At 71.4% G+C, this 112,721-nt stretch carries 107 protein-coding genes and 1 riboswitch (2 of these 108 cut by a window edge); of the genes, 60 read left to right on the top strand and 47 right to left on the bottom strand.

The annotated features are described in order from the left end of the window. Positions 1-312: the 3' portion of a dual-specificity RNA methyltransferase RlmN gene (gene rlmN, locus AC3A3L_RS19160; RefSeq protein WP_487641633.1), read on the top strand. Its footprint begins 822 nt before the window's first position; the window shows 312 of its 1,134 coding nt (coding positions 823-1,134); its start codon lies off the left edge, out of view; the stop codon is at positions 310-312. A gap of 87 nt (positions 313-399) precedes the next feature. After that, positions 400-1,611, top strand: coding sequence for a glycosyltransferase family 4 protein (locus AC3A3L_RS19155; protein ID WP_487641632.1), 1,212 nt, complete (start codon positions 400-402; stop codon positions 1,609-1,611). Here AC3A3L_RS19155 and AC3A3L_RS19150 read toward each other — a convergent pair. Both AC3A3L_RS19150 and AC3A3L_RS19145 read right to left on the bottom strand, forming a co-directional pair. Then, positions 1,574-2,683, bottom strand: coding sequence for an LOG family protein (locus AC3A3L_RS19150; RefSeq protein ID WP_487641631.1), 1,110 nt, complete (start codon positions 2,681-2,683; stop codon positions 1,574-1,576). The two genes, AC3A3L_RS19155 and AC3A3L_RS19150, sit on opposite strands and share 38 nt — an antisense overlap. Positions 2,684-2,744: 61 nt before the next feature. Then, positions 2,745-3,638 (bottom strand): serine protein kinase RIO, encoded by an 894-nt coding sequence (locus tag AC3A3L_RS19145; RefSeq protein WP_487641630.1) that lies wholly within the window; start codon positions 3,636-3,638, stop codon positions 2,745-2,747. A 198-nt stretch (positions 3,639-3,836) separates the two neighbouring features. On the opposite strand from AC3A3L_RS19145, the gene AC3A3L_RS19140 reads away from it, so the two are divergent. Together AC3A3L_RS19140 and AC3A3L_RS19135 are read left to right on the top strand one after the other, a co-directional pair. Then, positions 3,837-5,285 carry a M1 family metallopeptidase gene (locus AC3A3L_RS19140; RefSeq protein ID WP_487641629.1) on the top strand — a complete coding sequence of 483 codons (1,449 nt, stop codon included), beginning with the start codon at positions 3,837-3,839 and terminating at the stop codon, positions 5,283-5,285. Next, a complete protein-coding gene (locus AC3A3L_RS19135; protein ID WP_487641628.1) occupies positions 5,285-5,893 on the top strand; it encodes a hypothetical protein in 609 nt (202 codons plus the stop codon). The genes AC3A3L_RS19140 and AC3A3L_RS19135 overlap by 1 nt, the downstream gene beginning before the upstream one ends. Positions 5,894-5,896: 3 nt before the next feature. Here the strand turns inward: AC3A3L_RS19135 and AC3A3L_RS19130 are convergent, their stop codons facing one another. Beyond that, on the bottom strand, positions 5,897-7,126 hold the full coding sequence (locus AC3A3L_RS19130; protein WP_487641627.1) for an AAA family ATPase: 1,230 nt from the start codon (positions 7,124-7,126) through the stop codon (positions 5,897-5,899). Positions 7,127-7,147: 21 nt separating this feature from the next. Beyond that, a complete protein-coding gene (locus tag AC3A3L_RS19125) occupies positions 7,148-8,212 on the bottom strand; it encodes a tetratricopeptide repeat protein (protein WP_487641626.1) in 1,065 nt (354 codons plus the stop codon). Positions 8,213-8,238: 26 nt separating this feature from the next. On the opposite strand from AC3A3L_RS19125, the gene dxr reads away from it, so the two are divergent. The 6 genes from dxr (at position 8,239) to AC3A3L_RS19095 (ending at position 14,087) form a co-directional block, all read left to right on the top strand. Further along, positions 8,239-9,324 carry a 1-deoxy-D-xylulose-5-phosphate reductoisomerase gene (gene dxr, locus AC3A3L_RS19120; RefSeq protein ID WP_487641625.1) on the top strand — a complete coding sequence of 362 codons (1,086 nt, stop codon included), beginning with the start codon at positions 8,239-8,241 and terminating at the stop codon, positions 9,322-9,324. A gap of 52 nt (positions 9,325-9,376) precedes the next feature. Then, on the top strand, positions 9,377-10,723 hold the full coding sequence (locus AC3A3L_RS19115) for a M50 family metallopeptidase (protein ID WP_487641624.1): 1,347 nt from the start codon (positions 9,377-9,379) through the stop codon (positions 10,721-10,723). A 164-nt stretch (positions 10,724-10,887) separates the two neighbouring features. Next, on the top strand, positions 10,888-12,039 hold the full coding sequence (ispG, locus tag AC3A3L_RS19110; protein ID WP_487641623.1) for a flavodoxin-dependent (E)-4-hydroxy-3-methylbut-2-enyl-diphosphate synthase: 1,152 nt from the start codon (positions 10,888-10,890) through the stop codon (positions 12,037-12,039). Between the two features lie 58 nt (positions 12,040-12,097). Beyond that, entirely contained in the window at positions 12,098-12,949 is an 852-nt protein-coding gene (locus tag AC3A3L_RS19105) for a GNAT family N-acetyltransferase (protein WP_487641622.1), read from the top strand. An 89-nt stretch (positions 12,950-13,038) separates the two neighbouring features. After that, positions 13,039-13,632 carry an RNA polymerase sigma factor gene (locus AC3A3L_RS19100; RefSeq protein WP_487641621.1) on the top strand — a complete coding sequence of 198 codons (594 nt, stop codon included), beginning with the start codon at positions 13,039-13,041 and terminating at the stop codon, positions 13,630-13,632. Beyond that, positions 13,629-14,087, top strand: a complete 459-nt coding sequence (locus AC3A3L_RS19095; protein WP_487641620.1) for a hypothetical protein — start codon at positions 13,629-13,631, stop codon at positions 14,085-14,087. The genes AC3A3L_RS19100 and AC3A3L_RS19095 overlap by 4 nt, the downstream gene beginning before the upstream one ends. A 21-nt stretch (positions 14,088-14,108) precedes the next feature. On the opposite strand, the gene AC3A3L_RS19090 is transcribed toward AC3A3L_RS19095, so the two are convergent. Next, positions 14,109-15,395: a S8 family peptidase gene (locus tag AC3A3L_RS19090; RefSeq protein ID WP_487641619.1), complete on the bottom strand. Its 1,287-nt coding sequence runs from the start codon at positions 15,393-15,395 to the stop codon at positions 14,109-14,111. A 79-nt stretch (positions 15,396-15,474) separates the two neighbouring features. Here AC3A3L_RS19090 and AC3A3L_RS19085 point away from each other — a divergent pair, with 79 nt between their 5' ends. Then, a complete protein-coding gene (locus AC3A3L_RS19085) occupies positions 15,475-18,063 on the top strand; it encodes a CHAT domain-containing protein (RefSeq protein ID WP_487641618.1) in 2,589 nt (862 codons plus the stop codon). Between the two features lie 71 nt (positions 18,064-18,134). Here AC3A3L_RS19085 and AC3A3L_RS19080 read toward each other — a convergent pair whose 3' ends face one another. Further along, positions 18,135-19,112, bottom strand: coding sequence for a hypothetical protein (locus AC3A3L_RS19080; protein ID WP_487641617.1), 978 nt, complete (start codon positions 19,110-19,112; stop codon positions 18,135-18,137). A gap of 118 nt (positions 19,113-19,230) precedes the next feature. Between AC3A3L_RS19080 and AC3A3L_RS19075 the strand changes: the two genes are divergently transcribed. Continuing rightward, positions 19,231-21,009 (top strand): proline--tRNA ligase, encoded by a 1,779-nt coding sequence (locus AC3A3L_RS19075; RefSeq protein WP_487641616.1) that lies wholly within the window; start codon positions 19,231-19,233, stop codon positions 21,007-21,009. A gap of 126 nt (positions 21,010-21,135) precedes the next feature. Then, positions 21,136-21,852: an HAD family hydrolase gene (locus tag AC3A3L_RS19070; protein ID WP_487641615.1), complete on the top strand. Its 717-nt coding sequence runs from the start codon at positions 21,136-21,138 to the stop codon at positions 21,850-21,852. Between the two features lie 251 nt (positions 21,853-22,103). Here AC3A3L_RS19070 and AC3A3L_RS19065 read toward each other — a convergent pair whose 3' ends face one another. Both AC3A3L_RS19065 and AC3A3L_RS19060 read right to left on the bottom strand, forming a co-directional pair. Further along, positions 22,104-22,538 carry a ferritin-like domain-containing protein gene (locus AC3A3L_RS19065; RefSeq protein WP_487641614.1) on the bottom strand — a complete coding sequence of 145 codons (435 nt, stop codon included), beginning with the start codon at positions 22,536-22,538 and terminating at the stop codon, positions 22,104-22,106. Beyond that, positions 22,535-23,050, bottom strand: a complete 516-nt coding sequence (locus AC3A3L_RS19060) for a hypothetical protein (protein ID WP_487641613.1) — start codon at positions 23,048-23,050, stop codon at positions 22,535-22,537. The genes AC3A3L_RS19065 and AC3A3L_RS19060 overlap by 4 nt, the downstream gene beginning before the upstream one ends. 116 nt (positions 23,051-23,166) lie before the next feature. On the opposite strand from AC3A3L_RS19060, the gene rimP reads away from it, so the two are divergent. The 9 genes from rimP (at position 23,167) to AC3A3L_RS19015 (ending at position 32,396) form a co-directional block, all read left to right on the top strand. After that, positions 23,167-23,655 carry a ribosome maturation factor RimP gene (gene rimP, locus AC3A3L_RS19055; RefSeq protein WP_487641612.1) on the top strand — a complete coding sequence of 163 codons (489 nt, stop codon included), beginning with the start codon at positions 23,167-23,169 and terminating at the stop codon, positions 23,653-23,655. After that, positions 23,655-24,632, top strand: coding sequence for a transcription termination factor NusA (gene nusA, locus AC3A3L_RS19050; protein ID WP_487641611.1), 978 nt, complete (start codon positions 23,655-23,657; stop codon positions 24,630-24,632). Before rimP ends, nusA begins: the two co-directional genes overlap by 1 nt. 61 nt (positions 24,633-24,693) lie before the next feature. Continuing rightward, positions 24,694-25,038, top strand: coding sequence for a YlxR family protein (locus AC3A3L_RS19045; protein ID WP_487641610.1), 345 nt, complete (start codon positions 24,694-24,696; stop codon positions 25,036-25,038). A 98-nt stretch (positions 25,039-25,136) separates the two neighbouring features. After that, complete coding sequence (gene infB, locus AC3A3L_RS19040) at positions 25,137-27,950, top strand: translation initiation factor IF-2 (RefSeq protein ID WP_487641609.1); 2,814 nt, start codon at positions 25,137-25,139, stop codon at positions 27,948-27,950. A 130-nt stretch (positions 27,951-28,080) separates the two neighbouring features. Next, positions 28,081-28,560 carry a 30S ribosome-binding factor RbfA gene (gene rbfA / locus AC3A3L_RS19035; RefSeq protein WP_487641608.1) on the top strand — a complete coding sequence of 160 codons (480 nt, stop codon included), beginning with the start codon at positions 28,081-28,083 and terminating at the stop codon, positions 28,558-28,560. Next, positions 28,560-29,432 carry a tRNA pseudouridine(55) synthase TruB gene (gene truB / locus AC3A3L_RS19030; protein WP_487641607.1) on the top strand — a complete coding sequence of 291 codons (873 nt, stop codon included), beginning with the start codon at positions 28,560-28,562 and terminating at the stop codon, positions 29,430-29,432. Before rbfA ends, truB begins: the two co-directional genes overlap by 1 nt. Before the next feature lie 120 nt (positions 29,433-29,552). After that, positions 29,553-30,419, top strand: coding sequence for a hypothetical protein (locus tag AC3A3L_RS19025; RefSeq protein ID WP_487641606.1), 867 nt, complete (start codon positions 29,553-29,555; stop codon positions 30,417-30,419). An 83-nt stretch (positions 30,420-30,502) separates the two neighbouring features. After that, the gene (locus tag AC3A3L_RS19020; protein ID WP_487641605.1) at positions 30,503-31,441 is read left to right on the top strand and encodes a bifunctional riboflavin kinase/FAD synthetase; all 939 of its coding nucleotides are present in this window, start codon (positions 30,503-30,505) and stop codon (positions 31,439-31,441) included. Then, a complete protein-coding gene (locus AC3A3L_RS19015) occupies positions 31,434-32,396 on the top strand; it encodes a hypothetical protein (protein WP_487641604.1) in 963 nt (320 codons plus the stop codon). Before AC3A3L_RS19020 ends, AC3A3L_RS19015 begins: the two co-directional genes overlap by 8 nt. A gap of 91 nt (positions 32,397-32,487) precedes the next feature. Here AC3A3L_RS19015 and AC3A3L_RS19010 read toward each other — a convergent pair whose 3' ends face one another. The 4 genes from AC3A3L_RS19010 to AC3A3L_RS18995 are packed head-to-tail and all read right to left on the bottom strand — an operon-like array spanning position 32,488 to position 36,605. Then, positions 32,488-32,730 carry an HPr family phosphocarrier protein gene (locus AC3A3L_RS19010; protein WP_210438196.1) on the bottom strand — a complete coding sequence of 81 codons (243 nt, stop codon included), beginning with the start codon at positions 32,728-32,730 and terminating at the stop codon, positions 32,488-32,490. A 49-nt stretch (positions 32,731-32,779) separates the two neighbouring features. Next, complete coding sequence (locus AC3A3L_RS19005) at positions 32,780-34,879, bottom strand: PTS fructose transporter subunit IIABC (protein ID WP_487641603.1); 2,100 nt, start codon at positions 34,877-34,879, stop codon at positions 32,780-32,782. Continuing rightward, a complete protein-coding gene (locus AC3A3L_RS19000; RefSeq protein ID WP_487641602.1) occupies positions 34,876-35,841 on the bottom strand; it encodes a 1-phosphofructokinase family hexose kinase in 966 nt (321 codons plus the stop codon). Before AC3A3L_RS19000 ends, AC3A3L_RS19005 begins: the two co-directional genes overlap by 4 nt. Further along, positions 35,838-36,605, bottom strand: coding sequence for a DeoR/GlpR family DNA-binding transcription regulator (locus AC3A3L_RS18995; protein ID WP_487641601.1), 768 nt, complete (start codon positions 36,603-36,605; stop codon positions 35,838-35,840). Before AC3A3L_RS18995 ends, AC3A3L_RS19000 begins: the two co-directional genes overlap by 4 nt. A gap of 99 nt (positions 36,606-36,704) precedes the next feature. On the opposite strand from AC3A3L_RS18995, the gene ptsP reads away from it, so the two are divergent. From ptsP to AC3A3L_RS18975, 4 genes are all read left to right on the top strand, one after another. Further along, positions 36,705-38,396 (top strand): phosphoenolpyruvate--protein phosphotransferase, encoded by a 1,692-nt coding sequence (ptsP, locus tag AC3A3L_RS18990; protein WP_487641600.1) that lies wholly within the window; start codon positions 36,705-36,707, stop codon positions 38,394-38,396. Between the two features lie 121 nt (positions 38,397-38,517). Beyond that, positions 38,518-40,254, top strand: a complete 1,737-nt coding sequence (locus AC3A3L_RS18985; RefSeq protein WP_487641599.1) for an alcohol dehydrogenase catalytic domain-containing protein — start codon at positions 38,518-38,520, stop codon at positions 40,252-40,254. Positions 40,255-40,401: 147 nt separating this feature from the next. Further along, on the top strand, positions 40,402-41,910 hold the full coding sequence (locus tag AC3A3L_RS18980) for a PTS mannitol transporter subunit IIBC (protein ID WP_487641598.1): 1,509 nt from the start codon (positions 40,402-40,404) through the stop codon (positions 41,908-41,910). 155 nt (positions 41,911-42,065) lie between these two features. Continuing rightward, positions 42,066-42,500, top strand: a complete 435-nt coding sequence (locus tag AC3A3L_RS18975) for a PTS mannitol transporter subunit IIA (protein WP_378543272.1) — start codon at positions 42,066-42,068, stop codon at positions 42,498-42,500. A gap of 20 nt (positions 42,501-42,520) precedes the next feature. Here AC3A3L_RS18975 and AC3A3L_RS18970 read toward each other — a convergent pair whose 3' ends face one another. Beyond that, positions 42,521-44,656 carry a molybdopterin-dependent oxidoreductase gene (locus tag AC3A3L_RS18970; protein WP_487641597.1) on the bottom strand — a complete coding sequence of 712 codons (2,136 nt, stop codon included), beginning with the start codon at positions 44,654-44,656 and terminating at the stop codon, positions 42,521-42,523. A gap of 130 nt (positions 44,657-44,786) precedes the next feature. Here AC3A3L_RS18970 and AC3A3L_RS18965 point away from each other — a divergent pair, with 130 nt between their 5' ends. The 4 genes from AC3A3L_RS18965 (at position 44,787) to AC3A3L_RS18950 (ending at position 49,470) form a co-directional block, all read left to right on the top strand. Then, positions 44,787-45,053 carry a DUF6458 family protein gene (locus AC3A3L_RS18965; RefSeq protein WP_487641596.1) on the top strand — a complete coding sequence of 89 codons (267 nt, stop codon included), beginning with the start codon at positions 44,787-44,789 and terminating at the stop codon, positions 45,051-45,053. A gap of 211 nt (positions 45,054-45,264) precedes the next feature. After that, the gene (gene rpsO / locus AC3A3L_RS18960; RefSeq protein ID WP_186340976.1) at positions 45,265-45,540 is read left to right on the top strand and encodes a 30S ribosomal protein S15; all 276 of its coding nucleotides are present in this window, start codon (positions 45,265-45,267) and stop codon (positions 45,538-45,540) included. A 268-nt stretch (positions 45,541-45,808) separates the two neighbouring features. Further along, positions 45,809-48,046, top strand: a complete 2,238-nt coding sequence (locus tag AC3A3L_RS18955) for a polyribonucleotide nucleotidyltransferase (RefSeq protein ID WP_487641595.1) — start codon at positions 45,809-45,811, stop codon at positions 48,044-48,046. A gap of 113 nt (positions 48,047-48,159) precedes the next feature. Continuing rightward, the gene (locus AC3A3L_RS18950; RefSeq protein WP_487641594.1) at positions 48,160-49,470 is read left to right on the top strand and encodes a M16 family metallopeptidase; all 1,311 of its coding nucleotides are present in this window, start codon (positions 48,160-48,162) and stop codon (positions 49,468-49,470) included. Positions 49,471-49,489: 19 nt separating this feature from the next. Here AC3A3L_RS18950 and AC3A3L_RS18945 read toward each other — a convergent pair whose 3' ends face one another. Next, entirely contained in the window at positions 49,490-50,005 is a 516-nt protein-coding gene (locus tag AC3A3L_RS18945) for a class I SAM-dependent methyltransferase (RefSeq protein ID WP_487641593.1), read from the bottom strand. Positions 50,006-50,120: 115 nt separating this feature from the next. On the opposite strand from AC3A3L_RS18945, the gene dapB reads away from it, so the two are divergent. Both dapB and AC3A3L_RS18935 read left to right on the top strand, forming a co-directional pair. Beyond that, positions 50,121-50,876: a 4-hydroxy-tetrahydrodipicolinate reductase gene (dapB, locus tag AC3A3L_RS18940; RefSeq protein ID WP_487641696.1), complete on the top strand. Its 756-nt coding sequence runs from the start codon at positions 50,121-50,123 to the stop codon at positions 50,874-50,876. Positions 50,877-50,993: 117 nt separating this feature from the next. Continuing rightward, positions 50,994-52,607 carry a M4 family metallopeptidase gene (locus AC3A3L_RS18935; protein ID WP_487641592.1) on the top strand — a complete coding sequence of 538 codons (1,614 nt, stop codon included), beginning with the start codon at positions 50,994-50,996 and terminating at the stop codon, positions 52,605-52,607. A 104-nt stretch (positions 52,608-52,711) separates the two neighbouring features. Here AC3A3L_RS18935 and AC3A3L_RS18930 read toward each other — a convergent pair whose 3' ends face one another. The 5 genes from AC3A3L_RS18930 to AC3A3L_RS18910 form a co-directional block, all read right to left on the bottom strand. Continuing rightward, positions 52,712-53,008, bottom strand: coding sequence for an AzlD domain-containing protein (locus AC3A3L_RS18930; protein WP_487641591.1), 297 nt, complete (start codon positions 53,006-53,008; stop codon positions 52,712-52,714). Then, entirely contained in the window at positions 53,008-53,739 is a 732-nt protein-coding gene (locus AC3A3L_RS18925) for an AzlC family ABC transporter permease (protein ID WP_487641590.1), read from the bottom strand. The genes AC3A3L_RS18930 and AC3A3L_RS18925 overlap by 1 nt, the downstream gene beginning before the upstream one ends. 71 nt (positions 53,740-53,810) lie before the next feature. Then, the gene (locus AC3A3L_RS18920; protein ID WP_487641589.1) at positions 53,811-54,035 is read right to left on the bottom strand and encodes a hypothetical protein; all 225 of its coding nucleotides are present in this window, start codon (positions 54,033-54,035) and stop codon (positions 53,811-53,813) included. 119 nt (positions 54,036-54,154) lie between these two features. Continuing rightward, on the bottom strand, positions 54,155-54,724 hold the full coding sequence (locus tag AC3A3L_RS18915) for an N-acetyltransferase family protein (protein WP_487641588.1): 570 nt from the start codon (positions 54,722-54,724) through the stop codon (positions 54,155-54,157). Positions 54,725-54,734: 10 nt separating this feature from the next. Then, on the bottom strand, positions 54,735-55,331 hold the full coding sequence (locus tag AC3A3L_RS18910) for a DUF3043 domain-containing protein (RefSeq protein ID WP_487641587.1): 597 nt from the start codon (positions 55,329-55,331) through the stop codon (positions 54,735-54,737). Between the two features lie 181 nt (positions 55,332-55,512). Here AC3A3L_RS18910 and AC3A3L_RS18905 point away from each other — a divergent pair, with 181 nt between their 5' ends. The 5 genes from AC3A3L_RS18905 to AC3A3L_RS18885 are packed head-to-tail and all read left to right on the top strand — an operon-like array spanning position 55,513 to position 59,270. Beyond that, complete coding sequence (locus AC3A3L_RS18905) at positions 55,513-56,313, top strand: PspA/IM30 family protein (protein ID WP_487641586.1); 801 nt, start codon at positions 55,513-55,515, stop codon at positions 56,311-56,313. Continuing rightward, the gene (gene pspAA / locus AC3A3L_RS18900; RefSeq protein ID WP_487641585.1) at positions 56,310-56,588 is read left to right on the top strand and encodes a PspA-associated protein PspAA; all 279 of its coding nucleotides are present in this window, start codon (positions 56,310-56,312) and stop codon (positions 56,586-56,588) included. The genes AC3A3L_RS18905 and pspAA overlap by 4 nt, the downstream gene beginning before the upstream one ends. Before the next feature lie 19 nt (positions 56,589-56,607). Continuing rightward, positions 56,608-57,522, top strand: coding sequence for a zinc metalloprotease HtpX (htpX, locus tag AC3A3L_RS18895; protein ID WP_487641584.1), 915 nt, complete (start codon positions 56,608-56,610; stop codon positions 57,520-57,522). Between the two features lie 9 nt (positions 57,523-57,531). Next, positions 57,532-58,104, top strand: coding sequence for a PspA-associated protein PspAB (pspAB, locus tag AC3A3L_RS18890; RefSeq protein WP_487641583.1), 573 nt, complete (start codon positions 57,532-57,534; stop codon positions 58,102-58,104). Next, positions 58,101-59,270 carry a GAF domain-containing sensor histidine kinase gene (locus tag AC3A3L_RS18885; protein WP_487641582.1) on the top strand — a complete coding sequence of 390 codons (1,170 nt, stop codon included), beginning with the start codon at positions 58,101-58,103 and terminating at the stop codon, positions 59,268-59,270. The genes pspAB and AC3A3L_RS18885 overlap by 4 nt, the downstream gene beginning before the upstream one ends. Before the next feature lie 25 nt (positions 59,271-59,295). Here AC3A3L_RS18885 and AC3A3L_RS18880 read toward each other — a convergent pair whose 3' ends face one another. Then, a complete protein-coding gene (locus AC3A3L_RS18880; protein ID WP_487641581.1) occupies positions 59,296-60,480 on the bottom strand; it encodes a winged helix DNA-binding domain-containing protein in 1,185 nt (394 codons plus the stop codon). 20 nt (positions 60,481-60,500) lie between these two features. Next, a complete protein-coding gene (nadA, locus tag AC3A3L_RS18875; protein ID WP_487641580.1) occupies positions 60,501-61,685 on the bottom strand; it encodes a quinolinate synthase NadA in 1,185 nt (394 codons plus the stop codon). A 107-nt stretch (positions 61,686-61,792) separates the two neighbouring features. Here nadA and AC3A3L_RS18870 point away from each other — a divergent pair, with 107 nt between their 5' ends. After that, positions 61,793-63,019 carry a glucose-1-phosphate adenylyltransferase family protein gene (locus AC3A3L_RS18870; protein ID WP_487641579.1) on the top strand — a complete coding sequence of 409 codons (1,227 nt, stop codon included), beginning with the start codon at positions 61,793-61,795 and terminating at the stop codon, positions 63,017-63,019. A 15-nt stretch (positions 63,020-63,034) separates the two neighbouring features. On the opposite strand, the gene AC3A3L_RS18865 is transcribed toward AC3A3L_RS18870, so the two are convergent. Then, positions 63,035-63,922 (bottom strand): GNAT family N-acetyltransferase, encoded by an 888-nt coding sequence (locus AC3A3L_RS18865; protein WP_487641578.1) that lies wholly within the window; start codon positions 63,920-63,922, stop codon positions 63,035-63,037. Beyond that, positions 63,919-64,338, bottom strand: coding sequence for an SRPBCC family protein (locus AC3A3L_RS18860; RefSeq protein ID WP_487641577.1), 420 nt, complete (start codon positions 64,336-64,338; stop codon positions 63,919-63,921). The genes AC3A3L_RS18865 and AC3A3L_RS18860 overlap by 4 nt, the downstream gene beginning before the upstream one ends. A 41-nt stretch (positions 64,339-64,379) precedes the next feature. Between AC3A3L_RS18860 and AC3A3L_RS18855 the strand changes: the two genes are divergently transcribed. From AC3A3L_RS18855 to erpA, 3 genes are all read left to right on the top strand, one after another. Next, positions 64,380-65,462, top strand: coding sequence for a glycerate kinase family protein (locus tag AC3A3L_RS18855; RefSeq protein ID WP_487641576.1), 1,083 nt, complete (start codon positions 64,380-64,382; stop codon positions 65,460-65,462). 279 nt (positions 65,463-65,741) lie between these two features. Further along, positions 65,742-66,701, top strand: coding sequence for a hypothetical protein (locus AC3A3L_RS18850; protein WP_487641575.1), 960 nt, complete (start codon positions 65,742-65,744; stop codon positions 66,699-66,701). Between the two features lie 132 nt (positions 66,702-66,833). Continuing rightward, the gene (gene erpA / locus AC3A3L_RS18845) at positions 66,834-67,193 is read left to right on the top strand and encodes an iron-sulfur cluster insertion protein ErpA (RefSeq protein WP_090971856.1); all 360 of its coding nucleotides are present in this window, start codon (positions 66,834-66,836) and stop codon (positions 67,191-67,193) included. Positions 67,194-67,270: 77 nt separating this feature from the next. On the opposite strand, the gene AC3A3L_RS18840 is transcribed toward erpA, so the two are convergent. Next, on the bottom strand, positions 67,271-67,525 hold the full coding sequence (locus AC3A3L_RS18840) for a hypothetical protein (protein WP_487641574.1): 255 nt from the start codon (positions 67,523-67,525) through the stop codon (positions 67,271-67,273). 64 nt (positions 67,526-67,589) lie between these two features. On the opposite strand from AC3A3L_RS18840, the gene AC3A3L_RS18835 reads away from it, so the two are divergent. Beyond that, complete coding sequence (locus tag AC3A3L_RS18835) at positions 67,590-68,576, top strand: carbohydrate kinase family protein (protein WP_487641573.1); 987 nt, start codon at positions 67,590-67,592, stop codon at positions 68,574-68,576. Positions 68,577-68,586: 10 nt separating this feature from the next. Here AC3A3L_RS18835 and AC3A3L_RS18830 read toward each other — a convergent pair whose 3' ends face one another. Both AC3A3L_RS18830 and AC3A3L_RS18825 read right to left on the bottom strand, forming a co-directional pair. Beyond that, positions 68,587-68,841 (bottom strand): sulfurtransferase TusA family protein, encoded by a 255-nt coding sequence (locus tag AC3A3L_RS18830; RefSeq protein WP_487641572.1) that lies wholly within the window; start codon positions 68,839-68,841, stop codon positions 68,587-68,589. After that, the gene (locus AC3A3L_RS18825) at positions 68,838-69,968 is read right to left on the bottom strand and encodes a cysteine desulfurase family protein (RefSeq protein WP_487641571.1); all 1,131 of its coding nucleotides are present in this window, start codon (positions 69,966-69,968) and stop codon (positions 68,838-68,840) included. The genes AC3A3L_RS18830 and AC3A3L_RS18825 overlap by 4 nt, the downstream gene beginning before the upstream one ends. A 151-nt stretch (positions 69,969-70,119) precedes the next feature. Here AC3A3L_RS18825 and ctaC point away from each other — a divergent pair, with 151 nt between their 5' ends. From ctaC to AC3A3L_RS18800, 5 genes are all read left to right on the top strand, one after another. Then, positions 70,120-71,031, top strand: coding sequence for an aa3-type cytochrome oxidase subunit II (gene ctaC, locus AC3A3L_RS18820; protein WP_487641570.1), 912 nt, complete (start codon positions 70,120-70,122; stop codon positions 71,029-71,031). Then, a complete protein-coding gene (ctaD, locus tag AC3A3L_RS18815) occupies positions 71,028-72,803 on the top strand; it encodes an aa3-type cytochrome oxidase subunit I (protein WP_487641569.1) in 1,776 nt (591 codons plus the stop codon). Before ctaC ends, ctaD begins: the two co-directional genes overlap by 4 nt. Continuing rightward, complete coding sequence (locus AC3A3L_RS18810; RefSeq protein ID WP_487641568.1) at positions 72,800-73,198, top strand: cytochrome c oxidase subunit 4; 399 nt, start codon at positions 72,800-72,802, stop codon at positions 73,196-73,198. Before ctaD ends, AC3A3L_RS18810 begins: the two co-directional genes overlap by 4 nt. 108 nt (positions 73,199-73,306) lie before the next feature. After that, positions 73,307-74,536 carry a L,D-transpeptidase gene (locus AC3A3L_RS18805; protein WP_487641567.1) on the top strand — a complete coding sequence of 410 codons (1,230 nt, stop codon included), beginning with the start codon at positions 73,307-73,309 and terminating at the stop codon, positions 74,534-74,536. 112 nt (positions 74,537-74,648) lie between these two features. Continuing rightward, positions 74,649-75,812 carry an RtcB family protein gene (locus AC3A3L_RS18800; RefSeq protein ID WP_487641566.1) on the top strand — a complete coding sequence of 388 codons (1,164 nt, stop codon included), beginning with the start codon at positions 74,649-74,651 and terminating at the stop codon, positions 75,810-75,812. 70 nt (positions 75,813-75,882) lie between these two features. Here the strand turns inward: AC3A3L_RS18800 and qcrB are convergent, their stop codons facing one another. From qcrB to ctaE, 4 genes are read right to left on the bottom strand one after another with little or no spacing between them, the layout of a single operon-like run. Next, positions 75,883-77,637: a cytochrome bc1 complex cytochrome b subunit gene (gene qcrB / locus AC3A3L_RS18795; RefSeq protein ID WP_487641565.1), complete on the bottom strand. Its 1,755-nt coding sequence runs from the start codon at positions 77,635-77,637 to the stop codon at positions 75,883-75,885. Next, positions 77,634-78,746: a cytochrome bc1 complex Rieske iron-sulfur subunit gene (qcrA, locus tag AC3A3L_RS18790; RefSeq protein WP_487641564.1), complete on the bottom strand. Its 1,113-nt coding sequence runs from the start codon at positions 78,744-78,746 to the stop codon at positions 77,634-77,636. The genes qcrB and qcrA overlap by 4 nt, the downstream gene beginning before the upstream one ends. Beyond that, entirely contained in the window at positions 78,743-79,615 is an 873-nt protein-coding gene (gene qcrC, locus AC3A3L_RS18785; protein WP_487641563.1) for a cytochrome bc1 complex diheme cytochrome c subunit, read from the bottom strand. Before qcrC ends, qcrA begins: the two co-directional genes overlap by 4 nt. A 46-nt stretch (positions 79,616-79,661) precedes the next feature. Next, the gene (ctaE, locus tag AC3A3L_RS18780; protein WP_487641562.1) at positions 79,662-80,312 is read right to left on the bottom strand and encodes an aa3-type cytochrome oxidase subunit III; all 651 of its coding nucleotides are present in this window, start codon (positions 80,310-80,312) and stop codon (positions 79,662-79,664) included. Between the two features lie 66 nt (positions 80,313-80,378). Between ctaE and AC3A3L_RS18775 the strand changes: the two genes are divergently transcribed. The 3 genes from AC3A3L_RS18775 to trpD all read left to right on the top strand — a co-directional run bounded on the left by AC3A3L_RS18775 (position 80,379) and on the right by trpD (position 82,890). Then, complete coding sequence (locus AC3A3L_RS18775) at positions 80,379-81,314, top strand: cytochrome c oxidase assembly protein (RefSeq protein WP_487641561.1); 936 nt, start codon at positions 80,379-80,381, stop codon at positions 81,312-81,314. Positions 81,315-81,402: 88 nt separating this feature from the next. After that, complete coding sequence (locus tag AC3A3L_RS18770; protein ID WP_477507493.1) at positions 81,403-81,819, top strand: Rv3143 family two-component system response regulator; 417 nt, start codon at positions 81,403-81,405, stop codon at positions 81,817-81,819. Between the two features lie 42 nt (positions 81,820-81,861). Next, positions 81,862-82,890 (top strand): anthranilate phosphoribosyltransferase, encoded by a 1,029-nt coding sequence (gene trpD / locus AC3A3L_RS18765; protein ID WP_487641560.1) that lies wholly within the window; start codon positions 81,862-81,864, stop codon positions 82,888-82,890. Here the strand turns inward: trpD and AC3A3L_RS18760 are convergent. The 3 genes from AC3A3L_RS18760 to AC3A3L_RS18750 are packed head-to-tail and all read right to left on the bottom strand — an operon-like array spanning position 82,887 to position 89,609. Next, a complete protein-coding gene (locus tag AC3A3L_RS18760; protein ID WP_487641559.1) occupies positions 82,887-84,365 on the bottom strand; it encodes a DUF2142 domain-containing protein in 1,479 nt (492 codons plus the stop codon). The two genes, trpD and AC3A3L_RS18760, sit on opposite strands and share 4 nt — an antisense overlap. Before the next feature lies 1 nt (position 84,366). Further along, entirely contained in the window at positions 84,367-84,993 is a 627-nt protein-coding gene (locus tag AC3A3L_RS18755) for a hypothetical protein (RefSeq protein WP_487641558.1), read from the bottom strand. Positions 84,994-85,037: 44 nt separating this feature from the next. After that, complete coding sequence (locus AC3A3L_RS18750; protein ID WP_487641557.1) at positions 85,038-89,609, bottom strand: Ig-like domain repeat protein; 4,572 nt, start codon at positions 89,607-89,609, stop codon at positions 85,038-85,040. 203 nt (positions 89,610-89,812) lie between these two features. Here AC3A3L_RS18750 and AC3A3L_RS18745 point away from each other — a divergent pair, with 203 nt between their 5' ends. After that, positions 89,813-90,091 carry an Lrp/AsnC family transcriptional regulator gene (locus tag AC3A3L_RS18745; protein WP_487641556.1) on the top strand — a complete coding sequence of 93 codons (279 nt, stop codon included), beginning with the start codon at positions 89,813-89,815 and terminating at the stop codon, positions 90,089-90,091. Positions 90,092-90,131: 40 nt separating this feature from the next. Here AC3A3L_RS18745 and AC3A3L_RS18740 read toward each other — a convergent pair whose 3' ends face one another. Further along, positions 90,132-91,922, bottom strand: coding sequence for a DEDD exonuclease domain-containing protein (locus tag AC3A3L_RS18740; RefSeq protein ID WP_487641555.1), 1,791 nt, complete (start codon positions 91,920-91,922; stop codon positions 90,132-90,134). Between the two features lie 102 nt (positions 91,923-92,024). Between AC3A3L_RS18740 and AC3A3L_RS18735 the strand changes: the two genes are divergently transcribed. From AC3A3L_RS18735 to AC3A3L_RS18710, 6 genes are all read left to right on the top strand, one after another. After that, positions 92,025-92,300 carry a hypothetical protein gene (locus tag AC3A3L_RS18735; protein WP_487641554.1) on the top strand — a complete coding sequence of 92 codons (276 nt, stop codon included), beginning with the start codon at positions 92,025-92,027 and terminating at the stop codon, positions 92,298-92,300. A 10-nt stretch (positions 92,301-92,310) separates the two neighbouring features. Then, complete coding sequence (locus AC3A3L_RS18730) at positions 92,311-93,549, top strand: NYN domain-containing protein (protein ID WP_487641553.1); 1,239 nt, start codon at positions 92,311-92,313, stop codon at positions 93,547-93,549. Further along, positions 93,546-94,919 carry a hypothetical protein gene (locus AC3A3L_RS18725; protein WP_487641552.1) on the top strand — a complete coding sequence of 458 codons (1,374 nt, stop codon included), beginning with the start codon at positions 93,546-93,548 and terminating at the stop codon, positions 94,917-94,919. The genes AC3A3L_RS18730 and AC3A3L_RS18725 overlap by 4 nt, the downstream gene beginning before the upstream one ends. Positions 94,920-94,988: 69 nt before the next feature. Further along, positions 94,989-95,195 carry a hypothetical protein gene (locus AC3A3L_RS18720; protein WP_268112511.1) on the top strand — a complete coding sequence of 69 codons (207 nt, stop codon included), beginning with the start codon at positions 94,989-94,991 and terminating at the stop codon, positions 95,193-95,195. A gap of 145 nt (positions 95,196-95,340) precedes the next feature. Next, positions 95,341-95,476, top strand: a riboswitch (cyclic di-AMP (ydaO/yuaA leader). A gap of 99 nt (positions 95,477-95,575) precedes the next feature. Further along, complete coding sequence (locus AC3A3L_RS18715) at positions 95,576-96,502, top strand: C40 family peptidase (protein WP_487641551.1); 927 nt, start codon at positions 95,576-95,578, stop codon at positions 96,500-96,502. Between the two features lie 61 nt (positions 96,503-96,563). Then, positions 96,564-97,751, top strand: coding sequence for a hypothetical protein (locus AC3A3L_RS18710; protein ID WP_487641550.1), 1,188 nt, complete (start codon positions 96,564-96,566; stop codon positions 97,749-97,751). A gap of 106 nt (positions 97,752-97,857) precedes the next feature. Here the strand turns inward: AC3A3L_RS18710 and AC3A3L_RS18705 are convergent, their stop codons facing one another. From AC3A3L_RS18705 to AC3A3L_RS18655, 11 genes are all read right to left on the bottom strand, one after another. Continuing rightward, on the bottom strand, positions 97,858-98,019 hold the full coding sequence (locus tag AC3A3L_RS18705; RefSeq protein ID WP_487641549.1) for a Flp family type IVb pilin: 162 nt from the start codon (positions 98,017-98,019) through the stop codon (positions 97,858-97,860). 74 nt (positions 98,020-98,093) lie between these two features. Further along, a complete protein-coding gene (locus AC3A3L_RS18700; protein ID WP_487641548.1) occupies positions 98,094-98,270 on the bottom strand; it encodes a Flp family type IVb pilin in 177 nt (58 codons plus the stop codon). 55 nt (positions 98,271-98,325) lie between these two features. Further along, on the bottom strand, positions 98,326-98,502 hold the full coding sequence (locus AC3A3L_RS18695) for a Flp family type IVb pilin (RefSeq protein WP_487641547.1): 177 nt from the start codon (positions 98,500-98,502) through the stop codon (positions 98,326-98,328). A gap of 294 nt (positions 98,503-98,796) precedes the next feature. Next, the gene (locus tag AC3A3L_RS18690) at positions 98,797-99,444 is read right to left on the bottom strand and encodes a response regulator transcription factor (protein WP_487641546.1); all 648 of its coding nucleotides are present in this window, start codon (positions 99,442-99,444) and stop codon (positions 98,797-98,799) included. Next, on the bottom strand, positions 99,419-101,011 hold the full coding sequence (locus tag AC3A3L_RS18685) for a sensor histidine kinase (protein ID WP_487641545.1): 1,593 nt from the start codon (positions 101,009-101,011) through the stop codon (positions 99,419-99,421). The genes AC3A3L_RS18690 and AC3A3L_RS18685 overlap by 26 nt, the downstream gene beginning before the upstream one ends. A 10-nt stretch (positions 101,012-101,021) precedes the next feature. After that, positions 101,022-101,948: a type II secretion system F family protein gene (locus AC3A3L_RS18680; RefSeq protein ID WP_487641544.1), complete on the bottom strand. Its 927-nt coding sequence runs from the start codon at positions 101,946-101,948 to the stop codon at positions 101,022-101,024. 1 nt (position 101,949) lies between these two features. After that, on the bottom strand, positions 101,950-103,845 hold the full coding sequence (locus AC3A3L_RS18675; RefSeq protein ID WP_487641543.1) for a type II secretion system F family protein: 1,896 nt from the start codon (positions 103,843-103,845) through the stop codon (positions 101,950-101,952). Continuing rightward, positions 103,842-105,284, bottom strand: coding sequence for a TadA family conjugal transfer-associated ATPase (locus AC3A3L_RS18670; protein ID WP_487641542.1), 1,443 nt, complete (start codon positions 105,282-105,284; stop codon positions 103,842-103,844). The genes AC3A3L_RS18675 and AC3A3L_RS18670 overlap by 4 nt, the downstream gene beginning before the upstream one ends. 1 nt (position 105,285) lies before the next feature. Continuing rightward, entirely contained in the window at positions 105,286-106,545 is a 1,260-nt protein-coding gene (locus AC3A3L_RS18665) for a CpaE/TadZ family protein (RefSeq protein ID WP_487641541.1), read from the bottom strand. Beyond that, on the bottom strand, positions 106,542-107,324 hold the full coding sequence (gene cpaB / locus AC3A3L_RS18660; RefSeq protein ID WP_487641540.1) for a Flp pilus assembly protein CpaB: 783 nt from the start codon (positions 107,322-107,324) through the stop codon (positions 106,542-106,544). Before cpaB ends, AC3A3L_RS18665 begins: the two co-directional genes overlap by 4 nt. Positions 107,325-107,572: 248 nt before the next feature. Continuing rightward, positions 107,573-109,369, bottom strand: coding sequence for an AMP-dependent synthetase/ligase (locus AC3A3L_RS18655; RefSeq protein WP_487641539.1), 1,797 nt, complete (start codon positions 109,367-109,369; stop codon positions 107,573-107,575). Between the two features lie 140 nt (positions 109,370-109,509). On the opposite strand from AC3A3L_RS18655, the gene AC3A3L_RS18650 reads away from it, so the two are divergent. Genes AC3A3L_RS18650 through AC3A3L_RS18640 form a run of 3 tightly spaced genes read left to right on the top strand, consistent with a single transcriptional unit; the run spans position 109,510 to position 111,535 of the window. Further along, positions 109,510-109,947 carry an SRPBCC family protein gene (locus tag AC3A3L_RS18650; protein ID WP_487641538.1) on the top strand — a complete coding sequence of 146 codons (438 nt, stop codon included), beginning with the start codon at positions 109,510-109,512 and terminating at the stop codon, positions 109,945-109,947. A 14-nt stretch (positions 109,948-109,961) separates the two neighbouring features. Continuing rightward, complete coding sequence (locus AC3A3L_RS18645; RefSeq protein ID WP_487641537.1) at positions 109,962-111,158, top strand: ArsA family ATPase; 1,197 nt, start codon at positions 109,962-109,964, stop codon at positions 111,156-111,158. Continuing rightward, positions 111,155-111,535, top strand: a complete 381-nt coding sequence (locus AC3A3L_RS18640; RefSeq protein WP_487641536.1) for a hypothetical protein — start codon at positions 111,155-111,157, stop codon at positions 111,533-111,535. Before AC3A3L_RS18645 ends, AC3A3L_RS18640 begins: the two co-directional genes overlap by 4 nt. Before the next feature lie 17 nt (positions 111,536-111,552). Here the strand turns inward: AC3A3L_RS18640 and AC3A3L_RS18635 are convergent, their stop codons facing one another. Both AC3A3L_RS18635 and AC3A3L_RS18630 read right to left on the bottom strand, forming a co-directional pair. Further along, positions 111,553-112,716 carry a pilus assembly protein TadG-related protein gene (locus tag AC3A3L_RS18635; protein ID WP_487641535.1) on the bottom strand — a complete coding sequence of 388 codons (1,164 nt, stop codon included), beginning with the start codon at positions 112,714-112,716 and terminating at the stop codon, positions 111,553-111,555. After that, on the bottom strand, positions 112,716-112,721 hold the final stretch of the coding sequence (locus AC3A3L_RS18630; protein WP_487641534.1) for a TadE/TadG family type IV pilus assembly protein. The gene runs 444 nt beyond the window's last position; only the last 6 of its 450 coding nucleotides appear in the window; the start codon falls outside the window, past its right edge — the gene reads right to left on this strand; the stop codon is at positions 112,716-112,718. Before AC3A3L_RS18630 ends, AC3A3L_RS18635 begins: the two co-directional genes overlap by 1 nt.

The raw sequence follows: 112,721 nt of genomic DNA, 5'->3' as shown, positions 1-112,721 counted from the left end.
GCCTGGAACTACGCCGCGAAGACCAAGCGCCGCGTCTCCATCGAGTACGCCATGATGCGCGGCATCAACGACCAGGCCCACCGGGCCGACCTGCTCGGCGACGTCCTCAACTCCTACGGCGACTGGGGGTGGGTGCACGTCAACCTGATCCCGCTGAACCCGATCGAGGGCTCGAAGTGGACGGCGTCCGACCCGGCAGACGAGCGGGAGTTCGTCCGCCGGCTCGAGGCGAAGGGAATCCCGACGACCGTGCGTGACACGCGCGGTCGGGAGATCGACGGCGCCTGCGGCCAGCTCGCCGCCAAGGAGTAGCGCCGCCGCCGAGACGTCGCGGTCCGTTCACGTGTCGTCCGTCCGCGACGGGTCGTGCGTTGCGGACTCGTTCCTAGCGTCCGGGGCATGGACCTGCTCGAGAGGCGGCGTCGCAGCCGCACCGTCCCGGCCGTCGTCCCCCTCGCGCCCGACCAGGCGCCCGCCCGCGCCGGGCGGCTCCGCGTCCTGGTCGTCAGCGAGTCGTTCCTGCCCCAGGTCAACGGCGTCACCAACTCGGTGCGCCGGGTGCTCGAGCACCTCGCGGCCGAGGGGCACGAGGCCGCGCTGGTCGCACCGACCGGCCCGGCGACGTACGCCGGGTTCCCGGTGACTCGCGCACGCGGCGCCAGCCTGCCCGTCTACGCCGACTTCCGCATCGGCCTCGAGAGCCGGCGTCGGCTGCGCGCCACCATGGCGCGCTTCCGCCCGGACGTCGTGCACATCGCCTCGCCCGCCGCGCTCGGACTGCAGGCGGCGCGGGCCGCGCGGTCGCTCGGCATCCCGACGGTCGCGATCTACCAGACCGACCTGGTCGGGTTCGCCGAGCAGTACGGCGTCCCCGGAGCCGCGCGGGCGATGGAGGCGCTGACCCGCCGGATCCACCTGGGCGTCGACCTCACGCTGGCACCGTCCACCGCGAGCATCGCGCAGCTCGCCGGGCTCGGGGTGGACGCCGTCGCCCGGTGGCCGCGGGGCGTGGACCAGGTCCTGTTCGCACCCGGGCGCCGCGACGCCGCGCTCCACGCCGAGCTCGCGCCGGAGGGCCAGGTCCTGGTGGGGTACGTCGGCCGCCTCGCCGCGGAGAAGGAGCTCGAGCTGCTGGCCCACGTCGACCGGATCCCGGGCGTGCGCCTCGTGCTCGTCGGGGGCGGGCCGGAGGAGGCGCGCCTGAGGGCCCTGCTGCCGGGCGCGGCGTTCCTCGGCGTCCTGCACGGTGAGGAGGTCGCGCGCGCCCATGCCACGCTCGACGTCTTCGTGCACACCGGGCGCCACGAGACGTACTGCCAGTCGGCGCAGGAGGCGTTGGCGAGCGGGGTGCCGGTGGTGGCGCCCCGGTCGGGCGGGCCGATCGACGTCGTCGACGACACGGTCGCGGGCTACCTCTACGAGCCCGGCGACGCCGCCGCGCTGGTCGCCCACGTCGAGCGGCTGGTGGCGCAGCCGGTGCTGCGCCGCCGGATGGCGCTGGCCGCCCGCCAGAGCGTGCAGGGGCGGACGTGGCAGGCGGTCAACGACCTGCTGGTGGACCACTACCGGGACGTCAGCCGTGCGCCCGTCCCGGGTCGGCGCGCCGGCTGAGGGTCCCCCGCACGACCGCCACCGCCTCCTCGACGGTGTCGACGAGGTGGACGTGCGGCTCCATCACCCGCCCGGCGGCCAGCGCCTGCAGCAGCGGCCACACCGGCAGCTCCTCGGTCCAGTAGCGCCGCCCGAGCAGCACCATCGGCGCCACGGCGCTCCGGCCGGCGTAGTAGTTCTCGCAGGCGTCCTGGAAGATCTCCTGCACGGTGCCGCCCGCGCCCGGGAGAAAGACGATCCCGGCGGTGCAGACCTCGAGCAGCAGGGCCTCCCTGGTCGCGTTGGCGAAGAACTTGGCGATGGCCGTGGCGAACACGTTGGGCGGCTCGTGGCCGTAGTGCCAGGTCGGGATGCCGAGGGACTCACGGCCGCCGCCGGTCGAGTCGACGACGTCGAGGGCGACGCGCGCCCACGCGCCCACGTCGGGCTGGAACGACGGGACAGCCGTGAGGCGCGCCAGTGCGTCGTCGAGGCCGTCGGGCAGGAACGCCCCGAGGTTGGCCGCCTCCATCGCGCCGGGGCCGCCGCCCGTGGCCACCGTCAGGTGGTCGCCGAGCGCGTGCCCGAGGCGGGCGGCCGCGTCGTACGCCGGGCTGCCGCGCTCCAGCGCGTGCCCACCCATCACGCCGACCAGGTCGCGTCCGGCCACCCATGCCGCCAGGGCGTCGTCGACGTGGTGGTCGTGCAGCGCCATCGCGAGGGTGTCCTCCGGACTGTCCTCCAGCCGCGACCACGCGTAGGCCCGCGCGTCGAGGGTGTCCTCGTAGCGAGGCGTGTCGTAGAGGTCGGCGGGGGAGTAGAGCGTGGACCGGTAGGTGTCGACGGGGATGCCGGGGATCTCCGGCAGCACGACGGCCCCGGCACGGCGTACGGCGTCGTCCTCGCCGTCAGCGAAGTCGCACCCGAGGAACAGCGACTGCCCGAGCGACCGCTCGAGCAGCTCGGGGCCGCGGCCGGTCAGGTCGACCCCGACCACGCGCCACCCCGCGAGGGAGCGGGCACCGGCAGCGAGCCTGCGGTCGAGGTCGCGGAGGGTCGTGACGTCGATGACGCGTCCGTGGGAGTGCTTCACGGTCGCCAACCTAGGGCCCTGGGCCTCGAGTCGCTGGGAGACTCGAGGCCCAGGGCCTGGCTCAGAACGCGTGCGCCATCAGCTCACCGAAGAGCTCCTGCTCGTCGACCTCCAGCCCGCGCGAGCGGAACCAGGCGCACATGTTGGCGCAGTCGCGCAGCAGGAAGTCCATGCCGCGCGGGTTGCCGACGAGGTCCACCATCTGCGGCAGGTCGATGATGACGAGCCGGTCGTCCGCGGCGAGCGTGTTGTAGGGCGAGAGGTCACCGTGCACCAGCCCCGCCTGGACGAGCGTGGTCAGCGCCTCGCGAAGCTGGTCGTAGTAGCCCTCGACCACCGACCGCTCCGGACGCACCTGGGCGACCCGCGGGGCGGTCTCGGTGTCACCGTCGACGGTCACCGTGATCCACTCCATGAGGATCTCGGTCTCGTCGATCTGCACCGGGTAGGGGACCGGCAGGCCGAGCTGCCAGCACCGGCACAGCGCGCTCCACTCCGAGACGGCCCACTCACCGGCCGCGACCCGCTTGCCCCAGGTGGACTTCCGCTTGAGGGCGCGGTTGTCGCGGGACCTCTTCATCGAGCGGCCCTCCGTGTAGGACGCGGCACGGTGGAAGGTGCGGTGGTCGGTGTCGCGGTAGCGCTTGGCGGCCATCACGACCGCCTCGTCGGGACGGTGCGGGTCCTCGCGCTCGAGCAGGAAGACGTCGGCCTCCTTGCCGGTCTTGAGGACGCCGAGCTCGGTGTCGATGGCACCGCTGGAGGTCACGACCCAGTCGGGACGCGGTTCGGGGCCCTTCATGAGGGCTTCGAGGTCCTGCCAGCGGGACCAGCGTTGACCCTCGCCGAGCTCGTCGGCGTAGGTGTCGTAGGTGAAGACGAACGACTCGTCGATGCCCTCGAGGGGCGAACGGTCGTCAGGCCGGAAGAAGTCCTCCGGGATGCGGTGAGTCAAGGTAGGTGCTCCGTGGGTGCGAGAGGTGGTCGGCGGGCAGGCCGAGGACAGCGATGGACATGTCACGGCTCCTCTCGTCTTCACGGGCACCGGCGTGCGGTCAGCACGCAGGTGGGGCGCGCGCACGTGGCGCGCCGCTCCCATGGTTGCGTGCCCGGCTCGGCACCGCAACGCAATTAAGCGCGCTAGGTTCGGACGATGACGACGCGCCCGCTCCGCCGCCCCGTCCTGTCCGCTGCCCTCGTGACGGCGCTGGCCGCCGGGCTGGCTGTCGGGGCCGGTGCCGCCACGGTGTCCGCGCAGGCGTCGGCCGCGGCCGTCGACGGGGCGCCCGGGATCGGCGACCCCTACTGGCCGCTCGACGGCAACGGCGGCATCGACGTGGCGACGTACAAGATCTCCAACCGCTACGCGCTGGCGACCAAGCGGCTGAGCGGTCGCACGACGATCGAGCTGACCGCCACCCAGGACCTCGCGAGCTTCTCCCTCGACTTCCTCCTCGACGTCTCGCGGGTGACCGTCGACGGCGAGAAGGCACGCTTCGCCAAGACCGACGGGGGTCACGAGCTGCGGATCACCCCCGCCCGCGCGCTCGCGGCCGGCACCAGGCACGCCGTCGAGGTGGCGTACGCCGACCACCCGGCGCGGCACTCCTACGCGGGCGAGGGCAACTGGCTGGCCAGCAAGGACGAGGTCGTCGCGATGAACGAGCCGCACATGGCGCCGTGGTGGTTCCCCAGCAACGACCACCCGCTCGACAAGGCCGTCGTCGACGTCAAGGTCCGGGTCCCCAACGGTCGCGAGGTCATCTCCAACGGCAAGCTGCGCGGCCGTGAGGTCGGCAAGCACTCGACGAAGTGGCACTGGCGCGCCGACGAGCCGATGGTGCCCTACCTCGCGTTCTTCGCCGCCGGGGACTTCGCCATCGAGAAGGGCAAGCACCACGGCCTGCCCTGGCTCGTCGCGGTCTCCGAGCGCCTCGGCGAGCGCGAGCAGGCGTCGAGCATGCGACTGATGAAGAAGACGCCGAAGGTCGTCGCGGGCCTCGAGAAGGACCTCGGCGACTACCCGTTCTCGGTCGTCGGCGGCCTCACCACCGGCCTCGACCCGGGCTTCGCGCTGGAGAACCAGACCCGGCCCACCTACCCGGCGGTCGGCGGCAGCGCCACCAGCCTCGTCGTCCACGAGCTCGCCCACCAGTGGTTCGGCGACGACATCGCGGTGGAGCGCTGGGCAGACATCTGGCTCAACGAGGGCTTCGCCACCTTCATGGAGTGGCGCTGGGCCGAGTCCCACGGCCACCGCTCCGCCGACGACGTGTTCCGCAGCTACTACGCCAACGTCGACGCATCCTCCGGCTTCTGGAAGGTCCCGGTCGCCGACCCCGGCGCGGACAGGGTGTTCGACGGGGCGGTCTACGGCCGCGGCGCGATGGCGCTGCAGGCCCTGCGCAACCGGGTCGGCGACGACGTCTTCTGGCGGGTCGTGCGCACCTGGCTCCACGAGCAGCGCGGCGGCAACGGGTCCACGGCCGAGTTCCAGGAGACCGCCACCCGGGTGAGCGGTCAGGACCTCGGCCCGTTCTTCGACACGTGGCTCCGCACACCCGCCAAGCCCGCTGCCACCGCCGCCAACGGGCTCGGCTGATGGCTGGCGCCACGACGGGCGTGACGTGGTTCCGGGCGCCGGCCGACGGTGACCCGGGCACCCTCAACGCCTGCTACAACGCGCTCGACATCCACGTCGTCAGGGGCCGCGCGGACGACGTCGCGGCGCACGTCGGCGGCTCCGGACGCACATTCGCCTGGCTGCTGACCGAGGTGGCGGCGTGCGCCGGGGTCCTGCGGGCCTTCGGGGTCGGTGTCGGTGACCAGGTCGCCCTCGGAGACGTGCCGCACGAGACCGTCGTCGTCGCCGTGCTGGCCGCCGCCCGGGTCGGTGCCGTCGTGCAGTACGACGACTCCCCGGGCGCCACCGGCACGGTCGTGGTACGCGGCACGGGAGACGGCGTCGCCTTCACCGTCGACGGCGAGGACGTCCCGTGGGACGTGGCGATGCGGGCCGGACGCACCGACCCGGCCGGCTGCGCCGACGTGCCCGGCGACGCGGTCCTCTCCCGGCACGCGTCCGACACCCTCACGGTCCTCGCCGCCCTCGGCGCGTCGGACGACCCGAAGGTGCCGGTGCCCGCCGGGGCCACGCTCACCGAGGTCGGTGGACTGAGCTTCTGGTCGTTCGACGCGCCGCAGGGCTAGCGCTCAGCGGCGCTTGCGCAGCCACTTCGCGAGGTCGTCGTACTCCCCGGAGGCGTTGGCGTAGAGCGCGACGTTGCGGGCGGTCTCCACCCAGGGACCGATCGAGGGGCGGATCTCCGACAGGGCCCGGTCGAAGTCGGGCATGCCGATCATCCGCACCTGCCCGGAGCCGACGGACTCCATGAGGGCGTTCTCCGAGGCCGACTCGCACAGGTGGGCGAGGTCGGCGCCGCTGAAGCCCTCGGTCGCCTTCGCCAGGCGCCGGGTGTCGATGCGCTCGACCGGCCGGTCGCGCAGGTGGGTGCGGAGGATCGCCTCGCGGGCGTCGCGGTCGGGCGGCAGCACGAGCAGCGTGCGGTCGAGCCGGCCGGGGCGGCGCAGCGCGGGGTCGACGTCCCACGGGTGGTTGGTCGCGGCCAGCACGAAGACGCCCTCGTTGTCCGACCCGACCCCGTCGAGCTCGGTGAGCAGCTGGTTGACCGTCGTCCGCGCACCGGAGCTGCGGTTGAGGGAGCGCTTGCCGCCGATGGCGTCGAGCTCGTCGAGGAACAGCACGCAGGGGGCGGAGCTGCGGGCGACCTCGAAGAGCTCCTTGACGTTGCGCTCGCTCTGGCCGATGTACATGTCGAGCACGTCCGCGAGCGACACGTGCAGGAAGGACGCCCCCAGCTCGCCGGCGACGGCCTTGGCGAGGAAGGTCTTCCCGCACCCGGGCGGCCCGTAGAGCAGCAGGCCGCCGCGCAGCGACTTGCCGTAGAGCGCCCGCAGCTCGGGGTTGCGCAGCGGGGCCAGGAAGCTGGCCTCCAGCCGCTTCTTGACCTCGGTGAGCCCGCCGACGTCGGCGAGGCGGACGCCGGCCGACTCGACGTCGTACGCCGCGGGGCCGGGGTCCTCGGTCGAGCCGTCGACGAACATCGGGCCCACCTGTGCACCGAGGTCGGACTCGGCGGCGTGCCAGTCGAAGGTCGACGGCTCCTCCGCGGACGGCGTGTCGGCCTCGTCGGCAGGCCCCGGCTGGGCGGACTGGGCGGGTGGGGAGCCCATCGCCTGCGCCATGAGCTCACGTGCCTGCGCCGAGGTCGGGTCCTTGGCGAGCGCGGTCGCGACGTGCTCGACCGCCTCGGCGCCACGGCCGGCCTCGACGAGCAGGCCGGCGAGGTGCAGCCGCAGCGGCAGGTCGTCGGGGGTGGCCCGCACCGCGGCGGTCAGGCTCTCGATCAGGCGCTCGTCCACGGCCCCACCCTAGGAGGCGCGTCAGCGCCCGCGCACGAGGTTGACCAGCGCCAGGACCACCCACCCGACGACGCAGATGATCCCGACCGTCCGGAGGACACCCGCCAGGACGATCCCGGCGCCCGCGGCGACCGCGTAGGGCGCGAAGGCCATCACGACCACGGCGACCGAGAGCAGAGCGAGGAGCGCGAGGAGGTACTTTCCCTGCCACTGAACGCGGCGGAACAGCCCGCGACCCCAGCGCCCGACGCCGCGCGGCAGGTCGCGCAGGACGCCCCGCACGAGGACCGCGACCGTGGCGACGTACGCCGCTCCGGCGAGCGCCCGCGACCACCACGGGGCGCCGGTCACGAGGAGGATGCCGAGCACCAGGGCGGCTGCGAACAGCGACCACATGACGCGTCGCCCGAGCAGCAGGAGCACCGTGTCGAGGTTGTCGCGCACCTGCCGCTGCTGGGGGTCGCTGCTGACGGCGCCGCGGAGCAACCCCGCCGCCCTGCCGAGCCGGCCCCGGTCCATCTCGGACGCCGCGAGGTTGTTCTGGGCGAGCGTGTGCTGCGGATCGAGCGCCATCGCGTTGCGGAAGGCGGCCTGCGCGCCCTCGTGGTTGCCGAGCGCGTCGAGGCACAGCCCGACGAGGTTGTGGGCGTCCGGGCTGTGCGGGGCGGCCTCCACCGCGCGCCGCGCCGCCTCGTAGGCGTCGCGCACGCGGGGCCGGCGCAGGCTCAGCAGCGCGCGGGCGTACTGGTAGTGCGAGGTGAAGTCGTGAGGGGCCAGCCGAAGGCCCGACTCGGCGGCCGTGACGGCGCCGGGACCGTCCTTGCGGTCGCACAGCACGTCGACCAGCACGTGGTGGGCGCCGGCGTCCTCGGGGTCGAGGGCGAGCGCGCTGCGCACGGCCTGCTCGGCCTCGGCGTGGCGGTCCTGGCGGTTGAGGGCGCGGGCCAGGCCGAGGAGGGCGCGACCCGACCCGGGGTCGCCGGTCAGGACCTCGCGGAAGCGCTGCTCCGCCTCGACGTCGCGGCGCAGGTCGAGCAGCTGCTCGGCGTGCGCGATCCCGCGCCAGTCCGCCCCTCCGATGTCCACGCGGCCCATCCTGACAAACTGCGGGGGTGACTGCCCGCGACATCGTGATCCTCGGCTCGACCGGGTCCATCGGCACCCAGGCCCTCGACCTCGTCCGTGCCCACCCCGACCGGTTCCGCGTGGTCGGCCTGACGGCCGGCGGGTCCAACCGCGAGCTGTTCGAGGCCCAGGTGGCGGAGTTCGCGCCGGCCTTCTCCGGGCTGGGGGAGGAGGCGTCCACCGAGGCGGCCGGACGCCCGTGCGACGTCGTGCTCAACGGCATCACCGGGGCCGTCGGCCTCCGCCCCACGCTCGCGGCCCTCGACGCCGGGGCCACGCTGGCCCTGGCCAACAAGGAGTCGCTCATCATCGGCGGTCCGCTCGTGAAGGAGCGCGCCCGACCTGGTCAGATCGTGCCGGTCGACTCCGAGCACAGCGCCATCGCGCAGAGCCTCCGCGCCGGCTCCGCCGAGGAGGTACGACGACTCGTCCTCACGGCGTCCGGCGGGCCGTTCCGCGGCCGCACCGCCGACGAGCTCGCCGACGTCACGCCCGACCAGGCGCTCGCGCACCCCAACTTCGCGATGGGCCGGGTGATCACGACCAACTCCGCGACGCTGGTCAACAAGGGCCTCGAGGTCATCGAGGCGCACCTGCTCTTCGACATCCCGTTCGACCGCATCGACGTCGTCGTCCACCCGCAGCAGCTGATCCACTCGATGGTCGAGTTCGTCGACGGCGCCGTGGTCGCCCAGCTCGGTCTCCCGACCATGCTCGTGCCGATCTCCCTCGGGCTGGGCTGGCCCGACCGGGTCCCCGACGCCGAGACGCCGATCGACTGGACGAAGGCCGCGGACTGGCGGTTCGAGCCGCTCGACGACGAGGTCTTCCCCGCCGTCACGCTCGCCCGCGCGGCGGGGGAGCGCGGCGGCACCGCGCCCGCCGTCTACAACGCCGCCAACGAGGTCGCCGTGGACGCGTTCCACGAGGGCCGGCTCCGGTTCCCCGACATCGTCGCCACAGTGGCTCACGTCCTCGACCGCCACGACGTACCATCGAAGCAGCACCTCACCGTCGACGACGTCCTCGCCGCGGACGCCTGGGCGCGAGCCGAGGCCGCGGCCCTCATCTGACGCCTCCCTGACGTCCCACCGGACGCCCCACCCGAGAAGGACCCCCACGCACATGTCCGCCCTGCTCTACACCCTGGGTGTCGTCGCCTTCGTCCTGGCGATCCTCGTCTCGATCGGGCTGCACGAGTTCGGGCACCTCGTGCCCGCCAAGAAGTTCGGCTGCAAGGTCCCGCAGTGGTTCATCGGCTTCGGACCGACGGTGTGGAGCAAGCAGATCGGCGACACCGAGTACGGCGTCAAGGCGATCCCGCTCGGCGGCTACGTCAAGATCGTCGGGATGCTGCCCCCGGGCGCGGAGGACCTCGTCGAGGAGACGACGTACGACGAGGACGGGGAGCCGGTCCACCGGGTGCGCCGCTCCAACACCGGCCTCTTCACACAGCTGATCTCCGACGCCCGCGCCGCGGAGTGGGAGTACGTCAAGCAGCACGACACCGACCGGCTCTTCTACCGCCTCCCGTGGTGGAAGAAGGTGATCGTCATGGCTGGCGGGCCCATGGTGAACATCGCCATCGCGTTCGGCCTGTTCGCCGTGCTCTTCGCGACCTACGGCAACCCGCGCGACGAGGTCGTCGAGCCGACCGTCGCCGCGGTGCCCGCGTGCGTGGTGCCCGTCGAGGAGCAGGGCCGCGCCTGCACCGCCGACGACCCGCCGACGCCGGCGAAGGAGGCCGGGATCGAGCCGGGCGACAAGATCCTCAGCTTCAACGGCACGCCGTTCCGCGACTGGGACAGCTTCCAGTCGCAGATCCGCGCCAACGCCGACGGCGACGCCGTCATCGTGGTGCAGCGCGGCGACCAGCAGCTGACGTTGAACACCAACACGACCGTCACGCTGCGCCAGACCTCGATCGAGGACCGCACCCTCACCGAGGTGGGGTTCCTCGGCGTGCAGCCGGAGACCCGGCTCGAGACGGGCGGCCTCCTCTACACCGCGGAGCAGATGGAGACGATGACCGTCGAGACGGTCCAGGCGCTCGGCCAGCTGCCGGTCAAGGTCTACGAGGTCGGCCGCGCGATCGTCGGGCTGCAGGAGCGCGACCCGGAGAGCCCGGTGTCCATCGTCGGCGGCGGTCGGTTCGCGGGCGAGGCGGCTGCCAGCGAGGCCTTCCCGCTCACCGAGAAGGTCGTCACGCTGCTGTTCCTCATCGCGAGCTTCAACTTCTTCATCGGCATGTTCAACTTCGTGCCGCTCCTCCCGCTCGACGGCGGCCACATCGCCGGTGCCCTCTACGAGGGGCTCAAGCGCGGCATCGCGCGGCTCCTCGGCCGTCCCGACCCCGGTCACGTCGACGTCGCCAAGCTGCTGCCGGTGGCCTACGTCGTCGGGCTCGCGATGCTGGTGATGGGTGTGGTCCTCATCGTCGCCGACATCGTCGTACCCCTCCGCCTGAGCTGAGCCCCGGACCGCACCCCGGAGGGTGGGGCGCTGGCAAAGGTTCTCGCGAACCGCACGAACGCCTCCGCCTGCCGTGGAATCCTGCTGCGGTGCCGCTGCCCGGGCGTGCGCGGGAGGCGTGCCCGAGCAGCGGCTCCCTGCTCCCCGGCCCGTACGATGACCGCATGACTTCAGTCGGACTGGGCATGCCCGCCCTCCCGCCCCCCGTCCTGGCCCCGCGCCGCAAGACCCGCCAGATCAAGGTCGGCTCGGTGGGCGTCGGCAGCGACTCCCCGATCTCCGTCCAGTCGATGACCACGACGCTGACGTCCGACGTCAACTCCACCCTCCAGCAGATCGCCGAGCTCACCGCCACCGGCTGCGACATCGTGCGCGTCGCCTGCCCGAGCCAGGACGACGCCGACGCGCTGCCGGAGATCGCGCAGCACTCGCAGATCCCGGTCATCGCCGACATCCACTTCCAGCCGAAGTACGTCTTCGCCGCCATCGACGCCGGCTGCGCGGCCGTCCGGGTCAACCCCGGCAACATCCGCAAGTTCGACGACCAGGTCAAGGAGATCGCGCGGGCCGCCAAGGACCGCGGCACCTCGATCCGCATCGGCGTCAACGCCGGCTCGCTCGACAAGCGGATCCTCGACAAGTACGGCAAGGCCACGCCCGAGGCGCTCGTCGAGTCCGCGGTGTGGGAGGCCAGCCTCTTCGAGGAGCACGACTTCCACGACTTCAAGATCTCGGTCAAGCACAACGACCCGGTCGTCATGGTCCGGGCCTACGAGCTGCTCGCCGAGGCCGGCGACTGGCCGCTGCACCTCGGCGTCACCGAGGCAGGCCCGGCCTTCCAGGGCACCATCAAGTCCGCGGTCGCGTTCGGCCACCTGCTCGGCCAGGGGATCGGCGACACCATCCGCGTCTCGCTGTCCGCGCCCCCGGTGGAGGAGGTCAAGGTCGGCCTCCAGATCCTGGAGTCGCTCAACCTCAAGCCGCGCCGCCTCGAGATCGTCTCCTGCCCGTCCTGCGGGCGCGCGCAGGTCGACGTCTACAAGCTGGCCGAGGAGGTCACCGCCGGGCTCGACGGCCTGGAGGTCCCGCTCCGGGTCGCCGTGATGGGCTGTGTCGTCAACGGCCCGGGCGAGGCGCGCGAGGCCGACCTCGGCGTCGCCTCCGGCAACGGCAAGGGCCAGATCTTCGTCAAGGGCGAGGTCATCAAGACCGTCCCCGAGTCGCAGATCGTCGAGACCCTGATCGAGGAGGCCATGCGCATCGCGGAGGGCATGGAGCCGATCGACGGCGCAGAAGCGACCGTCAGCGTCTCCTGACGACCCCACCGGGTGGGACCGCTGGTCCCGCGACCTCGCGCACCCCTAGGCTCCGAGGGTGCTGAGGACCCGCGAGCAGGTGCGCGTGCTGGGCCCGGGTGACCGGGACGCCTTCATCGCGCTCGCGGAGCAGGACCCGGTGGTCAACGTCTTCGCCGACTACCGCGCCCGGCTCACCAACCTCGACGAGCGGTGGCTCGGCGGGCAGGTGTGGGGACGCTTCGAGTCGGACCGGCTCGTCGCGGGATGCCACCTCGGCGCCAACCTGGTCCCGGTGCAGTGCACGCCCGACGACGTCGGCGCGTTCGCCGACGTGGCGCTGCGCCGGCGCAACACCGTCGGCACCATCGTGGGCCCGGCCCGGGTGGTGGCGGCGCTCTGGGAGCTGGTGGAGCCGCGCTGGGCGACACCGCGCGAGATCCGTCCCGACCAGCCCCACCTGGAGATGCGCCAGGTCCCGAGCATCGCTCCCGACCCGGGCGTGCGGGTCACCACCCCGCACGACCTCGACGTGCTCTACCCCGCGTGCGTGGCGATGTACACCGAGGAGGTCGGCGTCTCGCCGGAGAACGACGCCGGCGGGGGAGACCTCTACCGCGCGCGCATCCAGCAGCTCATCGGGCGCGGCTGGTCGATGGCGAGCTTCGATGAGGCGGGCGTGGTCTTCAAGGCCGAGGTCGCGTGCGTGACGCCGTACGCCGCCCAGGTGCAGGGCGTGTGGGTCCGACCCGACCGCCGGGGCGAGGGCCTCTCGACCAGCGGCATGGCGGCCGTGGTGGACCACGTCATCTCGTCCGGCGTGGCACCGGTCGTCTCGCTCTACGTCAACGAGTGGAACACCGCCGCGCGGGCGGCCTACGCGCGCGTCGGCTTCGAGCAGACGGCGACCTTCGCGACGCTGATGTTCTAGCCCGGACGAGGACTCGGAAAAAGTTCTGTCCGGGGTGTATCACGCAGGGGTGTGCGCGCACCTGAGCTGACATGGGGACAATGGTCACCATGTCAGAGGACCGAAGGGCTGAGGGGCAGTCCGACCAGTCACCGTGGGACATGGCCAGTGGGGCGTTCATCGCCTGGCGTTCGGGGGACGCCAGGGCCATGGACGAGCTGGTTGCCACGATGACACCGGTCCTGTGGCACGTGGTGCGGGCCTACGGGCTCGATCGCGAGGGCGCCGAGGACGTGATCCAGGCGACCTGGCTCGGTTTCGTACGCCTCCACCGGACCATCGAGGACCCGCAGGCGGTCGCGTCCTGGCTGATCACCTCGGCCAGGCGCGGCGCAGCCGCCCATGCCAGGACCGCACGACGTGCGACCCCGGTGCAGGACGAGACGCTGCACGCCGCACTCCCGGACGCGGAGTCGGCCGAGGCGTCGGCAGTGCGCGACGACGAGGCGGCACGGCTGTGGGGAGCCGTGGCGACCGTCGACGAGCGCTGTCGCAAGCTGCTGAGAGTCGTGGCCTTCATGGACCGCCCCGACTACCAGTCGATCAGCCAGGACCTCGACATGCCGGTCGGGAGCATCGGGCCCACGCGGGCCCGATGCCTGGCGAAGGTCCGGACCGCCCTGATGAAAGGAGGCGAGCGATGACTGATGGGGACGCCGCTCTCCTCGAGGAACTGCGTGACATGTGGATGACCTACGACCCGCCGCCGCCCGGACTCGTCGCGACGATGATCGCCGCCGTCGCTGCCGCAGATCTCGACGCCGAGTGGGAGATGCTGACGCTGGTCCGCGACTCGCGCGACGAGCCCGCCGCCCAGGTGAGGGGACTCGCCACGTCGCGCATCCTCTACTTCACCGCCGCGGAGGGCTGGTCGCTCGACGCCGAGCTCGACGAGGGCCAGGTGCGCGGACAGCTGCTCGACTTCGACGGTGACATGGGGTCCGTCGAGGTGGTCGTCGAGACGACCGACGGGCAGAGCTGGGCCACCGGCCTCGACGAGGTGGGATTCTTCGCCCTCGTCGCGGAGCCCACGGGCTCGGTGCGCTTCACGGTGCGCGACGGTGGCCGGTCGGCGACCAGTCGCTGGATCGACCTCTGAGCCGCCGGCCCCCTCCGTCCCTCAGGGGTGCGGGTAGGGCTGGCGCAGCTCCTGGTGGGGGCCGATGACCGGGTCGGAGTCGGTCCTGGCGCGGCGAAGGACGGCCTTGCACGCGTCCGTCGCCGACACCCCGGTCTCGCTGATCTCCCGGGCGATGAGACCCGCCACGACAGGAGCCGAGAACGACGTGCCGCTCCACCGGGCCATCCCGGTGCTGAAGACCCGGATGTCTCCCTTGTCCGGTGTCTCGTTGCACTCGAACGTCCCGTCGGGGAAGGCGTTGACCAGGTTGCGGCCCAGCGCGTAGACGTCGGCGGAGACCCCGAAGTTGGAGTACGACGAGACGCGTCCGTCACGGTCGAGCGAGCCCACGCCGACGCACCAGTCGAAGGCAGCCGGCCAGAACGGCGCCGCCCAGCCGTCGTTGCCCGCGGCCGCCACGAGGACGCAGTCGCGGTCCACGAGGTGGCGGCGGTGGAACTTCCGCAGCGGGATCGAGGGCCGGTCGCGCCGGGTGCGGCAGCCGGCGGAGAGGTTGATCACCTGCGGGTCGTGCCGCAGCGCCTCCTCCAGCTGCACGACGAGGTCGGACTCCAGGATCCCGCCACCGCCGACGCCGCCGATCGCGAAGCCCTCGACGTAGATCCTCGTCTCGGGGGCCACGCACCGCACGACACCGGCGATGAACGTGCCGTGACCGGCGTACGGCCTCAGGTCGGGGCCGTTGAGCTCGTCGTCGCCCTTCACGCCCTTCAGCCACGGGGTGCGGGGGTCGGTCGCGGCGGGCGGGTGCCACCCGGTGTCGACGACGACGACGCTCACCTCGCCCCCCTTGCCCCCGGTCGCTGGCGCCTGGGGCGGCCACGGGTCGGTGAGCCCGGTCTCCTGTGGCTCGATGGCCGGGCACATCTGCCCCCCGCCGCCTGGCGAGACGTGCACCCAGTGGTCCGGCTGGGCCGCACCGGGACGCAGACCGTTGTCCTCCAGGAGGTCGAGCACGTCGGGCACGGACTGCCCGTCCCGGCGCTCGGGAAGCACGTAGCGCACCACGTCGCCGCCGAGCAGCTCGATGTCGTCGCGACGCACGTCGCCCGTGAGGATCCGGTCGCCGAGCTGCGCCACCAGCTCCTCGAACGCCCCGACGTCGTCACCGTCCACCAGGACCCGGTCCGGGTGGTACACGAAGGTGAAGTCCGCGGGAGCGAGGGTGTCCCAGGCCACCTCGCCCTCGTTGGCCTTCTGGAAGGCGCGGATCTGGTCGGTGGAGCGTCGTCGTCGGTCGTCGCCGATCTTCCAGTCACCTGACATGGTCCGACGCTAGCGTCGGACGGGTCTCGCGCCGAGTGGTTCGCCGGAAGTTCTGAGACAGATCCGCGAGGATGGGTCTGTGGATCGGGACGAGGCGGAAGAGCTGCTCCGCACCCTGTTCTTGGATCCGGGAGCCGCGCGGGCGACCGCCGAGGCCGTCCTGGTGACCGACGCCGATCCCGCGATCGCGTCGGTCGGCCACCAGATCGTCGGCATCGTGCTGCGCGACCTCGGCCACGCCGACGACGCACTCCAGCAGCTGCGACGGGCGCTGCGGCTGGCCCGGCGATCGGGCGACGTCGCCCGCGCCGGCGACGTGCTGGCCACGCTGGGTGCGTCCCTCTGCCTCGGGGGGCGGACCACCGAGGGGCTTCGGCTCCTCGGAGAGGCCGAGGCCGCGCTGGACGGCGTACCGCTCGGGCGGATGCTGGTGCGCCGGGCCCTGGTGCTGGGCCACCTGCTCGCGCGCTTCGAGGACAGCGCGGCCGACCTGCGACGGGCTCGTGAGCTGTTCGCGGGCAGTGGGGACCACGTGTGGGAGGCGCGGGCGCTCAACCTGCAGGGCCTGGTCGACGTCAGCCAGGGCGACACCGACTCGGCGGCGCGAGCCTTCACTGAGTTCGGCGCGCTGTCGGCCGAGCTCGGCGACGACGAGTCCGTTGCGGTCAGCGTCCACAACCTCGGCTGGCTCGACTTCGTGAGCGGTGACCTGCCGGCGGCGCTGGAACGGTTCGCCGACGCGGCGGCGCGATTCGAGAGGCTGGGGATCACCAACGTGGACCTCGTCTTCGACCATGCATCCGCCTACCTCGCGGGTGGGCTCGCCCACGACGCCGTCGCGATTGTCGAGGCGGCCCTCGTTGCCCGCCCGCTGCAGGGGCGCGAGCGCGCCGAGCTGTTGGTCGGCGTCGCCGAGGCGGCCCTCGCTGCCGGTGACTGGCCGCGTGCGATGGCCGCTGCGGACGAGGGTGCGGCGATGTTGCGCGCGCAGGCCAGGCCCGTACACCGGCTCGAGGCCGAGCTGCTCTCGATCACTGCCCGTGACCGGGCCGGGAGGCCGCCCGGTCCTCTCCTGCGACGGGCCGAGCGCGTCATCGTCGGCATGCAGGACGTCGGTGCCGCGCAGCTCCCGTTCGCACTGCTCGTCGGAGCCGGGCTCGCAGTCCGGGTGCGTTCCACCCGCGCAGCGGACCTGGCCACCCGCTGGCTCGGCGCGGCCTCCGCCTACACGAGTGCGCCGACCGGGGCGCTGCGCGCCGTCGGCTGGCTGGCCCGCGCCCGGGCCTGTGACCTGATCGGCGACATCCGGGGAGTGCTGCGTGCCTGCGAGATGGGCCTGCGTGCGCTGGACGAGCACCGGGCGACCCTCGGGAGCCAGGAGCTGCGGGCCGGGTCGGCGAGTCACGGAGCGGCGCTCGCCGAGCTCGGGACCCGCACGGCCATGGCCGGCGGTGACGCGCGTCAGCTGCTGCGGTGGTCGGAGCGGTGGCGGACCACGGCCCTCTCGTCCGCGCCGGCGCGGCGCGCGGGCCACGATCCGGAGACGGCCGATGACCTCACCGCCCTGCGGGCCCAGCGTCGACGCCTGGACGAAGCCCGGTCCGAGGGTGCTCCCACCGGGCCGCTCGAGGCGCGGGCCAAGCGCCTGGAGCAGAAGGTGCGACGCCGGCTGCTGCACGAGCGTGGGTCCGGCGAGAGGGCCCGTGCCCTCGACGTCGAGGAGCTGCTCGCGGCGCTCACCGAGGACGACACCTTCCTCGTGGAGCTGACCGAGCTCGACGGCGTCCTGCACGCGCTCGTGGCGGGTCGCGGACGAGTACGCCACCGGGTGGTCGGCGAGTCGGCGGCCGCTGCCGCCGCAGTGGACTTCTCGCTCTTCACCCTTCGCCAGGCTGCGCGCGGCCGGCGGGCGCAGCTCGACGTGGCCGGTGCCCGGCTCGAGCGCGCACTGCTCGGGGATGCGCTCGGCGGTGCCGGGGAGGGGCGGGTCGTCATCTGCGCGCCCGCCGCCTTGCAGGGCGTCCCGTGGGGCCTGCTTCCGTCGCTGACGCACCGACCGGTGACCGGCACCCCGTCGGCGCGGCTGTGGATGCGCGCGCGCACGTCGGAGCCGGCCGACGGCCGTCGGGTGATGCTGGTCGGCCCGGGCCTCGGCAGCGGTGGCGCCGAGGTGCCGGCGGTGGCGGCCGAGGACCCGAGCGCAGAGGTGCTCGACGGGGCGGAAGCGACCGTCTCCGCCTCCCTCGCCGCCCTCGACGGAGCCGCGCTGGCGCACGTCGCCGCACACGGCCACTTCCGCGAGGACAGCCCGCTCTTCTCCTCCCTCACCCTCGCCGACGGCCCGCTGCTGGTGCACGACCTCCAGGGCCTGCGACGGCCGCCCCACCGGGTCGTGCTGTCGGCCTGCGAGTCCGGCGTCATGCAGCCGGTCGGCGACCAGGAGCTCCTCGGCCTGGCTGCCGCCCTGCTGTCCATGGGCACCGCCGGCGTCGTCTCCAGCCTCGCCGAGGTCGACGACGCCGCGACCGTCGACGTGATGGTCGCGCTGCACGCCCGGCTCCGGCAGGGCGGCGGGCTCGGCGACGCGATGCTCGCCGCCCGCGAGGCCGCCGCTGGCGACGCCGTGCTCGCGGCGACCGCAGCGTCGTTCACCGTCCTCGGGATCTGACCGCGAGATGTCTGAGGACGTGGCGGACGTGGATCGACCACGGATCCGTCCGGGGCGTCCTCAGACATCACTCAGGGAGCCGTGACCTTCACCGGGTCGGTCGCGTTCTCGCAGTGCGCGAGCGTGCAGCGCACGGTCGACGCCTTCCGCCTGCCGTTCACCTCGAGCAGGACCGTGCCGGGCGACTCCCACTGCCAGCCGCTGAACCAGTTGGTGGTGTACGTCGCGAGCTTGGAGCCCCGGACGGTGCGGAGCTTGAACCGGCCGGGCCCGAGCCCGTCCGTGAGGATCGGCATGGTCAGCATCTGCGTCCCGTCCGGCGAGATCGCGGCGACGCGCTCGCGGCATGAGGCGAATCGCTTCACCCGGGGGCGGCTCAGCTCCACCAGTTGCGAGCAGCCGCCGAAGTAAGGGTCCTTGGTGTAGATCATCAGCAGGTCGTGCTGGAGGCTCGCCATGCCGCCGGTCCTCTTCACGATCGTCCGGGTGCCTCCGGTGCCGTACGTCCACTCGAACGTGCGACGGTCGCCGCTGAGCACGACCCGCTCGGCGTCCACGTCGAGCAGGCTGACGAAACGGCCGGGGCCCTTGCTGCCGAGGACGGTACCGTCAGCGGCCGACCCGACGACCGTGGTCACCTTCCGCCCGCCGTTGGTGAAGCGTTGCCACGCGAGCGTGCTCCCGTCCGCGGACAGCACGACTGTCGACGGGTCGGTGTTGCGCAGCACGTCGACGACCGAGCCGTCCGCCTCCACGCGCACGACGCGCCGGTTGCGCTTGCGGTCGACGTTGTTGGTGCCGACCAGCCACGAGTCGCCTGAGCGGCCGATGACCCGGGCGACGGTGCCGGGCAGCTCGATCCGACGGGGACCGTCGACGAAGTCGCCGCCCTCGATGTGCGGCACCGCGATGTCGGCCCCGCGGGTGAGTCGGTGCGGCTGCAGGTCGACGGTCGGAGCGGCGGCCGCGCCGGGTGCGACGAGGGCGCCGGCGGCTGCGACCCCGATGAGGAGTGCGGCGAGGAGTCGGGTGGTGACGGTGCGGCGCATGGCGGTCCCCCTGAGAGTGCTGTCACGAGGGAGACGTCGCGGGCTGCGCGCGGGTTGCTCGTGACCGCGAGTGAATCTGGTTCGCGGTGCCGAGAGGGGCACACCTATCCTTGCGCCCATGACTGGCCGCATCCTCCGCATGTCGACCCTGTTCGTGCGCACACTGCGCGACGACCCGAACGACGCCGAGGTGCCGAGCCACAAGCTTCTCGTCCGCGCGGGCTACATCCGCCGCGCCGCCCCCGGCATCTACACCTGGCTGCCGCTGGGGCTGCGCGTCCTCCGCAAGATCGAGGACATCATCCGCGACGAGATGGACGAGATCGGCGCCCAGGAGCTGTCGTTCCCGGCCCTGCTGCCGAAGGAGCCCTACGAGGCGAGCGGGCGCTGGGCGGACTACGGCCCCAACATCTTTCGGCTGCAGGACCGCAAGGGTGCCGACTACCTGCTCGGTCCCACCCACGAGGAGATGTTCACCCTGGTGGTGAAGGACCTCTACTCGTCCTACAAGGACCTGCCGCTCTCGATCTACCAGATCCAGACGAAGTACCGCGACGAGGCGCGCCCGCGTGCCGGGCTGCTGCGCGGCCGCGAGTTCATCATGAAGGACTCCTACTCCTTCGACGTCGACGACGCCGGGCTCGCGGAGTCCTACCAGAAGCACCGCGACGCCTACATCCGCATCTTCGACCGCCTCGGCTTCGAGTACGTCATCGTCAAGGCCACCTCGGGGGCGATGGGGGGCTCGGCGAGCGAGGAGTTCCTCGCCAAGGCCGAGGTCGGCGAGGACACCTACGTCCGCTGCACCCACTGCGACTACGCCGCCAACGTCGAGGCGGTGACGGTGCCCGCGCCGCCTGCCGTGTCGTACGACGACGCGCCCGCGGCCCACGCCGAGGACACCCCCGACACCCCGACCATCGACACCCTGGTCGCCCACCTCAACGAGGCGTACCCCCGCGAGGACCGGCCCTGGGCCGCCGGCGACACCCTCAAGAACGTGATGGTCGTCCTCAAGCACCCCGACGGCACCCGCGAGCCGCTCGCGATCGGCGTGCCCGGCGACCGGGAGGTCGACCAGAAGCGCCTCGAGGGCCAGCTCGAGCCGATCGAGGTCGAGGCGATGGACGAAGCCGAGATGGCCAGGCACCCCGCCCTGGTCAAGGGCTACATCGGCCCCGAGGTGCTGGGGGAGGAGTCCAAGTCCGGCATCCGCTTCCTCGTCGACCCCCGCGTCGTGGAGGGCACCCGCTGGGTCACCGGCGCCAACGTGCCGGGCTCCCACGTGCTCGACCTCGTCGTCGGGCGTGACTTCACGCCGGACGGCACGATCGAGGCCGCCGACGTGCGCGACGGCGACGCCTGCCCGAACTGCGACGAGGGCACCCTCGAGTCCGCGCGCGGCGTCGAGATGGGCCACATCTTCCAGCTCGGCCGCAAGTACGCCGAGGCGCTCGGTCTCAAGGTGCTCGACGAGAACGGCAAGCTCGTCACCGTCACGATGGGCTCCTACGGCATCGGTCCCTCCCGCGCGGTCGCGGCCATCGCCGAGGGCACGCTCGACGAGATCGGCCTGTGCTGGCCGCGCAACGTCGCGCCCGCCGACGTCCACGTCGTCGCCGCAGGCAAGGACGAGGCGATCTTCTCCGCCGCCGAGGTGCTCGCCCAGGACCTCAAGGCCGCCGGCGTGGAGGTGCTCCTCGACGACCGGGCCGGCAAGGTCAGCCCCGGGGTGAAGTTCAAGGACGCCGAGCTCATCGGCGTGCCGACGATCGTCACCGTGGGCCGTGGCCTGGCCGACGGCACCGTCGAGGTCCGCGACCGCCGCACCGGCGAGCGCGAGGACGTCCCGGTCGGCTCGGCCGTCGCGCGCATCACCGAGATCGTCCGCTCCTGACGACTGCGTCACCTGCACCATGGAGGCAGTTCACGTGCGCCAGCCGGTCGATGAGCGTGGCCGCGGCACGGCGCTGCCCGAACTGCCTTCACGGTGCCTCGTGACCGAGGGGATGGTTTCGCGCGCATGAGCATCGAGGCGGTCATCTTCGACTGGGGCGGCACCCTGACCCGCTGGCACGACGTGGACTTCCACGCCGAGTCGGTCGCGTTGGCCCAGGCCGTCCGACGTACGCCCTCGCCGGACGACGACCACCACGCGCACGCCGAGCGCCTGCACCGCGCCGGCGACGTCATCTGGGGACGCAGCCGCGACCACCAGCAGAGCGCCACCATCGCCGACCTCTTCGTCGAGGCGGGGCTCGACCACGACCCGGACCTGCTGGCCGCGTACTACGAGTTCTGGGAGCCGCACACGCTCACCGACCCCGAGGTCCGACCGATGTGGGAGGAGCTGCGCTCGACGGGGATCAAGGTGGGCGTGCTGTCCAACACCATCTGGCCGCGCGAGTGGCACGTCGGCTTCTTCGAGCGCGACGGGGTGTACGACCTCGTGGACGGCGACGTCTACACCAGCGAGGTCCCGTGGACGAAGCCGTCGCCGCTCGCCTTCCGCGCGGCGATGGAGGCCGTCGGCGTCCGCGACCCGGGAGCCTGCGTCTACGTGGGGGACCGGCTGTTCGACGACGCGTGGGGCGCCCACAACGCAGGGATGCGAGCGATCCACGTGCCGCTGTCGACGATCCCCGCCAGCCAGGTCGGCCACACCGAGGGAGACCCGGACGCGACGATCACGTCCCTGGGCGAGATCCCCGCTGTCCTGGGTCGGCTCGAGGCGTCCTGAGCGGGGGACTTCTGCAACTTCGTGCGTTGCAGGAACATGCAAGTGAATCCTCCTATCGCGCGGCGCGGATCGAATGCATGATTGTGCATGTCGCTCCACCACCCCCACAGGTTGGGCGACACAGGGTGATGCTGACCAACCCCATGGCGGTCCGCGTCCTCGGCCTTTGGGAGAGATCTCGGGACTTTCCCAAAGGCTGAGGCCGCGGGCCGCTTTCCCTGTGTCAGGGCACGCTTGGTCGCAGGCGACCCTCAGGCCGGGTCGAGCTCGGGGGCTCCCGGCCACGTCTCGGCGGACCCACCGAGCCGGAGGCGCCACACCGCCGACCAGGTCGCCTCGGTGAGCGCCCACTCGCGCACGGACCCCGTCGACTGCGCGACGAGCGCGAGCAGCTGCTCGACGCTCGCCGCCTCGAGGTCCGCCGCCGCGCGCTCGAGCTGCGGCGGACGTACCAGCGCGCCGTCGAGGTCGTACGCCGCCTCGGCGGCGACGGGGTCGCCGCCCGCCTCGCGCACCATCAGCTGGAGCTGGTCGCGCCGTGCGCGGTGGCGGCGGTAGCCAGCCGTCAGCGTCTCGAAGAGCGCGGGGGCGGTGGTCTGTGACGTGCGAGCACCGAGGACGCCGTAGGTGTAGAGCGCGGCGTGCTCGTCGGCCAGGGTCGCCTGCAGGGCGTCGAGGACGGTCACGCTCCCTCCTCGCCGGCGGGGGGGTCGGCGAGTGCCGCCCCGTGCTGCGCGGTGGACGCGGCCACGCTGGCCAGCACTCGGGCGAGGTCGCCGCTGGCCGCGGCGACGCACCCGCGGCGCACCTCCCGCAGCAGCCGCTGCTCCGAGCGGCGCACCGCCGTCAGTGCGCGGGCTCTGTCGGGCGGGATCCGGGGTGGCGCGGGGGTCGGGACGTCGTCGTCGGCGACCGCACCCTCGAGCACCTCGAGGTGGGCAGCGTGCGCCGTGGCCACCGGCTCCAGGAGGGGCGTCAGGTCGGGGACCGAGAGCGTCGCCGCCTCCACCACCGAGCGCGCGCGGACGAGGGCCGCGACGACCGCGGTCACGAGGTCGGAGTCCTCGGGCGGGGGAGGCTCCGCGTCGGCGGACCCGCCGTCCCGGGTCGGTGGGTCGATGTCGCAGGCGGTCAGCACCAGGGGTGCGGCGAGCGCCATGCCGACCGTCGTACGACGGGTCAGGGAGCGTCCGGGCACCCCCAGACCCTAGCCGCCCCAGCGGCCGGTCCGGACCGGTCACCGGTGGTTGTCGCGGCCCGGGCGGGGGCGGCTATCGTGGTCCTCGGACAACTACACAAGGAGGTCGCAACCCGATGAGCACCCCCCACCAGGACGCCACCCGGGACCGCATCGAGGCGGAACTGATCGACCCCTTGCGAGCGATGGCCCTCGACGTCGAGGCCGTCGAGGTCACTCCGGCCGGCAAGCGCCGGGTCCTGCGCGTCGCCGTCGACAAGGACGGCGGGGTCACCCTCGACGACGTCGCCGACGCGACGCGTGAGGTGTCGCGGGTGCTCGACGAGTCCGACGTGATGGGCGAGATGCCCTACACGCTGGAGGTCACCTCCCGCGGCGTCGACCGCCCCCTCACCCTGCCGCGCCACTGGCGCCGCAACGAGGACCGCCTCGTCAAGGCCACGCTGACCGACGGGTCGAGCCTGACCGGCCGCATCCTGGCCTCGTCAGAGGAGTCGGCCACGCTCGACGTGTCCGGCAAGCAGCGCGAGGTCGCCTACGCCGACGTGGCCAAGGCGCTCGTGCAGATCGAGTTCAACCGCAAGACCGACAAGAAGGACGACTGATGGACATCGACCTGAGCATCCTGCGCATGCTGGAGCGCGAGAAGGAGATCTCCTTCGAGGTGCTGGCCGAGGCCATCGAGCAGGCACTCCTCACCGCCTACCAGCGCGCCACGGAGTCCTCGCACCCCGCTCGCGTCGAGCTCGACCGCAAGACCGGTCACGTCACCGTCTGGGCACGCGAGCTCGACGAGGACGGCACGGCCGGCCCGGAGTACGACGACACGCCCCAGGGCTTCGGCCGGATCGCGGCCACCACCGCCAAGCAGGTCATGCTCCAGCGGCTGCGCGACGCCGAGGACGAGATCAAGTTCGGCGAGTTCTCCGGCAAGGAGGGCGACATCATCTCCGGGATCATCCAGCAGGGCCGCAACCCCGACGACGTGATGGTCGACCTCGGCAAGATCGAGGCGATCCTGCCGGTCAGCGAGCGGGTGCCGGGCGAGAAGTACGTCCACGGCGAGCGCATCAAGTGCCTGGTCACGTCGGTCCGCAAGGGCATGCGCGGTCCCCAGATCACCCTGTCGCGGTCCCACCCCACCCTCGTCAAGAAGCTCTTCGCGCTGGAGGTGCCCGAGATCGCGGACGGCACCGTCGAGGTCGCCGCCATCGCCCGCGAGGCCGGGCACCGCACCAAGATCGCCGTGCACTCGACCGTCCCGGGAGTCAACGCCAAGGGCGCCTGCATCGGTCCGATGGGCCAGCGCGTGCGCAACGTGATGAGCGAGCTTCACGGCGAGAAGATCGACATCGTCGACTGGGCGGAGGACCCCGCCGAGCTGGTCGGGCACGCGCTCTCGCCGGCCCGGGTGACGTCGGTGGAGATCGTCGACCTGGCCGCGCGCTCGTGCCGGGTGGTCGTCCCCGACTTCCAGCTGTCGCTGGCGATCGGCAAGGAGGGGCAGAACGCCCGCCTCGCCGCCCGCCTCACCGGCTGGCGCATCGACATCCGCTCGGACGAGGCTCCCGCGCCGGAGTAGCCCGGCGCCCGCGACCGCCCGGTTCGTAAACCACTGGCCCCACCGGCTAGAGTGGAGGCCAGTGGCCACCACGTCTGACACCCCTGCGCCCGGACCCGTCCGGACCTGTGTGGGTTGCCGGGCCAAGGCCGCTGCGAGCGAGCTGTTGCGCGTGGTCGCAGGCTCGGACGCCGAGGGCAGACCCGCCCTGGTGCCCGATCCGGACCGCAGGGCACCCGGCCGCGGGGCGCACGTCCACCCCACGCCCGAGTGCTGGCAGCTCGCGGTGCGACGCCGAGCGTTTCCCCGGGCCCTCCGCTCGGGCGAGGGGCTCAGCACCGCTGCGGCGGAGCAGTTCATCGCCGCGCACGCACCACCGTCCGAATCACCGCAGCACCGACCAGAAACTGGAGCACGCAGCTCATGAGCACTCGATGAGTAACTCGTAATGAGTGTGCACACCCACTAGCTGTTCCGTTTCCCCTCTCCTTCTGGGGGCACGGACCAGAAGGAGCAGAAACAACCGTGGCAAAGACCCGAGTCCACGAACTCGCCAAGGAGTTCGGAGTCGAGAGCAAGTTCGTTCTCGAGAAGCTCAAGGAGATGGGGGAGTTCGTCAAGTCGGCGTCGTCGACTGTCGAGCCGCCCGTCGAGATGCGCTTCAAGAAGCAGTACGGCGACGAGCTGAAGGCCGCAGCGGCCGCAGCCCCCGCCGAGACCGCGGCGCCGGCCGAGAAGCCCGCCGCCAAGAAGGCCGCGCCCAAGCCCGGCCCCAAGCCCGCACCGGCACCTGCCGCCACGGAGGCCCCCGCGGCCCCCGAGGCTCCGGAGGCCCCCGCGGCCCCCGAGGCCCCGGCTGCAGCGCCCGCCGAGACCGCGGCCCCCGCGGCCGAGCCGGCGGCGCCCGCCGCCAAGCCCGGCCCGAAGCCCGGCCCGAAGGCGCCGGCCGCCGAGCCCAAGGCCCCGCCAGCCGAGCCGGAGGCACCCGCTGCCCCGGCCGCCAAGGCGCCGAGCCCGGCTCCGCGCCCGGTCGGTCGTCCCGGCGCCCCGCGCCCGGGCAACAACCCGTTCGCCCCCAGCCAGGGCATGGGCCAGCGTCCCGCCCCGCGCACCGGTGGCGACGACAACCGCCCGCCGCGCCCGCCGGCCGGTGGCGAGGGACGTCCCGGCATGCCGCGCCCCAACCCGGCGATGATGCCCAAGTCCCCGGCCGCCTTCGGCAACGGTCCCGGCGCGCGTCCGGCCCGCGGTGGCCCCGGTGGCGGCCCCGGTCGTCCGGGTGCCCCCGGTCGCGGCGGTGCCCCGGGTCGTCCCGGCGCCGGTGCCCCCGGTGGCGCTCCCGGTCGTCCCGGTGGCTTCGGCCCGTCCGGCGGCGGTCGTCCCGGTGGCGGTCGTCCCGGCCAGCGTGGCCAGACCCAGGGTGCCTTCGGGCGCCCGGGTGGCCCGTCGCGCCGCGGTCGCAAGTCGAAGCGGGCGCGTCGTCAGGAGTTCGAGGCCATGGAGGCCCCGACCATCGGCGGCGTGCGCGTCCGCAAGGGCAACGGCGAGACCGTCCGCCTGCCGCGTGGTGCGTCGCTGACCGACTTCGCCGAGAAGATCAACGTCGACGCGGCCGCCCTGGTCCAGATGCTGTTCTCGCTCGGCGAGATGGTCACCTCGACCCAGTCCGTCGGTGACGAGACGTTCGAGCTGCTCGCCGAGGAGCTCAACTACGTCGTCCAGATCGTGTCCCCGGAGGACGAGGACCGCGAGCTGCTCGAGACGTTCGACCTCGAGTTCGGCGCCGACGAGGGCGACGAGGCCGACCTCGTCGTCCGTCCGCCGGTCGTCACCGTCATGGGTCACGTCGACCACGGAAAGACCAAGCTCCTCGACGCGCTGCGTGACGCCAACGTGGTCGACAAGGAGGCCGGTGGCATCACCCAGCACATCGGCGCCTACCAGGTCCACACCGAGGTCGAGGGCGAGGACCGCCGCATCACCCTCATCGACACCCCGGGTCACGAGGCGTTCACCGCCATGCGTGCCCGCGGTGCGCAGGCCACCGACATCGCGATCCTCGTGGTTGCGGCCGACGACGGTGTGATGCCGCAGACGGTCGAGGCGCTCAACCACGCCAAGGCGGCCGAGGTGCCGATCGTGGTCGCGGTCAACAAGATCGACAAGCCGGAGGCCGACTCCACCAAGGTCCGCGGCCAGCTCACCGAGTACGGCCTGATCCCCGAGGAGTACGGCGGCGACGCGATGTTCGTCGACGTCTCGGCCAAGGCCGGGCTCAACCTCGACAAGCTGCTCGAGGCCGTCGTCCTCACGGCCGACGCGTCGCTCGACCTGCGCGCCAACCCCGACCAGGACGCCCAGGGCCTCGTGGTCGAGGCGCACCTCGACCGCGGTCGCGGTCCGGTCGCCACGGTGCTCGTCCAGCGCGGAACACTCCGCGTCGGCGACTCGATCGTGGCCGGTCCGGCCCACGGTCGTGTGCGTGCCATGCTCGACGAGCACGGGCAGGAGATCGCCGAGGCCGACCCGTCGCGTCCCGCCATGGTGCTGGGCCTCTCGGCGGTGCCGGGCGCGGGCCAGAACTTCATCGTGGTCGAGGACGACCGCATGGCCCGCCAGATCGCAGAGAAGCGCGAGGCACGCGAGCGGGCGGCCATGCAGGCCAAGCGTCGGGTGCGCCGCAGCCTCGAGGACTTCATGGCCTCCATGGAGAAGGGCGAGAGCCAGGAGCTCAACCTCATCCTCAAGGGCGACGTGTCCGGTTCGGTCGAGGCGCTCGAGGACGCGCTGTCGCAGATCGACGTGGGCGACGAGGTCTCCCTCCGCGTGATCGACCGCGGTGTCGGTGCCATCACCGAGACCAACGTCGACCTCGCCGCCGCCTCCGACGCCATCATCATCGGCTTCAACGTCCGCCCGCAGGGCAAGGCGAGCCAGATGGCCGACAAGGAAGGTGTCGAGATCCGCTACTACTCGGTCATCTACCAGGCGATCGAGGAGATCGAGGCGGCGCTCAAGGGCATGCTCAAGCCCGTCTACGAGGAGTCGACCCTCGGCCAGGCGGAGATCCGCGAGATCTTCCGCTCGTCCAAGGCCGGCAACATCGCGGGCTGCATGGTCACCTCCGGCCTCATCCGCCGCAACGCCAAGGTGCGGGTGCTGCGCGACGGGGCGGTCGTGGCCGACAACCTCGACCTCGCCTCGCTCCGCCGCGAGAAGGACGACGCGTCCGAGGTCCGCGAGGGCTTCGAGTGCGGTCTGGTGCTCCGGAACTTCCAGGACATCAAGATCGGCGACATCGTCGAGGCCTTCGAGATGCGCGAGATCCCGCGCAGCTGATCGAGTCGGCGCAACTGCGCCGTGAGTTGGCGTCGAGTCGGCGCATCTGCACGCAGTACGTGTGCAGATGCGCCGACTCGATACGTTTGAGTCGAGCAGATGAGCCGACTCGGTTGAGAGAGTGAGCAGCATGACCAACCCACGCGTCCGCAAGATCGCCGACCGGATCCAGGTGATCGTCGCCGAGATGCTCGAGCGTCGGATCAAAGACCCCCGCCTCGGCTTCGTCACGATCACCGACGTCCGCGTCACGGGCGACTCCCAGCAGGCCTCGATCTTCTACACGGTGCTCGGCGCCGAGGACGACCTGGCCAGCACGGCCGCCGCCCTGGAGTCGGCCAAGGGCGTGATCCGCTCCGAGGTCGCCAAGCAGCTCGGGATGCGCATCGTGCCGTCCCTGACGTTCATCCCCGACGCCCTGCCCGAGAGCGCCCGCGCCCTCGACGAGGTGCTGGCCCGCGCCCGGCAGCAGGACGAGGAGGTCGCCGCCCGTCGGGTCGAGGCGTACGCCGGTGACGCCGACCCCTACAAGAAGCCGCGGGTGGCCGAGGACGACCTCGACGCCGAGGACGACCTCGACGACCTCGACGACGAGGACGACCGCGCCTGATGGTCGACCCCGGTCTGGTCGTCGTCGACAAGGCCCCGGGCATGACCTCGCACGACGTGGTGGCCCGGGTCCGCCGGCTCGCCGGCACCCGCAAGGTCGGCCACGCGGGCACGCTCGACCCGATGGCCACGGGCGTGCTCGTCCTGGGCGTCGACCGCGCCACCCGGCTGCTCGGCCACCTCATGCTCACCGAGAAGGCGTACGACGCCACGGTGCGCCTCGGCGTCTCGACGACCACCGACGACGCGGAGGGCGAGGTCATCGCGTCCACCCCGGCCACCCACCTCCAGCCCGGCCTCGTGGAGGCGGAGCTCGGTGAGCTGGTCGGCGACATCCTCCAGGTCCCGACGGCCGTCTCCGCGATCAAGGTCGACGGCAAGCGGGCCTACCAGCGCGTCCGGGACGGCGAGCAGGTCGAGCTGAAGGCACGCCCGGTCACGATCCACTCGCTCGTGGTGCGCGACCAGCGCGTCGCCGGCGACCACCTCGACGTCGACATCTCGGTGCGGTGCTCGTCCGGCACCTACGTCCGCGCCATCGCGCGTGACGTCGGGACCGCGCTCGGCGTGGGTGGACACCTCACGGCGCTGCGTCGTACGGCCGTGGGGCCCTTCGACCTCTCCGCCGCCCGGACCCTCGAGGAGCTGGCCGACGACTTCGCGGTGGTCCCCATCGCCGCGGCCGCGCGGGCGACGTTCCCCTCCGTCGACCTCGACGGGGAGCAGGAGCAGCACGTGCGCTACGGCCGGAGCCTCGACCTCCGGCTGCCCGGCGCGGGCGAGCACGCGATGTTCGCCCCGGACGGCGGCTTCCTCGCGCTCTACACGGCCGAGGGAGCGCGAGCCCGTCCGGTGGCCGTCTTCGTCGGCTGACCGCCCGCGACCGCGGTCTGGTCCAGCGCCGCCCACCAGTGGCGGGCACCCGCCGGCCGGAGGACTGTGGAGGGTGGGCCGGGGGTCGCAGGGCGCGACCACTGCCCGAGGGAGGTAGGCATGTCCGTCCAACGCATCGCCGCCCTCGCCGCCAGCGGACTGGTGCTGACCGCGGGAGCACTCACCGGCGCGAGCGCCGGTGCCGTCACCGAGGCTGCCGCTCGGGAGTCAGCCGCCACCATGGTGCAGGTCAGCATCGACCGGGCCAGCACCGTCACGATGCCGAGCGTGGTCACGCCCGGCGTCCACACCTACAAGATCTCCACGACCAAGCGGAGAGCAGCCTTCCAGGTGCTCAGCCTGGCCCCCGGCTACAGCGTCGACCAGGCCATGGCCGACGGGAACAAGGGCCTGGACAAGAACAACCTCAAGGCGCTCAGGCGGTTCGAGGCCAACGTGACGTTGCTCGGCGGCACCGCGGCCACGCCGGACAAGGCCGGCAAGCTGGTGCTCGACCTCGAGCCGGGGACCTACTACGGCCTGGAGACGTACAGGTTCAGCGCGCCGTGGACCCCCTTCACGGTCTCGGGGGTCGACGCCGGCGGGACCATGCCCTCGGGCGCGACCCTGAAGGCCGTCGACAGCACGAAGTGGGCCGACAAGCCAGCGTCGATCCCGCGGTCGGGCTGGTTGCGGTTCAAGAACCGCGCCGACCAGAACCACTTCATCATCCTGGCCAGGCTGGGCAAGGGGAAGACGATCGACGACTTCGCGGCCTGGATCGAGGGCGGGGCGTCCGGACGGCCGCCCATCGCGTTCGACAGCGGCGTCCTCGACTCCGGAGCGCTCAGTCCCGGGCACGACATGGCGATGAAGTACCGGCTGGCGAAGGGCAGCTACGTCCTGACCTGCTTCTGGCCGGACGCCTCCATGGGAGGCGCGCCCCACGCGTTCATGGGCATGTACCGCGGTCTCCGCGTGCGCTGAGGACGCGCTCGTCGACCGACGTCCCCGCCGTCCCCCCAACCTGGGCGGCGGGGACCTCCGTGCCGCCCACTAGGCTCGCACCCGTGCAGATCTGGCGAAGCGTCGACGACGTGCCGGCCGACCTCGGCCGCACCGTGGTGAGCATCGGCAACTTCGACGGCGTGCACCTCGGGCACGCCCACGTGCTGCGCGAGGCGCGCGCCAGCGCGGGGCGCCTGGGCATCGACACGGTCGTGGCGGTGACGTTCGACCCGCACCCGATGGCGGTGCTGCGGCCCGAGCACGCGCCGCCCACCCTGACCTCGATCCGCACCCGCGCGCGGCTGCTCGAGGACGCCGGGGTCGACGCGATCCTGGTGATCGGCTTCGACCGCGAGATCGCCTCCTGGTCACCGCTGGAGTTCATCGACCGGATCCTCGTCGACACGCTGCACGCCGGCGCGGTCGTCGTCGGCTCGAACTTCCGCTTCGGTGCCAAGGCCGCCGGCGAGGTGGCGACGCTCGTCGAGGCCGGGACGAGCCGCGACTTCGAGACCGTCGGTGTCCCGCTCGACGGGGGTCCGCAGGTGTGGAGCTCGACCTACGTCCGCCAGTGCCTGGCGACAGGTGACGTCGCCGGTGCGGCGGAGGCGCTGGGACGGCCGTTCACGGTCCGCGGCACCGTCGTCGAGGGCGACAAGCGCGGCCGCGAGATGGGCTACCCGACGGCCAACGTCCCGATCCCGCCGGTCGACGCGGCCCCGGCGGACGGCGTGTACGCCGGCCGGCTGACGCGGCTCGACACGGGGGAGACCTATCCCGCCGCGATCTCCGTCGGCACCAACCCGACCTTCGACGGCGATCGCGACCGTCGCGTGGAGTCCTACGTCCTCGACCGTGACGACCTCGAGCTCTACGGCGTCGAGGTCGAGGTCGCGTTCGTCGACAGGCTCCGCGGGATGGTGAAGTTCGAGGGCATGGAGGCCCTCGTCGAGACGATGCACGACGACGTCCGCCGGGCGCGGGAGGTCCTGGGTGCCTGACCCGCGGTTGGCGGCCACCGACCAGTGGTTCCTCGCCCACGGGCTGCCCTACTTCGTGCCCGAGCAGCGGGCGGGCGCCCGGCGTGCGCTCCGCCTGGGACGCACCCTGCCGCTGCTGGTGCTCACGGGCGTGGCGGCCGCAGGCGCCGGTGTCGCGCTGGCAATGGTCTCGGACCAGCTGAACTTCGCGCCGGCCACGCTGGTGACGATCGGCCTGCTCGCTGCGACGGCGTACGCCCTGACTGCGCTCAACGCCGCACCGATCGTGCGGTGGGCGGTGCACCGCTCCTTCGGCAGCCTGCGCACGGCGCTGCCGATGATGACCCGGGCGCTGCCGCTGCTCCTGATCTTCGTGACGTTCCTGTTCATCAACGCCGAGGTGTGGCAGGTCGCCTCGCGCCAGGACGGTGCCGCGCTGTGGCTCGTGGTGGTGCTGTTCGCGGCGCTGGCCACGCTCTTCCTGCTGGTGCGGCTGCCCGAGGAGGTCGACCGCACCGACGACGAGGTCGACGACGACCTGCTGCTCCAGGCCTGTCGCGGCACACCGCTGGAGGGTGCGGCCCGCGAGCTGGTCGAGGACCCCGACGCCGACCCCTCGTCGTACGCCGAGGTGCACGGCTTCGAGCGCTGGAACCTCGTGCTCGTCCTGCTGGTGATCCAGACCGTGCAGGTGCTCCTGCTGTCCGCGACCGTCTTCGTGTTCTTCATGCTGTTCGGCTCGATGGTGATGAGCGACGACGTCGTCGAGACCTGGATCGGCGAGCCGACGGCCAACCTCAGTGTCGAGCTGTTCCAGGTCTCGATCTTCCTCGCCGCGTTCTCGGGCCTCTACCTGACGGTCGCCACCGTCACCGAGGAGACCTACCGGGAGCAGTTCTTCGGCGAGGTCCTGCGCGAGATCGAGCGCGCCGTCGGGATCAGGTCCGTCTACCTCGCGCTGCGCGACCGCGGCTGACGCCCCGGACGTGCGCGTGGGCGGTGCCTGAGCCACCTCTCCGACGTACGGAACGTGGCTCACGCACCGCCCACGACGGCGACGGCTGAGGTCAGGCGTCGAGGTCCTGCTCGACCAGCGCGGCGATCGTGTCGACCGCGGACTGGTCGTCACCGGCGACCTCGACCGTGTCGCCGTTGCCGGCGCCCAGGGTCATGATCATCAGCGAGGAGCTGGCGTCCACGCCGTTGATGGTGACGTCCGAGCCGAGCTCGGCGGCCTTCTCGGCGATGATCGCGGCGGGACGGGCGTGGAGGCCGACGGCGGAGCCGACGACGACTGACTTGCTGGGCATGGTTCTCCTTCAGGTCTGGACTGGGGTCGGGTCGGACGTGTGGCGGTGCTCAGACAGTAGCGACGTCGGTGTCGGTGCGTCCCATGCTCTTCAGTGCGACGACGAGCGCCGCGGCCACGAGCACACCGGCCACCAGGGCGATGAGGAAGCCGGCGATGTTGTCCACCGCGAAGAGCACGAAGATGCCGCCGTGCGGGGCCCGCAGCCCGACGTCGAGGCCCATCGACAAGGCCCCGGTCACCGCGCTGCCAGCCATGATGGAGGGGATGACCCGCAGCGGGTCGGCCGCCGCGAACGGGATCGCGCCCTCGGTGATGAACGACGCCCCCATCGCCCAGGCAGCCTTGCCGTTCTCGCGCTCGGGCACCGTGAACAGGCCGGGTCGTACGACGGTCGCGAGGGCGAGTGCCAGCGGCGGGACCATGCCGGCCAGCATCACCGCGGCCATCACCTTCAGCTCGGGGGCGTCCGTCGCGGTCGCGGCGGTGCCGAGGCCGGCCACCGCGAAGGCGTACGCCGTCTTGTTCAGGGGGCCACCCATGTCGAAGGCCATCATCAGCCCCAGGATGACTCCCAGGAAGACCGCCGACCCGCCCTGCAGGCTGTTGAGGCCGTCGGAGAGGGCGTCCATCAGGGCCGCGAGCGGCTTGCCGAGGACGACCACCATGATGAACCCGGAGATCAGCGTCGCGACGAGCGGGATCACCAGCACGGGCATCAGGCCACGCATCCACACCGGCACCTTCCATCCGGTGATCCAGTGGGCCACGATGCCCGCCAGCACACCGCCGACGATGCCGCCGAGGAAGCCGGAGTTCAGGGTGCCGGCGATGGCACCCATGACGAAGCCCGGGGCGATGCCCGGCCGGTCGGCGATGGCGTAGGCGATGTAGCCCGCCAGTGCCGGCACGAGGAAGCCGAAGGCCGCCGCGCCGAGGGTGAAGAACAAGGCGCCGAGGTAGGCGAAGAAGGGGCTGTCGAACAGCGCGTGCTCGAGCCCGAACTCGTCGACGTCGGGCAGGTTGAACAAGGTGTTGTCCACCGCGATCGTCTGACCGTCGTTGACGATCTCGTAGCCACCGAAGAGGAAGCCGAGCGCGATGAGCAGTCCACCTGCGGCGACGAAGGGGATCATGTAGGAGACGCCGGTCATGAGCACGCGTCGCGTCTTGGCGCCGAACGACTCGCTGGCGCCCATCGAGTCTGCCTCGGTCGCGGTGCCCTCGACCTTGGGCGCACTGCCCGGGTCGGCGGCGTAGCGCAGGGCCTCGGCGATCATCGCGTCGCCCTCGTCGATCGGCCTCTTCACCGAGGAGCTGACCATCGGCTTGCCGGCGAAGCGGCCGCGCTCGCGCACCCCCACGTCGACCGCGAAGATCACGGCACCTGCCTTGGCGATGCTCTCGGGTGACAACGGGGTCGAGCCGGCCGAGCCCTGCGTCTCCACCTGGATCTCGACACCGGCCCGCTCGGCCGCGGCCTCGAGGGCCTCGGCGGCCATGTAGGTGTGGGCGATGCCGGTGGGGCATGCGGTGACCGCGACGAGGGACGTCGTGCCGGGCGGTGCCGCGGTGGCCGTCGCCGCGGGAGCCGCGGTGCTCGCAGCGTGCGCGGGCGCGGTCGACTCCCCGCCACCGGGGACGGCCTCGCCGGACGGTGCTCCCGACGCGGGGGCCGCGTGCTTCGGCGCAGGCGCCGGCTCGCCGAGCTCGTGGGTGACCAGGTCGACGACCTCCTCGTCGCTCTCCGCGGACCGGAGCGCGTCGGTGAAGGCGGGCTTGACCAGCGCACGGGCGAGCTTGGTGAGGATGGTGAGGTGGTCGGCGTCGCCGCCGGCCGGCGCTGCGATGAGGAAGGCCAGGTCGGCGGGGCCGTCCTTGGCGCCGAAGTCGACGGGCGGGTCGAGCCGCGCGAAGGCGAGGGTCGGGACCTCGACCCCGGTCGTACGGCAGTGCGGGATGGCGATGCCGCCCGGGAGGCCGGTCGCCGACGTCGACTCGCGTGCGAACGCGTCTTCGACGAGCTGGTCCTTGCTGGTGGCTCGGCCGGCGTCGTCCACGACGCCCGCGAGGGCGCGGATGACGTCGTGCTTGTCCGAGCCCCAGTCGGCACCCAGCCGCACGAGGTCGGTGGTGATCAGTGAGGTCATGCTGTGCCTCCCGTGGAGGGGGATAGGGCGGAGACGCCGACCAGCTCGGTGCGGAGCTGGGACGGCCGGGGGATGGTCGTGCCGGGGAGACCTGCGGCGGCGCTGCCGTAGGCGACGGCCAGTGCCAGGCGCTCCGGGGCAGGTAGCCCCCGGACGTCGCCGAGCAGGTAGCCGAAGAGGCTGGAGTCGCCGGCACCGACGGTGCTCACGACTGTGGTGGGGGGCGGGGTGGCGTGCCAGGCGCCGTCGGGTGTCACCAGCACGGCGCCGTTGCCGCCGAGGGTGGCCAGCACGGCCCCGACGCCACGCTCGATCAGCTGGCGGGCGGCCGCGGCGGTCGCCGCGGGGTCGGACTCGAGCTCGTCGGCATCACCGCCGGTGAAGGAGGCGAGCTCCTCGCCGTTGGGCTTCATCAGGTCGGGCGCGGAGTCCGGGAGGGCGTCGACCAGGGCCTGCAGCGGGGCGTCGCTGGTGTCGACGGCGACGCGTCCGCCGACCTCGCGCAGTCGTCGTACGAGCTCGGCGTAGAAGTCCGGCGGGGCGCCCGCGGGCAGCGAACCGGCGAGGACGGTCCAGTCGGCGCTCGAGGCGCGGACGAGGACGGCCTGCGCCATCAGCTCGAGGTGGAGGGGGAGCACGGCGGCGCCGGGGGAGTTGAGCTTGGTGGTCGTGCCGTCCGGCTCGGTGATGGTGAGGTTGACCCGCACGTCGCCGGCGGGTCGGACCGGGCGGCAGTCGATGCCCGCGCCGAGCAGCTCGAGGACGAAGGCGTCGTCCTTGGCGGCGGGTACGACGGCGATGCTGGGGATGTCGGCGGTGACGGCGGCGCGGGAGATGTTGACGCCCTTGCCGCCCGCCTGCGACGTCACCGACGCCACCCGGTGGACCTGGCCCCGCGAGAGCTCGCCGTCGAGGGCGACCGTGCGGTCGATGCTGGGGTTCGGGGTGAGGGTGAGGATCATGCGACCACCACCTCGATCCCGGCTGCCTCGAGCGCCCGGCGGTCGGCCGGCTCCACGTCGCTGTCGGTGACGAGCACGTCGAGGCTGTCGAGGGTCGCGAACCGGACGGCCGTCTCGACGCCGAGCTTGGTCGAGTCGGCCAGCACGACGGTCTTGCGTGCACAGGCGATCATCGCCCGCTTGCTCGCCGCCTCGTCGCTGTCGGGCGTGGTGAGCCCGTGGCCGACCGTGAGGCCGTTGGTGGCGATGAACGCGACGTCGGCACGCAGGTCGGACAGGGCGGCGACGGTCTCGGCGCCGACGGCGGCGTGGGTCGTGGGCCGCACCTTGCCGGGCAGCAGGTGGAGCTCGATCTGGGGCAGTCCGGCCAGGCGGGTGGCGACCGGCACCGCGTGGGTGATGACGGTCAGCCGGTGGTCGCGGGGGAGCGCAGCGGCGAAGCGCGCGGTGGTGCTGCCCGCGTCGATCACGACGACCGAGTCCGGGGGCGGCAGCAGGGAGACGGCGGCATTGGCGATGGCCTCCTTGGCCTGGGTGTTGGACTGGTCGCGCTCACCGATGCCGGACTCGATCACGGTGAGCGAGCCGGCCGGCACGGCACCGCCGTGGACGCGTCGGACGAGTCCCATGCGGTCGAGGGTGGACAGGTCGCGGCGCACGGTCTCGGTGGTGACCTCGAACTGCTCGGCCAGCTGGACCACCGACAGCCGGCCCCGCCGGCTGATCAGGTGGGCCATCGCCTGCTGGCGCTCTTCCGCGTACATTCGGTCCACCTCCACGTGCCTCGCCGAGCGATCTGTGTATGTGTTGTTTTAGTCCCGAACGTGTTGCTTGTCAACAACCACGTGTTCTACGGTGTGTCCATGACCACATCCGCCGAGTCACCCGCGAACACGCTCAGCGGGACCCCGGTCGTCCCGGGAGTCGCCGCCGGACCCGTCCTCCACGTGCGCGGCGAGGTCTCGCCCGACGCGATCGCGCGCTACGGCGACGGCGACTTCCCTGATGCCGACGCCGCGCTGGCGGCGTACGACGACGCGGTCGCCGCGGTGGCAGAGACCTTCACCACCAAGGCCGCCTCCACCCAGGGCGCCGCGGCCGAGGTGCTCACGGCGAGTGCCGGTCTGGCTCGCGACAAGGGCCTCCGCTCGGGCGTCGCGAAGAACCTGCAGGCCGGCCAGGGGCCCGTCGCGGCGGTGCAGGGCGCGGTCGAGCAGTTCGTCACGATCTTCACCAACATGGGCGGCCTGATGGCCGAGCGGGTCACCGACCTGCGCGACATCGAGAGGCGCGTGGTGGCGCACCTGGTGGGCGAACCCGCCCCGGGCGTGCCGACCCCGAGCGAGCCGTCGATCCTCGTGGCCGAGGACCTCGCCCCCAGCGACACCTCCGGCCTCGACCCCGACCTGGTCACCGCCCTGGTCACCGTGCGTGGCGGCGCGACGAGCCACACGGCCATCATCGCGCGCCAGCTGGGCATCCCGTGCGTGGTCGGCGCGGCCGGCGCCATGGACGTGCCCGCCGGGACGTTCGTCGTGGTCGACGGCGAGGCCGGCACCATCGAGCGCGGCGCCGACCCCGACGAGGCGCGTTCGCGCGTCGAGGCGAGCCGCCGGCTGCGCGAGGAGCTCGCCAGCTGGACCGGCCCGGCGTCGACCTCCGACGGGATGCCCGTGAAGCTGCTCGCCAACGTGGCCGACGGCGCGTCCGCCGAGTCCGCGGGCACCGAGCCCGTCGGGGGAGTGGGCCTGTTCCGCACCGAGCTGTGCTTCCTCGACCGCAAGGACGAGCCGACGGTCGAGGAGCAGGCCGAGATCTACGCCGGCGTCCTGGCGCCGTACTCCGACGGCCGCTACGTCGTCGTCCGCACCCTCGACGCCGGGTCCGACAAGCCGATCGCCTTTGCGACGCACGAGGGCGAGGAGAACCCCGCGCTCGGTGTCCGCGGCCTGCGGCTGAGCTTCGACAACCCCGGGCTGATGGACCGGCAGCTCGACGGCATCGCCGCGGCCGCGGAGAAGACCGGCACCGAGACCTGGGTGATGGCGCCGATGGTGGCGACCGTCGCCGAGGCGGCCGACTTCTCGGCCAAGGTGCGCTCGCGGGGGCTCAAGGCCGGCGTGATGGTCGAGATCCCGAGCGCCGCGCTCCTCGCGCACCGGATGCTCGAGGTCGTCGACTTCCTCTCCATCGGGACCAACGACCTGACCCAGTACGCCATGGCCGCCGACCGCATGGCCACCGACCTGGCGCACCTCACCGACCCCTGGCAGCCAGCCGTGCTCCAGCTGATCGCGATCACCGCGCACGCCGGCACCGAGGCCGGCAAGCCCGTCGGCGTCTGCGGCGAGGCCGCGGCCGACCCCCTGCTCGCCACCGCGCTCATCGGCATGGGCATCACGTCGCTCTCGATGGCGGCGCGAGCCGTGCGCCCGGTGGGTGCCCAGCTCGGCAAGGTCAGCTTCCAGACCTGCGAGGCCGCCGCCGAGGCCGCGCTCGGTGCGCCCGACCCGATGGCCGCCCGTGCGGCCGTCCGGGAGCTGCTGGGCCACTGATGCCCGCGCGCCGCTCCACTTCTCGCCGCTGTCAGGCGAGACCAGCCCCGGGAGGTCCGTCTCCGGCCCGAGGCCTCGGTGATGCCCTCGGAGGCCCCATCCCACTCACCACGGAGGAATCATGACGTCAGCGTACGACCAGTACCGGGCAGCCGAGCTCGAGCTGCCGGACCAGGCCTGGGCCTGGCACCTGTGGGGCGCGGGTGAGGACAACATGGGCAAGGACAGCGCGCCCGAGCTGGTCGACATCCCCCGACCGGACGCCGACCACATGCTGGTGCGCATCGACAGCGTGGGACTCTGCTTCTCCGACGTGAAGATCATGCGCCAGGGCGGCAGCCACCCGAAGCTCTACAACCGCGACCTGGCCAACGACCCCACCCGGCTGGGGCACGAGGTGAGCCTCACCGTCATCGAGGTCGGCGAGAACCTGAAGGACCGCTACCACGCCGGCCAGCGGCTGGCGGTGCAGCCCGACATCTACCAGGACGGCAGGAGCACGGCCTACGGCTACACCATCCCCGGTGGTCTCATCCAGTACCACCTCATGGGCGCGGAGATGCTCGAGACCGACGACGGTGCGTGCCTGCTGCCCCTCCCCGACACGATGGGCTACGCCGAGGCCTCCACGCTGGAGCCGTGGGGCTGCGTGATGGCCGCCTACACCCAGCGGCGCCGCCTGGAGCCCAAGGCCGGCGGGACCATGTGGATCGTGGGCCGGCCGGGCGACGAGCGGGAGTACGCCTTCTCCTCCGGGCTGGACGCCCCGGCCACCATCGTCCTGACCGACGTGCCCGACTCGGTGGCGCAGCTGGTCGAGGGAACCTCGGCCACCACGGTCGTGCGCAACGGCATCGGCACCGACGACTACCAGGCGCTGGTCGACGAGCTGACCGACGGCGCCGGCTTCGACGACATCGTCATGCTCGACCCCCGTTCAGCAGCGGCGGCGAGCGCCGTGGCCGCGCACATCGCCCGACGCGGCACCCTCAACCTGGTGGGGGAGACCGAGCTCGACGGCCTGGCGGACCTCGACGTCGGCCGCCTGCACTACGACTACACGGCCTACGTCGGCGGCCGCGGCCCGGACATCGCCGCCTCCTACGGGGAGGCACGCAACCGGGCCGACCTGCGCCCTCAGGGCACGACGGTCTTCGTGGGCGCCGGTGGCCCCATGGGGCTGATGCACGTCCAGCGCGCCATCCAGCAGACCGACGGCCCCCGCACGATCGTCGCCACCGAGGTGAGCGACGAGCGGCTGAAGGCCCTCGAGGACCGCCTGGCCCACCTGGCGGACGAGAACGACTGCGAGCTGATCACCTTCAACTCCCAGACCGCCGAGCAGTCCCTCCACGACTTCGTCATGGGGATCACGGACGGCCAGGGAGCCGACGACGTGGTCGTCAGCGTCCCCATCGCCGGCGTGATGGCCGAGGCCGACACGCTGATGAGGTCCGACGGCATGCTGGTCTTCTTCGCCGGCGTCCCCAACGGCACGCTGGCGCCGCTGAACCTCAGCGCGGTCTACCTGGACAACGCCCAGTACACCGGTACGTCGGGACTCACCATCCACGACCAGCAGCAGGTGGTCGACCTGGCCACCGGGGGCCAGCTCTCCCCGGGATCCATCGTGGGGGCCGTCGGCGGCATGCGGGCGGCCAAGGACGGCCTCCAGGCGCTGGTCGACGGCACCTACTCCGGGAAGGTCCTGATCTTCCCGCAGATCCACGACCTCCCGCTCATGGGGCTCGACGAGCTCAAGGACAAGGTGCCGGGCATCGCGGAGAAGCTGGGACCCGGCGACACGTGGAACGGCGAGGTGGAGCGGGCGCTCTTCGACAGCAAGCTCGCCCGCTGACCTCGACCGACACCTCGAAGTCCGGACAAAGCCACAAGGTCGGGCACAAATCGTGCCCGAATGCTTGGCAACATGCCCGAACGTGAGGTTTAATCGCGACATCATGTGATGGGGCTCACCCCCCCGTTTCGACTGGAGGACATCAGCATGGCCACAACATTCACGGCCCCCACCGGCTCCGGTGCCCGGGTGCGCGTGCAGAAGTTCGGCACGTTCCTCTCCAACATGATCATGCCCAACATCCCGGCACTGATCGCGTGGGGACTGCTCACCGCATTGGTCATCGACGTCGGCTGGTTGCCGAACGCTGACCTGGCCACGATGGTCGGCCCGATCATCCACTACGCACTCCCGATCCTCATCGCCGCGACGGGCGGCCGCATGGTCTACGGCGACCGCGGTGCCGTGGTCGGTGGCTTCGCGGTGATGGGAGCGATCGCGGGCTCCGACCTGCTGGTCGCGAACTTCAACGCAGACCTGCCCGCGGGCGACCCCCCGCTCGGCCAGGTGCACATGTTCATCGGCGCGATGATCCTCGGCCCCCTGTCGGCCTACGTCATGAAGCGCGTCGACGCCATCTGGGACGGCAAGGTCAAGGCCGGCTTCGAGATGCTCGTCAACATGTTCTCGGCCGGCATCCTCGCGTTCCTGATGGCCATGCTCGGGTTCTACGTCGTCGCGCCCGTGGTGAACGAGGTCATGGAGGTCCTGGGCAACGCCGTCGAGTGGCTGGTGGACAACAGCCTCCTGCCGCTGACCTCGATCGTCATCGAGCCGGCGAAGGTCTTCTTCCTCAACAACGCGATCAACCACGGCGTCCTGACGCCGCTGGGTCTCGCCGAGGCCGCGGAGACCGGCAAGTCGGTGCTGTTCCTGCTCGAGGCGAACCCCGGGCCGGGCCTCGGCCTGCTGCTCGCCTACTCGTTCTTCGGCCGCGGTGTGCCGAAGGCGACCGCCCCCGGCGCGGCGATCATCCAGTTCTTCGGCGGCATCCACGAGATCTACTTCCCCTACGTGCTCATGAAGCCGCGACTGATCCTCGCCATGATCGCCGGCGGCATGACCGGTGTCGCGATCAACGTGGCGTTCGACGTGGGCCTCCGGGCGCCGGCGGCGCCGGGCTCGATCTTCGCCGTCTACGCCCAGACGGCCAGGGGCGACTACCTCGGTGTCACCCTCGGCGTCTTCGGCGCCGCAGCCGTCACGCTCCTCGTGGCGTCGGTGCTGCTGAAGATGGACAAGTCCGACGACGAGGGCGACCTGACCGCAGCGACCGCGCAGATGGAGGCCAACAAGGGCAAGAAGTCGTCGGTCGCCAGCGCCCTGACCGGTGGTGCGGCCACCGCCACGGCCACCGCCACCCGCGAGATCCGCAACATCGTCTTCGCCTGCGACGCGGGCATGGGCTCCTCGGCGATGGGTGCCTCGGTGCTGCGGAAGAAGATCCAGGACGCCGGACACCCCGAGGTGACGGTCGTCAACAAGGCGATCTCCAACCTCGACGACAGCTACGACCTCGTGGTGAGCCACCAGGACCTCACCGACCGGGCGCGCCAGAAGACACCGTCCGCCGAGCACGTCTCGGTCGACAACTTCATGGCGAGCCCGCGCTACGACGAGATCGTGGAGCTGATCCGCGAGAACAACGAGACCTGACGCCCGGCGTCAGGGCCCCGGACGGTCGAGCCCGGCCCTCCCCCCGTGGGGGCCGGGCTCGGCCTTCGGCGACCACCTGCCGTCGCCGGCGTGTGGTCTGATGAGCTCCACCCCGATTCCGACCCACCCGACACTGCGAGGAAGAGAGACGCCAGATGAGCGACGTACTGAGCAGGGAGGCCATCGTGCTCGGCGGCCAGGCCACGGACAGGGACGCAGCGATCACCGAGGCCGGACGGCTGCTGGTCGCGAGCGGCGCGGTCGACGAGGCCTACGTCGACGCCATGCACGAGCGCGAGACGTCGGTCTCGACGTTCATGGGCAACGGCCTCGCCATCCCGCACGGCACCAACGAGGCGAAGGCGCTGATCCGCCACACCGCGATCTCGTTCGTCCGCTACGACCAGCCGATCGACTGGAAGGGCAGCCCGGCACGCTACGTCGTCGGCATCGCCGGTGCCGGTGACGACCACCTGACCGTGCTGCAGGCGCTCGCCGGCGCGTTCACCGACGACGCCAGCATCGCGGCCCTCGACGCGGCGCAGACGCCGGACGACGTGCTCGCCGTCCTGGGCGACGTCAGCGCCTGACGGCCGTCCGCGGTCGTTGCTCAGACCGCGGTGACGGCGACGGGTACGCCGTTGAGCGCGGCGTTGCCCGACACGTCGAGCAGCTCGGGATCCGTGAGGTCGTTGACGGAGACCCCGGGCACCTCGCGGCTGCGGGACATCAGGACGCCGTCGGCGGCGTGCCCGTAGCCGTGGGGGAGCGAGACCACGCCCGGCATCAGGTCGTCGGAGGCGGCCACCTCGACCTCGACCGAGCCGACGCGCGAGGTGACCCGCACGCGGGAGCCGTCCTCGATGGCACGCTCCGCCAGGTCGCCCGGGTTCATCAGCAGCTGGTGGCGTGGCCGGCCGCGGGTGAGCCGCTCGGAGTTGTGCATCCACGAGTTGCAGTCGCGCTGGTGGCGGCGTCCGATCAGGACGAGCTCGTCCGCCTCAGGAGCGGGGACGGCCGCGAGCCGGGCCACGTCCTCGACGACCAGGGCGGGCGCGAGGTCGACGCGCTTGCTGCGTGCCGGCACGCGGTCGGGCAGCTGGCCGCCGCGCAGAGGACCGAGGTCGATGCCCGCCGGACGCCGGCGGAGCTTGGCCAGGGTGACGCCGCTCGACCCGCGGCGCAGCAGCTGACCGACGAGGAAGGTGGGGCTCGCGGTCAGCCGGGCCCGCTGGACCAGCCGCTTCCTGAGCGGGGCCTTGCGGTCCAGGCGAGCGGCCGTCCGCAGGGTGATCTCGCGGAAGATCTCCCAGTCGTGGCGCTGGCCGGCGTCCTTCTCGAACACCGCCGGCGTGAACCGCGCGGTGTTGCGCACCGCCAGCAGGTGGAAGACCAGGTCGTAGTGGTCGCGCTCGAGCGCCGTGGTGGGCGGCAGGATCACGTCGGCGTGGCGGGTGGTCTCGTTGACGTAGATGTCGACGGCGGCCATGAAGTCGAGCCCGCGCAGCGCGCCGTCGAGCCGCGCGCCGTCGGGCGTGGACAGGACCGGGTTCCCGGCGACGGTGAGCAGTGCCCGGACCTGGCCCTCGCCGGGCGTCTCGATCTCCTCGCGCAGCGCCGCCACGGGCAGCTCACCCGCGGTCTCCGGGAGCCCGCGGACCCGTGAGCGCCAGGCGTCGTGGTGCCCGCGGCCGATCAGCCCGGTGCCCACCGCGTCGATCGCCGGGGTCGTGAACATCGCGCCGCCCGGGCGGTCGAGGTTGCCGGTGAGCACGTTGAGGCAGGTGACGGCCCACTGGCACACCGTGCCCCACGGGCCGGCGGAGACACCGATCCGGCTGTAGACGACGCCGGAGTCGGCGGCCGCCAGCTCGCGGGCGAGCCGGCGGACCTCGGCAGCCGGCACGCCGCTCATCGCCTCCGCCCGCTCGGGGGTGAAGTCGGCGACCAGCTCGACCACCGTGTCCAGCCCGTCGACGTACGACGCCACGGCGGGTCGGTCGGCGGGGGACGCCTCGACGGTGAGCACGTGCAGCATGGCGAGCAGCACCCACGCGTCCGTGCCCGGCCGGACGAAGTGGTGCTCGTCGGCTACCTTGGCGGTCTCGGTGCGACGAGGGTCGAGGACGACCATCCTGCCGCCGCGCGCCCGGAGGTCGCGCACGCGCTGGGGGAAGTCGGGGACCGTCATCAAGGAGCCGTTGGAGGCCATCGGGTTGCCGCCGACGACGAGGAACCACGACGTGCGGTCGATGTCGGGGATCGGCAGGAAGAGCTGGTGGCCGAACACGAGGTGCGCGACGAGCTGGTGGGGCAGCTGGTCGACCGACGTGGCGGAGTAGCGGTTCCTCGTGCGGAACGACTTGAACATCGCCGTCCCGTGGGTCATCGACCCCAGGCTGTGGGCGTTGGGGTTGCCGAGGTAGACGCCGAGCGCGTCGTCACCGTGCTCGTTGACGACCCGTGCGATGTTGTCGGCGACCAGGTCGAACGCCTCGTCCCAGCCGATCTCCACCCAGCGGGCGTCGGCGCCCTCGCCCACGCGACGGACCGGGCGCCGCAACCGGTCGGGGTCGGCGTACACGTCGGCGATCGCCACTCCCTTGGGGCACACGTGCCCCCGGGACAGGGGGTCGGCGGGGTTGCCGCGCACGCCCACGACCTCACGGCCCTCGATGGTCAGCTCGAGGCCGCAGATCGCCTCGCACAGGTTGCAGACGCCGATCCGTTTCTGCTGCTCGCCCATGAGCGGGATCGTCGCACGTCGTACCTCCTGCGGGGGGAAGACACCGGACGGGCCGCGCGCCAGACTCTGCCGAGCCCGGGCCGGGCCGTAGGGTCGCCGGGCAGCATCCACCAACAGAACGGAGCACGTCATGGGTTTCGGAGGGCCGATCGGCCTGATCGTCGTGGGACTGATCCTCGCGCTGGCGTTCCGGGAGAACCAGGTGGGACCCCTCGAGGTCCCCATCCTGGGATGGATCCTCGTCCTGGCCGGGGCGTTGTGGCTGGTGCTCACGCTGGTCCAGCAGAACACCAGGCGGCGTCACACCACGACCGCCACCACCACCGACGCACAGGGCCGCCAGGCGTCGACGCAGCGGACCACCGAGTCGGACCCGCCGCCCCCGCCGGCCGTCTGAGCCGCTCGCGGACCCACGTGACCAGGAGCCCCTGTCGGCACCCGACGGGGGCTCCTGCGCGCCCGCGCGCGGATTGGGGGAGCCGACCACCCCGTTGGTACGCTCACACGGTTGCCCAGCAGGGCGACACGCCGTCAGGACGGCCGCGGAACCAGAGTGCCCCGGTGAACAGGCCCGGGCGCGCCGCGCAACGAGAACCGAAGGAGCCCCCATGTCGATTGGTACCGACGCGGAGACCAAGAAGAAGATCATCGCCGAGTACGCCCTGACCGAGGGTGACACCGGTTCGCCCGAGGTCCAGATCGCGCTGCTCAGCCACCGCATCTCGCACCTCACCGAGCACCTCAAGCAGCACAAGCACGACCACCACAGCCGGCGCGGCCTGCTGCTCCTGGTCGGCCAGCGCCGCCGTCTGCTCAACTACCTGCAGAAGACGGAGATCGAGCGCTACCGCTCCATCGTCGAACGCCTCGGCCTCCGTCGCTGACGTGTTGGAGCGGCTCCCCGCCACGGGGGGCCGCTCCTCTCACATCCGGGCCGCGCCGCGCTAGTGTCGACCCGGCACAACTGAAACAACACCCAACAGGAGCGACCCGCCTCGTCGCCCGGTCCTCGGTAGTGGCCTTCAGATCCCGCCCTCGGGCGCGACGATCTGCGGGCCTCGATCGAAGACCGGCCCCGCGGGACCTTCGACGGTCCACATGAGGGTGGACGCCGCGGATCGCTCCGCGAAGAGAAAGCAGGATCCTGCTTCCATGAGTGAACCCATCATCTCCGCTGTCGAGACCGTCCTCGACAACGGCAAGTTCGGCCAGCGCACGGTCAAGTTCGAGACCGGCCTGCTCGCCCGCCAGGCGGCCGGCGCCGTCACGGCCTACCTCGACGACGAGACCATGCTGCTCTCGGCGACCACCGCCTCGAAGCAGCCGAAGGACCACTTCGACTTCTTCCCGCTGACCATCGACGTCGAGGAGCGGATGTACGCCGTGGGCCAGATCCCCGGCTCCTTCTTCCGCTCCGAGGGCCGCCCGGGCGAGGACGCGATCCTCACCTGCCGCCTCATCGACCGCCCGCTGCGCCCGACCTTCAAGAAGGGTCTGCGCAACGAGGTCCAGGTCGTCATCACCGTCCTGGCGCTCGACGCGAACATGCCCTACGACGTGCTCGCCATCAACGCCGCGTCGATGTCGACCCAGCTCTCCGGCCTGCCGTTCTCCGGCCCCGTCGGCGGCGTGCGCGTCGCCCTCATCGACGGCCAGTGGGTCGCCTTCCCGACCCACCAGCAGCTCGAGTCGGCCGTCTTCGACATGGTCGTCGCGGGTCGCGTCACCGAGACCGGCGACGTCGCGATCATGATGGTCGAGGCCGAGGCCACCGAGGAGACCATCGCGCTCGTCCAGGGTGGCGCCCAGGCGCCGACGGAGGAGGTCGTGGCCGGTGGCCTCGACGCCGCCAAGCCCTTCATCAAGCAGCTGTGCGAGGCGCAGTCCCAGCTCGCCGCCGAGGCCGCCAAGCCGGTCCAGGACTTCCCGGTCTTCCTGGACTACGAGGACGACGTCTACGCCGCCGTCGAGTCCGCCGTGAAGGCCGACCTGACCGCCGCGATGCAGATCGGCGACAAGCAGGAGCGCGAGTCGCGCACCGACGAGCTCAAGGCCGCCCTGCTCGAGAAGCTCGCCGGCGAGTTCGAGGGCCGCGAGAAGGAGATCGGCGCGGCGTTCCGCTCGGTCAACAAGAGCGTCGTCCGCGAGCGCGTCCTGCGCGACAAGGTGCGCATCGACGGTCGCGGCCTCGCCGACATCCGCCCGCTGCACGCCGAGGTCAACGTGATCCCGCGCGTCCACGGCTCTGCGCTGTTCGAGCGTGGCGAGACCCAGATCCTGGGCGTCACCACCCTCGACATGCTGAAGATGGAGCAGCAGCTCGACACGCTGTCGCCGGAGAAGCACCGCCGCTACATGCACAAGTACGTCTTCCCGCCGTTCTCCACCGGCGAGACCGGCCGCGTGGGCTCGCCGAAGCGCCGCGAGGTCGGCCACGGCGCCCTGGCGCGCCGCGCGCTGCTCCCCGTCCTGCCGACGCGCGAGGAGTTCCCCTACGCCATCCGCCAGCTCTCCGAGGCCATGGGCTCCAACGGCTCGACCTCGATGGGCTCCGTCTGCGCCTCGACCCTGTCGCTGCTGCAGGCCGGCGTGCCGCTGAAGGCCCCCGTGGCCGGCATCGCGATGGGCCTCATCTCCGGCGAGATCGACGGCGAGACCCAGTACGTCGCGCTGACCGACATCCTCGGCGCCGAGGACGCGTTCGGCGACATGGACTTCAAGGTCGCCGGCACCCGTGAGTTCGTGACCGCGCTGCAGCTCGACACCAAGCTCGACGGCATCCCCGCCGAGGTGCTCGCCGCCGCGCTCACCCAGGCCCGCGACGCGCGCCTGGCGATCCTCGACGTCATGGGCGAGGCGATCGACGCGCCGGAGGAGATGTCGGTCCACGCGCCGCGCATCATCACCATCCGCGTTCCCGTGGACAAGATCGGCGAGGTCATCGGTCCCAAGGGCAAGGTCATCAACCAGATCCAGGACGACACGGGCGCGACGCTGTCCATCGAGGACGACGGCACGGTCTACATCGGTGCGACCAACGGCGAGGCGGCCGAGGCCGCCAAGGCCGCGGTCAACGCGATCGCCAACCCGACGATGCCCGAGGTCGGCGAGCGCTACCTCGGCACCGTCGTGAAGACGACCAACTTCGGTGCGTTCGTCTCGCTGCTCCCGGGCAAGGACGGCCTGCTGCACATCAGCAAGCTCCGCTCCCTGGCCGGCGGCAAGCGCGTCGAGGCCGTCGAGGACGTCCTGGCCGTGGGCCAGAAGGTCCAGGTCAAGATCGCCGAGATCGACGACCGCGGCAAGCTGTCGCTCGTCCCCGTCGTCGAGGAGGACGAGGCCGGCTCCGAGGAGTCCGCCGACGCCCCCGAGGCCGCCGACGCCGAGTGACCTGACGGCTCCTGCTCCACCCCACGACCGGTCGGCCGTCTGGCCGGCCGGTCGTGGCGCTTCACCCCTGCTCCACCCCTGCTCCACCCCTGCTCCGCCCCGGAAGGACCCCTGTGCAGAAGAACGGCACCACCCGCACCCTCCACACCGTGAAGGACGCCGACGGCGCGGTGACCTCGCGCGTACGACGTACGGTCCTGCCCAGCGGCCTGCGCGTCGTCACCGAGCAGATGGCCGGCACCCGTTCGGCGAGCATCGGGGTGTGGGTCGCGGTCGGCTCGCGCGACGAGACGCCCACCCTGCACGGCTGCTCGCACTTCCTCGAGCACCTGCTCTTCAAGGGCACCCCCGAGCGCACCGCGATGGACATCTCGGTGGCGCTCGACGCAGTGGGCGGCGAGTTCAACGCCTTCACCACCAAGGAGTACACCGTCTACCACGCGCGGGTCCTCGACGAGGACCTCGGCACGGCGGTCGACGTGCTCGGTGACATGGTCACCGCCTCGACCCTGACCGAGGCCGACGTCGAGGCCGAGCGTGACGTCATCCTCGACGAGATCGCGATGCACGACGACGACCCGGACGACGTGGTGCACAACCTGTTCGCCCACCAGGCGTGGGGCGACAGCCCGCTCGGTCGCCCGATCGCCGGCACCGACGCCTCGATCACCGCGATGACCCGCGCGCAGATCCACCGCTTCTACCGGCGTCACTACCGCCCCGACAACATGGTCGTGTCGGTCGCCGGCAACGTCGACCACGCCACCGTCGTGCGCCAGGTGCGGCAGGCGTTCGGCCGCGGCGGCTTCCTCGACGGCGAGTCCGACCCGACCCCGTCGACGCAGTCCGAGCGCGCCCGCAAGGTGAGCCCCGGCGAGACGCGCACCATCCGCCCGCAGGAGCAGGTCAACCTCGTCCTCGGCGTCAAGGGACTGACCCGCACCGACCCCCGCCGCTACACCCTCGGCGTGCTCAACACCGCCCTCGGCGGCGGCACCTCGTCGCGGATGTTCCAGGAGGTGCGCGAGCTGCGCGGGCTGGCGTACTCCGTCTACTCCTTCGCCACCCACCACGCCGACGCCGGCGTCGTCGGCGTCTCGGTCGGCTGCCTGCCGGGCAAGTACGACGCCGTGCTCGAGACCGTGCGCACCGAGCTCGCCAAGGTCGCGGCCGAGGGCCTGACCGACGAGGAGGTCGAGCGCGGCAAGGGCCAGCTCAAGGGTGGCCTCGTGCTCGGCCTCGAGGACTCCGGGTCGCGGATGTCGCGCATCGGCAAGGCCGAGCTCGTCCACGACGAGCTGCTCACGATCGACGAGGTCGTCGACCGGATCGAGGCCGTCACCGCCGAGGACGTCGCCGCCCTCGCCAAGGAGCTCTTCACCCAGCCCGAGCTGCTCGCGGTCGTCGGTCCGGCGAAGTCCTGACCCGGACGACGCCAAAGTCTCAGCGCTTGGCGATCAGCCCGATGACCGGGGGAGCCTTCTGCTCCACGACGCTGACCCGGAAGCCGCCGCGGAGGAGGTTCTCGGAGGCCTTCTTCACGATGTTGGGCACCAGCTCGGGGCGGGCGGCCTCGTAGAAGAGGTAGACCGCGCCACCGGGGACGACCCGCTCGTGGAGGAGGGCGACCTCGTCGTCGCAGGCGCGCACCCAGAACAAGTTGACGTTGAAGGCGAAGACCTTGTTGAGGCGCTTGACCGGGACGCGCAGCGTCGCGAGGTCGATCTGGCGTACGACGAGCCGGCCGGCGTCGACGTACTTCTGGTTGCGGCGCTTGGTGCGGTCCACGCCCGACTCGGATCGGTCGATCGCGAACAGCTTTCCGGTCTCCAGCTTGGCGCAGATCGCCTCGGCGCCGGCACCGGGGCCACAACCGATCTCGAGGACCTGGTCGGCCGGTTGGACGTCCATGAGGTCGACGGCCCACTTGATGCGCGGCGGGATGGTCGGGGCAGGCATGGCCCACAGCCTGCCAGACGCCTGTTCGCGAGTCAGCCACCGCCACTCGCCGATCGTTCCGGCCGATACGGTTGACCGCGTGAGCACAGGAGACGAGGCACAGGGCCGGACGCAGGTGCGGGCCCAGGTCCGGGTGGGCGTGCTGGGCGCCCGCGGCAAGGTGGGCTCGGAGGTCTGTCGCGCCGTCGAGGCGGCCCCGGACACCGAGCTGGTGGCCTCGGTCGACGCCGGCGACGACGTCGAGGAGCTCGCCCGGGCGGGCGCCGAGGTGGTCGTGGACTTCACCCACCCCGACGTGGTCATGGACAACCTGCGCTTCTGCATCGAGCACGGCATCCACGCCGTCGTCGGCACGACCGGCTTCGACCAGCCCCGCCTCGACCAGCTCGAGGCCTGGCTCGCCGACGCCCCGGGGGTCGGCGTGCTGATCGCCCCCAACTTCTCCATCGGCGCGATCCTGATGATGCGCTTCGCCGCCCAGGCGGCGCCGTTCTTCGAGTCGGTCGAGGTCGTCGAGCTGCACCACCCCGACAAGGCCGACGCCCCGTCCGGCACCGCGGGTCGCACGGCGGACCTGATCGCCGCGGCGCGGCGCGAGGCCGGCAGCGCCCCGATGCCCGACGCGACGTCGACGGGTCTGGAGGGCGCGCGGGGCGCCGACGTCGACGGCGTCCGGGTCCACAGCCTGCGCGTGCGCGGCCTCGTCGCGCACCAGGAGGTCGTCCTGGGCACGGCGGGGGAGACGCTGACGATCCGCCACGACTCGCTCGACCGGGTCTCCTTCACCCCGGGCGTGCTCGCGGGCATCCGCGCGATCGGCGAGCACCCGGGCCTGACCGTCGGGCTCGACGCCTTCCTCGACATCGGATGAGGACGGTCGACGAGGTCCTCCCCGGGAGTGCCGCGGCGTAACCCGGCGTCGCGACCGCTCGTTGGCGAGGTGTCGGGACCGCTCGGGTGCCCGGCTCACCTCTCGGAAGGCTCCACCATGCGCAGAACCGCAGGACTCGCCGCGCTCGCACTCGCCGCCGCCACCGCGGCGGCGCTGCCGCTGACCACCGCCTCGACGGCCCAGGGGGCCCCTGCCGCGGGCAGGGCGGACGCCGTCCAGGATGCCCTCGCCGCCCTCCAGCGCCACCCGGGCGCCGCGCGCAGCACCGACGGCCAGGCCTTCGTCGCCGGCACCACCCTCGTCGACCCCGACGGGAGCACGCACGTGCGGTTCGACCGCACCCTGGACGGCCTCCGGGTCGTCGGCGGCGACCTGGTCGTCCACCGCGACGCCCCCGGCGGCTGGGACGGCGTCAGCCAGACGCTGGCCACCCCGCTGGACGTCGGCACCGACGCCACGGTCGCGGAGGCCGTTGCCACCCGGACGGTCCTGACCCGTAACGCCCGGACGTCAGCCGTCCGCAGCGACGACCGGGCCGAGGCTCGCGAGCTCGTCGTGGACGCCACCGGGGCCGCGCCCCGCCTCGCGTGGGAGGTCGTCACCGGAGGTGCCCAGGCCGACGGCACCCCGTCCCGGCTCGCGACCTACGTCGACGCGAGGACCGGCACGGTCATCCGCAGCGAGCAGCAGGTCGTCAACGTCGACGGCCAGGGCCAGACGCTCTACAGCGGCACGGTCCCGTTGCAGGTCAGCGGATCGGGGACGTCGTACACGCTGAAGGACGCCACGCGTGGCGGCACCTACACGACCGACATGAAGAACGCCGAGGACTCGATCTTCTGCCAGATCTTCGGCACCGGCTGCTCGACGGGGACGACGTTCACCTCCACGTCGACGACCTTCGGCAACGGCCAGACCAGCAACCGGTCCAGCGCCGGTGCCGACGCGCAGTACGGCTTCAACGTCACGTGGGACTACTTCAAGGCGGTGCACGGGCGCAACGGCATCTGGAACGACGGCCGCGGCTCCTACAACCGGGTCCACTACGGCAACGGCTACGTCAACGCGTTCTGGGACGGCAGCAAGATGACGTACGGCGACGGTGACGGCGTCGACTTCGGTCCGCTCGTCTCCCTCGACGTGGCCGGCCACGAGATGACCCACGGCGTGACGGAGAACTCCGCGAACCTGACCTACTCCGGGGAGTCCGGCGGCCTCAACGAGGCGACCTCGGACATCTTCGGCACCCTCGTGGAGTTCCACGCGGCCAACGCCAACGACCCGGCCGACTACCTCATCGGCGAGGAGTTCGACCTGAAGGAGCACGCCGGGTTCCGCCGGATGGACCGCCCGTCCTCCGACGGCAGCTCGCTCGACTGCTGGAGCAGCACCGCCAAGGACGTCGACGTCCACTACTCCTCCGGCATCGGCAACCACTTCTTCTACCTGCTCGCCGAGGGCAGCGGCACCAAGACGATCGGCGGCGTGACCCACAGCTCCACGACCTGCAACGGGTCGTCGGTCACCGGCATCGGCCGCGACGCGGCCGCGCAGATCTGGTACCGCGCGCTGACGGTCTACATGACCTCCGGCACGAACTACGCCGGCGCGCGCACCGCGACGATGAACGCGGCGCGGGACCTGTACGGCGCCGGCTCGGCCCAGCAGGGCGCCGTGGCCGCCGCCTGGAGCGCCGTCTCGGTCGGCTGACGACGGTCGTCACTGGAAGGAACTGCGGCCGTACGACGCCCGGGCGCGACGCTCGGCTGTCGTACGGCCGCAGTTCCCCAGGTGCCCGTCGGTCCGGCGAGGGATCAGACGAGGCGAGCCAGGGCCGCCACGACCGCCGCCCCCACCACCACGACGAGGAACGGCATCCGGAGCAGCAGGGCCACCACCGCGAAGCCCAGCCCGAGGACGCGTGCGTCGACCCGCAGCTCCGGGCCCGAGGAGAACACCTGCACGGCGACCAGCGCCGCCAGGAGCGCCACCGGGATGAGGTCGGCGACACGCTCGACCGTGGGGTGCGCGAGCACCCGCTCCGGCAGCGACAGGCCCGCCAGCTTGAGCAGGTAGCACCCGACCCCGGCGAGCAGCACGGCGGTCCACATCAGTGGTGCCTCCCCGCCACGTCGTCGCGCCCCGGGATCTCGGTGGGGTCCTGCCGCTTGCCGAGCACCCCGACGAGCAGGGCCACGCCACCCGCGGCGAGGACCGGTACGCCGGCGGGGGTGACCGGCACCGCCGCGAGCGCGACGGCCGCGGCGAGCACGGCGACGAGCACGTTGCGCCGGTCGCGCAGCCGCGGCCACAGCAGGGCGAGGAACGCCGCGCCGACGGCGGCGTCCAGGCCGAAGGTGCGGGGGTCGCCGACCGCGTCGCCTGCGACCGCTCCGACGGCGGTGGCGAGGTTCCACAGGACGAAGACCGAGACGCCGGTGGTGAGGAAGCCGAGGCGGGTGCCCTCGGTCGTGTCGCGGGTGACCCCCATCGCCGTCGACTCGTCGATCAGCACGTGGGCGGCCGCGAACCGTCGCCAGCCGCGCCAGCGCAGCAGCGGCGCCATCCGCAGGCCGTAGAGGGTGTTGCGGGTGCCCAGCAGCAGGGCCGTGGCCGCTCCCGACACGGGTGCGCCGCCTGCGGCCACGACGCCGACGAGGGCGAACTGGCTGGCTCCGGTGAACATCAGCAGCGACAGCACGCACGTCTGGGCGATGCTCAGGCCCGAGGCGACCGACACGGCGCCGAACCCGAAGCCGTACGCCCCGGTCGCCACGCCGACGGCGAGGCTGTCGCGGACGATCGCCGAGCGCTCAGCGGGACTGAGGGCAGCATCGGACACGACCCGAGGCTAGGTCATCCGCCGGACCGGTCCGTCGGTCCGTCTCAGGTCCGCCGCTCGGGTCCGCTCGGTCAACTCCGTCGGCGTACGCGTGCGGCGCGCCCGTGGCGCTGGTGGAAGTCGTGGACCAGCACGAACGCCGCCGCGGCCCCGGCTACGGTGCCGGTGACGAGCCCCACGCGCAGGTTCATCGGGAGCTCCGGCACGGCACCGAACCAGAGGCCGATGCCGACGCACACGACGAGCGCCGAGACGATGAGCAGGTACCTGTGCAGAGCGGGAAGCGGACCTAGCATCTGGACCCCCGTGGTGGACCGGCGAGATGGCCGGTCACTCCATGGTGACGGGCGTCACACGAAAAACAAGTGCCGCAAGGGGTGATTTACCCCGATCGGGTCACGCTGCGGCGACGAGGTCAGGCGATGGCCGTGTGGAGACGCACCTGCTTGACCGTCGTCGCGCCGGTCCCGTCCAGGTCGAGCTCGCGGTGGGCGGTGTCGGGGGCCCAGCCCGCCTCCGTCAGGAACGTCCGCAGGGCGTCGTCACCGGCGTTGACCCAGGTGACGGCCCGCGTGAACCGGTCGGCGGCGAGGGTGTCGACCGCCGCCTGCAGCAGCCGCGAGCCGTGGCCCTTCGCGCGCTCCTCGGGGTCGAGGGTCACCTCGGCCAGCTCGCCGTCGGCGACCGGGTCGCAGTCGGGGTCGGCGGCCGGCGAGGTCAGGGCGAAGCCCACCACCCGGTTGCGCTCGAGGGCGACGAGCACCCGGTTGCGGGCGTCGGCGGGCCGGGCGAGCGCCTGGCGCCACTGGCCGGCCACCGCCTCGACGTCGGTCGGCAGGACCTCGGCCGGCAGCAGGCCGGCGTAGAGCTCCGGCCACGCGCGGACCTGCACCGCGGCGATCGCCGTCGCGTCGTCGGCCCAGGCGACGCGCACGGACACGTCGGCGCTCGGCGCCCCGCCGGCGGGGGAGTGGTCGTGCGACATCAGCGCAGGCTCATCGGTAGGTCTCGGGGAGCTTCTCGCCGATCTTGACCTGCGCCTTGGGCAGGCGCAGGAACTTCATCTGCAGCGAGCGCATCGCGGCGTAGAGGGTGGTGCCCTTGGTCGGCTCGCCGGGGAAGCGGCGGGCGAGCTCGCGACGCAGCCGGAAGCGGAGCATCACGATGTCGAAGACGATGACCAGCAAGGTGGTGAACAGGACCGTGTTGCCGAGCTGGACCATCGTCTGGTTGCCGGAGTAGCCCAGCACCATCGACACGATCAGCAGCGGGACCATCAGCTCGATGAAGGAGAAGCGCGAGTCCACGAAGTCGCGGATGAAGCGGCGCACGGGACCGCGGTCGCGGGCCGGCAGGTACTTCTCGTCGCCGGTCTTCATCGCCTCGCGCATCTTGCGGGACGTGTCGCCGCGAGCGGCCCGCTGGGCGGCGGCCTGCTCCTTGCGCGTGCGCGGGACCTTGGCGCGGGCCCGGGCGGCTGCCTCGGCCTCCTTGCGCGTCGGGGTGGGCCGGCCCTTGCCACCCACCTTCGGGTCGGTGGTGGGGGTCTCCGGCTCGGAGCTGGTACGACGGAACACGCGTGCTGCCTTCACATGGCGACGAAACGGATGGACGGGCGGATCTGGTGGTGGGGACCAGCCTATCGCCGCGACCCGCCGGGCACGGCGTCGCGGGATGCCCTACCTCCGCCTTGGGTTTGGTTCTAGGGTGAGGACGTCAGTCCAGTTGTCCCAGCCACCACCCCCGCATGCCCAAGAGAGGGTCTCCACCCCGATGAGTCTCATGAAGCGCATCAGCCTGATCTTCCGCTCCAAGGCCAACAAGGCCCTGGACAAGGCGGAGGACCCCCGAGAGACCCTCGACTACAGCTACCAGCGGCAGCTCGAGCTCCTCTCCAAGGTGCGCCGCGGTGTCGCCGACGTGGCGACCAGCCGCAAGCGCGTCGAGCTCCAGGTCAACCAGCTCGAGCAGCAGGCGGCGAAGCTGCAGGGACAGGCCGAGAAGGCGATCGGTGCCGGCCGGGAGGACCTCGCCCGCGAGGCCCTGACCCGCAAGTCCGGTCTCTCCTCGCAGATCACCGCCCTCAAGGAGCAGCAGGCGACGCTCCAGGGCGAGGAGGAGAAGCTCGTCCTCGCGCAGCAGCGGCTGCAGGCCAAGGTCGAGGCGTTCCGCACCCGCAAGGAGACCATCAAGGCCACCTACACCGCGGCCGAGGCACAGACGCGCATCGGCGAGGCGATGTCGGGCATCGGCGAGGAGATGGGCGACGTCGGCCTCGCCATCCAGCGTGCCGAGGACAAGACGGCCCAGATGCAGGCCCGCGGGCAGGCGATCGACGAGCTGATCGCGTCCGGCGCCCTCGACGACGCCTCTCAGCTCAACGCCGGCGACGACATCTCCCGCGAGCTCGACGCGCTCAGCTCCGGCTCCGACGTGGAGGCCGAGCTGGCCCGGCTCAAGGCCGCGAGCTCCCCGCAGGCCATCGAGTCCTCCGACACCGGCGGCGACATCCTGGCCGACGAGCCCGAGACCGTCCGCGCCGAGGGCGAGACCAACGAGGGCGGTCGGGCATGATCGTCCGCATCCTCGGCGAGGGTCAGTACGACCTCGACGACCATGCCCTCGACGCCCTCAACGGCCTCGACAACCAGATCGAGCAGGCCATCGACTCCGGCGACGAGGCGATGTTCCGCACGGCCCTGCACGGGCTGCTGTCCGCCGTGCGCGCGAGCGGATCGCACCACGAGCTCGACTCGCTCGACGAGTCCGACCTGATCCTGCCGCCGCCCGACGCGACGATCGACGAGGTCCGCGAGCTCCTGGGCGACGACGGCCTCATCCCTGGCTGAGGCGGGCCACACCTTCCCCATGGCCACCTCCCGTTTCATCAAGGACTCCGGTCTCACCGCCCGGATGACCCTCACCATGTTCCTGCTCGGGGCGATGTTCGTCGGCCTCGTCTCGCTGGTCATCGCGTACGTCAACAGTGCCGGCGGGGCCGTCGCGGTCGCAGCCATCGCGATCGGCATCGCCTTCTGGCAGTGGTGGAACTCCGACAAGGTGGCGATGCGTGCGATGCGCGCCCGCGAGGTGAGCCCGGAGGAGGCGCCCGAGCTGCACGGCATGATCGACCGGCTCTGCGCCCTAGCCGACATGCCCAAGCCGCGGGTCGGCGTCTCCGACCTGCCCGTGTCCAACGCGTTCGCGACCGGCCGCTCGCCCCAGCGGTCGGTGGTCTGCGTGACGACGGGGATCCTGCAGACCCTCGACGCCGAGGAGCTCGAGGCCGTCCTGGCCCACGAGCTGAGCCACGTCGCCCACCGCGACGTGCTGGTGATGACGATCGCCTCGTCGGCCGGCATCGCGGCCGGCCTGCTGATGCGCTTCACCCAGTTCGGTGGGATGGGGCGCTCCCGCAGCAACAACAACAGTGCCCTGCCCGTCGCCCTCGTGGTGCTCATCGTCAGCCTGCTCGTCTACGCCGTCAGCTTCGTGATGCTGCGGGTGCTCTCGCGCTACCGCGAGCTCTGCGCGGACCGGTCCGGCGCCTACCTGACGATGAAGCCGGCCGCGCTCGCCTCGGCCCTGCAGAAGATCAGCGGGGAGTCGGCCGCCGCCACCCCGACGAAGGACCTGCGCACCGCCAACGCCGCGAGCGCCCTGTGCATCGTCCCGGCCTTCGCCGGCGGCCTGAGCGGCCTGATGGCCACCCACCCGCCCCTCCAGCAGCGGCTCGAGCAGCTCGCCCGGATCCAGGCCGAGCTCGGCCGGCCGACCGGCTGAGGGGCGGCGATGGGTCTCTGGGAGGCGATGCGCGGGCGGACCCAGCCCAAGCGCAACAACCTCGACGCGCTGTTCCACGTGCCGAGCGCCGCGATCACGCTCCAGACCGCGCTGGGGTTCGAGCCCACCGGCACCGGGTCGGTCTGCTACCGCTCGGCGGCCGGGGCGGCGTTCGCCCAGACGCAGGCCGACGTGCTGGCCCTCGTCCGCGACGACGCCGAGGCCCCCGACGTCGAGGTCACCCAGGACGACTTCGGCTTCACCTGGCTCGTCGTGGCCGGCGCCCAGGACGACGTCGCCGGGTTGTGCACCGACCTCCACGCCGTGAACACCACGCTCGAGCTCAACGGCTTCGCCTCGGGGTTGCTGTGCTCGATGGTGCCGTTCGCCAACGCGTCGGGCCAGCGCTTCGGGCTCACCTACCTCTACAAGCAGGGCACGTTCTACCCGTTCGCACCCACGGGCGAGCAGACGCGCGACACGCTGCTGGAGCTGTCGGTGCGTGACCTGCTGGGCGCGGAGCTCCCGATGGAGCCCGACCTCCAGCGCTGGCTGGCGGTCTGGAAGGCTCCGGGGCTGTGAAGGACCCCGAGGCACGCGACCGCTCGATCGCGGCGTACGACGTCGTCGGAGGAGGGGCGCGCCGCGAGCTGGACTCCCTCGTGGAGCTGGCCGCCCAGGTGGCGGGCGTGCCCTTCGCCGCCGTCAACCTGCTGAGCTCGCACTCGCAGCACCAGGTCGCGACAGCCGGGTTCGAGGGCGCGGACTCGCCGGTCGACCACTCGATGTGCCGGCTCGTGGTGGAGAGCGGCAAGCCGATCATGCTTGAGGACGCCGGCAGTGACGTGCGCTTCGCGGAGAACCCGTGGACGACGGGCGAGATCGGCGACGTGAAGTACTACGGCTCCCACCCGCTCACGACGCCCGCCGGCGTCACCATCGGCACCCTCTGCGTCTTCGACGAGCGGTCCCACGTGGTGACCCCTCAGGCGGCCCGCGGCCTGGCCCAGCTCGCCGACCGCGTGGTGGACGTGCTCGAGCTCGAGCTCACCTCGCGCCGCCTCGGCGAGGCCAACGCCCGGCTCAGCACCTCCAACGAGCGCCTCGCGCACTTCGCCGGCCAGGTCAGCCACGACCTCAAGAACCCGCTGACCTCGATCTCGCTGTCGCTGGAGACGCTCGAGCTCGACATCGAGGACCCTGACCTGCTCGACACCCTGGCCCGGGCCCGCCGCGGCGTCGACCGGATGACCGACCTGATCAACAACCTGCTGGAGTTCGCCCAGCAGGGCGAGGCGCCGGGGGAGGAGGTCGTCGACCTCGCCGTGGAGATGCGGTCGGCGCTCGACGACCTCGCCGGTCGGATCCCCGGCGAGCAGGTGGACGTGGGGGACCTGCCGCTCGTGCGTGGCGACGCCGGCCAGCTGCGGTCGGTGCTGATGAACCTCGTCGACAACGCGGCGAAGTTCACCGTCCCGGGGGAGCAGCCCGACGTCGAGGTCGACTCCGTGCCGATCGACGGGCACCACCGCGTCGAGGTGCGCGACCGGGGCCGCGGGATCCCCGAGGACAAGCGCGAGCGGGTGTTCGCGCCGCTGGCCCGCCTCGACAAGACCGTGGAGGGTTCCGGCATCGGTCTGGCGACGTGTCGGCGGATCGTCGAGGCCCACGGCGGCCGGATGGGCGTCGACGACCGCGAGGGCGGCGGAGCAGTGTTCTGGTTCGAGCTGCCGCGCGCGGACGCCTGAACGGCTCGCCGGCTCGGCCGGGCGCTCAGGGGAGCCTGGCCTGCTTCATCTGCCGCGAGGCGTAGACGTTGCCGACCACCGTGCCGTCGAGCCACGTGGTGAGCCGCTGGGCCTCGGCCTCCAGCGCGGCGAGCCCGTCGGGTCCCACGTCCTCGAGCAGGGACAGCCGCACCACGCCCTCCTCGTCCTGCACCCAGCAGCCAACGATGCGACCGTCCCACCAGGCCGTGGTCCCGGCGTTGCCGTTGGTGTCGAAGAGGTAGGGGACGTGCTCGGGGGCGAGGTAGAAGCCGCGCGCCCTCCAGCCCATCACGGTCGGGTCGAGGGTCGGCAGCAGGGCCGCCCACGGCTCGACCGGCCCGGTGTCCTCGTCGGAGGGGTGGACCCAGCCGGTCGTCCCGTCGTCGAGATCGACCTCGACGGCGCCGACGTCGGCGAGCGCGCGGGTGACGGCGGTCTTCGTCGACCCCAGCCACCACTGGATGTCGGCGGCCGTCCCGGGTCCGAAGGTGAGCAGCCACTGGTGCACCAACGCCGCGTAGCCGGCGTCCTCCGCGAGCGGCTCGGCCACCTCGCCGAGCCAGTCCTCGGCGGTCGTCCAGGTCGGCGCGTTGCGCCGCCAGTGCCCGGCGTTGCGCCCCCGGACCACCTTTCCCTCGAGGCCGAGGTGGGTGAGCACCCACGGCGCGACCGGGACGGGGCGGTCCCACGGCTTGTCGGTGGTGCCGCCAACGGTCCCGGCCAGCTCGGGGACCTCGGCGCGCAGCTCGGCGGTGGTGGCCGGTCCCGCGGCCAGGCGCGCGAGCGTCGCGTCGCGGGCGGCGTCGAGCCAGGCCTCCCCGTCGGCGGCGATCCCGGCGCCCGCGATCGCCTTGGCGACGCGCTTGCGCTCCGAGGTCGCGACCCGGGCCGAAGCGCTGCCCCAGGCCGCGGGCAGCAGGTCGCGGGGGAAGACGAACAGGGTCCGTCGCATCGCGAGCTGCTTCACCACCGAGCGGGCGTCGTACAGCTCCGCGTCGACGTCCTCGGGCTTCAGGCCCTCGGCGCGGGCGGCGACCGCGAGGTGGACGGTGGCCGCCTCGGTCGCGTGCAGGACCGTCATCGCACGGGTCACCGCGGCGACGTCGGCCAGCCGGTGCCCGGGTGCCAGCGCGTGGCGTACGGCGATCCGGGCGCGCCGCTCGGAGTCGGTGACCCGTCGTCGTGCCATCGTCGTCCCCCGGCCGGTCGTCAGTCGCGGTGCGACTTGCCGGGCAGGTCGAGCATCCGCTGGAGCGCCACCAGCGCGTCGGACTCCGTGTCGGGGTCGACGGTGACCCGGTTGACGACCGTGCCGGCGACGAGGCTCTCGAGCGCCCACACGAAATGCGGGAGGTCGATGCGGTTCATCGTCGAGCAGTAGCAGACGTTGCGGTCGAGGAAGACGATCGTCTTGTCGGGGTGGGCGTCCGCGAGGCGCTTGACCAGGTTCAGCTCGGTGCCGATGGCCCACACCGTGCCGGGCTCGGCGGCCTCGATGGTCTTGATGATGAACTCGGTGGAGCCGACCAGGTCGGCCTTGAGCACCACCTCGTGCTTGCACTCGGGGTGGACCAGCACGTTGATGCCGGGGTGCTGGGCGCGCAGCTCGTCGACCACGTCCTCGGAGAAGCGGCCGTGCACGGAGCAGTGGCCCTTCCACAGGATCATCCGCGCCCGCTGCAGCTCCTCGGCCGTCAGGCCGCCGCCGGGCTGCAGCGGGTCCCACACGACGCACTCGTCGAGGCCGATGCCCATCTGGAGCACCGCGGTGTTGCGGCCGAGGTGCTGGTCGGGGAGGAAGAGCACCTTGGCGCCGTCCTCGAGGTGGGCCTTCTGCTGGAACGCCCAGTCGAGAGCGACGTCCGCGTTGGACGAGGTGCAGACGACGCCCCCGTTGCGCCCGCAGAACGCCTTGATGTCGGCGCTGGAGTTCATGTAGGTCACCGGCACCACGGCGTCCTGGACGCCCGCGTCGGCCATCGCGTCCCACGCGTCCTCGACCTGGCGCAGCCGGGCCATGTCGGCCATCGAGCAGCCGGCGGCCAGGTCGGGGAGGACCACCTGCTGGTCGGGCGAGGTGAGGATGTCGGCGGACTCCGCCATGAAGTGGACGCCGCAGAAGACGATGAACTCGGCGTCGGGTCGGGCCGCCGCGTCGCGGGCCAGCTTGAAGGAGTCGCCGGTGACGTCGGCGAACTGGATGACCTCGTCGCGCTGGTAGTGGTGTCCCAGCACGAAGACCCGCTCGCCCAGCGCCTCCTTGGCGGCACGCGCCCTCTCCACCAGGTCGGGGTCGGACGCCGCAGGCAGGTCACCGGGGCACTCCACGCCACGCTCGGCGTCGAGGTCGCGGCCCTTGCCGAGAGGGAGGAGCGGCAGGTCGACGAGGCTCATGCAGGCGATCCTATGGCGGGTCCCGGGGCGCCCAGCAGCCGCTCACCGCACGCGGACGACCCGACGGGGTGGGCGCACCGGCCCCTCGGGGGTGCCATGCTCTGCCCATGCCACGACGCGGTGAGGTGCTGGCCCTGGTGCAGGCCGGGGGCCAGGGGTCCCGGATGGACGTGCTGACGCGGGAGCGCGCCAAGCCCGCGCTGCCCTACGGCGGGGTGCACCGGCTGATCGACTTCGCCCTGTCGGGGCTCGTGCACGCCGACCTGGCCGACGTGTGGGTGTCGCTCGAGTACCAGGTGACGTCGATCGACGACTACCTCTCCGGTGGTCGCCCGTGGAGCCTGGACCGCAACCGCGGGGGCTTCCGTCGCATCGTCCCCCAGACGGGCACCGGCCCGGCGACGGAGAGCGGCTTCGCCCACGGCAACGGCGACCTGCTGCTGCGGATGTCGGCCGACATCGAGTCGTTCGGGGCGCGCACGCTCGCGGTGTGCAGCGCCGACCACGTCTTCAACATGGACCTCGCCCCCGTGATCGAGGAGCACGTGGCTGCCGGTCGCGTGGCCACGGTGCTGACCAGCGAGGTCACCAAGAAGGACGCCTCGGACAACGTCGTGGTCCTCGCCGGTCGCGACGGCACGATCACCGGCGTCGAGAACAAGCCCTCCCGGCCGTCGGCCGGCACCGTGGCGACCGAGGTGTTCCTCTACGACACCGAGGCGCTTCTCGGTGCCCTCCGCGACCTCCGTCGCGAGCTCTCGGCGGAGGCGGACGACGACGACAGCGGCATCGGCGACTTCGGCGAGCACCTCCTGCCGCGCCTGGTGGACACCGGCAAGGCTGTCGCGGTCCCGCTGACCGGCTACTGGCGCGACGTCGGGCAGCCGGGGCTCTACCTCCAGTCCCACCGCGACCTGCTCGCCGGCCGTGTCGACGTCTTCGACCACCCCGGCCGGCCGGTCATCTCGCACTGGCCCGACCGGCCCGCCGCCCGCGTGCGGGCGACGGGGGAGTGCCGCGACTCGCTGATGTCGCCCGGCGCGGACGTCGCCGGGCTCGTCGTCGGCAGCGTGCTGGGACCGGGCGTCGTCGTGGAGAAGGGCGCGGAGGTGCACGACAGCGTGGTGATGGAGGACTGCGTCATCCGGGCGGGGTCAGTGGTGCGCACGGCCGTCGTCGACGAGCGGTCGGAGGTGCTCGCGAAGGCCCGGGTGGGCGCGGAGCCGTCGCGGCGCGTGGCCCACGACGACGACCTCGTGCTGGTCGGTCGCGACTCCCGCGTCTCGGGCGTCGTCGCGGCCGGCGCGCGCCTGGAGCCGGGCTCGGCGACCTGACGCCCCAGGCTCGCGCTACAGCAGCGAGCCGTGGTGGAGGTACGGCGTCGGGGGCTTCATCCGGCGCAGGCACAGGTAGCCGTTGGTGTAGATCGCCATCCGCGCCGCGAGCCCCACGTCGAGCGCCCAGGCGTTCGCGGAGGTGATGTGGTGCACCGACACCTGCGCGCCCGGCGACGACGACGCCAGCGCCTCCCACATCAGCCCCGACGCCGTACGCCGGTTGGTGGCGGCCACGAGCACCGGTGAGCCGTCGTCGTCGACGTAGGCGTAGCCGGACCCGGTCGAGTGGTCGGTGACGACCAGCCTGAACTGCGCGAGCAGCAGGTCGTGGTCGCCGAGGTGGGCCGCGCCGCGCGTGCGCCGGTCGACGGAGTTCATCAGGTCCGCGTCACCGGCCGTCCCCTCGCGGACGCGGTCGACCACCGGGATCGCCCTGCGGTCGACCACTCCCGTGAGCATCATCTGCGGGTGCAGGTCGAAGCCGGCGAGCCGGTAGCGACGTACGGCACCCGGGTCGGCGCTCGCGGCGAACATGCCCCGCAGGCACCCCCGGCCGTGGTGCAGGGCCGCCGCCATCAGCTCGGTGCCGATGCCGCGGCCCTGGTGCTCCGGCCGGACGGCGAACGACGCCAGGATCCACATCAGCTCGCGGACCCGGGACACGGCCCCGCCGACGACCTCGCCGTCGACCTCGGCGACCCAGCAGCCGCCCGGGTCGGTGACCAGCGCCCGGCCGGTCCGACGGATCCAGTGCGCGTTGCGGGTAGCGGGACGGCGTACGGGATCGGGCCAGGCGCGCTGGTGGGTGCGGGTGTCGACCTCGTGGTAGGAGGTCGCGGTGATCTCGGCGAACGCCTCGAGGTCCTCCACGCGCATCGGCCGGACGACCGGCGCGGTCACGACACGTGTGCGGCGTAGCGCCGGAGCAGGTCGTCCCAGTGGGTGTACTTCGCGCGGACGTCCTCGCTGCCGTCGGCCCAGCCGCCGTGCTCGAGGTGCACCAGCGTGCCGCCGCCGTCCGCGTCGGTGAACCTCACGTCCAGGCGGGTCGGCTCCTCCTCGGCGTGGCCGAGCCAGAACTCCTGCGTGTAGTGGCCGATCGGGTCCCACTTCGTGACTCGGCCCCAGACGTACTGCTCGTCGCCGTGCACCGAGGCGACCGGGCCGTTCGGGTCGATGGCGATGCCGTTGAAGGTCGGCGGGTCGGGGCTGAGCATCGGGTCCCACCACTCGCCCATCTGCGCGGTGAAGCCGACGAAGGCCTCGGTCGGGGTCACCGGGACCGTGATCTCGGCGGTGATGGGCTCGATACTCATGCGCCCAGCATGCCTGACGCACCCGCTGCAAGGATGCTGCCATGCGCGTGCTGATCGCCCCGGACAAGTTCGCCGGCACCCTGACCGCGGTGCAGGCCGCGGAGGCGGTGGCGAGCGGGTGGCGACGGCACGCACCGGACGACGTGCTCGACCTCGCGCCGATGGCCGACGGCGGCCCCGGCTTCGTCGACGTCCTGCACGCGGCGCTCGGAGGCTCGCTCGACGCCGTGACGGTCAGCGGGCCGCACGGCGATCCCGTTCCCGCCGTGGTGCTGCGGGTGGGCACGACGGCGTACGTCGAGAGCGCCCAGGCCGCCGGCCTGCACCTGGTCTCCGGTCCCGTCGAGACCGCCTCGAGCGCGGGCGTGGGCGAGCTCGTCCTGGCCGCGGTGGCCGGCGGCGCGACGACCGTTGTCGTCGGGCTGGGCGGGACCGGCACCAACGACGGGGGCGCGGGCGTCCTGGCTGCGCTCGGGGCGCAGGGCGACGGCGTGCTCGACGGCGGCGCCGCGCCGCTGGCGTCCGTCACCGACGTCGACCTCTCGGCGGCCCGCGAGCGGCTGGAGGGCGTCACGCTCGTCGCGGCGAGCGACGTGGACAACCCCCTGACGGGGCTCTTCGGGGCCACGAAGACCTTCGGCCCCCAGAAGGGCGTCGCAGAGGACCGGATCGCCGAGGTCGACGGGTGGCTGGAGGCCTTCGCCGCCGCCACCGACCGGCGTACGTCCCTGGAGAAGGGGGCCGGGGCCGCCGGCGGGATCGGCTACGCCCTCCTCGTCCTCGGCGCCCGGCGGGAGCCGGGCATCGGACTGGTCGCGTCAGCGGTCTCGCTCGCCGACCGGGCCCGCGCAGCCGACCTGGTCGTGACGGGCGAGGGCGCCTTCGACTTCTCGAGCCGCGCCGGCAAGGTGCCCTACGGCGTCGCCGCCGTCGCCTCCGAGGCCCTCCGCCCCTGCATCGCCCTCGCCGGGCAGGTGCTCGTCGGATCGCGCGAGATGCGCGCCCTCGGAATCGAGTCGGCGTACTCCCTCGTCGACCTCGTGGGGGAGGAGCGCGCCTTCGCCGCCCCCGCCGACGCGCTCGCCGACCTCGCCGCCCGCGTCGCGCGCACCTGGTCGCGCTGAGGGTCTGGCCCCTTCCCGGCCCCCGTCCCTTCAGGGTGGCGGCTAGCGACATCGATCGACCTGCGGCAGCTGTCGTACGCCGCCATTGTGGCGGCACCGCCCGTCGAGAGTGGCGGCTAGAGACATCGATCGGCCTGCGGCAGCTGTCGTACGCCGCCAGGGTCGCGGCGACTTGCGACCGGTCCTCTACGCGTCCACAAGTCACTCGCAGCACGCGTCGTCCACAGCGAGAAGGTAGTCGCTCGGCGACGGACGATCGATCCGCTCCACGCTCCACCGATGACCTCCGGTGCACACAACCATCCTTTCCCCGGCACGCGGCCGAAGGCAGTCCGCGGCCAACCGCGGCTCACGGCGTACGTCAGGGAGACGCGCGGTGCGCACCGGCTGGCCGAGCTGGACGACGGTGTCGGCGCGTTGCATGCCTGGCAGCTGCTGATGTCCGACCACAACTGCTTCACAGCGCTGACGTCCGCCCGCGTGCGGGGCTGGTGGCTACCGCCGATCCCCGTTGGCGTACCGGTCTTCATGGCCATGGGCCTCGACGACCCGCGTCCTATGCGGTCCGGTGTCCTCACGAGCCGTCACACGAGGATGATCGGCTTTGAGGAGATCAACGACCTCCGTTGCGCCGACGTCGCAGAGACCCTGCTGGCCTGTGGGCGCTGGCTCAGCCTGCTCGACATGGTGGTGCTGGTCGACTGCGTGCTGCACCTCGAACTCGCCACGAGGGACGAGATCGAGGAGGTGATCCGCCCGCGACGACCTGGCGCGCGCGGGTTGCGGGAGGCGCTGGCGATGGCCGACGAAAGATCCGAGTCCGTCTTCGAGACCCTCCTCAGGCTGCTCCATGTCTGGTGCGAGGTCGAGGTCATGCCGCAGCGCGAGGTCGTCGACGTCGACGGCGTCCTGGTCGCGCGCGTCGACCTCTGGCTGGTCGGCACCGACTCCGTGCACGAGTACGACGGCGACGAGCACGAGAAGGTGCCGCGGAGGGTCAAGGACCGCCGCCGCGACCGCAAGCTGGACAGAGCAGGGTTGGTCCGCCGCGGATTCACGTCGGGAGACCTGCTGCACCGCCCGGTCACGATCCTCGAAGACGCCGATCGTGCGATCGGCCGGCCACACGACCCGTCGCGCATCCGCATCTGGACCAGTCATCTTCGCGACTCGCTGTTCACTCCCGCGGGTCAGGCAGCCTTCCTCCGCCGGGTAGGCGGCGGCGTCGGTGGCGGCTAGCGACATCGAACTGGGTGCGCTGAATGTCGTCCGCCACCACCCTCGGTCCGCCCGAACCCCGCGAGACCGGGGAATAACCCGCGGTGTGCGACCATTGAGGCAAGCAGTACCCGAGACTCCTGGAGTGATGAGATGACCGAGCAGGTCGAGACCACTGAGCGCCGCACCGACCAGATCAACCTCTCCGCTGTCGCCGCCGGCAAGGTGAAGAGCCTCCTCGAGCAGGAGGGTCGTGACGACCTCGCCCTGCGGATCTCCGTGCAGCCGGGTGGCTGCTCGGGCCTCCGCTACCAGCTCTTCTTCGACGAGCGCACCCTCGACGGCGACGTGACCACCGACTTCGACGGCGTGACCGTGGTCGTCGACCGGATGAGCGTCCCCTACCTCAACGGTGCCGAGATCGACTTCGTCGACACCATCGAGAAGCAGGGGTTCACGATCGACAACCCCAACGCCACCGGCTCCTGCGCGTGCGGCGACTCGTTCCACTGATCTGACACAGACGAAGGGCCCCAGCCGACCGGCTGGGGCCCTTCGTCGTGCCTGAGGCTGCTTCTCGGCCCTCCGGGTCAGTCCAGGTGCAGGTGGAGCGCGTTGGCGATGCGGGCGGCGGCGTCGGAGACCCGGATCTCCCGCTTGCCGACCTCGGGCGGGTAGTCGTCGAAGCGCAGGCTGGGCGCGGGGGCCACGGCGGCCCGGGCGGCGCGCTCGAGCCGGCTCTGCAGGCCGAGGTTGCGGCTGGTCTCCCGGCCGTCGGCAGCCATCTCGGCAGGGGTGCCCAGCTCGTCGCTGAAGAGGGGTGAGGGGCGGCGGGACGTCGTCATGGAGTCGACGCTATTGGCTACTGATGCGTATCCCGAGCAGTACCGCGGGGTAGTGTCTCGCCGCGTGTCCCTCCTCGTAGCCGGATCCATCGCGACCGACCACCTGATGTCGTTCCCGGGCAGGTTCGCCGACAGCCTGGTGGTGGACCAGCTCGACAAGCTCTCGGTGTCCTTCCTCGTCGAGGACCTGGAGGTACGCCGCGGCGGCTGCGCCGCCAACATCTGCTTCGGCCTGGGCAACCTGGGCCTGCGCCCCGTGCTCGTCGGGGCGGTCGGCGAGGACTTCGCCGAGTACCGCTCGTGGCTCGAGCGCCACAACGTCGACTGCGACTCGGTGCACGTCTCCGAGACCCGTCACACCGCGCGCTTCGTGTGCACCAACGACAGCGCGCACGCGCAGATCGCCAGCTTCTACGCCGGCGCGATGAGCGAGTCCCGCGAGATCGAGCTCAAGCCGATCGTCGACCGGGTCGGCGCCCCCGACTACGTGATCATCGGCCCGGACGACCCGGAGGGGATGCTCCGCCACACCGAGGAGTGCCGCCAGCGCGGCTACCGGTTCCTGGCCGACCCCTCCCAGCAGCTGGCGTTCGGCGACGGCGACCTGATCCGGCCGCTCATCGACGGCGCGGACATCCTGTTCTCCAACGAGTACGAGGCCAGCCTCATCACCCAGAAGACCGGGTGGAGCCGCGACGAGGTCCTCTCGCGCGTCGGCACCTGGGTGGTCACCCTGGGCGCGGACGGCGTCCGCATCGACCGCAGGGGCGAGGAGTCCGTCGTCGTCGCGGCTGTCCCGGAGATCGAGAAGGTCGAGCCGACCGGGGTGGGCGACGCCTTCCGCGCCGGCTTCCTCGCCGCCCTCACCTGGGACCTCGACCACGAGCGGGCCGCCCAGCTCGGCTGCCTGCTCGCCGTCCACGTGGTGGAGAAGGTCGGCACCCAGGAGTACGAGATCTCCCGCGCCGCCTTCCTCGAGCGCTGCGCGGCGACCTACGGCGACGCGGCCGCCGCCGACTTCGAGCCGCACCTGCGCACCATCCGGCCGTGACCGGCGAGCGTCAGGTGAGCCGTCGTACGACGTAGCGCGGCGCGCCGTCGTCCGCGGCGTCGGTCCTGACGAGCTCCTGGCCCTTCATCCGGCACCACGCCGGTACGTCGACCGCTGCCGCGGGGTCGTGGGCGACCACGGCGAGCAGCTCGCCTACCTCCACGTCGCCGAGGTGCCGGGCCAGCTCGATGACCGGCATCGGGCACGGCACCTCACGGCAGTCGAGCTCGAGCACGACGTCGGGGCGTCCAGCGGGAGGCGTCACAGGCCCACCCGCGAACGGATCTCGGCGACCACGCCGGGCAGGGCGTCGCAGAAGGCGTCGACGTCGGCGCGCGTCGCGTCGCGCTGCACCGAGAACCGGACGTTGCCGTGGGTCAGCACGCCCATCGCCTCGAGCACGTGGCTCGGGGTCAGGGTCGAGGCGGTGCACGCCGACCCGCTGGCGATGAAGAAGCCGCGCCGGTCCAGCTCGGTCACCAGCGCCTCGCCGTCGACGTAGAGGCACGAGAACGTCACCAGGTGCGGCAGCCGGTGGTCGGGGTCGCCGACGACCTCGACGTCGGGCACCTCCGCCGCCACCCGCTGCCGTACGACGTCCACGAGCTCGTGCTGGCGCGCGTTGACCTCGTCGCGCTCGGCCACCACCGCCTGCAGCGAGGCCGCCGCCGCGAGGACCGCGGGGACGTTCTCGAAGCCGGTCGAGCGCTCGTCGACGCGGTCGTCGCCGGGGAACGGGTTGCGCCACCGGGCCCGCTTGCGGACGAGCAGGATCCCGACGCCCGCGGGACCACCCCACTTGTGGGCGGAGCCGGCGGCTGCGGCCCAGCCGTCGGGCAGCGGCAGCCGGCCCATGGAGGCGCACGCGTCGGTGAAGAGCGGGACGTCGTCGGGCAGGTCGATCCCGCCCACCGGCTGGAGGGTGCCCACCTCGTGGTTGGCGGTCTGCAGGGCGACGACGCCGACGTCGGGGGAGCGGGCGCCCCCGACGAGCCCGTCGAGGTCGACGCGGCCCGACCGGTCGACCGGCACCTCCGGGCCGCCATCGGCTCCCCACGCCACCGCGTGCCGCACGGCTGAGTGCTCGACGGGGGAGTGCACGACCTGGGTGCCGCGCCGCGAGCCCCGCAGCAGCCCCAGCAGCCCGAGGTGGACGGCGTGGGTGCCGCTGGGGGTGAAGGTGACCTCGTCGGGCCGCACGCCCAGCGCGCCGGCCGTGGCCTCCCGCGCGTTGTCGAGCAGCAGCCGCGCCTCCCGGCCTGCGCGGTGCAGCCGGCGCGGGTCGGCGTACCCCCTGTCGAGGGCGGCGAGGAGCACCTCGCGCGCGGCCGGGTGCAGCGGCGCCGAGGACGCGCTGTCGAGGTCCGCGGACCGGGCCGGAGAGGCAGTCACAAGGGCAACTTATGCCACACCGAGGGCCGCCGACGCGGGCGGACGGACCCTGACCTGCGCAGATCGGGCGACACCCGACCCTGCCCCGCACGGCGCGGTCAGATGGGGATACCCTCTCTGTGTCGAGAAGGACCGAGAGAGAGGCTCGTCAGTGGGTCTGCAAGTCCCCAACCTTTCAGGCGCGCCCCTGAGGCGCACCCTGAAGGTCGCGCTGCTGGGCGTGACGATGCTGGTGCTGGCCGGATGTTCCGAGGCCGACACGCACCAGATCCGCAACCTCGCGATGCCCGATCGGGCCAGCGCCGAAGGTCCCTACACCTACGAGCTCTGGAAGTGGGCCTGGGTCGCCGCCATGGTGACCGGCGTCATCGTCTGGGGCCTGATCTTCTACGCCGTGGTGAAGTTCCGTCGCCGCAGCGACGACGAGGTGCCGCGGCAGACGCGCTACAACCTGCCGCTCGAGGTGTTCTACACGATCGCCCCGGTCCTGATGTGCGTCGTGTTCTTCTTCCACACCGTGCGGGTGCAGGACGAGGTGCTCAACCTCGACCCCGAGCCCGACATGACCGTCGAGGTGCTCGGCCAGCAGTGGTCGTGGACCTTCAACCACGGTGTGGGCGAGCAGGACCCGTCCGCGGCGGGTGAGGGCGACGACTTCGCCTACGACTCCTACGTCTACACGTCCGGCACCGGCGCGCAGATCCCGACGCTCGTCCTGCCGGTCGACCAGACCATCCAGTTCAACCTCCACTCGCCCGACGTGATCCACGACTTCGGCGTGCCCTCCTTCCTCGTGAAGATGGACGTCATCCCGGGCCGGGTCAACCGGCTCCAGGTCACCCCGACCGTCGAGGGCACCTACGCCGGCAAGTGCTACGAGCTCTGCGGTGTCTCCCACTCGCGGATGCTCTTCAACGTCGAGGTCGTCAGCCAGGAGGAGTACGACGCCTACCTCGGCGAGCTGGCAGACGCCGGCAACACCGCCGAGCTGCCCGTGCTCGGTGGCGACTACGTCCGCGAGCAAGCGGGTCTCGACGACGACTCGGAAGGACACAGCGAGTGAGCGCTGCAACCACAGCCACCCCGCACGCAGCGGCACCTCCGCCGGAGCGCAAGAAGCAGCTCGGCGAGCAGGCGGTTCGGATCCTGACCACGACCGACCACAAGCTGATCGGCAAGATGTACCTGATCACCTCGTTCGGGTGGTTCCTGGTCGCCGGCCTGATGGCCATGCTGATCCGCTCCGAGCTGGCCTTCCCCGGCCAGCAGATCGTCAACGACCAGCTCTACAACCAGCTGTTCACGATGCACGGCACGATCATGCTGCTGCTGTTCGCGACGCCGCTGTTCTTCGGCTTCGCCAACGTGATCATGCCGCTGCAGATCGGCGCTCCCGACGTGGCGTTCCCGCGCCTCAACATGTTCAGCTACTGGCTGTTCCTGTTCGGCGGCCTGATCGCCGCGTCCGGCTTCCTGACGCCCTCGGGTGCGGCCGACTTCGGCTGGTTCGCCTACACGCCGCTCTCCGACGCCGTCCGCAGCCCGGGCGTGGGTGGCGACCTCTGGATCATGGGCCTCTGGATGGCCGGTCTCGGCTCGATCCTCGGTGGCGTCAACTTCATCACCACCATCATCTGCATGCGCGCACCCGGCATGACGATGTTCCGGATGCCGATCTTCGTGTGGAACACGCTGATCACCAGCATGCTCGTGATCATGGTGTTCCCGATCCTCGCGGGTGCCCTGCTCTCGCTGGAGGCCGACCGGATCCTCGGGGCGCACGTGTTCGACCCGTCGCACGGCGGACCGATCCTGTGGCAGCACCTGTTCTGGTTCTTCGGCCACCCGGAGGTCTACATCATCGCGCTGCCGTTCTTCGGCATCGTGTCGGAGGTCCTGCCGGTCTTCAGCCGCAAGCCGATCTTCGGCTACGTCGGCCTGGTCGCCGCGACCCTCGGCATCGCGATGCTGTCGGTCGCCGTGTGGGCGCACCACATGTTCGTCACCGGCGCGGTGGACCTGCCGTTCTTCTCCGGCATGACCTTCCTCATCGCCGTGCCGACAGGCGTGAAGTTCTTCAACTGGATCGGAACGATGTGGGGCGGATCGGTGTCGTTCGACACCCCGATGCTGTGGTCGATCGGCTTCCTCGTGACGTTCCTCTTCGGCGGCCTCACCGGTGTCATCCTGGCCAGCCCGCCGCTGGACTTCCACGTGTCCGACTCCTACTTCGTGGTGGCGCACTTCCACTACGTCGTCTTCGGCACCGTGGTGTTCGCGATGTTCGCCGGGTTCTACTTCTGGTGGCCCAAGATGACCGGCCGGATGCTCGACGAGCGCCTGGGCAAGGTGCACTTCTGGATCCTGTTCGTCGGCTTCCACACCACGTTCCTCGTCCAGCACTGGCTGGGTGTCGAGGGCATGCCGCGTCGCTACGCCGACTACCTGCCCGAGGACGGCTTCACCACGCTCAACCAGATCTCGACGGTGGGCTCGTTCCTCCTGGCCGCCTCGACGCTGCCGTTCCTGCTCAACGTCTACCTCTCGGCCAAGGCGCCGAAGGTGCTCGTGGACGACCCGTGGGGCTGGGGCCGCTCGCTCGAGTGGGCGACCAGCTGCCCGCCGCCGCGCCACAACTTCCACACGCTGCCGCGCATCCGCTCCGAGTCGCCTGCCTTCGACCTGCACCACCCGGAGGTGGCGCTGCTCGAGCTGTCCGACAACCCGGCTGAGAGCAACGGCGACGTGGCCGACGCGCCCGAGGTCCACGGCCGCGAGGAGATGCTGCGCGACCGTGCCGACACGAGCACGCCGACCGAGGAGGAGAATCGATGAAGGCCGAGGCATGGATCTTCGGGATCACCACCGTCTTCGTGGCAGTGGTGGCCCCCGGCTACTGGTTCCTCTCCGGGGACTGGACCGGCACCTCCGCGCTGGTGATGACCGCGCTCCTCACCGCGATGATCACCCTCTACCTCGGGTTCCACGCCTCGCGGATGGACCCGCGGCCGGAGGACCGCAAGGAGGGCGAGATCGCCGACGGCGCCGGCGAGCTGGGCTTCTTCCCGCCCTACTCCTGGTGGCCACTGTGGTGCGCCCTCGCCCTCGGCGTGATGGTCTACGGCGTCGCGATGTCGGCCTGGTGGCTGGTCATCATCGGCTTCACCGCCGGTGCGGTCGTCACCTGTGGGTTCGTCTTCGAGTACTACCGGGGTGAGCACGCCCACTGAGCCGCGCCCCTGCATGGGAATTCAGGAAGAACCCGTCCGCGACGTACGCTGGACGGGTTCTTCCGTTCCACCGCCCGTCCGGGCGGGCTCTCCAGGGGGTCACGTCGCATGCGCACACGCGCGCCCAGGTCCACGCGTCCCGCACGCCGTCGTACGACGGCCGCGGCGGCGCTGCTGATGCTCTCTGCCGGCCTCGCTGCGTGCAGCAGCGGCGGCGCGCCGGCCGGTGACACCACCCAGGACGCTCCCGACGGTGGTCCGGACGCCTCGCAGGCCGCCCAGGTCGACCCGGTCCGCCTGACCACGAGCTTCAAGGACCCGGCGTCCGTGCCGATCGACTCCCCGGTGACCGTGTCGGCCGACGGGGGTGAGCTGTCCGACGTACGCGTGACGTCCGCCGCCGGCCCCGTCGAGGGCCGCGTCGAGGGTGGCACGTGGACCTCGGTGTCGCGGCTCGAGCCCGGCACCGACTACCGGATCACCGCCGCAGCCACCCGGTCCGACGGCGAGGCCGTCGAGCGCACGCGTGCCTTCCACACCGTCGACCTGACCCTCGACGAGCAGACCTACCCCTCGATCGCGCCCCTCGAGGGGGAGACGGTGGGCGTCGGCATGCCCGTGGTGGTGACCTTCGACCTCCCGGTCGCCGACCGGGCGCTCTTCGAGAAGCACATGACCGTCACCAGCACGCCCGCCCAGAAGGGCTCGTGGTACTGGCTGAGCGACCGCGAGGCGCACTTCCGCCCCGCGCACTACTGGAAGGCCGGGAGCGACGTCTCGGTCGACCTCGACCTCAACAGCCTGCCCGCGGGCAACGGCATCTACGGCCAGGAGGACCGCCAGCTGTCCTTCCACGTCGGGGACGCCCACGTCTACAAGGTCAACGCCCAGACGCACCAGATGCAGGTCTTCAGCAACGGCCAGCTGCTCCGCACGCTGCCGATCACCACCGGGAAGCCGGGCTTCACCACCCGCTCCGGCGTCAAGGTGATCATGGAGAAGTTCGAGGAGCGGCGGATGAACTCCGAGACGGTCGGCATCAACCGCAACAGCCCCGAGGCCTACGACATCGACGACGTGCAGTGGGCCATGCGGGTCACCTACTCCGGCGAGTTCATCCACGCAGCGCCGTGGTCGGTGGGCTCGCAGGGCCACGCCAACGTCTCCCACGGCTGCACGGGCATGTCGACTGCCGACGCCGGCTGGCTCTACGCGATGAGCCGGCGAGGCGACGTCGTGGAGTACACCGGCACCGACCGGCCGATGACCCTCGAGAACGGCTACGGCGACTGGAACCTCCCCCCGGCCGCGTGGAAGCAGGGCTCCGCGCTCAGCTGACGCGTCCTCGTCCTCCTACGACAGCGGAAATGGGCGGTGCAAGCCGTTTCCGGGTACGTAGGGTCCTGGGTCGGTCCGCATCCCGGCGGGCCCTCCCAGAGAAGGAAGGACGATGGAGAACCTGACCCCGACGCTCATCAGCTGGGCGTCGATCCTCGAGGACAACACGCGCGCGCAGGCGGAGCAGACGGCCACGATGCCGTTCATCCACCCGCACGTCGCGCTGATGCCCGACGCACACCTCGGCCTGGGCGCCACCGTGGGATCGGTCATCCCGACCCTCGGTGCGATCATCCCGGCCGCCGTGGGCGTGGACATCGGCTGCGGCATGATCGCCGTGCGCACCCAGTACGCCGTGGGCGAGCTGCCCGCCGACCGCAAGCCGGTGCGGCAGGCGATCGAGCGCGCCGTCCCGCTCAACGCCGGCGCGGCGAACCGCACGGTCAGCCGCGAGCACACCGAGCGGCGGCTCGAGCAGCTGCGCGAGCTGGCGGCCGCGGCGCGCTTCGACCCCGCGTCGTACGCCAAGCGGTGGGACCTGCAGCTGGGGACCCTCGGGTCGGGCAACCACTTCATCGAGGTCACCGCGGACGAGACCGGGGGGGTGTGGCTGTTCCTCCACTCCGGGTCGCGCGGCGTCGGCAACCGGATCGCGCAGAAGCACATCGCGGTCGCCCGCGAGCTGTGCGCCGGCGAGGACCTGCCGGACCGCGACCTGGCCTACCTCACCGAGGGCACGGACGAGTTCGACGCCTACATCCGCGAGATGCGGTGGGCGCAGACCTACGCGCTGCTCAACCGTGAGGAGATGATGGACCGGGTCGTGCGGCAGTTCGCCGAGTGGGTGGACGGAGACGTCGAGCGGGTGGAGGAGATCAACTGCCACCACAACTACACCGAGCGTGAGCACCACTACGGGCGCGACGTGTGGTTGTCCCGGAAGGGCGCGATCAACGCCGAGGCGGGCCGCCCCGGCCTGATCCCGGGCTCGATGGGCACGGCGTCCTACGTCGTCGTCGGCAAGGGCGACCCGGTGTCGCTCAGCTCCGCACCCCACGGGGCCGGCCGGGAGTACTCCCGGACCCGGGCTCGGAAGACCTTCACGGCCGACGACCTGCGGGCGGCGATGGCGGGGATCGAGTACCGCGACACCGACGCGTTCATCGACGAGATCCCGGCGGCCTACAAGGACATCGACCGGGTGATGGCCGACGCGGCCGATCTGGTGGAGGTGCGCCACGTGCTGCGGCAGCTGGTCAACGTGAAGGGCGACTGAGCGACCGGTTGCGCGTGAGGAACGGCAGAGGGCCCGCCGGGAACATGCCGGCGGGCCCTCGTGCGGGTGCTCACTTGTCGCGGAGAGGTACGTCGTCCGTGTCGCGCAGGCGGTGGTCGTCGAACTGGTGACCGTCGACCGGGTGGTCGAGGCCCGACTGCAGCTCGGCCTCGTGCTCGGCGTGGTGGTGCGCCTCCTCGAGCTCGGCCCGCGTGGGCTTCTGCACGTTGTGGCTGTACATCCACGACGAGAGCCGGGCCCGCAGCTTCTCCGAGCGCGAGTTGGGGGCGGCCACGCCGGAGGCGTCGGTGTCGCTCCCGACCGTGAACACCTCGTCGCGCTCGCGCGCGGTGAGGGTGTAGGCCTTCGTCTCGTTGATCGGCAGGTGCCGCTCGGCGTACTGGCCCTCGGGCGAGCGGGTGATGATGCCCGTCTCGTAGCCGTGGAGCAGCTTCTCGTTGTCGGCACGCTGCAGCGAGATGCACCAGCGGCGGGTGATCCAGAACGCCAGGGCGGGACCGACGAAGATCGCGACCCGCATGAAGTAGGTGATCTGGTTGATGCTGAGGTGCAGCTTGATGGCGATGATGTCGTTGCCGCCCGCGGCCCAGGCGAGGCCGTAGAAGGTCATCAGTGACACCATGACCGCCGTGCGCGTCGGCGCGTTGCGCGGCCGCTGGAGCAGGTGGTGGTCGCGCTTGTCGCCGGTGATCCAGCCCTCGATGAAGGGCAGCAGCATCAGGATGACGAGCATCATCGGGGGCACGATGAGGATCGGCAGCATCACGTTCCAGGAGATCGTGTAGCCGAAGATCACCGACTCCCAGCCGGTCGGGATGATGCGCAGGAGGCCGTCGGGCCAGCCCATGTACCAGTCGGGCTGCGAGCCGGCCGTCACCTTGGTCGGGTCGTAGGGGCCGAACTTCCACACCGGGTTGATCGACATCAGGCCGCCCATGATGGCGATGACGCCGAAGACCATGAAGAAGAAGCCACCGGCCTTGGCGGCGTACACCGGGAGCATCGGGAAGCCGACGACGTTCTGCTCGGTGCGGCCGGGGCCGGGCCACTGCGTGTGCTTGTGGTAGACGAGCAGCAGCATGTGGGCCGCGATCAGCGCCAGCAGGATGCCCGGGATCAGGAGCACATGGATGATGTAGAGGCGCGGGATGATCGACTCACCCGGGAACTCGCCACCGAAGAGCAGGAACGACATGTAGCTGCCGGCGACCGGGGTCGCCTTGAGGAAGCCGTCGGCCGCGCGGACGCCGGTGCCCGAGAGCAGGTCGTCGGGGAGCGAGTAGCCGGTGAAGCCCTCGAGGGTGCCGAGCAGCAGCAGCAGGCAGCCGATGACCCAGTTGAGCTCACGCGGCTTGCGGTAGGCGCCGGTGAAGGCGACGCGCAGCAGGTGCACCATCATCGAGGCGATGAAGATCGCCGCCGCCCAGTGGTGCATCTGGCGCATCAGCAGGCCGCCGCGCACGTCGAACGAGATGTGCAGGGTCGAGGCCATCGACTCCGACATGCCCACGCCGCGCAGCTGGTCGTAGGAGCCCTCGTAGGTGATGTGACCCATCGAGGGGTTGAACCACAGGGTCAGGAAGACGCCCGTGAGCAGCAGGACCACGAAGCTCCACAGGGCGATCTCGCCCAGCATGAACGACCAGTGGTCGGGGAAGACCTTGCGCAGGTTCTTCTTCATCGCCGTGGCGAGGCCGAGGCGGTCGTCGGCCCAGGAGGCCAGCGAGCCGGCGGGGCCGGGCTTCGACGCGGTTGCGGCGTTCGTGCGGTTGCTCGTCGCGACCTTGCTGGTGTCGACGCTCACAGCTTCTCACGCTCCCAAAAGCTTGCCCCGATGGGCTCGGTGAAGTCGCTCTGGGCGACCAGGTATCCCTCGTCATCCACCGCGATGGGCAGCTGGGGGAGGGGGCGGGCAGCCGGACCGAAGACGACCTTCGCGTGGTCCGCGAGGTCGAAGGTCGACTGGTGGCACGGGCACAGCACGTGGTGCGTGGTGCGCTCGTAGAGGGAGATCGGGCATCCGACGTGGGTGCAGATCTTGGAGTAGCAGAGGACGCCGTCCACGGACCACTTCTCCCGGCCGGGGGCCGGAGTGATGTCCTCGGGGTCCATCCGCACGATGATGATGGCGGCCTTGGCCTTCTCTGCCTGCTCCTCGGCGCCGTGGAGCTCGGGGTAGCCGTTCTCCTCGGTCGGGAACATCGCCTCGGCGGTGCCGTTGATGAGGTCGCCCATCTCGATCTCGCTGGCCAGGATCGGCGTGCCGACGACGTCGCGCACCAGGCGCATGCCCGGCTCCCAGACGGTGTTGCCGAGCTTGTCGACGTCGAGGGCGTTGCCGGGCGCGAGGTCGCGCAGCAGCACGACCGCGGGCAGCCCGAGCACCGCGACGGCGCCGAGCATGGTGTTGCGCACGAGCGGGCGGCGGCCGATGCCGGCCTCGTCGAGGCCGTCGTTGAGCGCCTGGATCGTGGCGTCGCGGTCCTCCTGCGGGGAGGAGGCCGGGTGGCGCATCTCGATGATCTCGTGGTCCGCCATCAGCTTGCGGGCCAGGTGGATGATGGCGGTGCCGATGAGCAGCAGGCTGAGCCCCAGCGTCAGGCCGAGGGTGATGGTGGAGGCACCGAGTCCGGCGAAGGTGTCCCAGTTGTCGCCGACCTCGAAGGAGAAGTAGGCGACCACGAAGAGGACGGCGAAGACCATCGCGGCGATGAACATGCCCGCGATCTGGCGCTCGGCACGCTTCTCGGCCTTGGGGTCGACGTCGGTCGGCCGCCACGTGTGGGCAGGCAGGCCGGGGTCGGCGATCGGCTCGGCCTCGCGGTGCGTGGGCACGTGCGTGTCGTACGGCACCGGCGTGCCGTCCGGTGCGTTGACGGGGTGCTCCGGCGTGGAGGAGTTGTCGTTGCTCACGCGTTCACCTTGTTCTTCTTGGTGCGGGTGGTGTGCGAGGCGATCCAGACCGCCGCGCCCACGAGTCCGCCGATGCCGATCACCCACGCGAAGAGGCCCTCGGAGACGGGGCCGAGGCCGCCCAGCGTGAAGCCGGCGTACTCCGGGGTCTCCTCGAGGCTGCCGAGGTAGGCGATGACGTCGCGCTTCTCCTCGGGGGTGAGGTTGCCGTTGCTGAAGTTGGGCATCTGCTGGGGGCCGGTGAGCATCGCCTCGAAGATGTACTTGGGCTCGACACCGTGGAGCGTGGGGGCGTAGCCACCGCGGGGCATCGCGCCGCCGGCGCCGTTGAAGTTGTGGCAGGCGGTGCAGTTGGTGAGGAAGATCTGGCCGCCGCGGGAGATCGCCTCCTCGCGCTCCTCGTCGGACAGGTCGTCGATCGAGTAGTCGGCCTCGTTGGGGATCGCGGGGCCGGGGCCGAGCGAGGCGACGTAGGCCGCGAGGGCCGCGACCTCCTCGTCGTCGAACACGACCGGCTTGCGCGGCGCCTGCTGGCCCGGGCTCGCCATCGGCATGCGACCGGTGCCGACCTGGAAGTCGACGGCGGCCGCGCCCACGCCCACGAGCGAGGGGCCGAGCTGGTAGCCCTCGCGGACGGTCGGCACGCCCTCGCCGTTCTGGCCGTGGCAGAACGAGCAGCTGGCGAGGAAGAGCTCCTTGCCCTTCGCGACCTGCTCGGTCTCGCTCGGCTGCGAGTCAGCCTGGGCGGGGGAGAGGACCGTGTAGAGGGAGCCGCTGATCAACAGTCCCAGCAGCAGCACGGCGAGACCCGCAAGCGGTCCCCGACGATGCCGGGAGAGGCGTCCAGCGGTTCGGTTGAGCAATCGCACTTTTGAGTCCTTGCCAGTTGCGACGGTGTTGGCTGTCTGGGGGTGCTTACTGGATGACGTAGATCGTGAAGAACAGGCCGATCCAGACCACGTCGACGAAGTGCCAGTAGTAGGACACGACGATCGCGGTGACGGCTTGCTCGTGGGTGAAGCGTCGGGCCAGGTAGGTGCGGCCCAGGACGAACAGGAAGGCGATCAGCCCGCCGGCCACGTGGATGCCGTGGAAGCCGGTGGTCAGGTAGAACATCGAGCCGTAGGCGGAGCTCGGGATGGTCACGCCGTGCTCGATCAGCTCGGCGTACTCCAGGGCCTGGCCGCCGATGAAGATGGCGCCCATGACGTAGGTGAGGATGAACCACTCGCGCAGGCCCCACTTGGTGAAGTTGAGCAGGCCCCCGGTGCGGCCGACCTGGCCGCGCTCGGCGGCGAAGACGCCCCACTGGCAGGCGAACGACGACGCGACCAGGATCGCGGTGTTGGCCGTGGAGAACGGGACGTTGAGCTTGGCGGTCTCCTGCGCCCAGAGCTCTGGGCTCACCGCACGGATGGTGAAGTAGGACGCGAACAGCGCCGCGAAGAACATCAGCTCGCTCGAGAGCCAGATGATGGTGCCCACGCTGACCATGCTGGGTCGGTCGTGGTGCCCGTGCAGGCGGGAGGCCGGAATCGTCGCAGTTGCTGTCGCCACGGAAGTCATTATGGCCGTTGCTGGGGACGAGGGGCACCCCGACCCCCTGTGTTGTCCCGTCATAAAGTTCACAACGTGCTCAACGCCCACCTCGCCCTCTCCGCGGACGCCGCCGAGGTCCTCCCGAGATTCACGCTCGGACGTGTCCTCACGGACTGGGGGATCGACCCGATCCCCTTCGTGGTGACGGTCTGGGCCGTCGGTCTGTACACCCTCGGGGTGGCCACGCTGCGTCGCCGCGGCGACCGCTGGCCGGTCGGCCGGACGCTGGCGTTCGTGGGGCTCGGGATGGGCTCGTTCGCCTTCGCCACGATGTCGGGACTGGGCATCTACGACACCACGCTCCTGAGCGTCCACATGGTGCAGCACATGATCCTGTCGATGGTGGTGCCGCTCGCCCTGGCGCTCGGCGCCCCGGTGACGCTCGCGCTGCGCACCCTCCCGGCGACGCCCCGGCGGTGGCTGCTCGCGGTGCTCCACTCCCGGGTGGCCAAGGTGCTGGCGTTCCCGCCGCTCACCTTCGTGCTCTACGTCGCCTCCCCGTGGGCGCTCTACTTCAGCCCCTGGTACGACGCCAGTCTCAGCTCGTCCTTCGTCCACCAGATGATGCACATCCACCTGGTGCTGGTCGGCACGCTGTTCTTCTGGCCGCTGGTGGGCGTCGACCCGGTGCCCGGCCGGCTCACCCACCCGTTCCGTGTGCTCCTCACGCTCATGACGCTGCCGTTCCACGCGTTCCTGGGCGTCACGATCATGGGCCAGACGAGGATCATCGGCGAGCAGCACTACCTCGCGCTGCGGGAGGGTCCGATGGGCGCCTGGCTCCCGCCGATGCTCGAGGACCAGCACCTTGCCGGCGGCATCCTCTGGGCCAGCGGCGACCTCATCGGTGTCCTGTTCTTCGGGGTGCTGTTCACCCAGTGGGTGCGCTCGTCGATGAAGGAGGCCGCCCGCGAGGACCGTCGCCTCGACCTCGAGGAGCGGCGTGCGCGCCATTCGGTGGTCGAGTAGTCCGCGAGGAACGAGCGGGCGTGTCGAGACCTGCCTGTGACGCATGCCTCGGCGCCAGGGGCGCGTGGCGGTGGTTACGATGCCTCTCGTGACTGATGCCGCCGCAGACCGCGCCCTGAAGGTCCTCGTCTACAGCGACGACGTGAACACCCGCCAGCAGGTCATCCTCGCCCTGGGCCGCCGTCCGCACCCCGACCTCCCGGAGCTGGAGTACGTCGAGGTCGCCACCGAGCCGGTCGTCCTGCAGAACATGGACCGCGGCGACATCGCCCTCGCGATCCTCGACGGTGAGGCCGTACCCGCGGGCGGCATGGGCATCGCCAAGCAGCTCAAGGACGAGATCTACCAGTGCCCGCCCGTCGTGGTGCTGACCGGCCGCCCCCAGGACGCCTGGCTCGCGACCTGGTCGCGCGCCGAGGCCGCCGTCCCGCACCCGATCGACCCGATCCAGCTCGCCGAGGCCGTCATCGGCCTGCTCCGGCCGTCGGTCCCGGCCACGTCCTGACACCCCTCGGGCGCGGGGTCGCGGCGCCACTAGCCTGATCCCATGTCCCACACCTGGCCCGACGTCCTCTCCACGCTGGTCGCCGGTGACGACCTGACGACCGAGCAGGCGCGATGGGCCATGGACGAGGTCTTCGCCGGTGCGGCGACCCCCGTCCAGCTGACCGGGTTCGTCGTGGCGCTGCGCGCCAAGGGCGAAACGGTGGACGAGGTCACCGGCATCGCAGACGCGATGCTCGCCGCGGCCAACCCGATCTCGGTGCCTGGTCGGCTGCTCGACATCGTCGGCACCGGCGGCGACCGGTCGATGTCGGTCAACATCTCCACCATGTCCGCGATCGTCGCTGCCGGCGCCGGGGCGCGGGTGGTCAAGCACGGCAACCGCTCGGCGTCGTCGAAGTCCGGGTCGGCCGACGTCCTCGAGGCACTCGGCATCCGTCTCGACCTCGCCCCGGCGCGGGTCGCCGAGGTCGCGGAGGAGGCCGGCATCACCTTCTGCTTCTCCGCCGCCTTCCACCCGGCGATGCGGCACGCTGCGGTGCCGCGTCGGGAGCTCGGTATCGCCACGACGTTCAACATCCTCGGCCCGCTGACCAACCCGGCCCGCCCGCAGGCACAGGCCATCGGCTGCGCCGACGTCCGGATGGCGCCGGTGATGGCAGGTGTGCTCGCTGGTCGCGGAGTCGACGCGTGGGTCTTCCGCGGGGACGACGGCCTCGACGAGCTGACCACCACGACCACCTCGACCCTCTGGCGTGTGCACGACGGCCAGGTCACCGAGAGCTCGGTCGACCCCGCGTCCCTCGGCCTCGCCCCGGCGACGACCGAGGACCTCCGCGGTGGCGACGCCGCGCACAACGCCGACGTCGTACGCCGTCTCCTGGCGGGGGAGCAGGGCCCCGTCCGGGACGCGGTGGTGCTCAACGCCGGCGCTGCGCTCGCGGTCCACGACTCCCCGGACTCCGAGGTCGACGCGGCCCTCGCTGCTGGCGTGGCCAAGGCCGCCGAGGCGATCGACTCGGGCGCGGCCGAGGCTGCGCTCGGGCGCTGGGTGGCGGCGACGTCGGCCTAGGGCCTCGCCGCGGGGTCCGCGGGCGTCCGAGCCGAGTCGGCCCCGGCGGAGCCGACGGGACCGGCGCGTCCGTCCGGAGCGACGGAGGAGCGCAGCACCCACCACGCCCCGGACCATCCGGTCGCGGCGGCCACGACGGCCACGGTCGTGGAAGCCGTGGCGACGTCCTCGCGCAGTGCGAGGCAGGCCACCGCCAGCGACAGGGCCAGACCCGCTGTGCCCACCACCGCGTCAGTGGCGTACCGGATCCGGGGAAGGAACCCGCGGGTGACCTCTGCGGCGAGCAGGGGCACAGCGAACAGCAGGGGCAGCTCGTAGCGCCCCTGCCACGCGAAGCCCAGTGCGTCGTAGGTGAGCACCGTGACCCCCACGGGAATGACGCTGGCAGCAGCAAGTGCGCCGAGGATCGCCAGGGTCGCCCTGGTGTCGCGCGACCTCAGTGCGCTCCACACCAGCGCGACGACGGCGGCGATCCAGAGCGCGTACACCACGGGCCACACGAGGCCGAAGCGGTAGGGCATCGTCCCGACGACCTGGAAGACCCACACGATGGCGTGCGCGAAGGCGGGGATCTCCTTGGTGCTGGAGGCCAGCGGGTCGCTGACGCTGGTGTCGTTGGTGCCGACGAGGAGGCTCCAGAGGACGACTGAGGCGGTCGCCGCGGCTGCTGTGAGGGTGGCCAGTCGTGCGGCGCGCAGGTCACCGAGCAGAGTGCGGACGCCGGGGAACCCCTGCCAGAGCCACAGGACCACGGCCGTGCAGGCGAGCCACAGCACGCCGAGCGCATGGGTGAGCACCATGAGCGCCACGGCGACGCCGAGCGCGGTGCCCCGGCCCCGATCCGATCCGTCGCACGGCTCTCGCCCGCGGGAGACGAGGCTGGTCCACATGAGCAACGCGGCCGCGAGCTGGATCCCGTTGGGAGCACCGACGACGCTCGCGAACGTGACGGCGGGCGTCAGGCACAGCATCATCCCCACCCCCTGCCACGTGGTCGTCGCTGTTCGCGCGCTAACGGCCCACGCCCACGCGAGCAGGAGCGCCGAGACGCACGCGCCGATGCCGCGGATGCCCCAGAGGGTCGCGTCCCCCTCGAGAAGCCAGGAGGCCGGCGCGACGAGCAGGTAGTAGGCGGGGTTGTAGCCCGCAGTCGTGGCCGGCATGAGCACCCGGTCCGGTCCATCAGCGCCCGCAGCCTCGCAGGACTCGGGCTGGAGGTCCTGGTGCAGGTCGGCGCAGGTGGAGCGGAGCGCCGCTGCGACGTCCCGCTCGACGGAGACGTACGCGTGACCGGTCTCGTTGGTGGCCGACGAGGAGACCACCCCGCCGCCTGCGACGGCAGAGGCACGTTTGACGTGCTCGATCTCGTCCGGACCCGACCATGCGGGGAGGGCCAGCGCCCACGCAACCTGCATCAGGGCGATGGCGAGCAGGGCACCCCAGAAGGGCGTCGGTCGTCGACGCGCTCCGGTCACCTCACAGCTCCAGCATCCAGGTGTCACCCGAGCGCCGGAAGCCGACCCGGTCGTAGTAGGGGTTGACCATGCCCGGGTGCGTCACGACCCGCCGTATCCCGCGGTCGGTCAGCAACCCACTGCGGCGCCAGACGAACTCTCCGGGGGAGAAGTCGCGAAACCGGGGGGTCACGTAGTCCAGCAGGACGTGCGCCGTCTCGCGCTCGCGGCGCAGGAGCACCACTCCCACGGTCTCGTCTCCCTTCTGCACCAGGAACGAGGCTTGGTCCGTGGCGCCGGGGTCGTGCACGAAGTCCGGGTTGAACCGGAGGATGTCGGCGCCGTGCACGCGCAGCACGTAGCGCAGGTACTCGTCGGCAGGCCCGACCTCGAGCACCTCGAAGGCCGACTGGTCATGGCGCTGACGCACCATCGGGAGGATGAACCAGAGGTTGATCACGGCGAGCGCAGCGTTCATCGCGGCCATCGGCCACACGCCGAGCAGCGCGTTGAACACGACGAGGATGAGGCACGCGACCAGGTTGAGCACCCGGAGGCGCAGCACGCTCGTCTGGAGGAGCGAGTAGACGAGCAGCGCACTGCCACCCCACCCGACGATGTCGAGCCAGTGGTCCGCGAGCCAGGTCACGGCGGGAGACTACTTCCGCCGTGACCCGGCTGCACGGTTCTCCACTACCGCTTCACCTTGAGGACGAGCTTGGCCTTCGAGCCCGTCACGGTGGCCGAGCCCGAGTAGGTCACCGTCAGCTTGTGCTTGCGCGCCGCCAGCTTGGGCATCTTGAAGGTGATCGCGCCCTTCTTGGCCGCTGTGAGTGACAGCTTCTTGATCGTCTTCTTGCCGTCCTTGATCACCAACGTCCCGGTCGGTGCGGGCTGGCCCGGCGCCGAGACGGTGATCGCGAGCTTGGCGCGAACCTTGCGCGTGACCGCGTAGGGCGTGACCGCCAGCGACGTCGTCGACTTCAGCTTCGCGATCGCGAGCGGGGCCGTGACGGCCTGCCCCGGATCGCGACCGGCCGAGGTGGCGCTCACCTGGAGGCTGATCTGCGACGCCGCGTCGGAAGCGGTCACCCAGTAGGTGCCCTGGGTCGCCCCGGCGATCGGGACACCGTTGCGCAGCCACACATAGGTGTAGGTCGGGCTGTGGGTCCACGTGCCGGGATCGGCGGTGAGCATCGAGCCGACGGCCGCCGTGCCCTTGATCCCCGGTGCGGTGAGCACCTGGGGGGCGCTGCCGCGGGTCGCGGCGATGCCGTTGCTGACCGACGTCCCGTCGGGGAACCCGGCCTTGCGGCCGATCGCCCGCACCGAGATCGTCTTGCCGATGTCGTCGACGCCGATCGTGTAGCTCGCCCCGGTGGCACCCCAGAGGGTCTGGCCGTCTCGCAGCCACTGGTAGGTGGTGTCGACAGGTGCCTGGTTCCAGGACGGTGCCGCGACGAGGAGGGTCGCTCCCACTCCTGTGCCGCTGGGCGCCGAGATGGTGACCGGGGACGTCGCCTGGAGTGTCTGGATCACCGTCGGCTGCGAGACCATCACGCCGTCGGCGAAGCCGGTCTGCTTGGCGGTGACCCGGATCGAGATCGCGTGCCCCCCGTCCTCCGGGGTGACCTGGTACAGGCCCGACGTGGCGCCGGGGATCTGGACGCCGTCGCGCAGCCACACCATGCTGGTGGAGGTCGACCAGCCGCCGGACCACGTACCGGGGTTGCCGGTCAGGTAGCTGCCCACGGTCGGGTTGCCGCTGATCGTCGGCGGGGTGATGTTGTTGACCGCGTCACCCGAGGTCGTGGAGACGGGGGTGCTCGTCGAGACGCCGTCGAGGTAGCCGGCCTTCTTGCCGGTGGCGCGCAGCGAGATCACCTTCCCGAAGTCATCGGTCGTCAGCGTGTACGACGTGCCCGTGGCGCCGAAGATCGCGCTGCCGTCCCGCAACCACTGGTAGGTCGTGTCGACTCCACTCATGTTCCACGTGACCGCGCGGCTGGTGAGGGTCTTGCCGACCCCCGTCCCCGCGGGGGACTGGATCTCCGGTGCCTGGACGGCCTGGATCTGGGAGTCGACGGCGAAGGTCGAGGTGGCGCGCGCGATCTCGCTGCCGTTGCCGTCGCGGGCGATGACCGTCCACTGGTAACCACCCATCGTGAGGTAGGCCGGCGGAGCGTACGCGGTCGCGGCGGTCACGGCGTTGATCTGGGCGCCGGAGCCGCCGGTCGGGGCACCGGAGACGCTGTAGGTCGCGGCGCCGGTGACCGGCTGCCACTGGAGAACCGGGCCGTTGGGGGACACCGACGAGCCCGCGGTCGGGGCCAGCATCGTGACGTTGCCGGAGCCGACGAAGAAGCGGCCGGGGGCCGACCACGGTCCCTTGTTCCCCGACGCGTCGGTGCGACGTACCCGCCACACGTAGGCAGAGGTGCTGGCGGGGAGCGGGACGGACGGGCTGAACGCCGAGGTGCGGACGTCGTTGGCGGACACCACCCGGGTGCCGGCCGCGAACGTCGTGTCGTCGTTGCGGTTGATCTCGACGTCGTAGGACGACGCGAAGGCCTGCGAGGACCAGCGCAGGGGCGCGGTGCCGACCACCGTGGTGTTGCCCACGGGTGCGCTGAGCGTGACCTGAGGGCTCTTCTTGACCAGCTGCTTGGTGTCCGACCAGGTCAGGCCGTTGTCGTCGGAGTCGATGGCCTGGACGCGCCACTCGAGGGTGCCCTCGGGATACAGCTTGTCGAACGCCGTGTAGCTGGCCTGGTCGACCACCTGGCGGTCGATGACGTTGCCCTGGAACGAGACCTCGATGCGGTACTGCTTCGCCGACTGGTAGCTCAGCTCACCGGTCTGCGGCCAGGCGTAGTCCTGGTTCGTCTCGAAGTAGTCGTCCCAGCTGAAGGTGATCTCGTTGCCGGCCGGGTCGCTGCTGGTCAGGCCGGTGACAGCGGGCGAGCGCTTGGTGAACGTGCCCTGCGACTTGTCGGTCGCCGACACCGGGTCGGGGCCACAGTTGAGCGGTGCACGGCAGGGGCGGATGGCCCAGTAGTAGGCACGACCGGCCTGGTTGTCGCCATAGGTCCAGTCGTCGTTGTCGAGCGCGGGCGCGTACATCGAGTTGGTGGTGGCCGGGATCGCGTTGCTGGGCTCCAGCAGGTTCGTGAAGGACGCGTCCTCGCTGACGTAGACCATGTAGTAGGCCACCCGCGGGTCGGCCTTCCACTTCAGCACTGGCGTCGCCGGTACCGAGCAGCCGCCCGTGGACTGGGTGCACGGGTTCTTCGGCCCGGTGTAGTTGTCGTCGAGCTGCTGGCCGCCGAGTGCGACCGCGTGCCCGGTGACCGTCGCGATGGGCTGGACCGTGAAGCGCGACTCCGGCCCGGTGGCGAGCAGGTTGTTGTTGCTGTCGTAGGCCCTGACCCGCCAGTCGTAGGACTGGGCGAGCTGGAGGCGCGCCGAGATCTCGGTCATCGCGGGGTAGGGGACCGGGGAGTCGATCAGGTTGTTGTACTCGTTGGAGAACCAGACCTGGTTGGAGTCCATGGCGTTGCCGATCTGGACCCGGTAGTAGGCGGCGCCGGTCAGCGGCGCCCACGTCATCGCGGGCGCGTTCGTGATGTCACCCGCCCCGGACGTCGGCGTGAGCGGCGTGAGGGCGGGCTGCGCGCTCGTCGCGGCGTTGCCCGACACCCGGAAGGAGTTGGTGTAGAGGAGTGACCCCGAGCCCTTGGTGGACTTGCTGCTGACGGTCCACGTGTAGGGGTTGCGGGCCGGGTCGAGCACCACGTTGCCCTTGGGTGTGTACGACGTGGAGTAGGTCGTGGCCTGGTCGACGACGGCGCCGTCGTTGCGCTTGATCGTCACGGTGTAGGTCTGGGCGCCCACGCGCGGCTTCCAGCTCAACGTCGGGACATCGACCGTCTCGCCGCCGCTCGGCGACATGTCGGTGATGGCGTCGGGCGCGTAGATGAAGTCCTGCGTCTGCGAGAAGATGCCCTGCACGCCCGGGATGTCACCGCTCTTGCTGAACGGGCGGTCCAGGGCGCGGACGCGCCAGTAGTTGATCTCGCCGGTGACCGGCCAGCAGTCCTCGTTCTCGCGGAACTCGGTCGGGATGCCGGTGGTGTTGATGGCGAACATGTTGGGCGTGTACGTCGTCCCCGCCACCCGGCACGACGCGAACGTGCCGACGCTGAAGTTCTCCTGCGTGCCGATCTGGAACTCGTACTCGGAGGCGTGCGCCACCGGGGTCCACTGGAAGTACAGCGGGGCGGGGACTTCCTCGGTCCCGGGGGTCGCCGGGTAGACCGGGCTCGGCCTCTCCGGCCACGTGCGGTTGAAGTTGTAGCGCGCCTCGGACCACGGCGTCGGCAGGTTGGCGGTGTCGATGGCGCGGACCCGCCAGTAGTACTGGTTGTTGTCGTAGGTGGTCGGCGGGGAGTAGCGGGTTCCGCGGATGCCCGTGCGACGCTCGATCAGCGAGCCCTGGCTGAAGTCCGTGTTGGTGGCCACCTCGACCTCGTACGACACGGCGCCGGGCACCGGCTCCCAGTCGAGGATCACGTCGGTGAGCTCGAAGTCGGCGTTGTCGGGCGGGGACGTGATCGCGGGCGCCGGGATCGGCTTGATCACGAACGAGCGCGCCGCGCTGGGCTCGGACTTGAGGTTGTTGTCCTTGGCCGCGACGACGCGCCAGAACCAGTCGCCCGCACCGAGCGGGTTGGGGACGACGAGCGAGGTGCTCTTCGTCTCGTAGGTGGTCGAGCCGACGAAGTCGCTGTCGCCGTCCACCTCGACCAGGTAGCTGATCGCACCCGGCGACGGCTCCCACGTGAGCACCGGCGGGTTGCCGGGCTGCTGCAGCGTGGCTGCCTCCGACGGCGAGACGAGGACGGGCACCTGGACCGGTGCCTTGGTGAAGGACGCGTCCGCCCATCCCGAGGGGTCGCCGGTCGCGTTGTAGGCCTGGACGCGCCAGTACTGCGTACCGGCCTTCAGGTTCATCGTCGGCACGTAGGAGTTGCTCACCGTGCTCACAGACACGTCCGGGACGCCGCTGAAGCCGGACTGGCTGTCGTCGATCTGCACGTCGTACCGGGTCGCGCCCGGAACGTGCTCCCACGTGAGCACCGTGGTGCTGTCGTTGGGGTTCTGGGCCGTCAGCGAGCCGGGGATGGCCGGTGGCACGCCCGCGACAGCCGCGTCGAGCGGGGCGAGGAGGGAAGCCGCGAGGCCGATGAGCGCGACAGCACCCACCCGGACTCTCTGAGTGCGTCGTGCAGTGGATCCGGACATCCCGAAAACTTCCCCTCGTCGGGCGACATGAAAGACCGCCACAACGTAGGACCGGGGATCGTGGCCAGGGGGGTGAATGGATGTCCCCTAGTCACAAATGACTAGAGATCATGACCGGTCGGAGCGCCGCGGCGTGGACGCCGGCGTGCCGCTACGGTGAACCCATGATCACCGCCATCGTCTTCGTGAAGGCCGACGTCGCGCGCATCCCCGAGGTCGCCGAGGAGATCGCGTCGCTCGACGGGGTGAGCGAGGTCTACTCGGTGACCGGCACGATCGACCTCATCGCGCTGGTGCGGGTGCGGGAGCACGAGGACGTCGCGTCCGTCGTCGCCGACAGGCTCAACAAGGTCGAGGGTGTCACCGAGACGGAGACGCACATCGCGTTCCGGACCTACTCGAAGCACGACCTGGAGTCGGCGTTCAGCATCGGGCTCGACTGAGGTCTCGTGACGGGCGCTGGGCGCCCTCCTCGACCACCGCCTATCGAACCGGCCGGTGCACTGGCGAAGGGAGGAGCTGCTCGTCGAAGGGCACCAGCGACAGTCGCGACTGGTTGGCCGCGTCGTAGACGGCGAGGTGCCGCGCCGCTCCGCCCAGCGGGCACACCCACTCGCCGTCGACGTCGACGAGGCGCACCCCCGGTGACTCCAGCCAGCGCAGGATCTTCTCCGTCTCCTCGGCCGTCGCGGCCGGCACCGGTCCGGGGGCGTCGCTGACCGTCTCGGCACTGGCCGTCAGCTCGCGGACGTACTGGTGGGCGTCGGCGCCGGGCGGGATCAGCCCGGCCGCGGCGAGCCGGCCGTGGCGCACGACGTGCACCGACCAGCGGCCGTTGTCCTCCCGGCGCGCGGCGACGACCTCGGGACAGCGGGCGAGGGCCGAGAGCCGCTGGGTGCGGGCCGCGGCCCGGACGAAGGTGGCGAGCCGGTCGCGGTGGACGCCGGCCTCCTCGAACCTCTCGCGTTCGGCCAGCGCGGTCATGCGCCGGTTGATCGCCTCCACCACCTCGTGCGGGCTGCGCATCAGCGTGTCGCGCAGCTGTCGGACGACCGCGCCGTAGGTCGAGGCGTCGGTGGAGCCGTCGCACGGGGACAGGCACCGCCCCATCTCCGCCAGCACGCAGGCCGACCGGGACGGAGCCAGGGGGAGCCGTCCGCTGCACTGTCGGACGGGGAAGGTCTCGTGGAGGGCGGCCAGGCACTTCTCGGCCGTCTTCCTCGAGGAGAACGGGCCGAGGTAGTCGGCGTCGTCGTCGAGCACCTTGCGCACGAGGGACAGGCGCGGCCACGCCTCGCGGGTGAGCTTGAGGAAGTGCACCTTCTCGGGGAACCTCGAGCGGCGGTTGTACTTGGGCTTGTGCTCGGCGATCAGGCGCAGCTCGCGGACCTCGGCCTCGAGCGGCGTGGCGCACTCGATGCCGGTGACCGACTCGGCGAGGCCGACCATCTCTCCCATCCGGGTGCGGGTCTCCGACGAGGTGAAGTAGGTCCGGACCCGGGTGCGGAGGTCCTTGGACGTCCCGACGTAGAGGACGCGCGCGCGGTCGTCGCGGAAGAGGTAGACGCCGGGGGAGTGGGGCAACCCCTCGGCCAGGTGGCGCTTGCGGCGCTGGGCCGTGCTGACCCGGGAGGAGAACGTCTGGAGCTCCTCGAGGGTGTGGACGCCGAGGCCTCCGAGCCGCTCCATCAGGCCGTGGAGCACGTCGACCGTGGCCCGTGCGTCGGACAGCGCCCGGTGGTTGGGCGTCGTGGTCGAGTTGAAGACCTTGGCCAGCGACGACAGCTTGCAGTTGGGGGCGTCGTCACGGGTGATGACGCGGCGCGCCAGCTTGGCCGTGTCGAGCACCTCGAACTTCGGCCAGGGGCGTCCCTGACGGCGCGCGAAGTGCTGGAGGAACCCGACGTCGAACGGTGCGTTGTGCGCGACGAGGACGCACCCGGCGGCGAAGTCCAGGAAGGCGGGCAGCGCCGCCTCGATGGGCGGCGCGTCGTGGACCATCGAGTTGCTGATGCCCGTCAGCACGGCGATGAACGCCGGGATCTCCGTGTGGGGGTTGACCAGCGTCTGGAACTCGCCGAGCACCTCGCCGCCCCGCACCTTCACCGCGCCGATCTCGGTGATCATCGACCCGGCCTCGGCGGAGCCGCCCGTGGTCTCGAGGTCGACCACGCAGTAGGTGAGGTCCCGCAGCGGACGCCCCAGCTCGTCGAAGCTGCGCTGTGCCTCCCAGCGGGACCTCTCCCGCGTGGGGCGGTGGGCGGTGGTGCTCATGTCCGACGACGCTAGACGTGGGATCCGACATCGGGGCCGCGGCGCGCGGACTACGCTGACCGCGCCTGACCCCAGGGACGACCGACGACCAGAGGAGACTCCGTGCCCGAGCAGATCAACGACCTCCGCATTCCCGGTGACGGCGAGCGGTGGCGTTGTGGCGGTTGCGGCAACCTCACGCGCTTCGACGTCACCCGCACGCGTCGTACGACGGAGTACTGGCACTTCGACCTCGCCGGTGACCACCAGGTCGAGGAGGAGACGGTGCGCTCGGAGGCCGTCGAGTCGGTCTCCTGCCGCTGGTGCGGACGCAGCGACGCGATCGAGGTCGTGGACCGCGCCTCGGCCGACACCTCCGCGGACCCGGCCGCCGGATGACGGGACGTCCGTGACCCACCCAGCAGCCCTGCCCGAGCGGCTGCGCCTGCGGGTGGTCGCCCTGGTCTCGGCGGTGCTGCCGTCGGTCACCCCGGTGCCGCCCTCCCTGCGCAAGGTCGCCGGCTTCGCGCCGGCGCGCCGCGCCCGGCTCGGTGGTGCTGCGATCTGGACCGCGCTCGAGGACGACACGTTCCGCGAGCACGCCGCGGTGCAGGTCCAGGCCCTGCCGGCCTCTTCCGACGACCAGGTGGACGCCGCGGCGCGCGCGTGGCTCGTGAGGGACGAGGGGTGGGAGCTGGTCGTCGCCGAGGTCGCCGGCTCGCTGGAGCAGGACGAGGCGCGCGACGAGCAGTCGCACGCCGAGCAGGCCCGACTGGCTGCGCAGGTCGCAGCCCTCCAGGCCGAGCTCAGCGCCGTGCGTGCCGAGCACCGCGAGGAGCTCGAGCGTGCGAAGGCCGACCACAAGGTGCTGCGCCAGAGGCTCGGCGAGGCGCGCGGTGTGCTGCGTGCGGCGGAGGATGCCCGCGACGAGGCGTACACCACCCGGGACCAGGCCGTCGCGGCGGCCGAGGCCGCGACCCGCAATGCCGAGGCGGACGTACGACGCCTGCGCGCGCAGCTCGACGAGGCCGAGGCCGGCCTCGCGGCGCAACGCAGGGAGACACGGTCCGACCGGGACGCAGCGAGCATCCGGGCCCGGCTCCTGCTCGACGCCGTCGTGGACGCGGCGACGGGGCTCCGCCGCGAGCTCGCGCTGCCCGCCGTCACCGGCGCTCCGGGCGACGCCGTCGAGGCATCCCTGGCCAGCGTCGATGCCGCGCCCTCCTCCAGCGCACCGGCCACACCGGCGTTGCTCGAGCAGACCCTGGCGCTCCCACGCGCCAGGCTCGTCATCGACGGCTACAACGTCACCAAGCAGCGGTGGCCGAGCGCCAGCCTCGAGGCGCAGCGGAGCCGACTGGTCGCTGCGCTCGGTCCGCTGGTCGCACGGACCGGCGCGGAGACCACCGTGGTGTTCGACGCCGCGGAGTCCACCGTGCGTACGGCGATGCCGGCACCGCGTGGCGTGCGCGTCGTGTTCAGCCCCGAGGGCGTGATCGCTGACGACGTCATCCGCCAGCTGGTGGCCGCGGAACCTCGAGGACGGGTGGTCGTGGTGGTGACCAGCGACCGGGCGGTGGCACGCGACGTGGCACGCGACGGAGCGCGGGTCGTGCCGGGTGCGGTGCTCGAGGGCGTGATCGGATGAGCACGACCGCAGCCTCTGTCGCCTCGTGGCGGTGGACCATCGCGTCGATGGCGCTGGTCGCCGCGTTCTTCGCCGCATTCGTCCGCGTCGGCGGTGACTGGGACTGGTTGGTCGCCCTCGGTGACCACATCCGGGCCTCGATGGAGGTCCCGGACGGAGTGCCCTTCGCCGCCAGCGACACGGCGGGTTGGCACAACGTGCCGGTGCTCGCCCAGCTCGTCGCTTCGGTCATCCATGACCTCGGACCGCAGGCGACCGTGCTCATGCACGTGGTCGTCGTGGTCGTCACCTTGTTCGTGCTGGCCCGCACGGCACGGGCCGGTGGTGCGACTGACCGCTACACCGCGGGCGCGTTGCTCGCGCTGGGCGCCGGGGCGCTCGCGACCCTGGGCGTCGTACGAGCGCAGACCCTGTCCCTGCTTCCCTTCGCGCTGTTGCTCGCCCTCATCACGAGCCAGGTCCGTCAGCCGGACCGTCGCGTGTGGTGGGCGATCCCGCTCATCGCCGTGTGGGCCAACCTGCACGGGGCGGCACTGCTCGGCGTGTGCGTGCTCGGCGCCTACCTGCTCGTCGAACGCCTCCGCCGGGACTTGTGGTTGAGCGTGTCCGTCGGCGTGTCCAGCCTGCTCGCGCTGTGCGCGACGCCGGAGCTGTGGCGTACGCCTGCCTACTACGCCGAGGTGTTCGACAACGTGTCGGCCCAGCGGGGCGAGGGGTTGTGGGCCCGGCCGAGCCCGGACATGCCCTTCGACGTGGTCATGGTGGTGTCCGGCGTCGTCCTCCTGGCGTTGTTCCTGCGGTCTCGTCGACGGCCCTGGGAGTACGTCGCGGTGCTGGGTCTGTGCGTGGCCACGGCGAGTGCGGCGCGCCACGGGACCTGGCTGCTCATGCTCCTCGTGGTCCTCGCGGGGAGCGCCCGTGACGCGGGGGGACGCACCGCTGGCCTCCGCGCGAGCCGCCGCTCGGCAGGGCTTGCGGCACTCGCCGTCGTCGGCATCCCACTGGTGGTGGCGCTCCCTGTGGTCGTCGCTCGTGGCGACGCCGTGCTCGGCGCACGAGCCGAGGTCGTCGACGAGGTTGCCCGGGTGGCGGGAGACGGTGTGGTCCTGGCTCCAGCCCCGCTGTCGGAGTCCCTGGCGGTCGAGGACGTGATGCTCTGGGCGGGGAACCCGCTCGACGCCTTCAGTCATCCGGTGCAGGCCGCCTACCTCGACTTCCTCGACGGCGACGACGGCGCGGCGATCGCCATCGCCGGCTCGGACGTGGTGGTGGCACAGGAGGGCTCGGCGCAGGCCGACCTCATGTCCGGCGACCCGGCCTTCGAACCACGCGGCTGCGGGCCGACCTGGACCTGCTACGTCAGACGCTGAGACCGGCCGCCGCCCTCGTCCGGCATCGCGCCGGCCGCGATGTCGGTGGTCCCTGTCACCGTTCGGGACATGACGACACGGATCGACTGCGACACCTGTGTGGTGCGCGGGCTGCACTGCCACGACTGCGTGGTGACGGTGCTCCTCGGCCCACCGCCCGAGCTCACCATCGACGACGACGAGATGGCCGCGCTCGACGTCCTGGCCTCAGGTGGCCTCGTGCCGCCCCTACGGCTCGTCGAGCCGGTGAGCGGCCCGGTCATCGAGTCGGCCTGACCTCGGTGCCGCACGACACGATCTCCCACGAGTTGACCCGAAGATTGGCGACGGCTCCACGAGCGGTCTAGGGTGTGGGCTGACGTCCGTGGCAGTGGGTCACCCGGCCCGCGCGGGCGTCGCGCCGAGTCGTGGACCACACCCCCCGCATCACCCGTGGTCGACGAGCCGGGGAACCACACTTCCCCCTGGGGTGAATCGCCTGTGAGGCGTGCTGCGCGAGCGGCACGAGGAGCAGGAGTAGGCCACGTCGTGCCGAACCCGTCAGCTCACCTGGTAGGCGTACGACACCCCGAGGAGTTCCCCCGCTCGTGGCTCACACCCGCAAGCGAGTTGGCGCGACCGTTCTTGGTCTCTCCGCGATCGCTGCCATCGCATTCGTGCCCGCGACCCCCGCGCAGGCCGACCCCGACATCAAGGACGTCAAGGTTCGCGTCGACCGCCTCTACCACGAGGCCGAGGCGGCGCAGGAGCGCCTCCACGACGCCAAGCTCGACCTCGCCGACCTCCGCAGCGACCTCGACGGCCTCAAGGCCGACCAGGAGCGCCAGGACGAGCGGCTCGGAGCCGTCCGCGACCAGGTGTCCGACGCGGTCGTCCGACAGCTCGAGGGAGAGGGCATCGCGACCGTCGGTCAGATCGTCGTCTCCGACGACCCCGGGGCGTTCCTCGACTCGCTCTCGACGATGTCTTCCTTCAACGACCTGCAGGCCTCCCTGCTCTCCGACTACGACACCGAGCTCCAGGCTCTCGACATCCGACGTGAGGCCACTGCGGACCGCACCAAGGAGATCGCGAAGCTCACCGAGCAGCTGAGTGCGGAGAAGGACACGGTCGACGAGAAGCTCGCCGAGGCCAAGGACCTGCTGGCCGACCTCGAGGCCGAGGAGCGCGAGCGCGTGCTCGCCTCCCGCGGCACGACGACCCGCGCGCCGGCTGCCGCCTCGGTCCCGGCCTCGGGCCGCGCCGCCGCGGCCGTCCAGTACGCGATGGCGCAGGTCGGTGACGCCTACGTCTACGGCGCGATGGGCGAGAACGCGTTCGACTGCAGCGGCCTCACCATGCGCGCGTGGGCACAGGCCGGCGTCTCCCTGCCGCACTCCTCCAGCGCCCAGTTCAGCTCCGGTCCGCGCATCGCCGCCAGCGACCTGCAGCCGGGCGACCTGGTGTTCTACTACAGCCCGATCAGCCACGTCGGCATGTACATCGGCAACGGCATGATCGTCCACGCCGCCAACCCCGGCACCGGTGTCGCCGTCTCGGGCCTCTACTCGATGCCCTACGTCGGCGCGGTCCGTCCTGGCTGACGCACGATCCTCGAAGGCCGGTCGCCCACTCCTGTGGGCGGCCGGCCTTTCGCTGTTCCTGGTGGTCGCCGCCCTGGTCGTCGTCCTCACCCGGGACGGACGGCACGAGGTCGCGCCCGCCGAGCCCACCGAGGCCGTGCGTGCAAGTCCGGCACAAGCGGCAGCCGCGCTCTCAGCATTCGTCGAGGCCGTCGACGTGCGTGACGCGCACGCGCTCGCACGGCTCGCACCCCCGGACCTGCCCGCGGCCGGCGCGCTCATGTCGGACATCTCGACGAACGTCCGCACGCTCGACCTGACGGAGGTCAGCGCCCGCTACGTCGACCAGGCGGGCGCCGTCGCGCAGGACGGCTCGTGGAGCGGGGTCGTGGCGCTCACGTGGCAGCTGGCCGGCTTCGACGAGGAGCCGGCACGCAGCGACGTCCTGGTGAGGTTCGCTCCGAGCGGCGACGGCCTCGGCATCGCGGCGTTCGAGGAGGCCGACTCGGCGGGCGCGCGCCTTCCTCTCTGGCTCCGCGCCCGGTTGTCGGTGGCGCGGTCGGACGACGTCCTCGTGATGGTCGACGGGTCGAAGGACGAGGCTGCCGGAGTCTCCGGCCGCGCGACGCGCGGGATCGGCGTCGTACGACGGGTGCTCCCGGAGTGGGGCGGACCCGTGGTGGTGGAGGTGCCGGCCACCGCCGCCGACCTCGACGCGACGCTCGGCGCCCCGCGGGGGACGTACGCCGGCATCGCGGCGGTCACCGCTCCAGCGGGCGATCCGTCGGACATCGCCGGCCCCGTCCACGTGTTCGTGAACCCGGAGGTCACGGACGGCCTGCGTCGGGCGGGTGCGCAGGTGGTGATGAGCCACGAGCTGGTCCACGTGGCGACAGATGCGGTGCGGCGGCCGGTCGAGCCCTGGTTGCTCGAGGGCTTCGCGGACTATGTGGCGCTGCGCGACACGCGCCTGCCGGACCGCGTGACCCTGGGGCGCGCGATCGCGTCGGCGAGGCGGGACGGCGTACCTGGTGCGTTGCCGACGTCAGCCGACTTCGAGACCAGAGGACGGAACCTCCAGGCCCGCTACGAGGAGGCATGGCTGGCCTGTCGCATCGTCGCCGAGCGACTGGGGGAGCGCGCGCTGGAGAACGTCTACCGTGCCGCCGCGCGGGGGCGGTCGCTCGCAGAGGCGCTCGATCGTGCCGGGCTGCCGGAAGCAGTGTTGGCACGGGTGTGGCGCGAGCGCCTGACGACCGCTGCCGGATGACTGCGACAACGCACTGAAGGCGACCGGTGACCCGGTCGCCTCCAGCAGCGGAACGTGGTGCGGCGGTGTCGACGTACACCACCAGCGGCGGTGCAGTCCGGGGCGGTCAGGGGCCCAGGACTCCAGCCGGGATGGTGAAGAGCTTTGCGACGCTGATGCCGAAGGCGGTGACGCCGCCGATGATCGCGATGGCGATGAAGGCGACCATCAGCCCGTACTCGACGGCCGTGGCGCCGCGATCGTCGTGCTCACGGGGTGAGACGCTCATGGGCGTTCCTCTCGACTGGGGGGAATGGCAATGGGGCCGGACGTCCGCAGACGCCGGCCCCATTGCCGCCGCGCTCAGATCGCGGCAGCGATCTCGGTGAAGAGGCCGCCGAGCTTGCCGCCGAGGGCGGAGACCATGGCGATGATCGCGACCGCGATCAGTGCGACCATCAGGCCGTACTCGACGGCGGTGGCGCCCTTCTCGTCGCGCTTGGCGATCATGAGGTTCAGGAAGTTCTCGAGGAGCTGCATGGTTCTCATGCCTTTCTGCACTAGACGAGGTCGACCCCCGAGGGGTCGAGGGGGATCAGATCGCGGTGGCGATCTGGGTGAAGAGGCCGCCGAGCTTGCCGCCGAGGGCGGAGACCATGGCGATGATGGCGACCGCGATGAGGGCGACCATGAGGCCGTACTCGACGGCGGTGGCGCCCTTCTCGTCGCGCTTGGCGAGCATGAGGTTCAGGAAGTTCTCGATGAGCTGCATTGTGTTCCCCTTGTCGGAAGTTTGTGAGATGCGGTGTCCGAGCCCGCTCGGACCCGACGAAGAGAAGTCTTCCCGAGCACCGTCCTCCGCGGATCGGGTGATCGGCCGCAGGTGGGTAGTCCCTTCTGACTATCCGCGCTGCACCCACGAGCCCCGCCGACTAGCACTCCGGACGCGCCTTGCCGGAAGCGCTGCGAGGCGTGCCCGATCGTGGTAACCACGCACCACGGCGGCCGCACGGCCGAGGCCGAGCGACCGCCGTGGTCGCAGGGGAGGTGGCGCCGCCGCCCAGGCTCAGAACCGTTGCGGCGCCAGGTGGTCGAGCATGCCCAGGCGCATGGCCGTGACGAGTGCCTGGGCGCGGTTGGCCGCGCCGAGCTTCTGGTAGATGTGGGTGATGTGGGTCTTCGCCGTCGACTCGCTCATGTAGAGCCGGCCGGCGATCTCGCCCGTGCCGAGTCCGTCCGCCAGCAGCGCCAGGACCTCTTCCTCCCGGCCGGACAGCCGAGGTGTGCTGGGAGCGGTCGCCCGGCGCATCATGGCGCCGCTCAGACCGGCGCAGAGGAAGGTGCGGGGAGCGACGGCGGCGTGCTTGGCGGCGCTGACGACCTCGGCGGCCTTGCTGTCCTTGCCCACGAACCCGGACGCGCCGGCCTCCATGGCCGCGAAGATCTGGTCGTCCCCGGCGTGCATCGTGAGCACCACCAGGCCGGTCGTGTCGCTCCGCTCGCGCACGGCTCGGACGACGTCCAGCCCGTGCCCGTCGGGCAGCTGGAGGTCAGTGACGACGACGTCCGGCTTCAACGCGTCGTAGGCGGCGATGCCGTCGGCGACGCTGCCGGCCTGACCGACGACGGTCATGTCCTCGTCCCGCTCGAAGGCGCGGGCGAGGCCCTGGCGGATGAGCTCGTGGTCGTCAACCAGTAGCACGCTGGTGCCCATGGGCCTTCTCTCTCTGTGGGTCTGCTGTCATCAGCGACCGGAGGACGACGACGGTTCCGCCGTCGGATCGGGGGGACACCTCGAGCCGGGCACCGACTGCCTCGGCGCGTTCTCGCATTGTCTGGAGCCCCCAGTGGTGCTCGCGCGGTCCAGCGTTGCCGACCCCGTCGTCCTCGATCGAGAGGCGCAGGGTCGTGCCGTCGGAGTCGAGGGTGACCCACAGGTTGCTGGCTCGGGCGTGCTTGCGGACGTTGCTGATGGCCTCTTGCGCCACGCGCAGCACCTCGGTTGCGGCGCGGGGCGGCAGGGACGGACCGGACTCCGCCAGCGACAGGTGGACCCGGAGACCGGTCGCGTGGCTCAACTCACGGGCGTAGTCGGCCAAGGACGCTGCCAGGCGTCCGTCGGTGACCTCGTGACGCAGGTCGAAGATGGAGAACCGGATCTCGGAGACCAGCCGCGTGATCTCCGCCCGGAGCGTGGAGGCGAGCTCGCGAGTCTGCATGTGGTCGCTGATCGACTCGATCTCGTCGACGAGGTAGCCGAGGCCGACGATCTCCTGTGCCACACCGTCGTGCATCTCGCGCGCGATGCGGTTGCGCTCCTCCGCGGTCGCGAGGGCACGCACGTCGTCGAACAGCACGGCGGTGTCGAGGCGGACGGCGAAGTCGTCGGCCACCAGCTGGGCCCGTTCGTCGAGCTCTCGGGTCCATCGCGGAACTCCGACCAGGACGCAGTACCCCAACGTCTGCGCCGCGCCTCGCAACGGAACGACAGCTGCGCCCGGGGTGCGGTCACGGTCGCCGATCGCGATCTCCGCGGCCAGCCGCTCGACGTCCTCCGCACCGTTGAGTGCGCGCAGCGGGTCGTCGGCGTCGGAGTCGGCGTCGACGACGAAGACGGTGGTGCGGGCGCAGCCGGTCGCCTCTCGCATGGCGGCGTCCAGGTCCTCGGCCAGCGCCGCGCTGTTGAGGCCGAGGGAGCCTGAGCTCGCGAGCTGGTGCACGCGTGCCATCAGCTGGTGGGCGACCGCGTGCGGTGCCTGCCGGGCCGCGAGGCTGCGGATGGAGCGCGACTGCCAGCTGGCCAGCAGCCCGGTGCCGAGCCCGGCGAGCAGCCACGGGGTCACCGTGGCGAGCCGGGCGGCACGGTCCGGGTCCGACGAGGCTGCCAGGACCGCGATCGTGGTCACCGCTCCGACGAGGGCCGCATTGAGGGTCGTGACGAACCCGTGCTGGATGCCTGCGACGACCGTCGGGACCGCGACGTAGGCGATCAGGCTGCCGGGGGGAGGCGCGCTGGTCAGGATGAGCGCGACCAGGGCGGTCTCGCACACCGGGATGAGCGGCACGCGGCGGTCGAGGGATCTCCACTCCAGCGCCGAGCAGGCACCCGCGATGATCACCAGGGCACCCAGGAGCGGGCCGGCTTCCTCGAGCTGGCCCTTGCTGAGCAGGGTGCCCGTCACGAGGGCGAGCGCGAAGACCCGTACGGCCGTGGTCGCGCGCCAGGTGCGCAGCGGCACGGGCCCGGCTGCCGTCGAATCGATCCCCGAGGAACGAAGCATGACTACTGTTCTACTCGCTGAAGGTCGTCGCGATCGAGACCCCCGCGGGTCCGAGGATCACGATGAAGATGCACGGCAGGATGAACAGCACCAGCGGGATCATGATGCGGACGGGCACCTGCTGGGCCTTCTCCTCGGCCCGCTGGCGGCGCTTCGTGCGCATCTCCTGGCTCTGGATGCGGAGCACCCGGGCGATCGGGATGCCGAGGCTGTCGGCCTGCACCATGGCACTGCAGAAGGACTTGAGGTCGGGCAGCGAGGTGCGCTCGGCCATGAGGCGCATGGCGTCGACGCGCCCGACGCCGAGCTGCATCTCCTGGAGCAGTCGCGCGAACTCCTGGTTGAGGGGGCCGTCGCCGTTCTTCGCCACCCGGCTGACCGCGGCGTCGAAGCCGAGGCCGGCTTCCACCGAGACGGTGAGGAGGTCCATCGCGTCGGGGAGGGCATTGCGCATCTGCGTCTCGCGCTTCGTGCCCGCGTTGTACAGCAGCACGTTGGGGAGCACGTAGCCGAAGGCCGCCACCGCACCAGTGGCCAGGACGACACGGTAGAACGGCCAGTCCTGTCCCAGCAGGTAGAGGAAGCCGAGCACGCCGAAGACCGCGAGACCGAGCACCTTGAGGCCGATGATGCGGTTGACGTCCCAGGCAGGCGGGTTGCCCGCGATGTTCAGCCGGTACTGCAGCTTCTGGGCCGTGTCGGCCCGCACCAGGCGACGGCCGAGGTTGACGAGGCGGTCGCCGAGCGGACCGAGGACCCGCTCGGCGAAGGGCTGCTCGATCTCGGACTTGAGTGCTGCCGGGGCGCTGTCGAGCGCCTGGATCGCGGCCACGGACCGGGCCACTCCGCGACGCTCCTGGTTGACGACGCCGATGACCGAGAGGCTGAGGGTCAGCGCGGCGAACATCAACACGGCGCCCAGCATGAGCAGCGACATCTCAGACCTCGACCTTCGCGAGCTTGAACATGAAGAACCCACCGATGGTGAGCAGCACGACCGCCGCGGCCATCAGGATGAAACCGATGAACGTGGTGTAGAGCACCCGGATGTACTCGTTGTTGGCGAAGAACATGTAGATGAACAGGGCCGGCGGCATGCCGCCGAGGATGTAGCCGGACAGCCGACCCTCGGCGCTCAGTGCCTTCACCTGGCGGCGGAGGTACTCGCGCTCGCGCAGGGTGTCCGCGACCGTCGTGAGGATCTCGGCCAGGTTGCCACCCACCTCGCGCTGGATCCGGATGGCCATGACGATCCAGCCGAAGTCCTCGCTCTCCATCCGCTGGCCCACGCCCTCGAGCGCGTCCGTGATGTCGACCCCGAGGCGCTGCTCCACGAGCGCACGCCTGAGCTCGCCCGCCATGGGCTCGTTGCCCTCGCGCACGACGGTGTCGACCGCCTGGGGGAGCGAGAGACCTGCCTGGAGGCCACCGGCCATCAGGCCCAGGGTCTCGGCGAGCTGGCCGTTGAACCGGTTGAGCCGGCGCGAGTGGCGGAACTTGAGGTAGAGCCACGGGCCAACGGCTCCCAGGGCAAGACCCAGCACGGCGAGGCCCGCGCCCCCGAGCACGAAGCCGGCCACGGCGGCACCGACGGCGATGCCGGCGTGGAGCAGCAGCCACTCGGACGCAGTGAGCGCAGAACCGGCCCCGGCGAGCCGCTGCGAGATCCGGGTCTCGAGGTCGGCGGTGACCACCTTGTCCGCGAGCGCCACGGCGGAGCCCTTGATGTCGGCGGTCGTGTCCGACTTGCGCTTGCCCGACTTGCTCTCGCCGAAGTAGGCGTCGAGACGCCTGTCGGCCGACGACTTGTTCGGCCCCGACAGGGCGACCGAGAGCACGCCGGCGAGACCGAGTGCCAGGGCTGCGGCCCCGAGCAGCATGCCGGGGGTGCTGACCAGCGACTTGCCGGAGCTGACGATGTCCGGAGTGCTCGCGGCGGCGCCGATCGAGACGAAAGCCGAGTCGGTGTACGGCGTCCCGCCGGCGTCCACGCTGACCGTGAGGTTCACCTCGTCGGAGGCGTCCTGCGGCCGCGTGAAGGTGACGACCAGCTGTTGCGCGAGCGCGTCGGCCTGGGCGGAGAAGACGTCCTGGAGGGCGCTCTGCTCGGCCGGGATCACCTGGCCACCGGTGGCTTCGGCCACCGCCGACATGGTGTCGGCGTTCTTGGGGTTGGCCAGCGAGACCACGTCGACGACGACGCCGGCGTCCGTGGCGTCCTTCGTCACCACGTCGAGCGTGGTCGAGCTGCTCGTGTCGCCGCCGTCGGACAGCACGAGGAGCGACCGCGATCCCTCGGTGCCCACCTGTCGGAGCCCCTCAGCCATCGCGTCGTAGACCGCAGTGCCCTTGCGCAGGGTGATGTCGGCCAGTGCCGCGCGCACGGCATCGTGGTCGGTCGTGGGCTCGATGACCTCGCCGAGGTCACCGGCAAATGCGACGAGTCCGATCCGGACGTCGGTCGGAGCCGCCGACAGGAAGGTGTCGACAGCGGTGGTGGCCGAGGCGAACTTGTCGCGCTGGAGCATGCTGTTGCTGGCGTCGAGCACGAGCACCGTGGTGCGCTCGACGTCTCCCGCCGAGATCACCTTGGCCGTGGAGTCCACGGTCCGGCCGTCGACGTCGACCTCCACCGAGGCGGGGTCCGCAGCCGCTCCCGGAGGAACGCCGTCGACGCCGAGCACGAGGGACACGGTGCCGTCCTCGGTCTCGATGTGGTCGATGCTCACCGCGTCCGCGGCGCTTGCCGGACTCGCAGCCGTCAGGGCGAGGACGCCGCCGGCGGCGACGGCTGCCGTGACCCGGACGGCACGTCGGGCGTACGAGCGCTTCATCGCAGGGTTCCCCCGGTGGCGAAGATGGCGGGGTCGACGTGGACGCCGTGGTCGGTGAGCCGCTCGAGGAACCGGGGACGGAGCCCCATCGACTTCAGCCCGCCCTTGAACTTGCCGTTCTCGTCGAGCCCGGCCGCGTAGTCGAAGAGGAAGACGTCCTGCGTGGTGATGATGTCGCCCTCCATGCCGACGATCTCGGTGATCGCCGTGATGCGACGGGTGCCGTCCTTGAGGCGGGTCTGCTGGATGATCAGGTCGACAGCGCTCGCGACCTGCTCGCGGATGGCGCGCACGGGCAGGTCCATGCCCGCCATCAGCACCATCGTCTCCAGACGCGCGAGGGCGTCGCGAGGGGTGTTGGCGTGCAGGGTCGAGATCGAGCCGTCGTGACCGGTGTTCATCGCCTGCAGCATGTCGAGGGCCGCGGCGTCACGGATCTCACCGACGACGACGCGATCAGGACGCATGCGCAGCGAGTTCTTGACCAGGTCGCGGATGGTGACCGCGCCCTTGCCCTCGATGTTCGGGGGGCGGGACTCGAGTCGCAGGACGTGGTCCTGGACCAGTCGGAGCTCGGCGGCGTCCTCGATGGTGACGATCCGCTCGTCGTCGGGGATGAAGGACGACAGCACGTTCAGGGTCGTCGTCTTGCCGGCGCCCGTTCCACCCGAGACGAGGATGTTGAGGCGGCCCCGGACGCAGCCCTCCAGCAGGTTGGCCGCCGGTCGCGTGAGCGTGCCGAAGCCGATCAGGTCCTCGACGGTGTACGGGTCCTCCGAGAACTTCCGGATGGTCAGCTTCGAGCCGTCGAGCGCGAGCGGGGGGATGATGGCGTTGACACGGCTGCCGTCCGGAAGACGCGCGTCACACATCGGACTGGTCTCGTCGACCCGGCGACCGATCTTGCTCACGATCTTGTCGATGGTGCGGCGGAGGTGCGCCTCGTCGGTGAACGACGTGGGGACCTTGACCAGCTTGCCGCTGCGCTCCACGTAGATGTCCTGGAAGGAGTTGACCATCACCTCGGAGAGGTTGGGGTCGCGCAGCAGCGGCTCGATGGGACCGTAGCCGAGGATGTCGTCCGCGATCTCCTGCGACACCCGCGTGCGGTCGGCCGACGACATCGGGATGTCGGCGTCGGCGATCGCCGTCTGGAGGGCGAGACGCACCTGCTGCTCCAGCTCGGACTGCGTCATGTGCGCGTCGTAGAGCTTCGGGCCCAGGGACTCGACGAGTCGCTGGTGGACGACCCGCTTGAGGTCCTGGAACGGGTCGCCCTTGGGTGCGGCGGTCGCGCGCTTGGGTGCGGTGGTGACTGCTGCCGGGACGCTGCTGGCGCCACCCGCGGTGCTTGCTGCGCCCGGGGCGTTCGGCACGGGCGCGTCGTTCGTCTCCGCGCCGCGACCGCGCGCCGCGGCCAGTCGGTCTGTCAGGCTCACGTCAGCTCCTCCTCAGGCGGAGCCGGGAGCCGCTCGACTTCCGGCTCGACGGGTTGTCGTCATCGGCGGTCTCGCCGGCGATGGTCGCCACGGACTTGGCGAACGAGACGAGGGCCTTGCTGTTCTGGTGTCCGGGGTATGCGCTGACCAGCGCCTCGCCGCGGTTGACCGCGGCGAGGACCTCACGGCTCGACACCAGGGAGCAGTCGGCCTTCAGCGCGAGGGTCTTCTCGTACTCCTCCGCCGTGAGGCCGACCTTGCCGTCGGCCCTGTTGAGGACGAACTTCCAGGTCGACTTCGAGAAGTTGAGCATCTCCAGCGTGCTCGTCGCGAGCTTGAGCGCCTTGAGCGACGGGATGTCGAGGGTGCCGACCAGGACGATGAGGTCGGACCGGTCGAGAGCGCACAGGGCGTGGTCGTCGAACACGCCGGAGGTGTCGACGACGACGAAGTCGACCATCCGGCGGAGGACGTCGAGCAGCTTGCCGATGTCGTCCACAGAGGCCTGGTCGGGAGAGTCCAGACGCACCGGGGCGGCGACGACGGACAGGTTGTCCGAGTGGTGCGTGAGGATCGACCCGATGCCTTCGGCATCGATGACTCCGTTGAAGCCCACGAGGTCGTTGATGGTGCGGTGCGGCGTGAGCTGCAGCATGATCGCGACGTCGCCGCTGTTGACGTCGAGGTCGACCAGGCACACGTTGTGGCCCTGACCGGCGAGCGCGACCCCCATGTTGGTCGCGACCAGGCTCTTGCCGACCCCGCCCTTGGTGGAGAACACCGTCACGACCTTGCCGCGAGGTGCGTCTGCCTCGGCCTGGGCGTCCGCCGCGGCCTTGGCCACCTCGGCGGCCACCTGGGCGCGTGCCGTCTCGGCAGCCGCCTGCACCTCGTCGGAGAGCGTCTGGCCGATCGCGTTGGCCACGCTGCGCGCGCGCTGCACGGCGGTGGTGATGCCTGCCAGGTCACGTGCGGTCACCACCTCGCGCATCCCGCTGCGCAGGGCGAGCGCGAGGGTGTTGCTGTCGACGTCGTGACGCAGCAGGATCACGCCGAGGTCCGGACGGTGGATCCGGGCCCACTGGGCAAGCTCTGCGGCTGCCTCGCCGGGGACGGACGGACCGATGACGACGGCGAACTCGGTCTCGGCGGTACGGATGTGCTGCTCGAGGCTCTCGAGGTCGGCGAACGCCTGCGACCCGTGGAGCATCGCCTGCAGGACGGACCGTTGTGCGCCGTCGGGCTCGAGGACGGCGGTCACGGCTGCCTGCCGAGGTTGAGCTCGGGGAAGACGTCGCCGAGCCGGGCACCGGGCTGATCGGAGATCTTGGTGTCCTCGGTGAGGAGGGCGAAGTTGAGCTCGGAGGTGCGGTCGGCCTGGAACAGCTTCTCCGCCTCGTCCTGCGTCACGGCGACCGTCAGGATGGTGCGTGCCACCTCTTCGGTCGTGGCGCCGTCCTCGCCCTCGGTGGTCCTGGAGCTGACGGATGTCGTACCGACACCGAGGACAGGCACCCGGGTGAGGACGATGCGGGTCAGGCTGCCGAGCTTCTGCTCCTTGTTGTCCGGGAGGAGTGCGACCGGTTCGAGGGCGGTGGCGAACACCGCGACCTCGTTGCCCGGGTTGACGAAGCCGGCGACCCGCTCGAAGTCAGTGAGCTCGATCGAGACGGCCATCTTGCCGTCCGGGATCACCAGGCCGCCCTGCGTGTCGCCCAGGCTGCCGAACTTCTTGGCGATCAGCTGCTCGCCCGGGTAGATGCTGCCGATGGCCACGAGGTCCGAGATGGACGACGTGGAGGAGAGTGCGCCGTCGACGAGGTCGGCGCGCCGCACCTCGGCCTTCTCGATCTTGCCGGCTTCCTGGGCATCGCTCACCGTCTCGCCGGTATCGATGGTCTCCGCTGCCACGAGGACCTCGACGAGCTCCTGGTCCTTCGTGGCGCGCGCATCGATCCCCTGGACGTAGAGCACGATCATCACCGTGCCGGCGAGTGCGATGAGAACGGCGACGAGAAGAAGTACGGATCGACGAGCCATGGTGCGGTCCTTCGCGAGTAGTGGGAGCCCCACGGCGGGGTCCCGGGCGCGCAGGAGGGTCCGGGGGATCAAGCGGTTGACGGCCCCGAAGCCATCCCAGCGCGATGAATCTAGGGCGCGCTCGCTGAGCCCGAGGGCTAAACCTCGCAAACCACCCGATCATGGTCCGGGCGTAGTCCGTTGTGACTAGGTCGACGTAGTCGAGGTCTAGCCTGTGCTGTCGGTCCCGCCCGACCCGAGGAGGTCACTCACCCGAGGTAGAGCGCCTCGATCTCCTCGCGGGACTCCCGCATCACGACGCGACGCTTGAGCTTGAGGCTTGGCGTGAGCTGGCCGCCCTCCTCGGTCCACTCGCCCGTCAGGATCGTGAACTTGCGGATCGACTCGGCCTTGGAGACCGCCTTGTTGGCCTCGTCGACGGCGTCCTGGATGGCAGCGACCAGGTCGGGGTCGTCGACCACGGAGGCGAGGTCGGCGGACTTGCCGTGCTGCTCGGCCCACGCCGGGAAGGTCTCCCGGTCGATCGTCACGAGAGCACCGATGAACGGCTGCCCGTCGCCGACGACGAGGCACTGGTCGACCAGGGCGTGGGCCCGGAGCCGGTCCTCGAGGACGGCCGGTGCGACGTTCTTGCCGCCGGCCGTCACGAGGATCTCCTTCTTGCGCCCGGTGATGCGGACGAAGCCCTCGTCGTCGACCTCGCCGACGTCGCCGGTGTGGAACCACCCGTCGTGGTCGACCGCCTCAGCGGTCGCCTCGTCGTTGCCCCAGTAGCCGGCGAAGACCTGGCCGCCGCGGAAGAGGAGCTCGCCGTCGTCGGCGACGCGCACGCTCGTGCCGGGCAGGGGGCGCCCGACGGTGCCGATCTTGGTGGCGTCCGGGAGGTTCGCGGACAGGGCGGCCGTCGTCTCGGTGAGGCCGTAGCCCTCGAGCACGGTGAGGCCGATGCCGCGGTAGAAGTGGCCGAGCCGGTCGCCGAGCGGCGCACCACCGGAGATGGCGTACGCGCAGCTGCCGCCCAATGCCTGGCGCAGCTTGCCGTAGACGAGCCGGTCGAAGAGCGCGTGCTGGGCCCGGAGGCGCACCGGCACCCGCTTGCCGTCCGACGCGCGCGACCAGGCGATCGCCACGTCGGCGGCGCGGTCGAAGATCTTGCCCCGACCGTCGGCGGTGGCGCGCTGCGAGGCGCTGTTGAAGACCTTCTCGAACACGCGCGGCACGGCGAGGATGAAGGTGGGCCTGAACTCGCCGAGGTCGGTCACCAAATTCTTGATGTCGGCGCTGTGGCCCATCTTGGCCCGGCTCTTCACGCAGCCGACCTGGATGATGCGGGCGAAGACGTGGGCGAGCGGGAGGAACAGCAGCGTCGACGCGTCGTCGGTGTCGAAGAGGTCGGCGAGCTCGTCGACGGCCACGCCGAGCTCGAACATGAAGTTGCCGTGCGTCAGCATGCAGCCCTTGGGCTTGCCGGTCGTGCCGCTGGTGTAGATCAGCGTCGCGACGTCCTGGGGCGTCGCCGTGGTACGACGCTGCTCGAGGAGGTCGTCGGAGATGTCGGAGCCGAGTCGTCCGAGGACGTCGACCGCGTTGTCCTGGAGCGACCACACGTGCTGGAGCTCGGCGAGTTCGCCGGACCGACGGGCCTCGCGGACACGGGCCAGGTGGTCCGAGCCCTCCGCCACGATGGCGCGGGCACCGGAGTCCTGGAGGATCCAGCCGATCTGCTCGGCGGAGGACGTCTCGTATATCGGCACGGTGACCGCGCCGGCGAACCAGATGGCGTAGTCGAGGAGCGTCCACTCGTAGCGCGTCTTGGACAGCAGCGCGACCCGGTCGCCGACCTCGACGCCCGCCGCGACCAGGCCCTTGGCGACGGAGCGCACCTCGTCGAGGAAGGTCGCCGCCGTGACGTCGTCCCACCCGTCGTCCGTACGGCGGCTGAACACCACGGTGTCGGCGAACTCGAGCCCGTTGGTGACGACGTCGTCGGTGAGGTTCCCGGTGGTCGGGATGGTGGTGCTGAGCGGCGTCGAGAACTCCCGCACGGTGGAACCTCCTGAAGGGTGGTGGACTGCGGTCCGCAGGCTATCGCCTGAGGGATCTCACCCGGCTTGCCGGGCGAGCAGCCCGAGCCTCGCTGCCGCTTGCGGCAAGAGGTTGGGCCTACATGTCGTAGGCTCCGGCCATGGCCGAACAGACCTCCTCGTCGATCGTCGTCGACGCTCCTCCGGCCGACGTGATGGCCGTCATCGCCGACTTCGAGTCCTACCCGGAGTGGGCCAAGGGCGTCCAGAAGGCCGAGGTGACGGTGCCCGGCGACGGCGACCTGGCCGAGCAGGTCTACTTCGCGCTCGACGTCTCGCCCATCAAGGACGAGTACACCCTGGCCTACGACTGGGACGGCGACCGCGAGGTCACCTGGACCCTCGTCGAGGGCAACATGCTGCGCGCGCTCGACGGGGCCTACACGCTCGTCGACCGCGGCGACGGCAGCACCGAGGTCACCTACCGCCTCGCGCTCGACGTCACCATCCCGCTCATCGGCATGCTCAAGCGCAAGGGCGAGAAGATCCTCATCGACGCGGCGCTGAAGGGTCTCAAGAAGCGCGTCGAGTCGCGCTGACCAGCGGTCCGGACATGCGGATCCTGCTGTTCACCGGCAAGGGCGGGGTGGGCAAGTCGACCCTGGCCGCCGCGACCGGGTGTGCGAGCGCGGCGGCCGGCCACAGGACGCTCGTGCTGTCGACGGACGCCGCGCACTCGCTGGCCGACGCGTTGGACGTCCCTGCCACGTCGGAGCCCTCCGAGGCCGCCCCGAACCTGTGGGTCCAGCACGTGGACGCGCAGCAGCGCTTCGAGCGGTCCTGGGCCGACATCCAGGGCTACCTGCTCAGCGTGCTCGACGTGGCGGGCGTGGATCCCGTCGCAGCGGAGGAGCTCACGGTGATCCCGGGCGCCGAGGAGGTGCTCGCACTGCTCGAGGTGCGGGCGCAGGCGAGGTCGGGGGAGTGGGACGTGCTGGTCGTCGACTGCGCGCCGACCGCCGAGACCCTGCGGCTCCTCGCGCTCCCGGAGGCGCTCGGGTGGTACATGACCCGCGTCCTCCCCGTCGAGCGACGCGTCGTCAAGGCGCTCAAGCCCGTCCTGACCAAGGCCGCGGGCGTGCCGATGCCCGAGGACTCGGTCTTCGACGCCATCGAGCGGCTGCACGCCGACCTCGACGACGTACGCACCGTGCTGACCGGGCCGCAGACGTCGGTCCGCCTCGTCCTGACACCCGAGTCGGTGGTGCTCGCCGAGGCCCGCAGGGCGTACACGTTCCTGACCCTCTTCGGCTACCGCGTCGACACGGCGATCGTGAACCGGGTCTTTCCCGAGGACGGTGCGGACGAGTGGCGCCGCGGCTGGGTGGCGGCGCAGCAGCGCCGGCTGGCGGACGCCGCCGACTCGTTCGCCGGGCTCGAGCTCCGCACGTCGGTCTACCGCGGGACCGAACCCGTGGGCCGGGACGAGCTGCTCGACCTGGCGGCATCGACGTACGACGGTGCTGACCCGATCGCCCCGGGCCCGGCCGTCCCACCCATGTCCGTCCGCACCACGCCCGCCGGGCTGGTGCTGTCGCTTCCGCTTCCCCTTGCTGCGCAGGACGACGTCGGGCTCGTGCGCAAGGGCGACGAGCTCATCGTGTCGGTTGGCTCCTACCGGCGCCTGCTGACCCTGCCCTCCGGGCTCGGGCGGCACCGGGTGGGCGGCGCCCGCGTGCGAGACGGCCGGCTGCAGGTCAGGTTCAGCGAGCCCGCTGTCCCGACCCATCTGTCCGAGGAGGCCCTGTGACCGGCGCCGAGCGCGACGACGTCGGGTCGCTGGGGGAGGAGGCCGCCAAGCTCCTCGGCGCCCTCTCCGGGTGGGCCCGGGAGCAGTCGGCTCAGGCAGGCGACGGACTGTCCGGCATCGCCTCGCAGGCAGCAGCCTCCGCGCACGAGCTCGACGACCACCTCGCGACCGGTGCGGCCGAGTGCACGGTGTGTCCCGTCTGCCGCACCATCAGCGCGGTGCGTCAGGTGAGTCCCGAGGTGTCGACCCACCTGTCAGCTGCGATGAGCTCCCTCGCCCAGGCGGCCGCGGCGTTCCTGGCGACGGCCCCGCGCACACCCGGCGCCACGCACGACGTCGAGCGCGTCGACCTCACGGACGACTGGCCGGACGACTGACGTGATCCGCGAGCCGGCTACTCCACGAGTCGCGTGCGTCGGAGCCCGCCGTCACAGTTGGTGTTGCCCAGGCTGCACTCGGCCTCGATGTTGGAGCCGGAAGCGCTGATCTGGACGTACTTGATGATCAGGTAGTTGACCGAGTTCCCGGAGTCGTCGTCCCCTGCGTACATGTTCGACGGCAGGCCGGAGCACTCGCCGCTGGTGGAGTGGTACTTCTCGTTCTTGCTGAAGTGGTAGCCACAGATCACGGCCCCGAGGAGCTTGTAGATCGGGAAGGTGGCGTTGTTCCCGCTTCCCTGGATGGTGCTGTCGGCGCACTGCGGGGGAGCGCAGAAGACGGGGAAGACGGCTGCCACGCTGTTGTCCACCAGGTACTTCCACGAGGACGCCACCTGGCCGGAATCGAGGTTGCCCGGGTTGGACTCGAGGCAGGATCCGTCCGGGGTGGCGCCGCCGAGGCAGGCAGCCTCGAGGGTGGTGGTCAGCTGCTGGGCGGTCTGCGACTCCGACTGCGCTGTCACCACCGAGGCGCCCTTCGCACAGCCGTCACGAACGTCGATGACCATCTGGCTGGTGGAGTTGTTCGAGGCACCCGGGCAGTCGACCGTCCACCACGCGCCAGAGGCGTTGCCACACGACGGAGGTGCGTCCTTGGGGTAGTCGAGTCGCACGAACGGGCCGGCCGTGAGCTGTGTCGAGCACATGGCGAGAGGACGCATGCGGGTGTTGGTGTAGGGGCCGACCTCCAGGGTGGCGGTCGCCGCTCGGCTCGTCGTCACCTGGGACTGGCCCCCGAACACCCCCGCGAACCGTGCCGGAGTGGTTCCTGCGTTGCCGAGCCTGACCTGGAGCGACTTGCTCGTCGCGTCGCACTTCACCTCCCACGTCGTCTCGCTCCAGCTGGCGTCGGGGTAGTTCTTCTTCGCGACGTCGACGGCCACCGCCTTCGCCGCGGCGACGGCGACGGAGTTGCTCCGGATGCTGTTGCACGAGCCGGGCGTCTTGACCAGCGACTGGGCACCAGCCAGTGCTCCGGCGTCTGCCGCCTTCTGCAGGTTGCGGTTGCTGACGTAGGCCGAGCCCAGGTCGATGGTGAAGGCCGACAGGCCGATGAGGAAGACCGCGAGGATCCCGACGAGCACGGCCACTGCGCCGTCCTCGTCCTGGCGCGCAGGCATCACTG

This window comes from Nocardioides sp. Soil_C_8 (genome assembly GCF_057656315.1).
Note: the sequence above shows the minus strand (reverse complement) of the source record. Positions and strands in the feature narration are given on the sequence as shown.

What these genes read in the sequence shown, in the direction of transcription:
- AC3A3L_RS19155 (WP_487641632.1), top strand. Translation starts at nt 400, where the DNA reads ATGGACCTGCTCGAGAGGCGGCGTCGCAGCCGCACCGTCCCGGCCGTC.
- AC3A3L_RS18880 (WP_487641581.1), bottom strand. Translation starts at nt 60,480, where the DNA reads ATGGCACGACGACGGGTCACCGACTCCGAGCGGCGCGCCCGGATCGCC.
- AC3A3L_RS18680 (WP_487641544.1), bottom strand. Translation starts at nt 101,948, where the DNA reads ATGTCGCTGCTCATGCTGGGCGCCGTGTTGATGTTCGCCGCGCTGACC.
- AC3A3L_RS18955 (WP_487641595.1), top strand. Translation starts at nt 45,809, where the DNA reads ATGAGTGAACCCATCATCTCCGCTGTCGAGACCGTCCTCGACAACGGC.
- AC3A3L_RS19095 (WP_487641620.1), top strand. Translation starts at nt 13,629, where the DNA reads ATGACTGATGGGGACGCCGCTCTCCTCGAGGAACTGCGTGACATGTGG.
- AC3A3L_RS18995 (WP_487641601.1), bottom strand. Translation starts at nt 36,605, where the DNA reads ATGTACGCGGAAGAGCGCCAGCAGGCGATGGCCCACCTGATCAGCCGG.
- AC3A3L_RS19140 (WP_487641629.1), top strand. Translation starts at nt 3,837, where the DNA reads ATGACGACGCGCCCGCTCCGCCGCCCCGTCCTGTCCGCTGCCCTCGTG.
- AC3A3L_RS19000 (WP_487641602.1), bottom strand. Translation starts at nt 35,841, where the DNA reads ATGATCCTCACCCTCACCCCGAACCCCAGCATCGACCGCACGGTCGCC.
- AC3A3L_RS18745 (WP_487641556.1), top strand. Translation starts at nt 89,813, where the DNA reads ATGATCACCGCCATCGTCTTCGTGAAGGCCGACGTCGCGCGCATCCCC.
- AC3A3L_RS18645 (WP_487641537.1), top strand. Translation starts at nt 109,962, where the DNA reads ATGCGGATCCTGCTGTTCACCGGCAAGGGCGGGGTGGGCAAGTCGACC.
- truB (WP_487641607.1), top strand. Translation starts at nt 28,560, where the DNA reads ATGGTCGACCCCGGTCTGGTCGTCGTCGACAAGGCCCCGGGCATGACC.
- AC3A3L_RS18635 (WP_487641535.1), bottom strand. Translation starts at nt 112,716, where the DNA reads ATGCCTGCGCGCCAGGACGAGGACGGCGCAGTGGCCGTGCTCGTCGGG.
- AC3A3L_RS19135 (WP_487641628.1), top strand. Translation starts at nt 5,285, where the DNA reads ATGGCTGGCGCCACGACGGGCGTGACGTGGTTCCGGGCGCCGGCCGAC.
- rbfA (WP_487641608.1), top strand. Translation starts at nt 28,081, where the DNA reads ATGACCAACCCACGCGTCCGCAAGATCGCCGACCGGATCCAGGTGATC.
- AC3A3L_RS18965 (WP_487641596.1), top strand. Translation starts at nt 44,787, where the DNA reads ATGGGTTTCGGAGGGCCGATCGGCCTGATCGTCGTGGGACTGATCCTC.
- AC3A3L_RS18685 (WP_487641545.1), bottom strand. Translation starts at nt 101,011, where the DNA reads ATGCTTCGTTCCTCGGGGATCGATTCGACGGCAGCCGGGCCCGTGCCG.
- AC3A3L_RS18860 (WP_487641577.1), bottom strand. Translation starts at nt 64,338, where the DNA reads ATGAGTATCGAGCCCATCACCGCCGAGATCACGGTCCCGGTGACCCCG.
- AC3A3L_RS19025 (WP_487641606.1), top strand. Translation starts at nt 29,553, where the DNA reads ATGTCCGTCCAACGCATCGCCGCCCTCGCCGCCAGCGGACTGGTGCTG.
- erpA (WP_090971856.1), top strand. Translation starts at nt 66,834, where the DNA reads ATGACCGAGCAGGTCGAGACCACTGAGCGCCGCACCGACCAGATCAAC.
- AC3A3L_RS18650 (WP_487641538.1), top strand. Translation starts at nt 109,510, where the DNA reads ATGGCCGAACAGACCTCCTCGTCGATCGTCGTCGACGCTCCTCCGGCC.
- ptsP (WP_487641600.1), top strand. Translation starts at nt 36,705, where the DNA reads ATGACCACATCCGCCGAGTCACCCGCGAACACGCTCAGCGGGACCCCG.
- AC3A3L_RS18975 (WP_378543272.1), top strand. Translation starts at nt 42,066, where the DNA reads ATGAGCGACGTACTGAGCAGGGAGGCCATCGTGCTCGGCGGCCAGGCC.
- AC3A3L_RS18800 (WP_487641566.1), top strand. Translation starts at nt 74,649, where the DNA reads ATGGAGAACCTGACCCCGACGCTCATCAGCTGGGCGTCGATCCTCGAG.
- AC3A3L_RS18740 (WP_487641555.1), bottom strand. Translation starts at nt 91,922, where the DNA reads ATGAGCACCACCGCCCACCGCCCCACGCGGGAGAGGTCCCGCTGGGAG.
- AC3A3L_RS19070 (WP_487641615.1), top strand. Translation starts at nt 21,136, where the DNA reads ATGAGCATCGAGGCGGTCATCTTCGACTGGGGCGGCACCCTGACCCGC.
- AC3A3L_RS18935 (WP_487641592.1), top strand. Translation starts at nt 50,994, where the DNA reads ATGCGCAGAACCGCAGGACTCGCCGCGCTCGCACTCGCCGCCGCCACC.
- AC3A3L_RS18720 (WP_268112511.1), top strand. Translation starts at nt 94,989, where the DNA reads ATGACGACACGGATCGACTGCGACACCTGTGTGGTGCGCGGGCTGCAC.
- AC3A3L_RS18700 (WP_487641548.1), bottom strand. Translation starts at nt 98,270, where the DNA reads ATGCAGCTCCTCGAGAACTTCCTGAACCTCATGATCGCCAAGCGCGAC.
- AC3A3L_RS18695 (WP_487641547.1), bottom strand. Translation starts at nt 98,502, where the DNA reads ATGCAGCTCATCGAGAACTTCCTGAACCTCATGCTCGCCAAGCGCGAC.
- nadA (WP_487641580.1), bottom strand. Translation starts at nt 61,685, where the DNA reads ATGAGCCTCGTCGACCTGCCGCTCCTCCCTCTCGGCAAGGGCCGCGAC.
- AC3A3L_RS18675 (WP_487641543.1), bottom strand. Translation starts at nt 103,845, where the DNA reads ATGAAGCGCTCGTACGCCCGACGTGCCGTCCGGGTCACGGCAGCCGTC.
- AC3A3L_RS18985 (WP_487641599.1), top strand. Translation starts at nt 38,518, where the DNA reads ATGACGTCAGCGTACGACCAGTACCGGGCAGCCGAGCTCGAGCTGCCG.
- trpD (WP_487641560.1), top strand. Translation starts at nt 81,862, where the DNA reads ATGTCCCACACCTGGCCCGACGTCCTCTCCACGCTGGTCGCCGGTGAC.
- cpaB (WP_487641540.1), bottom strand. Translation starts at nt 107,324, where the DNA reads ATGGCTCGTCGATCCGTACTTCTTCTCGTCGCCGTTCTCATCGCACTC.
- rimP (WP_487641612.1), top strand. Translation starts at nt 23,167, where the DNA reads ATGAGCACCCCCCACCAGGACGCCACCCGGGACCGCATCGAGGCGGAA.
- AC3A3L_RS18870 (WP_487641579.1), top strand. Translation starts at nt 61,793, where the DNA reads ATGCCACGACGCGGTGAGGTGCTGGCCCTGGTGCAGGCCGGGGGCCAG.
- AC3A3L_RS18690 (WP_487641546.1), bottom strand. Translation starts at nt 99,444, where the DNA reads ATGGGCACCAGCGTGCTACTGGTTGACGACCACGAGCTCATCCGCCAG.
- AC3A3L_RS19100 (WP_487641621.1), top strand. Translation starts at nt 13,039, where the DNA reads ATGTCAGAGGACCGAAGGGCTGAGGGGCAGTCCGACCAGTCACCGTGG.
- ctaE (WP_487641562.1), bottom strand. Translation starts at nt 80,312, where the DNA reads ATGACTTCCGTGGCGACAGCAACTGCGACGATTCCGGCCTCCCGCCTG.
- AC3A3L_RS19090 (WP_487641619.1), bottom strand. Translation starts at nt 15,395, where the DNA reads ATGTCAGGTGACTGGAAGATCGGCGACGACCGACGACGACGCTCCACC.
- htpX (WP_487641584.1), top strand. Translation starts at nt 56,608, where the DNA reads ATGGCCACCTCCCGTTTCATCAAGGACTCCGGTCTCACCGCCCGGATG.
- AC3A3L_RS19115 (WP_487641624.1), top strand. Translation starts at nt 9,377, where the DNA reads ATGTCCGCCCTGCTCTACACCCTGGGTGTCGTCGCCTTCGTCCTGGCG.
- AC3A3L_RS18920 (WP_487641589.1), bottom strand. Translation starts at nt 54,035, where the DNA reads ATGCTAGGTCCGCTTCCCGCTCTGCACAGGTACCTGCTCATCGTCTCG.
- AC3A3L_RS18930 (WP_487641591.1), bottom strand. Translation starts at nt 53,008, where the DNA reads ATGTGGACCGCCGTGCTGCTCGCCGGGGTCGGGTGCTACCTGCTCAAG.
- AC3A3L_RS18805 (WP_487641567.1), top strand. Translation starts at nt 73,307, where the DNA reads ATGCGCACACGCGCGCCCAGGTCCACGCGTCCCGCACGCCGTCGTACG.
- AC3A3L_RS19080 (WP_487641617.1), bottom strand. Translation starts at nt 19,112, where the DNA reads ATGCGCCGCACCGTCACCACCCGACTCCTCGCCGCACTCCTCATCGGG.
- ispG (WP_487641623.1), top strand. Translation starts at nt 10,888, where the DNA reads ATGACTTCAGTCGGACTGGGCATGCCCGCCCTCCCGCCCCCCGTCCTG.
- pspAA (WP_487641585.1), top strand. Translation starts at nt 56,310, where the DNA reads ATGATCGTCCGCATCCTCGGCGAGGGTCAGTACGACCTCGACGACCAT.
- AC3A3L_RS18840 (WP_487641574.1), bottom strand. Translation starts at nt 67,525, where the DNA reads ATGACGACGTCCCGCCGCCCCTCACCCCTCTTCAGCGACGAGCTGGGC.
- AC3A3L_RS19010 (WP_210438196.1), bottom strand. Translation starts at nt 32,730, where the DNA reads ATGCCCAGCAAGTCAGTCGTCGTCGGCTCCGCCGTCGGCCTCCACGCC.
- AC3A3L_RS18705 (WP_487641549.1), bottom strand. Translation starts at nt 98,019, where the DNA reads ATGAGCGTCTCACCCCGTGAGCACGACGATCGCGGCGCCACGGCCGTC.
- AC3A3L_RS18725 (WP_487641552.1), top strand. Translation starts at nt 93,546, where the DNA reads ATGAGCACGACCGCAGCCTCTGTCGCCTCGTGGCGGTGGACCATCGCG.
- AC3A3L_RS19075 (WP_487641616.1), top strand. Translation starts at nt 19,231, where the DNA reads ATGACTGGCCGCATCCTCCGCATGTCGACCCTGTTCGTGCGCACACTG.
- rpsO (WP_186340976.1), top strand. Translation starts at nt 45,265, where the DNA reads ATGTCGATTGGTACCGACGCGGAGACCAAGAAGAAGATCATCGCCGAG.
- nusA (WP_487641611.1), top strand. Translation starts at nt 23,655, where the DNA reads ATGGACATCGACCTGAGCATCCTGCGCATGCTGGAGCGCGAGAAGGAG.
- pspAB (WP_487641583.1), top strand. Translation starts at nt 57,532, where the DNA reads ATGGGTCTCTGGGAGGCGATGCGCGGGCGGACCCAGCCCAAGCGCAAC.
- AC3A3L_RS18945 (WP_487641593.1), bottom strand. Translation starts at nt 50,005, where the DNA reads ATGCCTGCCCCGACCATCCCGCCGCGCATCAAGTGGGCCGTCGACCTC.
- AC3A3L_RS18915 (WP_487641588.1), bottom strand. Translation starts at nt 54,724, where the DNA reads ATGTCGCACGACCACTCCCCCGCCGGCGGGGCGCCGAGCGCCGACGTG.
- AC3A3L_RS18810 (WP_487641568.1), top strand. Translation starts at nt 72,800, where the DNA reads ATGAAGGCCGAGGCATGGATCTTCGGGATCACCACCGTCTTCGTGGCA.
- AC3A3L_RS18980 (WP_487641598.1), top strand. Translation starts at nt 40,402, where the DNA reads ATGGCCACAACATTCACGGCCCCCACCGGCTCCGGTGCCCGGGTGCGC.
- AC3A3L_RS18905 (WP_487641586.1), top strand. Translation starts at nt 55,513, where the DNA reads ATGAGTCTCATGAAGCGCATCAGCCTGATCTTCCGCTCCAAGGCCAAC.
- AC3A3L_RS18855 (WP_487641576.1), top strand. Translation starts at nt 64,380, where the DNA reads ATGCGCGTGCTGATCGCCCCGGACAAGTTCGCCGGCACCCTGACCGCG.
- AC3A3L_RS18850 (WP_487641575.1), top strand. Translation starts at nt 65,742, where the DNA reads ATGACCTCCGGTGCACACAACCATCCTTTCCCCGGCACGCGGCCGAAG.
- AC3A3L_RS19005 (WP_487641603.1), bottom strand. Translation starts at nt 34,879, where the DNA reads ATGACCTCACTGATCACCACCGACCTCGTGCGGCTGGGTGCCGACTGG.
- AC3A3L_RS18970 (WP_487641597.1), bottom strand. Translation starts at nt 44,656, where the DNA reads ATGGGCGAGCAGCAGAAACGGATCGGCGTCTGCAACCTGTGCGAGGCG.